This is a genomic window from Halalkalibacter oceani, from assembly GCF_023715605.1.
Taxonomy (GTDB): domain Bacteria; phylum Bacillota; class Bacilli; order Bacillales; family Bacillaceae_D; genus Halalkalibacter; species Halalkalibacter oceani.
On the sequence record NZ_JAMBOL010000002.1, the window covers coordinates 230,686 to 346,028 of the forward strand.

Annotated in this window: 116 protein-coding genes (2 of these 116 only partly in view); 112 read left to right on the forward strand and 4 right to left on the reverse strand. The window is 48.0% G+C overall.

Annotation, left to right across the window (positions count from 1 at the left end):
- From flgB to hfq, 96 genes are all read left to right on the forward strand, one after another.
- Positions 1-108: the 3' end of a flagellar basal body rod protein FlgB gene (gene flgB, locus M3202_RS03760; protein WP_251222008.1), read on the forward strand. 291 nt of this gene lie to the left of the window's left edge; only the last 108 of its 399 coding nucleotides appear in the window; its start codon lies beyond the left edge, outside the window; it ends in the stop codon at positions 106-108.
- Between the two features lie 2 nt (positions 109-110).
- Positions 111-572, forward strand: coding sequence for a flagellar basal body rod protein FlgC (flgC, locus tag M3202_RS03765; protein ID WP_251222009.1), 462 nt, complete (start codon positions 111-113; stop codon positions 570-572).
- Between the two features lie 12 nt (positions 573-584).
- Positions 585-893, forward strand: coding sequence for a flagellar hook-basal body complex protein FliE (fliE, locus tag M3202_RS03770; RefSeq protein ID WP_251222010.1), 309 nt, complete (start codon positions 585-587; stop codon positions 891-893).
- Positions 894-949: 56 nt separating this feature from the next.
- Positions 950-2,530 carry a flagellar basal-body MS-ring/collar protein FliF gene (gene fliF, locus M3202_RS03775; RefSeq protein WP_251222011.1) on the forward strand — a complete coding sequence of 527 codons (1,581 nt, stop codon included), beginning with the start codon at positions 950-952 and terminating at the stop codon, positions 2,528-2,530.
- A gap of 18 nt (positions 2,531-2,548) precedes the next feature.
- The gene (fliG, locus tag M3202_RS03780; protein ID WP_251222012.1) at positions 2,549-3,562 is read left to right on the forward strand and encodes a flagellar motor switch protein FliG; all 1,014 of its coding nucleotides are present in this window, start codon (positions 2,549-2,551) and stop codon (positions 3,560-3,562) included.
- Complete coding sequence (fliH, locus tag M3202_RS03785) at positions 3,555-4,373, forward strand: flagellar assembly protein FliH (RefSeq protein WP_251222013.1); 819 nt, start codon at positions 3,555-3,557, stop codon at positions 4,371-4,373. Before fliG ends, fliH begins: the two co-directional genes overlap by 8 nt.
- Positions 4,351-5,670 (forward strand): flagellar protein export ATPase FliI, encoded by a 1,320-nt coding sequence (gene fliI, locus M3202_RS03790; RefSeq protein ID WP_251222014.1) that lies wholly within the window; start codon positions 4,351-4,353, stop codon positions 5,668-5,670. The genes fliH and fliI overlap by 23 nt, the downstream gene beginning before the upstream one ends.
- Positions 5,670-6,116 carry a flagellar export protein FliJ gene (fliJ, locus tag M3202_RS03795; RefSeq protein ID WP_251222015.1) on the forward strand — a complete coding sequence of 149 codons (447 nt, stop codon included), beginning with the start codon at positions 5,670-5,672 and terminating at the stop codon, positions 6,114-6,116. The genes fliI and fliJ overlap by 1 nt, the downstream gene beginning before the upstream one ends.
- Positions 6,117-6,120: 4 nt before the next feature.
- On the forward strand, positions 6,121-6,681 hold the full coding sequence (locus M3202_RS03800; RefSeq protein ID WP_251222016.1) for a MotE family protein: 561 nt from the start codon (positions 6,121-6,123) through the stop codon (positions 6,679-6,681).
- Between the two features lie 29 nt (positions 6,682-6,710).
- Positions 6,711-7,988 carry a flagellar hook-length control protein FliK gene (locus M3202_RS03805; protein ID WP_251222017.1) on the forward strand — a complete coding sequence of 426 codons (1,278 nt, stop codon included), beginning with the start codon at positions 6,711-6,713 and terminating at the stop codon, positions 7,986-7,988.
- A gap of 6 nt (positions 7,989-7,994) precedes the next feature.
- Positions 7,995-8,543: a flagellar hook assembly protein FlgD gene (flgD, locus tag M3202_RS03810; protein ID WP_251222018.1), complete on the forward strand. Its 549-nt coding sequence runs from the start codon at positions 7,995-7,997 to the stop codon at positions 8,541-8,543.
- Positions 8,544-8,558: 15 nt separating this feature from the next.
- The gene (locus M3202_RS03815) at positions 8,559-8,942 is read left to right on the forward strand and encodes a TIGR02530 family flagellar biosynthesis protein (RefSeq protein WP_251222019.1); all 384 of its coding nucleotides are present in this window, start codon (positions 8,559-8,561) and stop codon (positions 8,940-8,942) included.
- A gap of 74 nt (positions 8,943-9,016) precedes the next feature.
- The gene (gene flgG, locus M3202_RS03820; RefSeq protein ID WP_251222020.1) at positions 9,017-9,865 is read left to right on the forward strand and encodes a flagellar basal body rod protein FlgG; all 849 of its coding nucleotides are present in this window, start codon (positions 9,017-9,019) and stop codon (positions 9,863-9,865) included.
- Positions 9,866-9,894: 29 nt separating this feature from the next.
- Positions 9,895-10,149, forward strand: coding sequence for a flagellar FlbD family protein (locus tag M3202_RS03825; RefSeq protein ID WP_390189561.1), 255 nt, complete (start codon positions 9,895-9,897; stop codon positions 10,147-10,149).
- The gene (gene fliL, locus M3202_RS03830) at positions 10,150-10,581 is read left to right on the forward strand and encodes a flagellar basal body-associated protein FliL (protein ID WP_251222021.1); all 432 of its coding nucleotides are present in this window, start codon (positions 10,150-10,152) and stop codon (positions 10,579-10,581) included.
- Between the two features lie 35 nt (positions 10,582-10,616).
- A complete protein-coding gene (gene fliM, locus M3202_RS03835) occupies positions 10,617-11,609 on the forward strand; it encodes a flagellar motor switch protein FliM (protein WP_251222022.1) in 993 nt (330 codons plus the stop codon).
- Positions 11,602-12,807 (forward strand): flagellar motor switch phosphatase FliY, encoded by a 1,206-nt coding sequence (gene fliY, locus M3202_RS03840; RefSeq protein ID WP_251222023.1) that lies wholly within the window; start codon positions 11,602-11,604, stop codon positions 12,805-12,807. Before fliM ends, fliY begins: the two co-directional genes overlap by 8 nt.
- 16 nt (positions 12,808-12,823) lie before the next feature.
- The gene (locus M3202_RS03845; protein WP_251192158.1) at positions 12,824-13,186 is read left to right on the forward strand and encodes a response regulator; all 363 of its coding nucleotides are present in this window, start codon (positions 12,824-12,826) and stop codon (positions 13,184-13,186) included.
- Positions 13,187-13,210: 24 nt separating this feature from the next.
- On the forward strand, positions 13,211-13,900 hold the full coding sequence (locus M3202_RS03850) for a flagellar biosynthetic protein FliO (RefSeq protein WP_251222024.1): 690 nt from the start codon (positions 13,211-13,213) through the stop codon (positions 13,898-13,900).
- Positions 13,901-13,908: 8 nt separating this feature from the next.
- Complete coding sequence (gene fliP, locus M3202_RS03855) at positions 13,909-14,604, forward strand: flagellar type III secretion system pore protein FliP (protein ID WP_285890180.1); 696 nt, start codon at positions 13,909-13,911, stop codon at positions 14,602-14,604.
- An 18-nt stretch (positions 14,605-14,622) separates the two neighbouring features.
- The gene (gene fliQ / locus M3202_RS03860; RefSeq protein ID WP_251222026.1) at positions 14,623-14,892 is read left to right on the forward strand and encodes a flagellar biosynthesis protein FliQ; all 270 of its coding nucleotides are present in this window, start codon (positions 14,623-14,625) and stop codon (positions 14,890-14,892) included.
- Positions 14,892-15,668: a flagellar biosynthetic protein FliR gene (gene fliR, locus M3202_RS03865; RefSeq protein WP_251222027.1), complete on the forward strand. Its 777-nt coding sequence runs from the start codon at positions 14,892-14,894 to the stop codon at positions 15,666-15,668. The genes fliQ and fliR overlap by 1 nt, the downstream gene beginning before the upstream one ends.
- 2 nt (positions 15,669-15,670) lie before the next feature.
- Entirely contained in the window at positions 15,671-16,750 is a 1,080-nt protein-coding gene (gene flhB, locus M3202_RS03870) for a flagellar biosynthesis protein FlhB (RefSeq protein WP_285890148.1), read from the forward strand.
- Positions 16,751-16,825: 75 nt separating this feature from the next.
- On the forward strand, positions 16,826-18,862 hold the full coding sequence (flhA, locus tag M3202_RS03875; protein ID WP_251222028.1) for a flagellar biosynthesis protein FlhA: 2,037 nt from the start codon (positions 16,826-16,828) through the stop codon (positions 18,860-18,862).
- A complete protein-coding gene (flhF, locus tag M3202_RS03880) occupies positions 18,859-20,007 on the forward strand; it encodes a flagellar biosynthesis GTPase FlhF (protein ID WP_251222029.1) in 1,149 nt (382 codons plus the stop codon). The genes flhA and flhF overlap by 4 nt, the downstream gene beginning before the upstream one ends.
- On the forward strand, positions 20,000-20,866 hold the full coding sequence (locus tag M3202_RS03885; RefSeq protein WP_251222030.1) for a MinD/ParA family protein: 867 nt from the start codon (positions 20,000-20,002) through the stop codon (positions 20,864-20,866). The genes flhF and M3202_RS03885 overlap by 8 nt, the downstream gene beginning before the upstream one ends.
- 105 nt (positions 20,867-20,971) lie before the next feature.
- A complete protein-coding gene (locus M3202_RS03890; RefSeq protein ID WP_349775599.1) occupies positions 20,972-22,033 on the forward strand; it encodes a protein-glutamate methylesterase/protein-glutamine glutaminase in 1,062 nt (353 codons plus the stop codon).
- A gap of 22 nt (positions 22,034-22,055) precedes the next feature.
- Entirely contained in the window at positions 22,056-22,694 is a 639-nt protein-coding gene (locus tag M3202_RS03895) for a chemotaxis protein CheC (RefSeq protein ID WP_251222031.1), read from the forward strand.
- Positions 22,687-23,175, forward strand: a complete 489-nt coding sequence (locus M3202_RS03900; protein WP_251222032.1) for a chemotaxis protein CheD — start codon at positions 22,687-22,689, stop codon at positions 23,173-23,175. Before M3202_RS03895 ends, M3202_RS03900 begins: the two co-directional genes overlap by 8 nt.
- Positions 23,176-23,177: 2 nt before the next feature.
- Positions 23,178-23,498: a hypothetical protein gene (locus M3202_RS03905; RefSeq protein WP_251222033.1), complete on the forward strand. Its 321-nt coding sequence runs from the start codon at positions 23,178-23,180 to the stop codon at positions 23,496-23,498.
- 15 nt (positions 23,499-23,513) lie between these two features.
- The gene (locus tag M3202_RS03910) at positions 23,514-24,305 is read left to right on the forward strand and encodes a FliA/WhiG family RNA polymerase sigma factor (RefSeq protein WP_251222034.1); all 792 of its coding nucleotides are present in this window, start codon (positions 23,514-23,516) and stop codon (positions 24,303-24,305) included.
- Between the two features lie 17 nt (positions 24,306-24,322).
- Positions 24,323-25,705: a flagellar assembly protein A gene (locus M3202_RS03915; RefSeq protein ID WP_251222035.1), complete on the forward strand. Its 1,383-nt coding sequence runs from the start codon at positions 24,323-24,325 to the stop codon at positions 25,703-25,705.
- Between the two features lie 34 nt (positions 25,706-25,739).
- Positions 25,740-26,048, forward strand: coding sequence for a hypothetical protein (locus M3202_RS03920; protein WP_251222036.1), 309 nt, complete (start codon positions 25,740-25,742; stop codon positions 26,046-26,048).
- 15 nt (positions 26,049-26,063) lie between these two features.
- Positions 26,064-26,549: a DUF6115 domain-containing protein gene (locus tag M3202_RS03925; protein ID WP_251222037.1), complete on the forward strand. Its 486-nt coding sequence runs from the start codon at positions 26,064-26,066 to the stop codon at positions 26,547-26,549.
- A gap of 164 nt (positions 26,550-26,713) precedes the next feature.
- Complete coding sequence (rpsB, locus tag M3202_RS03930; protein WP_251222038.1) at positions 26,714-27,448, forward strand: 30S ribosomal protein S2; 735 nt, start codon at positions 26,714-26,716, stop codon at positions 27,446-27,448.
- Positions 27,449-27,841: 393 nt separating this feature from the next.
- Positions 27,842-28,723: a translation elongation factor Ts gene (gene tsf / locus M3202_RS03935; protein WP_251222039.1), complete on the forward strand. Its 882-nt coding sequence runs from the start codon at positions 27,842-27,844 to the stop codon at positions 28,721-28,723.
- A gap of 379 nt (positions 28,724-29,102) precedes the next feature.
- Positions 29,103-29,822 carry a UMP kinase gene (gene pyrH, locus M3202_RS03940; RefSeq protein ID WP_251222040.1) on the forward strand — a complete coding sequence of 240 codons (720 nt, stop codon included), beginning with the start codon at positions 29,103-29,105 and terminating at the stop codon, positions 29,820-29,822.
- Positions 29,822-30,379 (forward strand): ribosome recycling factor, encoded by a 558-nt coding sequence (gene frr, locus M3202_RS03945; RefSeq protein WP_251222041.1) that lies wholly within the window; start codon positions 29,822-29,824, stop codon positions 30,377-30,379. Before pyrH ends, frr begins: the two co-directional genes overlap by 1 nt.
- Before the next feature lie 115 nt (positions 30,380-30,494).
- Positions 30,495-31,262: an undecaprenyl pyrophosphate synthase gene (gene uppS / locus M3202_RS03950; RefSeq protein ID WP_251222042.1), complete on the forward strand. Its 768-nt coding sequence runs from the start codon at positions 30,495-30,497 to the stop codon at positions 31,260-31,262.
- Positions 31,263-31,277: 15 nt separating this feature from the next.
- On the forward strand, positions 31,278-32,075 hold the full coding sequence (locus tag M3202_RS03955; RefSeq protein WP_251222043.1) for a phosphatidate cytidylyltransferase: 798 nt from the start codon (positions 31,278-31,280) through the stop codon (positions 32,073-32,075).
- A gap of 55 nt (positions 32,076-32,130) precedes the next feature.
- A complete protein-coding gene (locus tag M3202_RS03960) occupies positions 32,131-33,279 on the forward strand; it encodes a 1-deoxy-D-xylulose-5-phosphate reductoisomerase (RefSeq protein ID WP_251222044.1) in 1,149 nt (382 codons plus the stop codon).
- A 19-nt stretch (positions 33,280-33,298) separates the two neighbouring features.
- Positions 33,299-34,555 (forward strand): RIP metalloprotease RseP, encoded by a 1,257-nt coding sequence (gene rseP, locus M3202_RS03965; protein WP_251222045.1) that lies wholly within the window; start codon positions 33,299-33,301, stop codon positions 34,553-34,555.
- A 217-nt stretch (positions 34,556-34,772) separates the two neighbouring features.
- A complete protein-coding gene (locus M3202_RS03970) occupies positions 34,773-36,482 on the forward strand; it encodes a proline--tRNA ligase (protein WP_251222046.1) in 1,710 nt (569 codons plus the stop codon).
- 131 nt (positions 36,483-36,613) lie between these two features.
- On the forward strand, positions 36,614-40,915 hold the full coding sequence (locus M3202_RS03975; RefSeq protein WP_251222047.1) for a PolC-type DNA polymerase III: 4,302 nt from the start codon (positions 36,614-36,616) through the stop codon (positions 40,913-40,915).
- Positions 40,916-41,106: 191 nt separating this feature from the next.
- Positions 41,107-41,577, forward strand: a complete 471-nt coding sequence (rimP, locus tag M3202_RS03980; protein ID WP_251222048.1) for a ribosome maturation factor RimP — start codon at positions 41,107-41,109, stop codon at positions 41,575-41,577.
- A gap of 113 nt (positions 41,578-41,690) precedes the next feature.
- On the forward strand, positions 41,691-42,827 hold the full coding sequence (gene nusA, locus M3202_RS03985) for a transcription termination factor NusA (protein WP_251222049.1): 1,137 nt from the start codon (positions 41,691-41,693) through the stop codon (positions 42,825-42,827).
- Between the two features lie 17 nt (positions 42,828-42,844).
- Positions 42,845-43,117 carry an RNase P modulator RnpM gene (gene rnpM, locus M3202_RS03990; RefSeq protein ID WP_251192184.1) on the forward strand — a complete coding sequence of 91 codons (273 nt, stop codon included), beginning with the start codon at positions 42,845-42,847 and terminating at the stop codon, positions 43,115-43,117.
- Entirely contained in the window at positions 43,114-43,419 is a 306-nt protein-coding gene (locus tag M3202_RS03995; protein WP_251222050.1) for a YlxQ family RNA-binding protein, read from the forward strand. The genes rnpM and M3202_RS03995 overlap by 4 nt, the downstream gene beginning before the upstream one ends.
- Positions 43,420-43,437: 18 nt before the next feature.
- Positions 43,438-45,537: a translation initiation factor IF-2 gene (gene infB / locus M3202_RS04000; RefSeq protein WP_251222051.1), complete on the forward strand. Its 2,100-nt coding sequence runs from the start codon at positions 43,438-43,440 to the stop codon at positions 45,535-45,537.
- Positions 45,537-45,815 (forward strand): DUF503 domain-containing protein, encoded by a 279-nt coding sequence (locus tag M3202_RS04005; RefSeq protein ID WP_251222052.1) that lies wholly within the window; start codon positions 45,537-45,539, stop codon positions 45,813-45,815. Before infB ends, M3202_RS04005 begins: the two co-directional genes overlap by 1 nt.
- Before the next feature lie 24 nt (positions 45,816-45,839).
- The gene (gene rbfA / locus M3202_RS04010) at positions 45,840-46,190 is read left to right on the forward strand and encodes a 30S ribosome-binding factor RbfA (RefSeq protein WP_251222053.1); all 351 of its coding nucleotides are present in this window, start codon (positions 45,840-45,842) and stop codon (positions 46,188-46,190) included.
- A 168-nt stretch (positions 46,191-46,358) separates the two neighbouring features.
- Complete coding sequence (gene truB, locus M3202_RS04015) at positions 46,359-47,276, forward strand: tRNA pseudouridine(55) synthase TruB (protein WP_251222054.1); 918 nt, start codon at positions 46,359-46,361, stop codon at positions 47,274-47,276.
- Between the two features lie 33 nt (positions 47,277-47,309).
- On the forward strand, positions 47,310-48,260 hold the full coding sequence (gene ribF, locus M3202_RS04020; protein ID WP_251222055.1) for a bifunctional riboflavin kinase/FAD synthetase: 951 nt from the start codon (positions 47,310-47,312) through the stop codon (positions 48,258-48,260).
- Between the two features lie 121 nt (positions 48,261-48,381).
- Positions 48,382-48,651 carry a 30S ribosomal protein S15 gene (gene rpsO, locus M3202_RS04025; protein WP_012959342.1) on the forward strand — a complete coding sequence of 90 codons (270 nt, stop codon included), beginning with the start codon at positions 48,382-48,384 and terminating at the stop codon, positions 48,649-48,651.
- 194 nt (positions 48,652-48,845) lie between these two features.
- The gene (pnp, locus tag M3202_RS04030) at positions 48,846-50,960 is read left to right on the forward strand and encodes a polyribonucleotide nucleotidyltransferase (RefSeq protein ID WP_251222056.1); all 2,115 of its coding nucleotides are present in this window, start codon (positions 48,846-48,848) and stop codon (positions 50,958-50,960) included.
- A 156-nt stretch (positions 50,961-51,116) separates the two neighbouring features.
- Positions 51,117-52,091: a polysaccharide deacetylase family protein gene (locus tag M3202_RS04035; protein WP_251222238.1), complete on the forward strand. Its 975-nt coding sequence runs from the start codon at positions 51,117-51,119 to the stop codon at positions 52,089-52,091.
- Positions 52,092-52,108: 17 nt separating this feature from the next.
- The gene (locus tag M3202_RS04040; protein WP_251222057.1) at positions 52,109-53,347 is read left to right on the forward strand and encodes a M16 family metallopeptidase; all 1,239 of its coding nucleotides are present in this window, start codon (positions 52,109-52,111) and stop codon (positions 53,345-53,347) included.
- A gap of 236 nt (positions 53,348-53,583) precedes the next feature.
- On the forward strand, positions 53,584-53,820 hold the full coding sequence (locus M3202_RS04045; RefSeq protein ID WP_251222058.1) for a YlmC/YmxH family sporulation protein: 237 nt from the start codon (positions 53,584-53,586) through the stop codon (positions 53,818-53,820).
- Between the two features lie 483 nt (positions 53,821-54,303).
- Complete coding sequence (dpaA, locus tag M3202_RS04050) at positions 54,304-55,176, forward strand: dipicolinic acid synthetase subunit A (protein ID WP_251222059.1); 873 nt, start codon at positions 54,304-54,306, stop codon at positions 55,174-55,176.
- Between the two features lie 96 nt (positions 55,177-55,272).
- Positions 55,273-55,866: a dipicolinate synthase subunit B gene (gene dpaB, locus M3202_RS04055; RefSeq protein ID WP_251222060.1), complete on the forward strand. Its 594-nt coding sequence runs from the start codon at positions 55,273-55,275 to the stop codon at positions 55,864-55,866.
- A gap of 144 nt (positions 55,867-56,010) precedes the next feature.
- Positions 56,011-57,057 (forward strand): aspartate-semialdehyde dehydrogenase, encoded by a 1,047-nt coding sequence (gene asd / locus M3202_RS04060; protein WP_251222061.1) that lies wholly within the window; start codon positions 56,011-56,013, stop codon positions 57,055-57,057.
- Between the two features lie 95 nt (positions 57,058-57,152).
- A complete protein-coding gene (dapG, locus tag M3202_RS04065; RefSeq protein ID WP_251222062.1) occupies positions 57,153-58,373 on the forward strand; it encodes an aspartate kinase in 1,221 nt (406 codons plus the stop codon).
- Positions 58,374-58,410: 37 nt separating this feature from the next.
- A complete protein-coding gene (gene dapA, locus M3202_RS04070; protein WP_251222063.1) occupies positions 58,411-59,274 on the forward strand; it encodes a 4-hydroxy-tetrahydrodipicolinate synthase in 864 nt (287 codons plus the stop codon).
- A 689-nt stretch (positions 59,275-59,963) separates the two neighbouring features.
- Complete coding sequence (locus tag M3202_RS04075) at positions 59,964-61,631, forward strand: ribonuclease J (protein ID WP_251222064.1); 1,668 nt, start codon at positions 59,964-59,966, stop codon at positions 61,629-61,631.
- A gap of 190 nt (positions 61,632-61,821) precedes the next feature.
- Positions 61,822-62,580 carry a ClpP family protease gene (locus M3202_RS04080; RefSeq protein ID WP_390189541.1) on the forward strand — a complete coding sequence of 253 codons (759 nt, stop codon included), beginning with the start codon at positions 61,822-61,824 and terminating at the stop codon, positions 62,578-62,580.
- Positions 62,577-62,798, forward strand: coding sequence for a YlzJ-like family protein (locus tag M3202_RS04085; RefSeq protein WP_251222065.1), 222 nt, complete (start codon positions 62,577-62,579; stop codon positions 62,796-62,798). Before M3202_RS04080 ends, M3202_RS04085 begins: the two co-directional genes overlap by 4 nt.
- Positions 62,799-62,916: 118 nt before the next feature.
- A complete protein-coding gene (locus M3202_RS04090) occupies positions 62,917-65,235 on the forward strand; it encodes an FtsK/SpoIIIE family DNA translocase (protein ID WP_251222066.1) in 2,319 nt (772 codons plus the stop codon).
- Positions 65,236-65,324: 89 nt separating this feature from the next.
- Complete coding sequence (locus tag M3202_RS04095) at positions 65,325-66,050, forward strand: GntR family transcriptional regulator (RefSeq protein ID WP_251222067.1); 726 nt, start codon at positions 65,325-65,327, stop codon at positions 66,048-66,050.
- 34 nt (positions 66,051-66,084) lie between these two features.
- A complete protein-coding gene (yfmF, locus tag M3202_RS04100; protein WP_251222068.1) occupies positions 66,085-67,365 on the forward strand; it encodes an EF-P 5-aminopentanol modification-associated protein YfmF in 1,281 nt (426 codons plus the stop codon).
- Between the two features lie 5 nt (positions 67,366-67,370).
- Positions 67,371-68,666, forward strand: a complete 1,296-nt coding sequence (yfmH, locus tag M3202_RS04105) for an EF-P 5-aminopentanol modification-associated protein YfmH (RefSeq protein WP_251222069.1) — start codon at positions 67,371-67,373, stop codon at positions 68,664-68,666.
- The gene (gene ymfI, locus M3202_RS04110) at positions 68,666-69,388 is read left to right on the forward strand and encodes an elongation factor P 5-aminopentanone reductase (RefSeq protein WP_251222070.1); all 723 of its coding nucleotides are present in this window, start codon (positions 68,666-68,668) and stop codon (positions 69,386-69,388) included. Before yfmH ends, ymfI begins: the two co-directional genes overlap by 1 nt.
- A 75-nt stretch (positions 69,389-69,463) precedes the next feature.
- A complete protein-coding gene (locus tag M3202_RS04115) occupies positions 69,464-69,721 on the forward strand; it encodes a DUF3243 domain-containing protein (protein ID WP_251222071.1) in 258 nt (85 codons plus the stop codon).
- 342 nt (positions 69,722-70,063) lie between these two features.
- Complete coding sequence (locus M3202_RS04120) at positions 70,064-70,840, forward strand: DUF3388 domain-containing protein (RefSeq protein ID WP_251222072.1); 777 nt, start codon at positions 70,064-70,066, stop codon at positions 70,838-70,840.
- Between the two features lie 19 nt (positions 70,841-70,859).
- Positions 70,860-71,759, forward strand: coding sequence for a helix-turn-helix domain-containing protein (locus M3202_RS04125; protein WP_251222073.1), 900 nt, complete (start codon positions 70,860-70,862; stop codon positions 71,757-71,759).
- Positions 71,760-71,955: 196 nt separating this feature from the next.
- On the forward strand, positions 71,956-72,534 hold the full coding sequence (gene pgsA, locus M3202_RS04130) for a CDP-diacylglycerol--glycerol-3-phosphate 3-phosphatidyltransferase (protein ID WP_251222074.1): 579 nt from the start codon (positions 71,956-71,958) through the stop codon (positions 72,532-72,534).
- Between the two features lie 13 nt (positions 72,535-72,547).
- Positions 72,548-73,801: a competence/damage-inducible protein A gene (locus tag M3202_RS04135; protein ID WP_251222075.1), complete on the forward strand. Its 1,254-nt coding sequence runs from the start codon at positions 72,548-72,550 to the stop codon at positions 73,799-73,801.
- Positions 73,798-75,411 carry a DEAD/DEAH box helicase gene (locus tag M3202_RS04140; protein ID WP_251222076.1) on the forward strand — a complete coding sequence of 538 codons (1,614 nt, stop codon included), beginning with the start codon at positions 73,798-73,800 and terminating at the stop codon, positions 75,409-75,411. The genes M3202_RS04135 and M3202_RS04140 overlap by 4 nt, the downstream gene beginning before the upstream one ends.
- A gap of 229 nt (positions 75,412-75,640) precedes the next feature.
- Positions 75,641-76,690: a recombinase RecA gene (gene recA, locus M3202_RS04145; protein ID WP_251192212.1), complete on the forward strand. Its 1,050-nt coding sequence runs from the start codon at positions 75,641-75,643 to the stop codon at positions 76,688-76,690.
- Between the two features lie 232 nt (positions 76,691-76,922).
- Positions 76,923-77,912 carry a metallophosphoesterase family protein gene (locus tag M3202_RS04150; RefSeq protein WP_251222077.1) on the forward strand — a complete coding sequence of 330 codons (990 nt, stop codon included), beginning with the start codon at positions 76,923-76,925 and terminating at the stop codon, positions 77,910-77,912.
- A complete protein-coding gene (locus M3202_RS04155) occupies positions 77,905-79,332 on the forward strand; it encodes an AAA family ATPase (protein ID WP_251222078.1) in 1,428 nt (475 codons plus the stop codon). Before M3202_RS04150 ends, M3202_RS04155 begins: the two co-directional genes overlap by 8 nt.
- A gap of 12 nt (positions 79,333-79,344) precedes the next feature.
- Complete coding sequence (locus tag M3202_RS04160) at positions 79,345-79,593, forward strand: hypothetical protein (protein WP_251222079.1); 249 nt, start codon at positions 79,345-79,347, stop codon at positions 79,591-79,593.
- Complete coding sequence (locus M3202_RS04165; protein ID WP_251222080.1) at positions 79,586-80,251, forward strand: OLD family protein; 666 nt, start codon at positions 79,586-79,588, stop codon at positions 80,249-80,251. Before M3202_RS04160 ends, M3202_RS04165 begins: the two co-directional genes overlap by 8 nt.
- A 162-nt stretch (positions 80,252-80,413) precedes the next feature.
- On the forward strand, positions 80,414-81,976 hold the full coding sequence (rny, locus tag M3202_RS04170; RefSeq protein WP_251222081.1) for a ribonuclease Y: 1,563 nt from the start codon (positions 80,414-80,416) through the stop codon (positions 81,974-81,976).
- 135 nt (positions 81,977-82,111) lie between these two features.
- The gene (locus tag M3202_RS04175; RefSeq protein ID WP_251222082.1) at positions 82,112-82,906 is read left to right on the forward strand and encodes a TIGR00282 family metallophosphoesterase; all 795 of its coding nucleotides are present in this window, start codon (positions 82,112-82,114) and stop codon (positions 82,904-82,906) included.
- A 162-nt stretch (positions 82,907-83,068) separates the two neighbouring features.
- Positions 83,069-83,329: a stage V sporulation protein S gene (locus M3202_RS04180; protein WP_251192219.1), complete on the forward strand. Its 261-nt coding sequence runs from the start codon at positions 83,069-83,071 to the stop codon at positions 83,327-83,329.
- Between the two features lie 359 nt (positions 83,330-83,688).
- Positions 83,689-85,428 (forward strand): 2-oxoacid:acceptor oxidoreductase subunit alpha, encoded by a 1,740-nt coding sequence (locus M3202_RS04185; protein ID WP_251222083.1) that lies wholly within the window; start codon positions 83,689-83,691, stop codon positions 85,426-85,428.
- Positions 85,429-86,295 (forward strand): 2-oxoacid:ferredoxin oxidoreductase subunit beta, encoded by an 867-nt coding sequence (locus M3202_RS04190; RefSeq protein ID WP_251192221.1) that lies wholly within the window; start codon positions 85,429-85,431, stop codon positions 86,293-86,295.
- Between the two features lie 171 nt (positions 86,296-86,466).
- Positions 86,467-88,098, forward strand: a complete 1,632-nt coding sequence (gene miaB, locus M3202_RS04195) for a tRNA (N6-isopentenyl adenosine(37)-C2)-methylthiotransferase MiaB (RefSeq protein ID WP_251222084.1) — start codon at positions 86,467-86,469, stop codon at positions 88,096-88,098.
- The gene (locus tag M3202_RS04200; RefSeq protein WP_251222085.1) at positions 88,095-88,532 is read left to right on the forward strand and encodes a YlbF/YmcA family competence regulator; all 438 of its coding nucleotides are present in this window, start codon (positions 88,095-88,097) and stop codon (positions 88,530-88,532) included. Before miaB ends, M3202_RS04200 begins: the two co-directional genes overlap by 4 nt.
- Positions 88,533-88,822: 290 nt before the next feature.
- Positions 88,823-89,092, forward strand: a complete 270-nt coding sequence (locus tag M3202_RS04205; RefSeq protein WP_251222086.1) for a hypothetical protein — start codon at positions 88,823-88,825, stop codon at positions 89,090-89,092.
- 395 nt (positions 89,093-89,487) lie between these two features.
- On the forward strand, positions 89,488-90,060 hold the full coding sequence (locus tag M3202_RS04210; protein WP_251222087.1) for an outer spore coat protein CotE: 573 nt from the start codon (positions 89,488-89,490) through the stop codon (positions 90,058-90,060).
- Positions 90,061-90,199: 139 nt separating this feature from the next.
- Positions 90,200-92,809, forward strand: coding sequence for a DNA mismatch repair protein MutS (gene mutS, locus M3202_RS04215; protein ID WP_251222088.1), 2,610 nt, complete (start codon positions 90,200-90,202; stop codon positions 92,807-92,809).
- Positions 92,810-92,839: 30 nt separating this feature from the next.
- Positions 92,840-94,744, forward strand: a complete 1,905-nt coding sequence (mutL, locus tag M3202_RS04220; RefSeq protein WP_251222089.1) for a DNA mismatch repair endonuclease MutL — start codon at positions 92,840-92,842, stop codon at positions 94,742-94,744.
- A 21-nt stretch (positions 94,745-94,765) separates the two neighbouring features.
- Entirely contained in the window at positions 94,766-95,563 is a 798-nt protein-coding gene (locus tag M3202_RS04225; protein WP_251222090.1) for a class I SAM-dependent methyltransferase, read from the forward strand.
- A gap of 24 nt (positions 95,564-95,587) precedes the next feature.
- Positions 95,588-96,532, forward strand: a complete 945-nt coding sequence (gene miaA / locus M3202_RS04230) for a tRNA (adenosine(37)-N6)-dimethylallyltransferase MiaA (protein WP_251222091.1) — start codon at positions 95,588-95,590, stop codon at positions 96,530-96,532.
- Positions 96,533-96,562: 30 nt separating this feature from the next.
- Complete coding sequence (gene hfq / locus M3202_RS04235) at positions 96,563-96,805, forward strand: RNA chaperone Hfq (protein WP_251194064.1); 243 nt, start codon at positions 96,563-96,565, stop codon at positions 96,803-96,805.
- A 196-nt stretch (positions 96,806-97,001) separates the two neighbouring features.
- On the opposite strand, the gene M3202_RS04240 is transcribed toward hfq, so the two are convergent.
- On the reverse strand, positions 97,002-97,994 hold the full coding sequence (locus M3202_RS04240; RefSeq protein WP_251222092.1) for a tyrosine-type recombinase/integrase: 993 nt from the start codon (positions 97,992-97,994) through the stop codon (positions 97,002-97,004).
- A gap of 435 nt (positions 97,995-98,429) precedes the next feature.
- Here M3202_RS04240 and spoVK point away from each other — a divergent pair, with 435 nt between their 5' ends.
- The 9 genes from spoVK (at position 98,430) to M3202_RS04285 (ending at position 109,751) form a co-directional block, all read left to right on the forward strand.
- Complete coding sequence (gene spoVK, locus M3202_RS04245; protein ID WP_251222093.1) at positions 98,430-99,383, forward strand: stage V sporulation protein K; 954 nt, start codon at positions 98,430-98,432, stop codon at positions 99,381-99,383.
- Between the two features lie 162 nt (positions 99,384-99,545).
- Entirely contained in the window at positions 99,546-100,559 is a 1,014-nt protein-coding gene (locus M3202_RS04250; protein ID WP_251222094.1) for a glycosyltransferase family protein, read from the forward strand.
- 100 nt (positions 100,560-100,659) lie between these two features.
- Positions 100,660-101,931 carry a GTPase HflX gene (hflX, locus tag M3202_RS04255; protein WP_251222095.1) on the forward strand — a complete coding sequence of 424 codons (1,272 nt, stop codon included), beginning with the start codon at positions 100,660-100,662 and terminating at the stop codon, positions 101,929-101,931.
- Between the two features lie 6 nt (positions 101,932-101,937).
- Positions 101,938-103,200: a methionine gamma-lyase family protein gene (locus tag M3202_RS04260; RefSeq protein ID WP_251222096.1), complete on the forward strand. Its 1,263-nt coding sequence runs from the start codon at positions 101,938-101,940 to the stop codon at positions 103,198-103,200.
- A gap of 112 nt (positions 103,201-103,312) precedes the next feature.
- Positions 103,313-103,708, forward strand: a complete 396-nt coding sequence (locus tag M3202_RS04265) for a MerR family transcriptional regulator (protein ID WP_251222097.1) — start codon at positions 103,313-103,315, stop codon at positions 103,706-103,708.
- A 300-nt stretch (positions 103,709-104,008) separates the two neighbouring features.
- Positions 104,009-105,358, forward strand: a complete 1,350-nt coding sequence (gene glnA / locus M3202_RS04270; RefSeq protein ID WP_251222098.1) for a type I glutamate--ammonia ligase — start codon at positions 104,009-104,011, stop codon at positions 105,356-105,358.
- An 873-nt stretch (positions 105,359-106,231) separates the two neighbouring features.
- Positions 106,232-107,575 carry a spore germination protein gene (locus tag M3202_RS04275; protein ID WP_251222099.1) on the forward strand — a complete coding sequence of 448 codons (1,344 nt, stop codon included), beginning with the start codon at positions 106,232-106,234 and terminating at the stop codon, positions 107,573-107,575.
- Positions 107,572-108,660 carry a hypothetical protein gene (locus M3202_RS04280; protein ID WP_251222100.1) on the forward strand — a complete coding sequence of 363 codons (1,089 nt, stop codon included), beginning with the start codon at positions 107,572-107,574 and terminating at the stop codon, positions 108,658-108,660. Before M3202_RS04275 ends, M3202_RS04280 begins: the two co-directional genes overlap by 4 nt.
- Positions 108,657-109,751, forward strand: coding sequence for a Ger(x)C family spore germination protein (locus tag M3202_RS04285; protein WP_251222101.1), 1,095 nt, complete (start codon positions 108,657-108,659; stop codon positions 109,749-109,751). Before M3202_RS04280 ends, M3202_RS04285 begins: the two co-directional genes overlap by 4 nt.
- Positions 109,752-109,827: 76 nt before the next feature.
- Here M3202_RS04285 and M3202_RS04290 read toward each other — a convergent pair whose 3' ends face one another.
- On the reverse strand, positions 109,828-110,868 hold the full coding sequence (locus M3202_RS04290; RefSeq protein ID WP_251222102.1) for a tripartite tricarboxylate transporter substrate binding protein: 1,041 nt from the start codon (positions 110,866-110,868) through the stop codon (positions 109,828-109,830).
- Positions 110,869-111,049: 181 nt separating this feature from the next.
- Here M3202_RS04290 and M3202_RS04295 point away from each other — a divergent pair, with 181 nt between their 5' ends.
- Complete coding sequence (locus M3202_RS04295; RefSeq protein WP_251222103.1) at positions 111,050-111,214, forward strand: hypothetical protein; 165 nt, start codon at positions 111,050-111,052, stop codon at positions 111,212-111,214.
- A gap of 64 nt (positions 111,215-111,278) precedes the next feature.
- On the opposite strand, the gene M3202_RS04300 is transcribed toward M3202_RS04295, so the two are convergent.
- On the reverse strand, positions 111,279-111,851 hold the full coding sequence (locus M3202_RS04300; protein ID WP_251222104.1) for a hypothetical protein: 573 nt from the start codon (positions 111,849-111,851) through the stop codon (positions 111,279-111,281).
- A 170-nt stretch (positions 111,852-112,021) separates the two neighbouring features.
- Between M3202_RS04300 and sda the strand changes: the two genes are divergently transcribed.
- Together sda and M3202_RS04310 are read left to right on the forward strand one after the other, a co-directional pair.
- On the forward strand, positions 112,022-112,174 hold the full coding sequence (sda, locus tag M3202_RS04305) for a sporulation histidine kinase inhibitor Sda (protein ID WP_251222105.1): 153 nt from the start codon (positions 112,022-112,024) through the stop codon (positions 112,172-112,174).
- A 155-nt stretch (positions 112,175-112,329) separates the two neighbouring features.
- Positions 112,330-112,503: a hypothetical protein gene (locus tag M3202_RS04310; RefSeq protein WP_251222106.1), complete on the forward strand. Its 174-nt coding sequence runs from the start codon at positions 112,330-112,332 to the stop codon at positions 112,501-112,503.
- Positions 112,504-112,538: 35 nt separating this feature from the next.
- Here the strand turns inward: M3202_RS04310 and lexA are convergent, their stop codons facing one another.
- Positions 112,539-113,162, reverse strand: a complete 624-nt coding sequence (lexA, locus tag M3202_RS04315) for a transcriptional repressor LexA (RefSeq protein WP_251222107.1) — start codon at positions 113,160-113,162, stop codon at positions 112,539-112,541.
- Between the two features lie 151 nt (positions 113,163-113,313).
- On the opposite strand from lexA, the gene M3202_RS04320 reads away from it, so the two are divergent.
- From M3202_RS04320 to tkt, 4 genes are all read left to right on the forward strand, one after another.
- The gene (locus tag M3202_RS04320) at positions 113,314-113,580 is read left to right on the forward strand and encodes a hypothetical protein (protein WP_251222108.1); all 267 of its coding nucleotides are present in this window, start codon (positions 113,314-113,316) and stop codon (positions 113,578-113,580) included.
- Positions 113,565-114,212 (forward strand): YneB family resolvase-like protein, encoded by a 648-nt coding sequence (locus M3202_RS04325; RefSeq protein ID WP_251222109.1) that lies wholly within the window; start codon positions 113,565-113,567, stop codon positions 114,210-114,212. Before M3202_RS04320 ends, M3202_RS04325 begins: the two co-directional genes overlap by 16 nt.
- 71 nt (positions 114,213-114,283) lie before the next feature.
- On the forward strand, positions 114,284-114,523 hold the full coding sequence (locus tag M3202_RS04330; protein ID WP_251222110.1) for a DUF896 domain-containing protein: 240 nt from the start codon (positions 114,284-114,286) through the stop codon (positions 114,521-114,523).
- A gap of 185 nt (positions 114,524-114,708) precedes the next feature.
- A protein-coding gene (tkt, locus tag M3202_RS04335) for a transketolase (RefSeq protein WP_251222111.1) crosses the window boundary here: on the forward strand, positions 114,709-115,343 show its beginning. 1,363 nt of this gene lie beyond the right edge of the window; the window shows 635 of its 1,998 coding nt (coding positions 1-635); it begins with the start codon at positions 114,709-114,711; its stop codon lies beyond the right edge, outside the window.

Genomic DNA, 115,343 nt, shown 5'->3' on the forward strand with positions numbered 1-115,343 from the left:
CTGGAAATGGCGGAATTGGCGAAAAACCAAATTTATTACAATGCTCTAATCGACAGAATGAATGGCCGCTTCTCAAGCTTGCAAACTGTCATCAGAGGAGGAAGTTAATCATGAGTATATTTCACGGCCTTAATACGAGCGCCTCAGCTTTGACCTCACAGCGGCTGCGTATGGATGTCATTTCGGCCAATATGGCAAATGCTGAATCAACGAGAGCGAGAATGGTAGATGGGGAATGGGAGCCGTACCGGCGGAAGATGGTCGTCATGCAGCCGAATGAAAAACAGCCATTCTCGGCTTTTTTGCACCAGGCGATGGGGCGTTCGACAAATTCCGAAGTCGGCAATGGGGTAAAGGTCTCTGCTATTGTCGATGACCAGACGCCGTTTAAGGAAATGTATGATCCGGAGCATCCCGATGCCAACGAAGAAGGATACGTTCAACTGCCAAATGTTGATCCGCTCAGGGAAATGGTCGATTTGATGAGTGCGACACGGTCTTATGAAGCGAATGTGACCACGTTGAACGCCTCAAAAAACATGCTGCTTAAAGCACTGGAAATTGGAAGATAGGAGGGATAAAAGTTGGATATTAAAATAGGACAATCGCCATTTGTCATTCAAAGCGGGTTGCATACTCAAAATGGCCAGAGAATGTCAGCAGGGGAAGCCCACCAGTCTTTTAAAACGGCTTTGAATGAAGCGATTGAGAATGTGAACAGCCTGCAACAAGAATCTGCGCAAAAAACGGAAAAGCTGGCAAGCGGTGAAATCGATGATCTTCATGATGTGATGATTACGGGTCAAAAAGCAAGTATTACGTTACAAGCAACGGTAGAGGTTCGGAATAAAGTGATTGAAGCATACCAAGAAATTATGAGAATGCAAGTGTAATGCTGTGTACTTGTTCTGTTTTAGTCTCACGGTAGTTGTTGGATGTAGGAGGGCACATGAACGAGAAACTATCAATATATAAACAACGAATAACAGAATTTTGGACCGGGCGTTCTCGCATGCAGAAAGGGATAATAGCTGGTTCTACCCTAGGTATTATTGCATTAATTATTCTTTTTACATTCTTAGGGACGAGAACAAGCTATCAACCTCTTTATAGTAATCTGACGCTTCAGGAAACAGGACAGATTAAAGAAACGTTAGATGCGAGAGGGATTTCTTCGACAATTTCCGATAATGGAACGACGATCCTTGTCCCTGAAACGCAAGTGGACGCATTAAAGGTCGAATTGGCTGCGGAAGGGCTGCCGCGAAGTGGAAGTATTGATTATTCCTTCTTTCAGGAGCAGATGGGCTTCGGGATGACCGACAATGAATTTTCGGTCATGGAAAGAGCGGCAATGCAGACAGAACTGGCTGAGCTGATCCGCAATGTAAATGGGGTTAACCAGGCTAGGGTGATGATTACGATTCCGGAAGATAATGTTTGGGCAAATGACCCGCAGGAATTCGCGACGGCTGCTGTGGTGCTCGATTTGGCACCAGGCTATCAGCTGGAACAGGGCCAGGTAAATGCCTTGTTTCATCTAGTTTCAAAGAGTGTGCCGAATCTCCCTATAGATAATATCGTCATTTCGGATCAAATGTTTAACGATTATGTTTATGAAAATGCAGAAGGAAGTAATACGACTCTAACAGCCTATGAACAGCAGCGTTCGATTCAGCGGGATATTGAACGCGATTTGACGCGCAATCTGCAGCAAATGCTCGGAACAATGGTCGGGCGGGATAAAGTTTTAATATCAGTCTCAACCGATATTGATTTCACGCAGGAGAACCGGACCGAAGCGTTGGTTGAGCCGGTGGATCCAGAGAACATGGAAGGCTTGACGGTCAGCCTGGAGCGGATTGAAGAGGCGTACAGTGGCGAAGGAGCAGTGGAAGGCGGAGTCGCCGGAGTCGGCGATGAAATTCCAAACTTTCCAGGCGGAGTCGCTCAAGGTCCATCCGAATGGGAGCGGGCAGAGGAACGGATTAACAATGAAGTGAATCGAATCAACCGCGATATCGTGGAAAGTCCTTATAAAATTCGTGATTTAGGCATTCAGGTTATGGTTGAACCTCCTGAAGGAATGGAAGAGCTGCCGCAACAGCAGCTTGATGACATTCAGCAAATATTAGGAACGATTGTAAGAACGAGCATTTCCGGGGTTTATGCTGATGAACTCACCGAGGATGACCTTAATGAAAAGATTGTAGTGGCTTCAAGGCCGTTTGATGGCAAGATTGAGCTTGAGCCGGAGCCGGCGACAGTGATTCCAGTTTGGCTTTATGTTGTTGGCGGAGTATTGATCGCCGTTATTCTACTTCTTCTCTTCCTATTACTAAGAAGACGTAATCAAGTAACGGAGGAAGAAGAGGAATTTTCAATTGAAGAAGCCATTGAAGAAGTTCCTGATTTACCGGATGAAGAAACCGGAATTTCCGCGACGAAGCGCAAGCAGCTTGAAAAGATGGCAAGAGAGAAACCGGAAGACTTTTCGAAATTATTACGAACATGGCTTTCAGAAGATTAACATTAGGAGGGAGAACGAATGGCTACTGCGGCAAAAAAAGAATTAAACGGAAGACAAAAAGCAGCAATTCTCCTCATCTCCTTAGGGCCTGATGTATCTGCCCAGGTATATAAGCACCTTACAGAAGAAGAAATCGAACAGCTCACGCTTGAGATTGCTAATGTGCGCAAGGTCGACAGTGAGATGAAGGAAGACATTCTGGAGCAGTTTCATTCCTTGGTGCTGGCCCAGGACTATATTGCCCAAGGCGGAATTGGCTACGCCAAAAGCATTTTAGAAAAAGCGCTCGGGGAAGAAAATGCGATGGACATCATTAACCGCCTTACCTCGACTTTACAGGTGAGACCATTTGATTTCGCGCGCAAGTCTGACCCTTCGCAGATTTTGAATTTTATCCAAAACGAGCACCCGCAAACGATTGCTTTAATTTTGGCTTATTTGGAATCCGTGCAGGCCGGGCAAATCTTATCCGAACTTCCGCAGGAGGTTCAGGCTGATGTAGCGAGAAGAATCGCCTTAATGGACAGCACGTCACCGGAAATTGTTAATGAAGTCGAATCGATTCTTGAACAGAAGCTGTCATCCACACTGACGCAGGATTATACGGATGCCGGCGGTATTGAGGCAGTCGTCGAAGTGCTTAACGGCGTTGACCGCAGCACGGAACGAACGATCCTCGATGCACTGGAAATTCAGGATCCGGAGCTTGCCGAAGAAATCAAAAAGCGGATGTTTGTCTTTGAAGATATTGTTACGCTTGATAACCGTTCGATTCAGCGTGTCATCCGCGACGTCGAGAATGAAGATTTGCAGCTGTCGCTTAAAGTGGCAAGCGAAGAAGTTAAAGAAGTTGTCTTTAACAATATGTCGCAGCGAATGGCTGAAACCTTCAAGGATGAAATGGAATATATGGGTCCTGTTCGTCTTCGCGACGTCGAAGAAGCGCAATCAAGAATCGTCGCTGTTATTCGACGTTTAGAAGAAGCTGGTGAAATCGTCGTTGCCCGCGGGGGAGACGATGTTATTGTCTAGGGTTATTAAGTCACATAACACTATACCCGCATCGGAACAAAGTAAAACCATTTCAATAAAAAAACTTTTTCAAGAAGATGGGCCGGCAGTAGAAGAAAGCGAAGCGGATAACGAGCTGATAAAACAGCGAAGCGCGGCTGAGCTTGAAAAGGAAATGGAGCAAAAGCTTTCGCAGGCAGAGAGCAAGGCGAGGCAAACTGTCGCTGAAGCAGATGATTATGCGGAGCAGGTCCGCAGCCAGATCGAAGCAGAGAGGCAGCAGGCTGAACAGCAGCTGCAGGAAGCATTTGAGGAAGCGCGTCAGCAGGGCTATAACGCCGGCTTTTCAGAAGGTCAGGAGGCAGGTAGGCAGACGTACGATGGATTCATTACCGAGGCTCAGGAAATTATCGCCAGTTCGCAGGCGGATTATGCGCGGACGATTGAGTCGGCTGAGCCGGTGATGATTGATTTAGCCGTCGCTCTCGCGCAGCGGATTCTCGGCAAAAAGCTTGAAGAGGATCATGAGAACTGGGCGGCTCTGCTTAAGCAGGTGATGCTCGAAGTGAGGGAGCATGAGCATGTGAAAATTTATGTGCACCCGCACTGGTATACCCTTACGCTGCAGCAAAAAGCCGAGCTTGAGCAGCTGCTCAGCCATACCGAACAGCTGTATATTTACCCGGATTCCGGGTTGCCGGAAAACGGCTGTGTCGTTGAATCAAAATATGGCCGGATTGACGCGACGCTTGATCGGCAGCTGGAGCAATTAAAGGTTCAACTGTTGGAAAAGTGGAAGGAGGGCCCAGATGAGCGTGCAGGAGCTGATTGAGGATATTCCTTTCTTATCCCCCTATAAATGGTACGGCAAGGTGACGAGAGTCGTCGGATTAACGATTGAGTCAAAAGGTCCACAGGCCTCCATCGGCGATCTTTGTTACATCATCGTCGGCCGGGCAAAAAAAATAAAAGTTAAGGCCGAGGTCGTCGGCTTCCGGGATGAATTTGTCCTGCTGATGCCGTTAAACGGGACGACGGAAATCGCTCCGGGCAGCTTAGTTGAAGCGACCGGGAAACCGTTGGAAATCAAGGTCGGTTCCGGCTTGATCGGAAGCGTGATTGACGGCTGCGGCGAACCATTGTCGAAAGAACAGCTGCCGAAAGGACTGCGCCCGTTTCCAACTGATAATGACCCTCCAAATCCGCTGGCTCGTCCAAGAATCGAAGAGAAAATGTCGCTTGGAGTCCGGGCGATTGATGCGCTGTTTACGGTCGGCAAGGGACAGAGAATCGGGATTTTTGCCGGGAGCGGGGTCGGAAAAAGTACGTTGCTGGCGATGCTTGCGAAAAATTCAGCGGCCGATTTAAATGTCATAGCTTTAATTGGTGAACGGGGCCGGGAAGTGAAGGATTTCATTGAACGCGACCTCGGTGAGGAAGGTTTGAAGAAAACGATTTTAGTCGTCGCCACTTCAGACCAGCCGGCGTTAATGCGGATCAAAGGGGCGATGACGGCCACCGCTGTTGCTGAATACTTTCGCAACCAGGGGCTCGATGTCAACTTAATGATGGATTCGGTCACCCGCTTTGCGATGGCTCAACGCGAAATCGGCTTAGCTGTGGGAGAGCCGCCGACATCAAAAGGATACACACCGTCGGTTTTTGCGATGCTGCCGAAGCTGCTTGAGCGCTCCGGTACAGCGAAAAAAGGCAGTATAACCGCCTTTTATACCGTCCTTGTCGATGGCGATGATATGAATGAACCGATTGCCGATGCTGTAAGAGGGATTTTAGACGGGCATCTAGTGTTGGATCGGAAGCTGGCGAATAAAGGGCAGTTCCCGGCGATCAATGTTTTAAAAAGCATCAGCCGGGTGATGGCCGATATTGTTGACGACAGGCACCGTGCCGCAGCTGAGAGGCTTCGCCAAAGTTTGGCCGTCTACGATGACAACGAGGATTTAATTAATATCGGGGCGTACAAGCGCGGCTCTTCTGCTGAAATCGAGCAGGCGATTGCGATCTATCCAAAGATCATTGCTTTTTTAAAGCAAAGTACTGAGGAAAGCACTTCAATTGACGAAGCGGTTGAGCGATTGATCAACGAATTTGGAAGAGGTGGCGACTAATGTCATTCCAGTTTGCCTTGCAAAAGGTGATGGAGCTGAAGGAACGGGAAAAGCATAATGTCCAGGCAGAGTATGAACAGGCCGTTGCTTCTTTTGAATCGGTGGCGACGGAGCTTTATGAAATGCTCAAACGAAAAGAAGAGCTGGAAGAAAGTGCCCGCTCTCAAATCGCGAATGGAACATCGATTTACGCCTTGCAGCAGCAGCAGTCAAAGCTTTTAAGACTGCAGCAGGAAATCCAGAAGCAGCAGCGTCATACCCAGCTGGCAAGAGAAAAAATGAACCGGAAAAAGCAGGATTTGATGAGCCGCTCCATCGAGTTTAAAAAGTATGAAAAGATGAAGCAGGTCAAGCAGGATCAATATGAAGAGGAAGCGAAACGGCTTGAATTACAACAGATGGATGAACTTTCCATTCGTTTATATGCCAACGTAAAAGTTAGGTGAGGATATGACTGACAAAGAAAAATCCTATAGCAAAATTCAATGGTTCTTTCTAGTGATTTTTATTCCGATTGTGTTCACGGCAATATTGGCCGGGGTCATTTTATCGCTTCTCGGTGTCAACGTCATCGAAAAAGCAAAGGATGTCGCGGCAAATGTACCGTTCGTTGCTGATTATGTTGCTCCTGAAGAGGAGGAAGAGCCGGTTGATGTCGCTGCTTTTGAACAGGCGATTGCCGAACAGCAGGCGGAAGTGGAGCGGCTGCAAAGCGAGCTGACGAGAAAAGAAGAAGAAATCAGCGAACTGGAACGGGAGCTTGCCCAGCTTGAGGAAAGCCAAACGATTGAACGGGAGCTGGCAGCGAGGGAAGAGCAGGAGCTGGAAAATATCGCGCAAACCTATGAGGCGATGTCTGCAAAAAATGCCGCAGCAATTATTTCGGATTTACCAATTGAGGAAGCGCTCCTCCATATTTCACAAGTTTCCATCGATGTCCGGGCCGACATTTTAGGAAAGATGGACAGCGAACTGGCCGCGGATCTGATGAGCCGGCTTGCTAATTCATAAGGCTAACTTTATTGAAAGGAGGTGAAACGATGAACCCGATTATGATGGTGGCAAATACATTGCCTGCCCAAGGATCGCAAAGCGCTGGCAAAGGACAAGCGCCAATGTCCGCTGATGTATCTTTTTTACAATTGCTTGGTGGGTTACTATCAGAGGATACGGTCAAGACATTGGCAACGGAAATAAGCAGTGAAGAGCAGGAACAAGCGGCAACCGAACTGTTGCTTGAACTGATTCAGCTTTTCAAAGAGGGCGGTCTTGAACTGAATCCAGACATGCTCGAAGGAAAAGAAGCAAAGCAGCTGTTCCATCTCCTTCCCATTGAATGGCAAGCGGATGTTGAACATCTTCTTTCTTTGGAAAATGAGGATGCCCAGCTGGCCGAGCTGATTAGCTGGCCTGAAGAACAGCAGGCATTATTCGTCTTATTGGCAGCTGTCCAACAGGAGAGTGCGGTAGGTGCGCCGCAAGCGAAAAGTCAAGAACAGGCAAATGTGCTCCAGCATCTTCTGCCAAGACTGTTTCCCGGCTTTTCTCTGCAACCTAAGCAAGGGCAAAGCAACATTGGTTTATTGGAGGAAGTAGTCAAGCATCTTGAGTTTAAGCTTCAGGGAATGCCGAGGACTGCAATAGAGCCGAAAGCATTTTTAGAGGCGATTACGGCAAAATCAACGTCCATGCAGCAGCTGCCTCAGCCGTTTTCAATGCCGGTTACTGCTGAGACGACAAACAGTCCGTCCACGCAGCAACCATTTGGTCAGCGGCCTGTTGTAAGCGAAGCATCAAGCCCGAACAGCGGTCTGACTTTACTTCAGACTGGAATTGAGCAGACGATGACAAAGGCCGAGCAAGCGACGATTCACATTGGTGACAAATTGCCGCGTGACGTTCAGCAGCAGCAGTTTTTAAGGCAGTTCCAAATGATTCTCCAGCGCGGGGCTCTTACGCAAAATCAGCAGGGAATGCAAACCTTTTCGGTTAAGCTGTATCCCGAGCATTTAGGCAGACTTGATATTCAGCTCGTGCAAATGGAAGGCTCCATTGTCGCAAAGATCATGACCGGCTCGACGGCGACACGCGAACTGATCGAAGCGCAACTGGCCCAACTGCGGCAAGCTTTTGCACAGCAGCAGATTACAGTAGAGCGGATTGAAGTGACGGAACAATATTTGCAAAAGGATCGTGATCAGTCTTCAAATGAGCGTGGCGAAGAGCAGGCGAACGAGAATCAGCCTGAACAGGGTGAAGACGAAGCGGCTGCATTTGAGGATGTACTAAGCGAGTTAACTTTTAATGAACAGGTGTAGGTGATAATGATGACGACGATTTCGGAAAGCTATATGCTGCCAAATCAGCAAAAGCAGACAACACAGCAGCAAAATCAAGACATTCTGGGCAAGGATGATTTCCTGAAAATCCTCATTACGCAGCTGCAAAATCAAGACCCGTCCAATCCGATGGATGACCGTGAATTCATCGCGCAAATGGCGCAATTCTCCACACTTGAGCAAATGACGAATATGAACAACTCAATTCAAAAATTTGTCAATTTGCAAACGAGCCAAAGCTTAGTGCAGCACAGTGAGCTGATCGGCAAAAAAGTAACGTGGATGAGGATTGTCGATGTCGATGAATACCGTCAAGATATTGAGTATCTTGATAATACGGTTCAAGCCGTCCGGCTCGAATTGGATGGACAAATTCGCATTCAGCTTGATGACGGACGCTGGATCAGCAACGAACAAATTTACCAGGTGAGTCAGAAAAATGAGCCGGTAGAGCCAAATCCGGACGAGGAAACGGATCCGGAAGAAGATCCGGTAGAGGTACCTGAAGAAAACGAAGAGCCGGGTGACCAATAAAGGAAGTGAGCAACGATGGATCCAAGGATTCAGAGCCATGCATTACAAAGTCTTCCTAAACCTGCGCGTCAAGTAGCACAAAGACCCGTTCAGCAGCCAGGCAGCTTCCAGCAGCTTTTGCAAACGGAATTACAGACACCGACTGAATTAAAAATCAGCAAGCACGCCCAGCAGCGAATGGATACACGCGGAATTGAGATTTCTACCGAACAGTGGATGGCGATTCACGATAAGGTGAAGGAAGCGAAGGCTAAGGGAGTTAACGACTCACTTGTGCTAACGAGTGACGCCGCTCTTGTCGTCAGTGCGAAAAACAACACCGTCATCACCGTGCTCGACCGGGAGGAAGCGAAGTCACAAATTTTTACAAACATTAATGGAACGATTGTGATCGATTAAAGGCTGGACCCGCAAAGGGAGGCCTCACACACTGCCGACTGACAGAGGCAGCTACTAAAGGAGGAAAAATCAGTATGCTACGTTCAATGTACTCAGGAATTTCAGGTATGCGCAACATGCAAACAAAGCTTGACGTCATCGGCAACAACATCGCCAACGTCAACACATTCGGCTTTAAAAAAGGAAGAACGACGTTTCAGGATTTAGTCAGCCAGCAGCTCGCCGGCGCGACAGCACCTGATGGTAATAATCGTGGTGGAGTCAATGCCCGCCAAGTAGGGCTTGGAATGCAGCTAGCTTCTATCGACACGCTTCATACACAAGGCAGCTTGCAAAATACGAACCGTGAGCTTGATTTAGGGATTTCAGGGGATGGATACTTTATGGTCAGTGATGGGACTACAACTTATTACACGAGAGCAGGTAATTTCTATCTTGATTCAGAGGGGAATCTCGTCAATTCTAATGGAATGCGGGTGTTAGATATGGACGGAGAGCCAATTGTGTTTCACGAAATTTTAGATGATGAATTAAGCGGTAATATTGATGAAGAAAATTGGATTGATTACATCGAAAGCTTCAGCATTGGAGCGGATGGAAGTATTAATATTATTGATAATGAGGGGGAATTAGTTGATACGAATGTTCAAATTGCCCTTGCGAAATTCAGCAACCCAGAAGGGCTGCAAAAAGCGGGGAACAATCTTTATACAGTATCAGCTAACTCCGGTATTCCGTCAATTACTGCCCCTGGTGAAAACGGCGCCGGCGAGCTCGTAGCCGGGACGCTTGAAATGTCCAATGTTGATCTGTCTGAGGAGTTTACTGAGATGATCGTGGCGCAGCGCGGGTTTCAGGCGAATACGCGGATCATTACGACATCTGATGAGATTTTGCAAGAGCTTGTTAACCTGAAGCGATAACCTGACATAGAATCTACTAATCAAGGAGGTTGGAGCCAGGAGCGAATGCCTGGCTCTCCCATAACATAATGATTGAATTAATTCGTTTAAATGGTCATCCGTTTTTGTTGAATGCGACGCTTATTGAGCAAATCGAGGCCTTGCCGGATACAACGATTACGTTACAAAGCGGAAAGAAAATAGTCGTGCGCAATGATATTGAAGATGTCAAAGCACGTGTCAATGAGCAGTTTGCGCAAATCGGGCTGCTGGCGAATAGAGATAGAGATGTGGAGGGTTCCTGATTGTTTAAGAATAAGCTAGTGAACATTATGCTCATTATATTAGTTGCCCTGACGCTGGTCGGTGTGGTGGCCTTCGTCCTTGTTAATCATTTTACGAATCAGCCTGATCCGTATGCTCCGCCGACGATTGACGAAATTATCGCCCAATCGTATGAAACGGAGGAAATTACAACGAACTTATTATCCGATGATTTTATCCGGGCTTCCTTTATGATTCATGTAACAAATAAACGAGCACTTGACGAAATCCAAAAGCGTGATTTTCAGGTAAACAATATTTTACTGCGTGCTCTTTCAGGAATGCGCTCCTCTGATCTGGCAGGTCCTGAAGGAATTGAAGCATTTGAGGAGGCTGTCCGCGATCAGCTCAATGAGCTGATGCAGGAAGGGCAAGTCATTCAAGTGTATACAACAAGCTGGGTCATTCAATAATTTTGTGGTGTATTTGAGATTGAGAGGTGAGGTTCTTGGCTGATGTTCTATCACAAGGGGAAATAGATGCTCTGTTATCGGCTATTTCCACGGGACAAATGGATGCTGATGAACTAAAAAAAGAAGAAACCGAGAAAAAAGTCAAAGTCTATGATTTTAAGCGCGCGCTGCGATTTTCAAAGGATCAGATTCGGAGTTTATCACGAATTCACGAGAATTTCGCCCGGTTGCTTACGACTTATTTCTCCGCCCAATTACGGACCTATGTCCAAATTACAGTGACATCAGTTGATCAGCTGCCATATGAAGAATTCATCAGGTCGATTCCAAAGATGACGATCCTCAATGTGTTTGAGCCTTATCCGCTCGATGGTCGACTGTTAATGGAAGTGAATCCGAATATTGCGTATGCGATGCTGGATCGTTTATTGGGAGGCAAGGGTGACAGTATTAACAAAGTGGAAAACCTGACAGAAATTGAGACGAGAATCATGTCTCAGCTGTTTCAACGAACGTTGGACAGCTTCCAGGATGCCTGGAGCTCTGTGATCGAGCTTGAACCGGTCATGGAAGAGATTGAAGTGAATCCCCAATTTTTACAGATGGTTTCTCCGAATGAGACGGTCGTCGTCATTTCCCTGTCGACAACGATCGGGGAGACATCAGGAATGATTAATATTTGTCTTCCTCATGTGGTACTAGAAGAAATTTTACCGAAGTTATCGGTTCATTACTGGATGCAGGAAAAGAAGAAACAGCGCGCTCCTGGTGAAGTGCTGACGATTGAACGGACACTGAACCGGGCACCATTGCTTGTTCAGGCGGAGCTGGGCACATCCGAAATCTCCATTCAGGAGTTTCTGCATTTAGGAATCGGGGATGTCATTGAATTGGATCAATCGATTCATGAACCGCTTCTTGTGAAGGTCGGGGGAGAGCATAAATATTACGCCCAACCCGGTAAAATGAAAAATCAAGTGGCTGTGCAAGTCACGGAATTGATTGAGGAGGCTGAAGAGAATGAATGATGATATGCTTTCCCAAGAGGAGATAAATGAATTGCTGAAAGGCGTTACGCAGGAAGATGAGGCTGATGAGCCGACAGACGGCGATGACGAATTACGTGTAGCCGATTATATTTCTGATATCGAGAAAGACGCCCTTGGTGAAATTGGTAACATTTCATTTGGAAGTGCCGCTACGGCATTGTCTACGTTATTAAGTCAAAAAGTTGATATTACGACACCGGAGCTTTCCTTGATTTTGAAAGAAAAACTGGAAAAGGAATTTCCGCAGCCCCATGTGGCGATCCATGTTCAGTATACTGAAGGCTTCCAAGGTGTGAACTTACTTGTGATTAAGACACAGGATGCGGCGATTATCGCTGATTTAATGCTTGGCGGCGACGGAACATCTCCATCAGATGAATTAAGCGAGATGCATATTAGCGCCGTTCAGGAAGCGATGAATCAAATGATGGGCTCTGCCTCGACGTCGATGTCAACGATCTTTAATAAAAAGGTCGATATTTCTCCACCGGGAATCAATTTACTCGATTTCCATGCCGATGAAGGCACAGAGAATGTACCTGAAGACGATATTCTCGTCAAAATTTCGTTCCGGCTGAAGGTTGGCGAGCTGATTGACTCAAATATTATGCAGCTTGTCACCGTGCCTTTTGCGAAAAAACTTGTTGAAGAATTGATGAATCCAAGTACGCCAGAGCCTGCCAGTGAGCCGGCAGCTGTACAGGAAACACCAGCGCCCTCCCGCCCGCAGGCAGAGCAGCCAGCAGCAGCATCTCAAGCGCAGCAGGCAGCAGAACCGCAGCGTGACCGGGTAGCAGCGCCACCACCGCGTGAGCAGCAGCATTTAGGCGGGGTGTCCTATCAGCAGCAACGGGACGTCGATATTCAACCAGCCGCTTTTTCAAGCTTTGAAGCACCGCAGCTGACGCAGACGGAAGCGAATAATTTGAATATGCTGCTTGATATTCCTCTCCAAGTGACAGTGGAGCTTGGCCGGACAAAGAGATCAATTAAAGAAATTCTTGAATTTACCCAAGGTTCGATTATCGAGCTTGATAAGCTCGCCGGAGAGCCTGTAGATATTCTGGTAAATCAAAAGTTAATTGCCAAAGGGGAAGTTGTCGTCATAGATGAGAATTTTGGCGTTCGCGTGACCGAGATTGTCAGTCAGGAAGAACGAATCAGAAACTTGAGATAAGGAGTGGGGGAGAAACATGTCAGCTAAAGTGTTAATCGTTGATGATGCAGCATTTATGAGAATGATGATCAAGGACATTTTAACGAAAAACGGGTTTGATGTGGTTGGCGAGGCCAATGATGGCGCCCAAGCGGTTGAAAAATATCAGGAGCTGTCGCCTGAACTTGTAACAATGGATATTACAATGCCGGAAAAAGACGGCATTACCGCCTTGAAGGAAATCAAATCGTTTGATCCAGAAGCGAAGGTGATTATGTGTTCGGCGATGGGCCAGCAGGCAATGGTCATCGATGCGATTCAAGCTGGGGCAAAGGATTTTATCGTCAAGCCATTTCAAGCGGATCGCGTTCTGGAAGCGATCAAAAAGACCATTGGGTAAGCAGAAAGAGGAGAGTGGGTTTTCATGCATCAAAGACGCATCGTTGCTTTCGTAATTCTCCTCCTCCTCACATGCCTTCAACCAGGCTTTGTCCTGGCCGAGCAAACAAATGAAAATCGCACCGTAACGGAATCGCTGCAGCAACCTGAAACGGAAGCAGCTGATGAAGCTGAAGCCGTAGAAGGTGAAAGTGAAGCGGAAACGGTTATTTCAGAAACGGACGTGAACGAAGAGTTTTCTGAGCCGAACACCTTTCTGATGTTCGTCCAAATGATCGCCGCGCTTGCGTTTGTTGTTCTGCTAATGTATGTGCTATTGCGCTTTTTCTCAAAGCGTTCGCAGGCGTTTCAGGCCAATCAGATGCTGCAAAACATTGGTGGCGTGCCGCTTGGGGCGAATCGCTCGGTTCAAATCGTCAAGGTTGGAAATCGCCTGCTCGTTGTCGGGGTAGGGGAAACGATCCAGCTGTTAAAAGAAATTGATAATGAAGAGGAAATGAAACAGCTTCTAACGCAGAAGCAGGAGCAGTTTGCCCAGCTGAACGAGCCAATTAACAAGCTGTTTGGCGCCGTCAAAGGACGCGGGAAGCAAGCGCCGGCAACTGCGGAAACGAATCGGGACGCGTTCAAACAGTTACTGGACAAGCAGCTGAAAGATGTTTCGCATTCGCACGATAAGCTGCACGATGCTGTAAGGGAGCGTGACAAAACGTGATAGACACTATGATCATACCGGCAATCACCAACATTCCGGGCATCGATCTTGGAAACTTTCTTTCCGATGATCCGGCCAATGTGGCGACGACGCTCCAATTGTTGCTCGTTTTAACGGTTTTGTCACTCGCTCCGTCGATTTTGATCTTAATGACCAGCTTTACGAGAATCGTCATTGTCCTGTCCTTTGTCAGACAGGGATTGGCGACACAATCGATGCCGCCGAATCAGGTGTTGATCGGCATTGCGCTCTTTTTAACCTTTTTTATTATGGCGCCGATTTTTGCCGAAGTGAATGAGCAGGCGTTAACTCCTTTTTTTAATGGTGAGATTGATAAGGCGGAAGCATTTGAGTTGGCCGCCGCGCCGATGAAGGAGTTTATGGCGCAGCATACGCGCGAGAAGGATTTGGCGTTATTTATGGGGTATGGCGGCTATGATCGCCCGGAAACGCTTGAGGATATTCCGCTGACGGCGCTTGTCCCGGCTTTTGCGATCAGCGAGCTGAAAACAGCCTTTCAAATCGGCTTTCTTATTTTCGTGCCCTTTCTCGTGATTGATATGATCGTCGCCAGTGTGCTGATGTCGATGGGGATGATGATGCTTCCTCCTGTCATGATTGCGTTACCGTTTAAAATACTTTTATTTGTGCTGGTGGATGGATGGTATTTGATTGTTCAATCACTGCTGATTAGCTTTAATTAGAGGGATGGTGTGTAGGGTATGAGTTCTGAATTTGTCATCAGCATGGCTGAAAGTGGAGTGTGGACCGTTTTACTCGTAGCAGGACCGTTATTAATTATCGCCTTAGGACTCGGTTTGCTCGTGAGTATTTTCCAGGCTACCACGCAAATTCAAGAGCAGACGCTGGCGTTTATCCCGAAAATTGTCGGAGTACTCGTCGCCCTGGTCGTTTTTGGGCCGTGGATGCTGTCGTACATGACAAATTTTGCTTATCAGATTTTTAATAATCTGCATCGGTATATTGGCTAATGACTGAGTTTGTTTCGTTGTTACCAGCTTTTCTGCTCGTGTTTGTCCGCGTGTTGGCTTTTTTTACCGTCTTACCGCTTTATGCGCATCGTTCGGTACCGAATACATTCAAAGTCGGTATTTCATTGTTTCTCGCCTGGATTATGATTTTTACGATTGACGCACCGATGCTTGTGTTTGATGGCACTTATTTCTTACTTATTATTAAGGAAGTTCTTGTTGGCTTACTGGTCGGCCTGCTAGCGACGATTCTTCTTTATGCGATTCAGGTAGCCGGAGGTTTTATTGATTATAATATGGGCTTTTTAATTGCGAATATTGTCGACCCTCAGACGGGAGCGCAAAGTCCGCTTATCGGAGGGTATTTATATACATTTGCCTTATTATTTTTACTTGCGGTTAACGGTCATCATCTGCTGCTTGACGGCATTTATTACAGCTATCAATATGTACCGATGGAGCAGGCGTTTCTGCCGCTTGGCCAGGAGAACATCGTCTGGCATGCCGTGTCGACGTTTAATGCGATGTTTGTCATCGCCTTTCAAATGGCTTTTCCGATCGTCGGCTCGCTCTTTCTCGTCGATGTCGGGCTCGGGATGATTTCCAGAGCCGTTCCACAGATGAATGTCTTTGTCGTCGGTTTACCATTGAAGATACTCGTCGGGCTGCTGCTGCTGACGGTTTATATGGGAGCATTTATGATGGTCGTCCGGGGATTGTTTGATCAAGTAATCGTAGCAATGCGCACATTGCTCGCCATGCTGGGAGGAGCATAAGCATGATTAGGCTGAACCTGCAATTTTTTGCCGAAGAAAAAACGGAAAAAGCAACACCGAAAAAGCGGATGGATCAGCGGAAGAAAGGACAAGTCGCCAAAAGTACAGACGTCAATACGGCGATTATCCTGCTTTTGGTTTTCCTCTTTCTTTGGCTATTTGGCGGCATGCTTGGTCAAACGCTGATTAATTTATTGAAGCATACGTTTCAAACGTATTTGCTGATGGATATAACAGGATCGAGCTTCGGCAGCATCTTTTATGAATTGACGATGGAATCAGCGATGGTTTTATTGCCGATTATGCTGATTGCGCTGATTGCCGGAGTGGCGGCGAGCTATATACAGGTTGGCTTCCTCTTTGCGCCGGAAGCGGTCAAAATGAAGCTGTCGAAACTCGACCCGATTCAAGGGGCAAAACGGATTTTTTCCGTGCGCGCGCTTGTTGAATTTTTAAAATCAATGCTGAAAATCTCGTTCGTCGGCGTCGTGGTTTTCGTCATCATTTGGACAAGCCTAGAAGATATCATGCTCTTATCGCAAAAAAGTGTGGCCGACGGCTTCTATGTCGTGGCACAGTTAACCGCTACATTAGGGGTCGCAGTGGCGATTCTGCTCTTAATCCTGTCGGTGCCGGATTATCTGTATCAGCGCTACGATCATGAGAAGCAAATGAGAATGTCGAAGAAGGACATTAAGGATGAGCATAAAAATATGGAGGGCGATCCGAAAATCAAATCGAAGCGGAAGCAGAAGCAAATGGAGATGGCGATGCAGCGGATGATGCAGGAAGTTCCGAAAGCCGACGTCGTCATCACGAACCCGACTCACTTTGCGATTGCGCTCCGTTATGATGAGACGAAATCGGACGCGCCGGTCGTCGTCGCCAAAGGTGTTGACTTTGTCGCTCAGAAAATAAAAGGGGTGGCGGCTAAGCACGACGTCGTCACGGTTGAGAACAAGCCGTTGGCAAGGGCGCTTTATCAGCAGGCGGACATCGGTGATCAGGTGCCGGAAGAGCTGTTTAAAGCTGTGGCCGAAGTACTTGCTTATGTGTACCGCCTGAAAAACAAAAAAGCGTAGCCCATTAAACGTTATGCACGGAGAGAAACGAATCATGTTTTTGAGAAGGAATTTATTTATGAAGGAGAGACCGTCGTGGGAGCAAGAGATCTGTCTGTATTATTAGGGGTTATTTTAATCGTCGCCATGCTTATCATCCCATTGCCGCCGGCGATGCTGGATGTGTTAATCATCATCAATATCTCTCTTGCTCTTATTATTATTCTAGTGGCGATGAATACGCGCGAGCCATTGCAATTTTCCATTTTTCCTACCTTGCTTCTACTCGTTACCTTGTTCCGCTTAGGGTTGAACGTATCGACGACAAGATCGATTCTTGGCAATGCCGAAGCCGGAAATGTCATTGATACGTTTGGGAACTTTGTCGTCGGGGGAAATGCGCTCGTCGGCTTCGTCGTCTTTTTAATTTTGATTATTATTCAGTTTGTCGTGATTACAAAAGGGGCCGAGCGGGTTTCTGAGGTTGGGGCACGGTTTACGCTTGATGCGATGCCCGGAAAGCAAATGAGTATTGATGCCGATCTGAACGCCGGGATGATTTCCGATGCCGAAGCGAAGGAAAGACGGGAAAAGATTGAACGTGAAGCTGATTTTTACGGGGCGATGGACGGGGCAAGTAAATTCGTTAAAGGAGATGCCATTGCCGGAATCGTCATCGTCATTATTAATCTTATTTTCGGTCTTGTCATCGGAATGATGCAAATGGGGATGAGTTTGAGTGATTCGGCGAATACGTTCACGTTGCTGACGGTTGGGGACGGGCTTGTCAGCCAAATACCGGCGCTGTTGATTTCAACGGCAACCGGGATCGTCGTGACGAGAGCGGCGTCTGAAGGAAGCCTCGGTCATGATATTACGAAGCAGATTCTCGCGTATCCGAAGATGCTCTATATCGCCGGGGGAACAATCTTCCTCTTAGGAGTCTTAACCCCGATCAACATGCTCCTTACGACGCCGATTGCGCTTATTTTGGTGATTGGCGGCTATCTGCTGTCAAAGCAGGAAACGAAGCTGTTGACGGAGGAATCGAGTGTGGAAGAGGAAGACGAGACGGACGATATGAAATCGCCGGAGAGCGTCGTCAACCTATTGCAAATTGATCCAATTGAATTTGAGTTCGGCTATGGGTTAATCCCGCTTGCCGATGCGAACCAGGGCGGCGATTTGCTTGACCGCGTCGTGATGATTCGCCGGCAAATGGCGCTCGAACTCGGGATGATCGTGCCTGTGATCCGGATTCGTGACAATATCCAACTGCAACCTAATGAATATACGATTAAAATAAAAGGAAATGAAGTCGCGAAGGGCGAGCTGTTGCTTGATCATTATATGGCGATGAGCCCTGGGATCGAAGACGAGTCGATTGTTGGGATTGAAACAATTGAACCGGCGTTTGGTCTTCCGGCGCTGTGGATCGGTGAAGAGATGAAGGAGCAGGCGGAGCTGTCAGGCTATACGGTCGTTGACCCGCCGTCGGTCGTTTCGACGCATCTGACTGAAGTGATTAAACGCCACGCTCATGAGCTTCTTGGACGTCAGGAAACGAAACAGCTCGTCGATCATCTGAAAGAAACATATCCGGCTCTTGTTGAGGAAGTGACGCCGAATACTGTATCGATCGGTGATATCCAGAAAGTATTAACGAATCTGCTGAAAGAAAATATTTCAATTCGGAATTTGCCGATTATCTTTGAAACATTGGCTGATTACGGACAAATGACGAAGGACATGGACCTGGTTACCGAATATGTACGCCAGTCATTATCGCGGCAAATTTCCAAGCAGGTGACGACACCGGGCGAGCCGCTTTATGTCATTACATTAAGTGGAAGCGTGGAAAAGAGCGTCGCGGAAGCTGTTCAGCAAACGGAGCATGGGAACTTTATTTCAATGGATCCGGCGCTTTCGCAGCAAATTCTTGAATCGGCCGCGACAGAAACCGACCGGCTGTCGCAAATGGGACAGACACCTGTTGTTCTCTGTTCCCCTGCTGTAAGGATGTATGTGCGCCAGATGTTTGAACGGTATTTGCCCCATGTTCCGATCCTGTCATACAATGAGCTTGAGGCTGATGTTGAAGTGCAAAGTGTAGGGGTGGTGAATGTTGAATGAAGGTAAAAAAATATATCGCAGCGACGATGCCGGAAGCGATGAAGCGGATTCGCGGTGAATTAGGGGATGAAGCCGTCATCCTACATTCCAAGGAAGTGAAAACAGGTGGAGTGTTCGGTTTATTTGCGAAAAAACAGCTTGAAGTAGTCGCGGCGGTTGATCCTGGTCCGACAAGGGTTCGTAAGGAAACCCTTATCAGACCTGCTGCTTCGCCTTCTCCTTCCCCCGCAGCACGGACGAAGCCGGCCGAGCAGGAACGTTTACTGAAGGAAATGAACCAGTTGAAAGCGATGATTGGAGAACTGGCGACGAAAGAAAAAACGATTATAAGCGAGAACCATGAGTATCCTCAGCCGTTTCAGGCGATTGAGGACCAGTTGAAAAAGCAAGGGGTCTCAAAGCCGATCCGCCTGCAGCTGCTCAAGCATGTCTTAAAGGAATGGTACGAGCAGCCAGAGGCAGAGCGGCCCGGCCAGGACATCGAAAAAGAGCTTGTCCGCTATCTCGAACAGGAATTAGCCGACGTCCCATTTGGCGGCTTTTCCTTCTCGAAAAAAATGATCAACATTGTCGGTCCGACTGGCGTTGGAAAAACGACGACGATTGCCAAGCTCGCTGCCCACCTTCTTTTAAAAAAGCAAAAGAAAATAGCGCTTATTACGACTGACACGTACCGGATTGCCGCGATTGAACAGATCAAGACTTACGCCAAAATCTTAAATATTCCGCTGGAGGTTGCTTATTCCATTGATGACTTTTCCCGGGCGGTGGCACAATTTGAACAGTATGATTATATTTTAGTCGATTCGGCCGGGAGAAATTTCCGCAATCCGCTTTATATCGAGGAATTGGCAAAGGTTATTGATTTTGAGCAGCAGGCCGAGACATTCCTCGTTCTTTCGTTAACGGCAAAATATGAGGATATGAATGAAATTATCCGCCAGTTTTCCCTGCTTGAAATTGAAAAGGTGATTTTAACGAAACAGGATGAAACAGCAAGCCTGGGAGCGCTGCTTAATATTCCGTTGGAGCACGGGAAAGGAATTGCTTATATTACGAATGGTCAAAATGTACCGGATGATATAATGGAAGCGACTGTTCCTTATGTGATCCGCGCTGTTTTAGAGGTGGATGAGCATGAATGACCAGGCTGAAAATTTACGCAGAATCATGGATGCGCCGAAAGCGAAAGCGGAGGCGAAGGTAATCGCCGTAGTCAGCGGCAAGGGCGGCGTTGGCAAATCGAATATTAGTCTTAATTTCGCGATTTCGCTTTCGAAAAAGGGGTATCGCGTGGCGATCATTGATCTTGATATTGGGATGGCCAATGTCGATATTCTGATGGGCCTTTCCCCGCGCTACCACATTATGAATCTACTCGATTCAGAGCTGTCGATTTGGGATATTATTGAACAGGGACCTGAAGGAATTGCCTATATTGGCGGCGGCTCAGGTTTCTCAAAGTTTGTGGAGCTCGATGACCGGAAAATGGAACGCTTTTTCTCTCAATTTGAATTAATCGGACAGCATTTTGATTATATCATTTTGGATATGGGGGCCGGGGCTACAAAAGACAGCATCCAGTTTATTTTGGCGGCGGATGACGTGCTTGTTGTGACAACACCTGAACCGCCGGCAATGACCGATGCTTACGCGATGGTCAAATACATTTATTTAAATGAGGGGCAGATGCCGCTTCATATTATTGTCAATCGTGCCGATTCAGATAAAGAGGGGAAACGAACGCTTGCCAGCTTTCAACGTGTCGCCAGCCAATTTTTGCAAAAAGAGCTAAACCCTTTAGGCTATATACCATCTGACCCGGCCGTGCAAAAAGCAGTGAAAGCTCAAGTCCCGTTTGTCCTTTACAAAAAGGAAGCAAAGGCCAGTCTGGCCATGGAAAAGCTGACGGCGCTATATTTGGGAGAAACGGCGAAAAAAGCTGTCGGCTTCAGTCAGCTGCTTTCAAAAGTGAAGCATCTTTTTAAAGAAAAGCAAGGATAAGCTGCAGAAGGGGAGCGGCGGATGTTTTTCTTCTTTGGCAAAAAACGGCCATGAAAAGAGCTGGACGTACAGACGAGAAAATTTGGGAGAAAGTTAGGGATAAACGTGGAAAGGAAAATTCAAGTACTTGTCGTTGATGATTCTGCTTTTATGCGGAAAGTAATTTCAGATATGCTTAATCAGGATCCGCGAGTCCACGTTATTGGCACCGCTCGTAATGGGGAGGACGCTCTTCGGAAACGGAAGGAGCTTCGCCCCGACGTCATGACTCTTGATGTGGAAATGCCGATTATGAATGGGTTGGAAACGTTAAAGCATGTGATGAACGATGACCCTTGCCCGGTTGTGATGATCAGCAGCACGACGAAGCAAGGGGCGGAAAATACGATGCTGGCGATGGAATATGGAGCGGTTGACTTTGTCACGAAGCCTTCTGGCGCTATTTCGCTCGATATTGACCGGGTTGAAAATGAAATCGTGGAAAAGGTCGTTTATGCGGCGCGGGCCCGCCTGCGCCGATCATCGCCGAAGCCAATTGTTCAGCTGCGGGCGGTTCAGTTTGTAAAGCGACCGAGTCGGACGTTACCGTCTTCGGCTCAGAAAATGATCGCCATCGGTACGTCAACCGGGGGGCCGAAAGCGTTGAAGGACGTCATCACGAAGCTGCCGGGCTCGCTGAAAGCACCGGTTTTAATCGTCCAGCACATGCCGGCCGGCTTTACCCGCTCGCTGGCCGAACGGCTTGATTCGCTCTCTGAATTGACGGTGAAAGAAGCGGAGGATGGCGATGTGCTGAAAAACGGCGTCGCCTATATTGCGCCGGGCGGCTATCATTTGGCAGTCAAACAGGAGCATTCTTCCTATGTGATACAGACTCATTTGGAGGAACCAAGGCGAGGACACCGTCCATCGGTTGATGTGATGTATGAATCGCTTTCGGCAATTAATGATATTGAAACGATTGCCGTGATCATGACGGGAATGGGGGCTGACGGCTCTGAAGGATTAATGAAGCTGAAGCAGTCCGGAAGCTGTTACGCGATTGCGGAAGCGGAAGAGTCATGTGTTGTCTTCGGAATGCCAAAGGTCGCGATCCGCACGAAATTAGTCGATGAAGTCGTTCATATTCAGGAAATTGCCGGCCGGATCATGCGCCAGGTTCAGTAAGAAAAGTGGGAGGGGGATGACGATGGACTTTTTACAACGGCTGAAACCTTATCATCTTGATGTGTTAAAAGAGATCGGGAATATTGGCGCGGGACATGCAGCGACCGCTTTGTCCCAGCTACTGAATAAAACGATTGAAATGAGCGTGCCTGCGGTACGGATCGTTTCCTTTCAGGAGCTGCCTGAGCAGGTCGGAGGTGCCGAAACGGAAGTGGCCGCTATTTTTTTAAGAATTGAGGGAGAGGCGCCGGGGAGCTTGTTTTTCATATCGAAAATTGAGGACATTGAAAAAATCGTACGTCAGCTGACAGGGATTACGTCTTTTCAGCTGCAATCCCCCCCTTACCATGAAGTCGGGATTTCGGCTTTTCAGGAGATCGGCAATATTTTGGCCGGTTCCTACTTATCTTCATTTTCTGATTTCACGAAATTGATTTTGCAGCCGTCTGTGCCGGGCTTTAGCGTCGACATGGCCGGGGCGATTTTAAGCTATGGATTGATCGAGCTTTCTCAAGTCGGCGATTCCGCGATCGTGATTGATACACAAATAAAAGAGCTTGATGGGGACGAAGAGCAGATGAAGGGTCACTTCTTTCTTTTACCAGATCCTGATTCATTTGAGGTGATTTTTTCGGTATTAGGGGTGGGAGAGCATGAGTAATGTCATCAAGGTTGGAATGGCTGAGTTGAATACGGTTGGCCCCCCGGATACGATTCGCACCTCAGGGCTCGGCTCCTGCGTTGGACTTGTCTTATATGATGAAATAAGACTCGTAGCAGGCATGGCCCATGTGATGCTGCCAAGCTCATCACTCTGCAGGCAAGCCCGTCCAAACCCGGCCAAGTATGCCGACACCGCGATTCCGGCACTGTTAAAATGTCTGGAAGAGGATGGAGCGAGAATGTTTTCCTTAAAAGCAAAGCTGGCAGGCGGGGCGCAAATGTTTTCGTTTTCAACAGGAAATGACATGATGCGCATTGGACCGCGAAATGTGGAAGCGATAAAGGAAAAACTCAATCAATTGCGAATTCCTATTATAGCGGAAGATGTAGGGGGAAGCAGTGGACGGACCATTGAGTTCGACCCTCAATCGAAAAAGCTGCACATTCGTACAGTGAACCAAGGGACAAAGGAGATATAATCTTGTTTCATCCATTGATTATTCATTTTATTGTAGCCTGCTTTGCCGGAATACTTGTCTTTGTTGCTTCTCTCACCACGAATTTGCTTGTGACATCGTTTATCCGCTTCTGTCTTGCTTTTGTGGCCGGGTGGATCTTGACTTACGGCTTTCGCTTTTTATGGCAGCTGGCTTCCCGCGATTTAATGGAAGAAGAAGCAGGGAATCATGCTGAGCCGGAAGAGCAACAGCCCCAACAGTCCCGGGAAAAGCAGGAAGCAAAAGAAGAACTGGAGCCCGAACAGACGTCACAAATCATAAAAGACCTGTTGCGATCCGAATAGAGAAGGAGGTAAGAGATGGCTGGAGGAGATTCAATAGAAGAAAAAAGACTTTGGAAGCAATGGTTCGAGGAACGAAGTCATGATGCTTGCGATGAACTGATCCGCCGCTACTTGCCGCTTGTTCACTACCATGTTCAGCGAATTTCAGTCGGATTGCCGCGCAGTGTGCAAAAAGATGATTTGATCAGCCACGGGTTAATGGGACTGTATGACGCCCTGGAAAAATTCAACCCGGAGCGCGATTTGAAATTTGATACATATGCTTCCTTTCGGGTCAGGGGAGCAATCATTGACGGGTTACGGAAAGAGGACTGGCTTTCAAGAACGATGCGGGAAAAGATAAAGAAAATTGATGCCGCGACGGAGATGCTGGAGCAGCGCTATGGACGGAATGTGACGAGTGAAGAAGTGGCGGCTGAGCTTGAGATGGACAGCCAGGAGGTTGAACAGCTGATCGCTGAACAGCTCGCCTCCCACCGGCTCTCGATTTACGAACCGACCCAGGAGGACGAGCGAAATGAAACCTACGCTTCTGTCATTGAGGATAAACAAACGAAAACCCCTGAGGAGCATACGATGGAGCTCGCTACAAAGCAGGAGCTGGCGAGACTGATCGAAGGCTTATCAGAAAAGGAGCAGCTCGTCATCAGCCTGTTCTATTTTGAAGAATTGACATTGACGGAGATTGGGCAGATCTTACAGCTCTCGACTTCACGTATTTCACAAATCCATTCCAAATCGATCTTTCGTCTGCAGCAGGCGATGAGACCGGACAGAGAGAAACGGGCTCGCTCATTCGACGAATAAACTAAGGGAATGATATTATGATTGAATTAGGGGAGTTCTATGAAGTAGTCGTATCACCAGATAAAATGGAAGCTTCTATTATTCAGCAATCAAAATTACCCGATGACGAGCACCCTACAGTAGAGGAACTGAAGCAATTTATTAACGAGCAGGGAATTATCTTTGGAATTGACGAGGAAGCGATTGAAAAAGTGGCGAAAAACCCCCGAGCCGAACAGCATGTCATCGCGACTGGAAAGCCGCCGGAGCATGGCAGCCACGCTTACTTGGATCTTGTCGCTTATTCCAATGCCGATCCGGAGTTGATGGATTCGGATAGTGATAAGGTTGATTTAAGAGATGTACTTTATATTCCAACGATCCGCACCGGGGACAAAATAGCGGTAAAGATAGCTGCTACTGAAGGGGTTGATGGAACAAATGTGCTCGGCCAGAAAGTAGCCGCGAAACCGGGCCGGGATTTTATCTTGCGAAATGGAAAGAATACGCGGCTGGATGAAAAAAATCAAACGCTTTACTCGCTTGTCGATGGGCAGATCAGCATGGATAAGTATACGGTTCATGTGCTGCCGACGTACGAGGTGAACGACGATATTAGTATGAAGACCGGAAACATCTCCTTTGTCGGGAATGTGACGGTGAAGGGCAGTGTCCCTGCCGGATTTGAAGTCAAGGCCGGCGGCGATATCCGGATTGGCGGAACGGTGGAAGGGGCAAGACTCGAGGCTGGCGGGTCGATTTATATCGGCGCCGGTGTAGTCGGGCAAAATCGCAGCTTCATTTCGGCGGAAGGCGACCTTGAAACAACCTTTATCAATCAGGGCCATGTCGAGGTCGGCGGTGACATCGTCGTCAAGCAGGCGATCCTTCACAGCAGCTGCTCCTCAGGAGGGAATATCCTCTGCCGTACGGGGAAAGGCTTAGTTGTCGGCGGTTCACTTTCCGCGCTAAAAAGCATTCAGGCAAAAGAAATCGGCAATAGTATGCAGACGAAAACCTCTTTATTTATCGGCGTTCATGAAAAGATTCTGGAACAACAGCAGAAAACAGAGAAAGATTTAGAGAAAACAAAGGATGAATTTGTCAAGCTGTCGAAGCTGTTAAAGACGTATCTTGAAAAAGAACGGCAAAACGGTCCGTTAACTGGAAGAGACAAGCTGTCGAAGCTCAAGGCGCTGCATGCTTTTCAAACGGCGAAGGAGTCGATTGAGCTGCTGACGGCAAAGCAGCAGGAGCTGGCGGGAGAAGCGAAGGCAAATGACGGCTTTATCCAGGCGGAAAACCTGATTCATCCCAATGTTGATGTTCATTTTGGCAAATATAAACGAAAGTTGATGTCCATTTATCGGTACCCGCATATTTCGTTGGTTGACTCTGAAATCGTCATAGCGACTAAGTAAGTTTTAGACAAACGTGCGAAAGCGAGGGAAAAAGATGAGTGTCCGCCCCATTGAAGTGCAAGGTTCGATTCCTCAATCGCAAAAAATCGGCAAGCTTCAGGACCAGTTGCAGCAGCGTGGCCAAGTCAGCCAGGAACTGCTGACTCAGCAGCAAAAAGAAGAGGATCTGCAAAAACGGCGTCAGGTCAACGAGACGAATGATTCGGAGCAGGCCAGGTTTCATCATGATGGCGAGGCCGGGCAGCATGAGCAGGAGTCCCAGCAGCAGTCGAAAAAGCAGGAGGAAAAACAACCTGAAGCGAAACACCCTTACAAGGGCAAATTCATTGATTTTTCAGGGTAATGAGAGAGGGAAGAAATGACGACGTTATTAATCATTAGTTTACTCTTACACGGGGTGACGTTTCTTTGGATTTTAACACTGATGAAACGCAACTCAATTGCCGAGCACACGATTGAAGACAGTGAGCAGCTCAAACAGGAAATTGAAGATATTCTGCTCGCCTATACAGCCGAAATGAAAGAAGAAAATGAGCGTTTACTGGCCCGGCTCCGGCAAAAGCAGACTGAAGTGCCGCAAAAGGAAAGCGCTGTCGAAAAGAAGGCTTCCCCTCCGGAAACGGCAAAAGAACTGGCAGCGCCAAAAAAAGAGCTGGCGCCAGAGCCCGACTACGAGGATTATCAGCCGCCGCTCGCAGATGACGGGGAGGATGTGTCATTTGAACAATCCGATACGGCGAGGGTGCTGCTGCTCGCTAAGCAGGGAAAAAGCGCTGAAGAAATTGCCCGTACATTGAACGTAGGCAAGGGTGAAGTTGAACTGTTGTTAAAATTTTACCGCTGATGGTGGAAACTACTTGCAACGCATAAGGTGATATGATATATTAATCAACGGTGTTAATCACACACGCTTTCTAATTTGTGCAAGGGTGCTGATTGATTGATCAGTGTTGGACAAAGATGAGGGAAGCGGAGGAAAAAAAACCAAAATTGAAGGAGGTGTTTGATGTGGCAGTTATCTCCATGAAACAATTGCTTGAAGCAGGGGTACACTTCGGTCACCAGACTCGTCGCTGGAACCCTAAAATGGATCGCTACATCTTCACAGAACGTAACGGAATTTACATTATCGACTTGCAAAAGACGGTAAAGAAAGTTGAGGAAGCGTACAACTTTGTACGTGACTTGGCTGCTGACGGAGGGAAAATTCTATTCGTCGGTACGAAAAAGCAGGCGCAGGATTCAGTGAAGGATGAAGCTGAACGTTGCGGCATGTACTTCATTAACCAACGCTGGTTAGGTGGTACGCTGACAAACTTTGAAACAATTCAAAAGCGTATTAATCGTCTAAAGAGCTTGGAAAAAATGCAAGAAGACGGTACATTCGATGTTCTTCCTAAGAAAGAAGTTATTCTTCTTAAGAAGGAAATGGAACGTCTTGAAAAGTTCTTGGGCGGTATTAAAGATATGCAAGGTGTTCCAGATGCCCTGTTTGTCATCGACCCGCGCAAAGAGCGCATCGCAATTGCGGAAGCTCACAAGCTGAACATTCCAATCGTAGCGATTGTCGATACAAACTGTGATCCGGACGAAATTGATTATGTCATTCCAGGAAATGACGATGCGATCCGTGCGGTTAAGCTTTTAACCGGCAAAATGGCGGATGCCGTCATCGAAGCAACTTCTGCTGAAGAGGAAGTACAAGCAGCGGAAGAAGAAGAGGAAGAAACAACAACAGCTTAATTGCATTTACTTAAAGGGTGGTAAAGGGGGTTACCCTTTACCACTTTTTTTGAAACGGGGCTGGGCTATGCTAATATGTTTACCTGAATGTCGAACAAAGCATTAACGTAGCGGATGAAATATACGGAGACTCCTGCGGGAGAAAAAGCAACGGTGAGACCCCACAGGGCGTAGCCCGAGGAGGCTCACCAGCTTCCCGCGGAAAGCGGAGTTATCTTTCAGGAGCGGCGGATTTCCCTCTTTTCATTTGTTCGGACAGTCATACAGGTGAAATGCTTTTGACCCACCCACTTTTTTTGAAACGATTTGTCTCTAATAAGGGACAAAGCCCCAGTAGCGACGTTTGCGTACGGAATAATGCGTACATACTGATATTTCAAGGAGGCGTTTTTGATGGCTGTAACAGCAAGCATGGTAAAAGAATTACGTGAAAAAACTGGCGCTGGTATGATGGATTGTAAAAAGGCATTAACTGAAACCGGCGGAGATATGGAAAAGGCAGTTGACTTCCTGCGCGAAAAAGGAATGGCCAGTGCGGCCAAGAAAGCTGATCGCGTAGCGGCAGAAGGTCTTGCTCTTGTGAAGGCAGAAGGAAACAAAGCGGTAATCGTGGAAGTGAACTCAGAAACGGATTTCGTTGCTAAAAACGAAAACTTCCAAAAATTAGTCGATGAACTGGCTGGTCACATTTTAACAAATGCACCGGCTTCCGTTGAAGAAGCGCTTGGACAAAGCTTCAAAGATGGCCAAACAGTTCAGGATTATATCAGCTCCTCTATCGCGAAAATCGGCGAGAAGATTTCTTTGCGCCGTTTTGAAATCGTTGAAAAGCAGGATGGCGATGTATTTGGCGAGTACTTGCACATGGGCGGACGGATCGGCGTCTTAACAGTGATTGGCAACTCCCAGGACGGAGAATTAGCGAAGGATATTGCGATGCATGTGGCGGCGATCAAGCCAACATATGTCTCCCGTGATGAAGTGGCAGCGGAAGAAGTTGAGCGCGAGCGCGAAGTTCTTAAGCAGCAGGCTCTTAACGAAGGAAAGCCGGAAAATATCGTTGAGAAAATGGTTGAAGGCCGTCTAAGCAAATTCTTTGAACAAGTATGTCTTCTCGATCAGCCGTTTGTCAAAGATGGCGATCATAAAGTTGGAAAGTATGTCCAAAGCAAAGGGGCAGAAGTAAAAAGCTTTATCCGTTATGAAGTAGGAGAAGGAATGGAGAAGCGTGAAGATAACTTTGCTGAGGAAGTAATGTCTCAAGTGAAGAAGTAATGAGTGGGGGAGCGGCATTAACGCTCCTTACATAACATGGAAGTTGGGCAATGGTTCTGATGAACGGCAGCTAAAAAGCAATCCACTCTGCTTCTCGCCGGTAAAACTATGCGCAGACTCCATTCACTGCTTTTAGGGTTGTGCTCAAAAGGTAAAAAAAACAACCTTTTGGGACAGCCCTTTTTTCAAAAGTCAAGAAAGTAAAACATGTGTGCGGGTAATTCGAGGAAGGACGACGGTTTCGCGTGCTACACGCTTGACTGAAAAAAAAGCCCGCTTTCAATCAAGCTGAAAAGTTGGTAACGGCTCCCGCGTCGCTCCTGAAAAAAAGCCGTATCGGTTTTCTTATTGCTAACTTCATGCCATGACGGAGGTTTTCATGAAAACATATAAAAGGGTTGTACTTAAATTAAGCGGAGAAGCACTAGCAGGTGCGCAAGGATACGGAATTGATCCGACTGTGATTCAATCTGTAGCAAGACAAGTGAAAGAAATCGTAGAACTAGATGTAGAGGTCGCTGTTGTCGTAGGCGGAGGCAACATTTGGCGCGGAATGGCAGGAAGTGCAAAGGGAATGGACCGGGCAACAGCGGACTATATGGGAATGCTGGCGACTGTGATGAATTCCTTGGCCCTGCAGGATAGCCTGGAAGACATCGGTGTTCAAACGAGGGTGCAATCTTCAATTGAAATGCGGCAGGTTGCTGAACCATATATCCGCCGCAAAGCGATTCGTCATTTGGAAAAGAAACGTGTTGTCATCTTTGCCGCAGGTACAGGTAACCCTTATTTCTCGACAGATACGACAGCGGCATTGCGCGCTGCGGAAATCGAGGCCGAGGTTATCCTGATGGCGAAAAACAATGTCGATGGCGTCTACAGCGCTGATCCGTCAGTTGATCAAAATGCGAAGAAATACACGTCAATTTCTTACATGGACGTGTTAAAAGAAGGGCTGGCTGTCATGGATACGACCGCTTCTTCACTGTGCATGGATAATGATATTCCGTTGATTGTCTTTTCAATCATGGAAGAAGGAAATATTAAGCGAGCCATTCTTGGCGAAGAAATCGGAACAATTGTAAGGGGGAATTCATAATGTCGACAGAAGTGATCAAGGACGCTCAGGAACGAATGGGAAAAGCCATTGATGCGTTAAATCGTGAATTAGCAAAGCTTCGTGCCGGACGGGCGAACCCGGCGCTGCTCGATCGGGTGACAGTTGAATATTACGGAGCAGAGACTCCGTTAAACCAGCTGGCGACTATCACCGTACCGGAAGCAAGATTATTATCGATTCAGCCGTTTGACAAGTCGTCGATCAATGACATTGAACGGGCGATTCAAAAGGCCGATCTCGGACTTACTCCGTCAAATGACGGTACGATAATCCGTATTTCGATCCCGCCGTTAACGGAAGAACGACGCAAAGAACTGGCGAAGCTCGTCAAGCGCGCTGCTGAAGATGCCAAAGTCGCAATCCGCAACGTGCGCCGCGACGCTAATGATGATTTAAAGAAGCAGCAAAAGGACGGCGATATGACAGAAGATGAGCTGCGCCGCCTGACTGATGAAGTGCAGAAGCTGACTGACAAACAGATTGCTCAGGTAGATGTGGTAGCGGAAAAGAAAGAAAAAGAAATCATGGAAGTGTAAGGCAATACCATGTAAAATAGACGTAGTAAAAGACCCTCTTTATTATAGGGGGTTTTTTACACTTTCTTACTTGTTAGGCGAAAGACCTGCTGCTACATAGATGGAGGGCGTATACATGCTTGAAAAATTTACGAAATGGAAGTCTTCTCTGTCCTCGCAAGAAGGAACGGAGAATATTGAACTGGTCAATATCCCTAAGCATATCGCCATAATAATGGATGGAAATGGCCGCTGGGCACAGCAAAAAGGCTTGCCGCGGATTGCCGGCCATCGAGAAGGTATGAAGGTTATAAATAAAATTGTCCGCAGAGCAAATGAGCTTGGTGTAGAAGTCTTAACATTATACGCATTTTCAACGGAAAATTGGAAGCGCCCAAAAACAGAAGTTGATTATTTAATGAAGCTTCCGGAACGATTTCTTGGCATGGAACTGCCGAAGCTGAAGGAAGAAAATGTGAAAGTGCGTTTAATGGGAAGTCCGGAAGATTTACCAGACCATACAAAAAAAGCAGTTTATCACGCTGTGGAAGAGACGAAACACAATAATGGTCTTATTTTAAATTTTGCTTTGAATTATGGAAGCCGCTTTGAAATGATCGAAGCGATCAAGAAAATTACGAAGCAGGTAGAAGAAGGAAGCCTGCGCTCTGAAGAGATAAATGATGAATTGTTTGAACAACATTTGATGACGGCGGAATTATCCGATCCGGACTTGCTCATTCGCACGAGCGGGGAAATACGGCTGAGTAATTTTATGCTTTGGCAGCTTGCCTACAGCGAATTTTGGTTCACCGATGTGCTCTGGCCGGACTTTAACGAGCAGCACTTTACCGAAGCCATTGCCGTCTATCAAAAAAGAGCAAGAAGGTATGGGGGCGTTTAAAAGGGGGCAACGAATGTGAGAGAAAGAATTGTGACGGGTCTAATCGGGGGCGCCCTTTTTGTTGGCATGGTTCTAATTGGGGGCTGGATCTTTGCTTTGTTTATTTCAATCGTCGCCTCCATCGCCATGGTCGAACTGTTGAGAATGAAGAAAATAGCTCCGCTGTCCTTAATGGGAATGATGAGCTTACTTTCGATGTGGCTCTTGCTTGTACCGACAAACTGGTTTGAAATGATTGTCCCATCTTACTTTACAAAAGTCGAAATTTTTGTCTTTATGATTTTAGTGTTGTTGATGTTTACGGTCATTACAAAAAACTCATTTACATTTGATCAAGTCGGCTTTGTCATTCTTTCTTCCGTCTATGTGGGCTTTGGCTTTCATTATTTAATTATGACAAGAGACATTCCGGATTATGGCATGCTGCTTGTTTTTTATGTGCTGTTTATTATTTGGACAACCGATTCCGGTGCTTATTTTGTCGGACGGAAATGGGGCAGAAGAAAGCTGTGGCCGGACATTAGCCCGAAGAAAACGATTGAAGGCTCCATCGGCGGTGTCATTGCCGCCGTTGTGATCGGGACGGTTTTTTACGCGATTGTGCCGATCTTTTCAAGCTATCTTCTCGCTTTGTTTGTGATCATCGTGACGTCGATTTTTGGACAGCTTGGTGATTTAGTGGAATCGGCTCTGAAAAGGCATTATGCCGTAAAAGATTCGGGCAATGTCCTTCCGGGACACGGCGGAATCCTTGACCGTTTTGACAGCCTGATTTATGTGATGCCGATTTTGCACCTGCTCTACCTGATCTGACGCAAAACGGGAAATGGAAAAAAGACAAGTATAATTCAAATAGTAGGTGAGTATGTTGAAATTAATAAGTTTATTAGGGGCCACCGGGTCAATCGGCACGCAAACGCTCGATGTTGTCCGGCATCATCGTCAGGAATTCAAAGTTGTGGCGATGTCGACAGGAAGAAATATTGACCTCGCCTGCGAGCAAGCTCATGAATTTAAGCCGAAGCTGCTATCCGTCCAATCGAAGGATGATTACGAAAAAGTGCGCCATCATGTACCGGCTGAAACGAAGGTTGTCTACGGAGAGGAAGGATTGCTGGAAGTCGCGACGTATCCTGACAGCGTCATCCTAGTTAATGCGGTGCTTGGCAGCGTGGGACTTGGTCCAACGCTGGCTGCGATCGAGGCCGGTAAGACGATTGCGATTGCCAATAAGGAAACGCTCGTTACCGCCGGGCATATCGTCACTGAGGCGGCAAAAGCACATCAGGTTTCGTTGCTGCCGGTCGATAGTGAGCACTCGGCTATATTTCAGGCATTAAATGGGGAAAATAAGCGGGAGATCGAAAAGCTGATTTTAACGGCTTCCGGCGGCAGTTTCCGCGATCTGTCGAGAGACGAGCTTAAGGAAGTAACGGTGGAACAGGCGCTTAATCATCCTAATTGGTCGATGGGGGCCAAAATTACGATTGATTCTGCTACAATGATGAACAAGGGACTGGAAGTGATTGAAGCGCATTGGCTTTTTGACATCCCTTATGAGAGGATAGAGGTTGTTCTACATAAAGAAAGCATCATTCATTCGATGGTCGAATTTGTCGATCATAGTGTGATGGCTCAGCTTGGAACGCCGGATATGCGCGTACCAATTCAATATGCGTTAACGTATCCAAAGCGCCTCGCCGGTCAATCGGATGAGCGCTTAAACCTGTCGGAGATTGGCAAGCTTCATTTTGCACAAATGGACCCGAAGCGTTTTCGCTGTATGGCGCTTGCTTATGAAGCGGGACGCATCGGTGGAACGATGCCAACGGTGTTAAATGCCGCTAATGAAGTGGCTGTAGCTTCTTTCCTTGATAAGCGCCTTTCCTTTTTAGGTATTGAAGCAGTCATCGAACAAGCACTCGAGCGACACCACGTTATCTCTGGACCAACTCTTGAAGACATCAAAGCCGTTGATGAGGAAACACGCGCCTTTATCCGCTCAACCGTAAATTAAGAAAGGTGGAACGTCAGCCATGAATACGTTGCTATCTGTCATTATTATATTTGGCCTGCTTGTGTTCATTCATGAATGGGGGCATCTCTATTTTGCCAAGCGCGCCGGAATTCTGTGCCGCGAGTTTGCGATTGGTTTCGGGCCGAAAATCTACTCCTTTAAAAAAGGGGAAACCGTCTATACGATCCGCCTCCTGCCGATTGGCGGGTTTGTCCGGATGGCCGGGGAAGATCCTGAAATTATCGAGATCAAGCCGGGCTATGAAATTGGACTTGTTTTTAACCGTTCCAATCGTGTGAGCGAGTTGATTATCAACAATAAATCGAAGCATCCGGAGGCGCATGTCGTCCAGGTGGAGAAAATCGATTTAGAGCATGAGCTGATTGTGGAAGCTTACAATGATGAAGGGGTGCGGATGCAATATGAGATTGATCCGAAAGCCCAGTTGATCAAGGATGAGCAGGCGACACAAATCGCACCGTGGAATCGTCAATTCGGTTCGAAAACAGTAGGTCAGCGTGCGCTGGCGATTTTTGCCGGGCCGATGATGAACTTTGTTCTTGCCATTGGCATTTTAATCGCCTTCGCCCTGATGCAGGGAATGCCGATTGATGAGCCGCGCATCGGCGAAGTGACGGAAAACAGCGCCGCCTCCGAGGCCGGTCTGCAAGAAGGCGACCAAGTTGTCGCGATTGACGGCCAGCCGCTTGATACGTGGGTTGAAATGACGGAAATCATTCAACAGCATCCGAACGAGGCGATTACGTTTGACGTGGAACGAAATGGCGAGCTGCTATCGCTCCCAGTCACCCCGCAGGAGCGGGTCGGACAGTTTGGTGAGGCGGAAGGCTTTGTCGGCATTGCCCGCCCGACCGAGTTCAATCTTCTCGGTTCGATAACCTTTGGCTTTACGCAAACCTATACATTTATGACGATGATTTTTGAAGTGCTCGGGATGATTGTGACCGGCCAGTTCTCGCTGGATTACGTCGCCGGCCCTGTCGGCATTTATAACTATACCGGAGAGGCAGCAGCGATGGGGATCTTTGTTCTCATGCAGTGGGCGGCCGCTTTAAGCGTCAACCTCGGAATCATCAACCTGCTGCCGATTCCGGCAATGGATGGCGGACGTTTAATCTTTATCGGACTGGAAGCATTGCGCGGCAAGCCGATTGATCCGCAAAAAGAAGGGCTCGTCCACTTCGTCGGCTTCGCCCTGCTCATGCTCCTCATGATCGTCGTCACCTGGAACGACATCAACAAATTCTTTATGTAAGGGTTTGTGGCAAAAGGTTGTTTTTTTCTTTTGCCACAAACCCGAAGGGGCGAGTGGAGCCTACACAATGGGTTTAAAAGTGAGCAGGAAAGCGAACTTTCTTTCCTGCTCACTTTGTGTAGAACGGAATTGTTGCGAGATGGAAAGGCTATGACGCTTTTCTGATCTGTGTTACTATATAAACAATTGAGATCGAAGTGGGAAAGGATTTAAGCGAATGAGACAACGTACCTTTTTAGCACCTACCTTACGGGATGTACCTGCCGATGCAGAAATCAAAAGTCATCAGCTTATGTTACGAGCTGGTTTAATCCGGCAAACGGCATCAGGAATATACTCTTATTTGCCATTGGGCAAAAAAGTGTTGCGCAAAGTGGAAGACATTATTCGTGAAGAAATGGATGAAGCCGGTGGGCAAGAGGTGCTTCTTCCGGCGATTCAACCAGCCGAATTATGGGAGGAGTCCGGGCGTTTACATGCATACGGTCCTGAATTGATGAGATTGAAGGACCGTCATGAGCGCGATTTTGTACTCGGGGCGACACATGAAGAAGTCATTACAGATCTTGTCCGCAATGAGCTTCAGTCTTACAAGAAGCTGCCTGTCAATCTGTATCAGATTCAGACGAAATACCGCGATGAACGGCGCCCGCGCTTTGGCGTCCTGCGTTCGAGAGAATTCATTATGAAGGATGCCTATTCGTTTGACACTTCAAACGAAGGTCTGGAGCAAAGCTATCAGGCAATGTACAAAGCGTATCAAAACATTTTCACCCGTTGCGCCCTCAACTTCCGCGCGGTTGAGGCCGATTCAGGAACGATCGGCGGAACAGATACACATGAATTTATGGTGTTAAGTGAGATAGGGGAGGATACGATTGCCTACTCTGACCAATCCGATTTTGCCGCCAATATTGAAATCGCGCCGGTCGTAACAACCTATGTAAAATCAGACGAGCCACTAAAGGAAAAAGAGCTTGTCGATACGGTCAACATCCGCACGATTGAAGAAGTGGCAGACTTTTTCAAGGTAAGTGCCGCGCAAACGATCAAATCACTGCTTTTTATCGCCGACGGAGAGCCTGTACTTGTGCTCGTGCGTGGTGATCATGACGTAAATGAAATAAAAGTAAAAAATGTCCTCGATAAAGACAGCGTCGAGCTCGCTTCGGCAGAAGAAACAGCGCGGCTGTTAAACTGTGAAACAGGTTATATCGGCCCGATCAACCTGCCTTCTGAGATTACGGTGATTGCCGACCATGCGGTTGAGGCGGTCGTAAACGGAATTTGCGGGGCGAATGAAAAGGACAAGCATTACAAGCATGTCAACCCAGGGCGCGACTTTACGGCTACCTATGCTGATTTACGTTTGATTCAGGAAGGAGATCCGTCTCCTTGTGGCAAAGGAACGATCCAGTTTGCGATGGGAATTGAAGTCGGCCATGTCTTCAAACTCGGCACGAAATACAGTGAAGCGCTTGGGGCGACGTACCTTGATGAAAATGGCAAAACGCAGACGATGATTATGGGCTGTTACGGGATAGGTGTGTCACGTACGGTAGCAGCAATCGTTGAGCAGCACCATGATGAGAACGGAATTGTCTGGCCGCCAGCAGTTGCCCCGTTTGATCTTCATCTCGTGACGATCAATGTGAAGGATGAGGCACAAAAAGAGCTTGGTGAGCAGCTTTACCAGACATTGAAGCAGCTTGGCTACGATGTTCTTTTTGACGACCGTCCGGAACGCGCCGGCGTGAAATTCAAAGATTCCGATTTAATCGGTTTACCAATCCGGATTGCTGTCGGCAAAAAAGCAGGCGAAGGCATCGTTGAAGTGAAGGTGCGCAAGACAGGGGAAATGATTGAAGCAGAGGTGGCAAAGCTTCCGGACGTACTGGAAGAACTGCGCACAAAGCTAGGCAATTAAACTGTTTTTTTATAATGAAAAGCAAAAGACTGACTCGAAGTCACTCCTACGACGAGATTCAGTCTTTTCTTAACAGTGGAACTGAATGTTTTCTTACGGGGAGATGAAAGAGAAAGAAAGGACGGAGATCGATGTCACTTGACGAACAGGTGAGAAAGGAACGGCTGCAATTGCTGCTAGAACAGCTGCAAATTCCTGAGGAAGTGAAGCAAGCGCATTTTCAAGAAGGACAGATCCGCAAGCTTGTCATTTCAAAGGAAAAAAGAGCCTGGCATTTTCATATCAATTTACCGCTGATTGTTCCGTCTGCTGTTTACGAACTGTTTATGTCGCGGATGAAGCATACGTTCGAGCATATCGCGACGGTATCGTTTACCTTTCATTACGATTCGATTGTGATGGAAGAGTCGCATTGGGCTGATTACTGGCCGTTGATTGTGTCAAAGCTCTCACCGATTTCAGACGGTTTGCGTTCGATGCTGTCTCAGCAGACGCCGGGCTATGACGGCAAACGGCTTATCATTCAGGTCCGCAATGAAACGGAAGCGGTCGCTCTCAAACGCAAGCTGACAGAACCGTTGCAGCAAAGCACGCGGCTGTTAAGTTTGCCGGCGGTTCAGTTTGAGACCGATATTCGCGAATCAAAGCAGGAATTTGATAAGTTTGTTGAACAAAGGGAGCAGGAGGATCACTCGAAGGTCGTGGAGGCGATGCTTGAAAAGAAGAAGCTCGAACAGCAGGCCGAAAAAGAAATCAAAGGGAAAGCGCTTGTTCTTGGGTATCCGATTAAAGATGATCCGATTCCGCTGGAAGCGATTGTGGACGAGGAACGAAGAGTCACCGTCCAAGGCTATGTGTTTGCCGCTGAAACGCGGGAACTGCGTAGTGGCAGAACGTTGCTGACATTTAAAATCACCGATTACACCGATTCGATTCTCGTTAAGATGTTCTCGCGTGACAAAGAGGATGTGCCGCTGTTGCAGGCGGTGAAAAAAGGAATGTGGCTCAAAGTTCGGGGTGGCATTCAAAATGATACGTTTGTCCGCGATCTCGTCATGATCGCCAACGACGTTAATCAGCTGACGCCAGAGGAGCGTCAGGATACAGCACCACCTGAAGAAAAGCGGGTCGAGCTCCATCTCCATACGACGATGAGTCAGATGGACGGGGTGACCAGTGCCGGCCGCTATGTGGAACAGGCTGCAAAATGGGGCCATCCGGCAGTCGCAGTAACCGATCACGGAGTCGTTCAAGCTTTCCCGGAAGCATACTCTGCCGGAAAGAAGCATGGGATTAAAGTGCTGTTTGGCATTGAAGCGAATCTTGTTGATGATGGGGTACCGATTGCCTATAACGAAGCCCACCGCTTGTTAATGGAAGATGAATATGTTGTCTTTGACGTTGAAACAACGGGTCTATCTGCGGTGTACAACCAGATCATTGAGCTGGCGGCGGTCAAAGTGAAAAACGGTGAGATTATCGACCGGTTTGAATCGTTCGCCGACCCCCATGAGCCGCTGACAAACACGATTATTGAATTGACCGGGATCACCGATGATATGGTCAAGGGGCAGCCGGAAGTGGAAGAGGTGCTGCGCAAATTCAGAGACTTCGTCGGTGATGCGATTCTCGTGGCCCACAACGCCAGCTTCGATATGGGCTTCTTGAATGTCGGCTATCAGAAAATAGGGCTGACTGAAGCGGCCAATCCGGTCATTGATACGTTGGAATTAGGGCGCTTTCTCTATCCCGAGCTGAAAAACCACCGCTTGAACACCCTTTGTAAAAAATTCGACATCGAGCTTGTCAGCCATCACCGCGCGATCTATGATGCAGAAGCAACCGGCTACCTGCTTTGGAAAATGGTCAAGGATGCCCATGCGAAAGAGATCTATTACCATGATGAGCTGAATGACAACATGGGGCAGGGGAACTTCCACCGCCAGCGTCCGTCTCACTGCATTTTGCTGGCACAAACCCAGGAAGGGCTAAAAAACCTGTATAAGCTCGTCTCGATGTCTCACGTCGATTATTTCTTCCGGACGCCACGGATTCCGCGCTCGCAGCTGCAAAAGCATCGTAACGGGCTGCTCGTAGGCTCAGGCTGTGACAAAGGTGAAGTGTTTGAAGCGATGATGCAGAAGTCGCCGGATGAGGTCGAACAAATCGCCCGCTTCTATGATTACTTTGAGATTCAGCCGCTGGCAACCTATCAGCATTTAATTGAAAAAGAGCTCGTGAAAAGTGAAACGGCGCTCGAGGAAATCGTGAAAAACATCGTCGAGCTTGGCAAAAAGCTTGAAAAGCCGGTCGTAGCGTCAGGAAATGCTCACTACTTGCAAGAAGAGGATTACATTTATCGTAAAATCCTGATCGCCTCGCAGGGCGGTGCGAATCCGTTAAATAAGCAAACATTGCCGCCGGTTCATTTCCGTACGACGAATGAGATGCTTGATGCTTTTGCCTTTTTAGGCGAGGAGATGGCCAAGGAAGTCGTCGTGACGAATACGCAGCATATTGCTTCTTTAATCGAAGAAATTCACCCGATTCCGGACGAGCTTTACACGCCGAAAATCGAAGGCGCTGATGAAGAAATCCGGCAGATGAGCTATGAACGGGCGCGCAGCATTTACGGCGAAAACCTGCCGGAAATCGTTGAGGCGAGAATCGAAAAAGAACTGAAGAGCATTATCGGTCATGGATTTGCCGTCATTTATCTCATTTCTCATAAACTTGTAAAGAAATCGTTGATAGACGGCTACTTAGTAGGGTCGCGGGGTTCAGTCGGCTCCTCGCTCGTCGCGACGATGACGGAAATTACCGAGGTTAATCCGCTGCCGCCGCATTATGTTTGCCCGAACTGTCATCATTCTCACTTTTTTGATGACGGCTCGGTCGGCTCCGGCTTCGATTTACCAGATAAGGAATGCCCGGAATGCGGCACGCCTTATATTAAAGATGGGCAGGATATCCCGTTTGAAACCTTCCTTGGCTTCAAAGGAGACAAAGTACCGGATATCGATTTAAACTTCTCCGGTGAATATCAGCCGCGCGCCCATCATTATACAAAGGAATTATTCGGTGAGGAGTTTGTCTATCGTGCCGGGACGATCGGTACCGTTGCTGAAAAAACAGCCTACGGCTACGTCAAAGGCTATCAGGGGGATCATGATCTCCATATGCGTGGAGCCGAGATTGACCGGCTTGTCGCCGGCTGCACCGGGGTGAAACGGACGACCGGTCAGCATCCGGGGGGGATCATCGTTGTACCGGACTATATGGATATTCATGATTTCTGCCCGATTCAATATCCGGCCGACGATAAAAACTCCGAGTGGAAGACGACGCACTTTGATTTCCATTCGATTCATGATAATTTGCTGAAGCTTGATATTCTCGGGCACGATGATCCGACGGTCATTCGGATGCTGCAGGATTTAAGCGGGATTGATCCGAAGACGATCCCGACCGACGACCCGGAAGTGATGAAAATTTTCAGCGGTCCTGAAGTGCTTGGCGTGACCGAGGAACAAATTATGTGCAAAACCGGAACGCTCGGTATTCCTGAATTCGGAACGCGGTTTGTCCGCCAGATGCTTGAGGAAACGAAGCCGAGCACGTTTTCAGAGCTCGTGCAAATTTCCGGCCTGTCGCACGGTACCGACGTCTGGCTCAATAACGCCAACGAGCTCATTTACAATGGGACATGCGAATTGAAGGATGTCATCGGCTGCCGGGATGATATTATGGTTTACTTGATTTACAAAGGGCTTGAACCTTCACTCGCTTTTAAAATTATGGAGTTTGTCCGGAAAGGCAAAGGGCTTCAGCCTGAGTGGATCGAGGAAATGAAGAAGCACGATGTTCCTGACTGGTACATCGGATCCTGCCTGAAAATCAAATATATGTTTCCAAAGGCGCATGCTGCCGCCTACGTCCTGATGGCAGTGCGGATCGCCTACTTTAAAGTCCATCACCCGATTCTTTATTACGCTTCTTATTTTACCGTACGCGCTGATGATTTTGATTTGGATACGATGATCAAGGGGTCAACCGCGATCCGGGCGAAAATGGAAGAGATTAACGCCAAGGGGCTTGACGCAGCGCCGAAGGAAAAAGCGGTTCTTACCGTGCTTGAGCTGGCGCTCGAAATGACAGAGAGAGGTTTTTCCTTCCAAAAGGTCGACCTTTACCGCTCGAGTGCGACCGAGTTCCAGGTAGAGGGGGACACGCTCTTGCCGCCGTTTAATGCGATGACCGGCGTTGGAACGAATGCAGCCTTGAACATCGTCAAAGCGCGGGAAGATGGCGAGTTTCTCTCGAAGGAAGATTTGCAGCAGCGCAGCAAGCTGACAAAAACCGTACTGGAGCACTTGGATGAACACGGCTGCCTCGAAGGAATGCCGGAGTCCAATCAGCTGTCGCTGTTTTAACAAAACGACTGGCTTTGTCCCATAAAGGAGATTTGCAAAGCCTGTGAGAATATGGTATTGTATGTATGGTAATACTTAGAATACGTGATGCTCAAAGAGTGGGGAAACCCACTCTTTCGTTGTTGTTTCATCAAAGCACTAATAGATGTTCCAGTATACAGCCATTATCGATGCAGCAAGGAGGGTACAGGTTGAGTAAGAAAGTAACTGAGCTAGTAAGCGAGATGACGTTGCCGATTGTTGAGGAGCTGAATCTAGAGCTTGTCGAGGTTGAATTCAAGAAAGAAGGACCGAACTGGTTTCTGCGCGTCTTTATTGATTCAGATACAGGCGTTGATTTGGAAGATTGCGGACAGGTGAGTGAGCGACTAAGTGAAAAGCTTGACGAGCTTGATCCGATCGATCAAGCTTATTTTCTTGAGGTTTCCTCGCCCGGCGCCGAACGACCGCTTAAAAATGAAAAGGACATCATGAAGGCGATCGGCAAAGCGGTTCATGTGACAACCTATGAACCGATTGACGGCGAGAAAATGTTTGAAGGCACATTGACGAGCTTTGATGGAGAACAGCTTGAAATCAGTGTCAAAATCAAGACAAGAACAAAGACATTCACCGTTCCTTACAATAAAGTGGCAAAAGCCAGATTAGCCGTCATTTTGTAGGAAAGAGGAAGAGTAGTGACGACTGATTGTTACGGCTTCGCATGTCACGTCTAAGAAACCGCCCGGCGGTTTCCTATAAAAAGAGCCAATTTTGAAAGGGGGAAGCATAATCCATGAACAGCGATTTTATGGATGCATTAGCAACTTTAGAAAGGGAGAAGGGGATCCAAAAAGAGGTGATTATCGAAGCGATCGAAGCGGCGCTAATTTCCGGCTATAAGCGCAATTTTAATCAGGTCCAGAACGTTCGTGTCGACGTGAACCGCGATACGGGCACGATCCGCGTATTTGCACGGAAAACCGTCGTCGAAGAAGTGTTCGATGCAAGACTCGAAATTTCCCTTGATGAAGCAAAGAAAATCAATCCGAATTATGAGGTCGATGACGTCGTTGAGATTGAAGTGACGCCGAAGGATTTTGGACGGATTGCTGCGCAAACAGCAAAGCAGGTTGTAACGCAGCGGGTTCGTGAGGCGGAGCGTGGAATTATTTATTCTGATTTTATTGATCGTGAAGAGGATATTATGACGGGAATTGTTCAAAGGCAGGATCATCGCTTTATTTATGTCGATCTTGGCAAGGTGGAGGCGTTGTTGCCGTTAAATGAGCAAATGCCGAATGAAACCTACAAGCATAATGACCGGATCAAAGCATATATTACGAAAGTCGAAAAAACGACGAAGGGTCCGCAAATTTTAATCTCCCGCACCCATCCAGGCTTGTTAAAGCGCTTATTTGAGCTTGAAGTGCCGGAAATTTACGATGGAACGGTTGAGATAAAGTCGGTTTCACGGGAAGCCGGTGACCGGTCAAAGATTGCCGTTCATGCTGATAATCCCGAGGTCGATCCGGTTGGCGCCTGTGTCGGGCCGCGCGGTCAGCGTGTCCAGACGATTGTCAATGAATTAAAAGGGGAAAAGATTGATATTGTCCGCTGGTCTGAAAACCCGGTTGAATATGTCGCCAATTCGTTAAGCCCGTCAAAGGTGCTGAAAGTCAAAGTGAACGAAGAGGATAAAATGACCCAGGTGATCGTACCTGATTACCAGCTGTCACTGGCGATCGGCAAGCGCGGACAGAACGCCCGCTTAGCGGCAAAGCTCTCCGGCTGGAAGATCGATATTAAAAGTGAATCGGATGCGAAAGAGCTGGGAATCTTTGATGATGAAGGATTTGTGACAGTTGAAGAGCAGGAAGCGTCCAATCAGGATCACAGCTTTACCGCGATAGAAAGCAACGAGCAAGAGTAAGAAGGGAGATGGAGCCGTTGAATAAGCGCAAAGTTCCTCTTCGAAAATGTGTCGTAACAAATGAGATGAAGCCAAAGCAAGAACTTATCCGGATTGTCCGATCGCCCGAAGGAGTCGTATCCGTCGACCCTACAGGGAAGAAGAACGGCCGTGGCGCCTACATTAGCAACAGCGAGGAAGTGTTTGAGCTGGCTAAGAAAAAGGATGTCCTCTCAAGACATTTGCAGACAAAGGTAAGTCCGGAGATTTATGATCAGCTTAAAGAAGCAAGTAAGCGGGGAACGAAATGAGCCAGCCGCCGTGGGTTGCCTTTTTAGGGCTTGCCGCCAGGGCGCGCAAACTCGTAACAGGGGAAGAGCTTGTATTGAAAGAAGTGAGGAGAGGGTCAGTGCGATTGATTCTTCTCTCAGCTGATGCCGCAGAACAGACAAAGAAAAAAGTATTGGACAAATGCAGTTACTACAATGTCCCGGTTCGTCTCGTCGCTGACCGTAGGACGTTAGGACAAGCAATCGGTAAAGCAGAAAGAGTCGTCATTGCTCTTACGGATGAAGGCTTTGCGAAAAAAATGACTGCGCTATTGGACCAATGATTCTGGAGGAATGTATATATGAGGAAGATGCGAATATATGAATATGCGAAAGAACATAATGCAACAAGCAAAGGAATTATCGACAAGTTAAAGCAGGCTGGAATTGAAGTCTCAAACCATATGTCAGTGCTTGATGAACAGATGGTCAAAGTGTTGGAAGGAAAGGGTTCGAATGGTGGAGGCGGAGAACGCGCCAATGAGCCGGCAAAAGAGAGCCGTCCTTCCATGCCGCCTAAGAAAAAAGAAAGCTCACGTCCGCAGCATCAAGGCGGACAAAATCGAAAAGGACCGAAAAAGCCGAATCAATCCCGCTCTAAGCAGCAGCAAAGACCGCAGCGCCAGGAGCCGCCTAAAGCGAAGCCACTTCCGGAAAAAATCACCTTTGTTGAATCGCTGACGGTTGGTGAATTGGCGAAGAAGCTTCATAGAGAACCATCGGAGATTATTAAGAAGCTAATGGGACTCGGCGTGATGGCGACGATCAACCAAGAGCTGGATAAAGATACGATTGAATTAATCGGGACGGATTACGGTGTTGAAGTAGAGGAAGAAATTGTTATCGATAAGACGGATATCGAAAATTATGTAGACGAAGATAAAGAGGAAGACTTAAAAGAGCGTCCTCCTGTTGTGACGATCATGGGTCATGTCGATCACGGGAAAACGACGTTGCTTGATTCGATTCGTCATACGAAAGTAACCGAAGGAGAAGCTGGGGGGATCACTCAGCATATCGGGGCGTATCAAATCGACGCAAATGGAAAGAAAATCACGTTCCTTGATACACCGGGGCACGCCGCCTTCACAACGATGCGCGCGCGCGGTGCGCAAGTAACTGACATTACAATACTCGTCGTCGCCGCTGATGATGGTGTCATGCCACAGACGAAAGAAGCAATCAGCCACGCCAAGGCTGCCGGAGTACCGATTATCGTCGCTGTTAACAAAATTGATAAAGAAGCGGCCAACCCTGACCGTGTCATGCAGGAGTTAACCGAGTTTGAACTCGTTCCGGAAGCATGGGGCGGCGATACGATTTTTGTCAATGTTTCAGCGCTCGATGGAACGGGAATTGACGAATTAATTGAAATGATTCAGCTTGTCGCTGAAGTCGAAGAATTAAAGGCGAATCCGAATAAGCTCGCTTCGGGAACCGTTATTGAAGCGGAGCTCGATAAAGGACGCGGGGCCGTTGCGACCTTGCTCGTCCAAAGCGGAACGCTTAAAGTCGGTGATCCGATTGTCGTCGGGGCGACGTTCGGTCGTGTCCGGGCGATGGTCAATGATCTTGGCCGCCGTGTGAAGGAGGTCGGACCATCAACGCCGGTTGAAATTACCGGTTTAAGTGATGTGCCTCAGGCGGGTGACCAGTTCCGGGCGTTTGCTGATGAAAAGACAGCGCGTCACATCGGGGAAGCACGGATGTCGAAGCATCGTGAAGCGAACTTGGCGAAGACGTCACGCGTGAGCCTCGATGATTTATTTGATCAAATCCAGCAAGGTGATGTCAAAGAAATCAACGTCATCATTAAAGCGGACGTCCAAGGTTCCGTTGAAGCGATGCGCGGCTCGCTCGAAAAGATCGAGGTTGAAGGCGTGAAAATCAACGTCATTCATACCGGTGTCGGGGCGATTACCGAATATGACGTGATGCTCGCTTCAGCGTCCAATGCGATTGTGATCGGCTTTAATGTTCGTCCTGATGTCAACGCGAAACGGACGGCCGACGCCGAAAAGGTCGATATTCGTCTGCACCGCGTGATCTATAACGCGATTGACGAAATTGAAGCGGCGATGAAAGGTCTGCTTGATCCTGAATTCGAGGAAAAAGTCATTGGGCAGGTCGAAGTGAGAACAACCTTTAAAGTATCGAAGGTTGGAACGATCGCCGGCGCCTATGTAACAGATGGAAAAATCACAAGAGACTCTACCGTGCGCTTAATTCGTGACGGCATCGTCATTTATGAAGGAGCGATCAATGCGCTGAAACGCTTTAAGGATGATGCTAAAGAGGTTTCCGCCGGGTATGAATGCGGAATAACCCTTGAGAATTATAATGATGTCAAAGAAGGCGACATTATAGAAGCATACGTTATGGAAGAGATTGAACGGAAATAATGATTGGTGCAGTGCGTTGTGAACTGTTGATTTATGACGTCCAATCACTCAAACAAAAACGTTCGGTCTTAAAAAGCATCCAGACGAGATTAAAGCAGCGGTATAACCTTTCCGTAGCTGAGACAGCCTATTATGACAGTTGGCAGCGTGCGGAGTTGACGCTGGTGACTGTCGCAAATGACCGGGTTGTCTGTGAACGGGAACTGCAGCGGGCGCTTACCCTCATTGATGGTCAGCCAGAGGCAGAACGTACGATTACCGAATATGAATGGCTATAGTGAAAAGAGCAGAGGTGATAGGGTATGAGTAATGTTCGTGCACACCGTGTTGGTGAACAAATGAAAAAAGAATTAAGTGATATTATTATGCGGGAGCTTAAGGATCCTCGCGTCAGCTTTGTAACGGTGACGGGAGTCGATGTGACAGGCGACCTTCAACAGGCGAAGGTGTATATTACGGTTCTTGGGAGCGAGGAGCAGAAAGCAGCGACGCTTCAAGGCTTGTCGAAAGCAAAAGGATTTATCCGCTCAGAAATCGGCAAACGGATCCGCCTGCGGAAAACACCCGAGCTGACCTTCGAATTTGATGAATCGATTGAATACGGCAACCGGATTGAAACATTGCTGCAGGATTTAAACAAAGGTGATCGGTAAGAAAAGCAGGAAACAGATGAATGACAAAACCGAGGCCGCTGAAAAAGTAAAAATCGTCCTTTTTCAGCAGCTTCATGACAACCAGGGCTGTTTCAGAAGGGAAAACTCCTTTTGACACAGCCCCTCCTTTTGTTGGTCAAACAGAGAAGAAAAAGGGGGACACGTTGAATGAACGGTCCAAGCGGAATTTTAATTTTACATAAGCCAAGAGGAATGACTTCGCATGACTGTGTCGCAAAAATCAGAAGGCTGTTCCACACGAAAAAAGTCGGTCACACCGGCACGCTCGATCCGGATGTGAATGGGGTGCTGCCAATTTGTATCGGCACGGCGACAAAGGTTGTTGAGTATATGTCCGATCACTCGAAAGTATACGAGGGAGAAGTAACGCTTGGCAGGGCGACGACGACGGAAGACAAAAGTGGCGAAACAGTCGCTGAAAAGGCGGTCACGGAAAGATGGTCGAAGGCTGAGCTTGAGGACGTTCTCCGTTCGTTTGAAGGCGTCATTACCCAGGTGCCGCCAATGTATTCCGCTGTGAAGGTCAATGGACGCAAGCTGTACGAATATGCCCGGAAAAATCAGCACGTTGAACGGCCAAAGCGCGAGGTTACGATTCATTCGTTAGAGCTTTTATCAGATGTGAGCTATACCGAAACGACTGCGGCGTTTTCCTTCAGAGTTCACTGCAGCAAAGGAACGTATGTCCGGACGCTTGCTGTTAATATCGGCGAGCGGCTTGGCTATCCGGCCCATATGACCGCGCTTGTCCGCACGGCTGCCGGTCCTTATTCTCTTGAGCAAAGCCTGACGTTTGCCGAGCTTGAACTAAAACAGGAAACTGATCAGCTTGAGGACGTTCTTTTGCCGTTTGAGTCGGCACTGGCACAGTTTCCCGCCTGCACGGTCGATCGCCAAACGGAACAGCAGATCAAAAATGGAGCTGTTCTGCCGGCGGAGAAAGGATTAGATCAAAACCGGTTTACCGTTTATAATGAAGATGGAGAATGTTTAGCTGTTTATCAGCAGCATCCGACAAAAGCCGGTTTGATTAAGCCTGAGAAAATGTTTTGGACAGGCTCATAACGTTTGAAATCGTGTAGGGAAAAGAGGATTCATATGGATACTATTTATTTACATCACCCAATTGAAGCTTCTACTTTGAAGTTGCAGCCAACCGTCATGGCATTAGGCTATTTTGATGGCGTGCATCGTGGACATCAGCAGGTGATGGCGAAAGCGAAGGAGGTCGCGCACGATTTAGGGGTTACGACTTCGGTCATGACCTTTCATCCTCATCCGCAAGAAGTATTGCGCAAGCCGAAAACGCCGCTGAAATACATAACACCTTTACCTGATAAAGTGGAGCGGATCGAAAGCCTCGGCATTGATACGCTCTATGTCGTGCAGTTCACCGAGGAATTTGCCCGCTTAACGCCGCAGCAGTTTGTCGATCACTATTTAATTGCCCTTGATGTTGTTCATGTTGTCGCCGGCTTTGACTTTACTTATGGGTCATTAGGAAAAGGGACGATGGAAACATTGCCTTTTCACGCCCGTGACAGGTTCAGCTATACGATCGTCGACAAATTTGAAGAGAATCAGCAAAAGGTGAGCTCGACCGTGATCCGGGAGCTGTTAGCCGAAGGGCGCGTGCAGGATGTGCCGCTTTATCTCGGGATGCCTTACACGGTAAAAGGTCAGGTCGTCGACGGGGAAAAGCGCGGCCGGACGATCGGTTTTCCAACGGCGAATGTCGCGCTCGGCGAGCGGTACCTTCTGCCGCAAAATGGCGTTTACGCCGTTACGATGCGCACGGCCGATCAGCTGCTTGAAGGAGTGTGCAACATTGGGGTGAAACCGACATTTCACCAGGAAGGAGCGGCAGAGCCCACAATTGAAGTCCATCTGTTTGATTTTTCCGGTGATCTTTATGGAGCGCATGTCGAAGTAGAATTTCACCTTTTTATCCGCCCAGAGCAAAAGTTTGCCGGTGTCGAGGCTCTCGTTTCGCAAATTGAAAAAGACAAGCAGCAGGCAATTGATTACTTTCGCCATAACAGCTCTTGATTTCAGCGTAAAAAAAGAGTATAGTGATAATTGTACTTTTATGTACAGATCCTGTCCTTGGCAAAACGAGTCACCGACGTTTGCTCGGGATGAGGAGATTATAATAAAGGAGGTGGATTGGATGGCATTAACACAAGAGCGTAAGAACGAACTAATTGCTGAGTTCAAAACGCATGATACGGACACTGGTTCTCCAGAGGTTCAAGTAGCTATCCTAACTGAGCAAATCAACACATTAAATGAGCATTTACGTACTCACAAGAAGGATCATCACTCACGTCGTGGTCTTCTTAAAATGGTTGGTCAGCGTCGTAACCTGTTAACATACCTGCGTAATAAGGATGTTACTCGTTACCGTAATCTTGTTGATAAGCTTGGCTTACGCCGATAATCATGAAGAAAGCGGGAGTTTTCCCGCTTTTTTCTTGATTTCAAAAGATTGGAAAACAAACATATTTCAGCCAAATTATGTCTGTTTATAACGCAGAGGGCGGTTATTGCCTATTTCTTCTTTTATTTTCGTCCGAAATAGGGAATAATACATGATAGATGAATGAATATTGGTGTACGAGAGGAGTACGCGTAATGGAACAAACGAAACACGAATTTAAAATGGATTGGGCTGGTCGCGAGCTAACGGTAGAAACGGGGCAGTTGGCCAAACAGGCAAACGGGGCCGTTCTAATCAGATATGGTGATACAGCCGTGTTGTCGACAGCAACAGCTTCAAAGGAACCAAAGGACCTTCCGTTCTTTCCGCTGACAGTGAATTATGAAGAGCGTTTGTATGCAGCCGGAAAAATTCCGGGAGGCTTTATTAAACGTGAAGGACGTCCGAGTGAAAAGGCGATTTTGGCGAGCCGTCTGATCGACCGCCCGATTCGTCCGTTATTCCCTGACGGCTTCCGTAATGAGGTGCAGGTAATTAGTATCGTCATGAGTGTCGATCAAAATTGTTCGTCTGAAATGGCGGCAATGGTCGGCTCATCTTTGGCATTATCTATTTCAGATATTCCGTTCGGAGGACCGATTGCCGGTGTGACGGTTGGACGTCTTGATGGAGATTTCGTCATTAACCCAACGACTGAGCAGCTCGATAAAAGCGATATCAATCTTGTCGTCGCGGGAACGAAGGACGCCATCAATATGGTTGAAGCCGGCGCCGATGAAGTACCTGAAGAAGTGATGCTTGAAGCGATCATGTACGGTCACGAGGAAATCAAGAAAATCATCGCCTTCCAGGAAGAGATCATCGCAGCAGTCGGTAAGGAAAAATCGGAGATCAAGCTGAAGCAGGTCGACGCGGAGCTTGACCAGGAGATTCGTCAGCTGGCGGAAGCGAAGCTGAAGGAAGCGGTTCAAGTGCCGGAAAAGCACGCGCGCGCCGAAGCGATTGATGCGGTAATGAAGGAAACGCTCGCCGTATTCGAAGAGCGTGAAGAAGTCGCAAAAAGCGACGTTGAAGAAGTGCTGAATAAAATTGTCAAAGAAGAGGTCCGCCGTTTGATTACGGTCGAAAAGATCCGTCCGGACGGCCGGAAAGTTGACGAGATTCGTCCGTTGGCTTCACAGGTGCATTTACTGCCGCGGACGCACGGTTCAGGCTTGTTCACACGCGGTCAAACGCAGGCGCTCAGCATTTGTACATTAGGCGCATTAGGTGACGTGCAAATTCTTGACGGCTTGGGAATCGAAGAATCGAAGCGCTTTATGCACCACTATAATTTCCCGCAATTCAGCGTCGGTGAGACAGGTCCGATTCGTGCTCCGGGTCGCCGGGAAATTGGACATGGTGCTCTTGGAGAACGGGCGTTGGAGCCGGTTATTCCGAATGAAAATGAATTTCCGTATACCGTTCGTCTCGTCTCTGAAGTTCTTGAGTCAAACGGCTCAACGTCACAGGCCAGTATCTGTGCGAGTACACTGGCGATGATGGATGCCGGTGTGCCGATTAAAGCGCCGGTTGCCGGAATTGCGATGGGACTTGTCAAGCAAGGGGACCATGTATCCGTTCTAACCGATATTCAAGGAATGGAAGATGCGCTCGGCGACATGGACTTTAAAGTAGCTGGAACGAGAGATGGCGTAACAGCGCTGCAGATGGACATTAAAATCGATGGGATTAACCGCGCTATTTTGGAAGAAGCGCTTGCTCAGGCGAAGCGGGGCCGGATGATTATTCTTGATAACATGCTTGAAGCGATTGCGGAATCGCGCAAAGAGCTGTCTGAGTACGCTCCTAAGATTATGACGATGCGAATCAATCCTGACAAGATTCGCGACGTGATTGGACCAAGCGGAAAGATTATTAATAAAATTATCGAAGAAACCGGCGTGAAAATTGATATTGAGCAGGATGGAACCGTCTATATTTCTTCGATCGATATGCAGATGAATGAAAAGGCCCGCGCGATTATCGAAGATATTGTCCGCGAAGTGGAAGTCGGACAAACCTACCTCGGAAAAGTAAAGCGGATTGAGAAGTTTGGCGCGTTCGTCGAGCTCTTTAAAGGGAAGGACGGGCTTGTGCATATTTCCCAACTGGCGGAAGAGCGCGTCAATAAAGTCGAAGATGTCGTGAAGATCGGCGATGAAATTCTCGTTCGTGTGACGGAGATTGACAATCAGGGCCGAGTGAATCTTTCTCGGAAAGTCATTCTCAAGGAAGAGAAAGAGCGCCAGGAACAAGCGCAAAAATAATGGTTGAAGCTGGCTGTGAAGCTCATGCCGGTGATCGCTTCGGGGGTGCATCTTTTGATGTGCCCCCTAGGCATGAACCCGTACTATCTACTACATAAATTTTCTTCTAACCTGTCCGACTCATGCATAAAATGGCATGAGAGGAGGGCTGAAGTGATGAAGAAAAAGCTCGTTCATGTGTGTGTATTCTTTTTCATAGTTGTGTTATCGATCGGGGCCGTCCAAAACCCCTTTTCGCTTCATTATATTGGAGAGCTGAAAGATGACAGTCAAATGGTCATAAAGCAGCAGGATCCTCTCTATGAAGAAATTGCTGCCCGGGCCGAGGAATACAGGGAAGCGGCGATTGATGCGCGGATTGACCGGGTGTGGAAGGCGGTGCCCGGCTATAACGGCCGTGAAGTGGATATTGATGCTTCCTTTGATAAAATGAAAAAGCTGGGAAGCTTTGCCGAAGAAAGGCTGATTTACCGTGAAACGAGTCCGAGTGTCCATTTAGAGGATTTACCGCCAGCCGGTATTTATAGAGGAAACGAGCAAAAACCGATGATCACATTTTTAGTCAATGTGGCGTGGGGAAATGAATACTTGCCGGAAATCGTCAAAGTGTTAAACAAGTATGATCTGAAGACGACTTTTTTTCTCGACGGTTCATGGGTCAAGAAGAATCCGAGCCTGGCAATGATGCTCGTGGAGGAAGGCCATGAGATTGGCAATCATGCTTACTCTCATCCAGATATGAATACGCTGACCGCAGCAAGGATTGAGGAAGAAATAAGCAGAACGAACGAAGTGATTGAAGCAACGCTCGATTTAACACCGGAGTGGTTCGCTCCGCCAAGCGGAAGCTATAATCAAACTGTTGTCGAGCAGGCGGCCAAGCATGGGATGAAAACGATTCTCTGGTCTGTTGATACCGTTGACTGGCGCAAGCCGGATCCAAATGAAATGGTCAACCGTGTCCTTTCTAAGCTCCATAATGGGGCGATGATTTTGATGCATCCGACAGAGCCGACAGCAGCCGGTCTGGAAGCATTAATTAAAGGGATTCAGGCAGAGGGCTATCGCATTGGCCCTGTATCTGAATTGCTTTCTGAAAAACGGGTAATGTTACAAACAGCGCTTGATTAGGTATAGGGGGATGAAGATTGATAAATAGAATTGAACTAGATAATGGTGTCCGCATTTTAGCAGAGCAAATTCCGACTGTCCGTTCCATTTCGATCGGCATCTGGATTGGCACGGGCTCACGTTTTGAACAAAAGCAGGAAAACGGCATCTCGCATTTCCTTGAGCATATGTTTTTTAAAGGGACGACATCCCGCAGCGCGGCGGAAATTGCGGAATCATTCGATCGGATTGGCGGACAGGTCAATGCGTTCACCTCAAAGGAATATACGTGCTACTATGCAAAGGTTCTTGACGAACACGCCGGGTACGCTGTCGATATTCTCGCCGATATGTTCTTCCATTCGGTGTTTGATGAAGAAGAGCTGAAGAAAGAAAAAAATGTCGTTTTTGAAGAAATCAAAATGGTTGATGACACCCCGGATGATATCGTCCATGACTTGCTAAGTGAAGCGAGCTACGGAAAGCATCCGCTCGGCCTGCCGATTTTAGGAACGGTCGAGACGTTGCAAACGTTCACGAGTGAAACGCTCCGTGATTATATTGATCGCTTTTATACGGGGAGCAATGTCGTCGTCTCGATTGCCGGCAATGTGACCGCGGACGTGATTGAGCAATTAAAGAGCGTCTTCTCAAAAGTAAAGCCTTCAACGAACACGTTCAAGCTAGAGGCACCTGCTTTCTTTTCTGAAACAATCGTTCGCAAAAAAGAGACAGAACAAGCTCATCTTTGTTTGGGCTATCCTGGGCTTGCCGTCGGCAGCACGGATATTTATGCGCTCGTTCTGTTAAACAATCTGCTTGGCGGCAGCATGAGCAGTCGTCTGTTTCAGGAGATTCGGGAGAAGCGCGGCCTTTGCTATTCCGTCTTTTCTTATCATTCCTCCTATCAGGACAGCGGCATGCTGACGGTCTATGCCGGAACGGCTCACCAGCAGCTTGAGGATCTGACTTCAGCTCTGCTGGAGACGACAGGGCAGCTCGCGGAAGAAGGAATCACGGAAAAAGAATTGCAAAATGGCAAGGAACAGCTGAAGGGCAGCCTGATGCTCAGCCTTGAAAGCACGAACAGCCGCATGAGCCGAAACGGCAAAAATGAGCTGCTGCTGCGCAAGCACCGCACGCTCGATGATATGCTTGCAGAGATTAACGGGGTCACGTTAAGCCAGGTTAATTCCCTGGCCGGGCAAATTCTGAAGGAAAAACCGTCGATTTCCTTAATTAACAGTACAGGAAAGCTGCCGGTCAACCTTCAATAGAAAGAAAGGCTGCCACCTTTCATAAACAGACTCGAGCTTGAGACAAACTAGCTTTGTGGCGGTTCCGCACCTTGCTTAAGGGCTGGGCAAAAGGTAAAGGCAACCTTCTGTCCCTGCCTCTATGTATTAAAGTGGCAATGAAGGAAGGGGTTGTGTCAAAATTTTGGCACGCCCCTTCTTTTTTTATGAATCGCCACATACCTATGTAGAAAAGCTGTACGAAGGGAGTGTGTCGAATGCGACTAAGCGAGATCAGCAGCAAAGAAATTATTGATTACCAAAAAGGAGAGCGCCTTGGAATTTTAGGACAGACCGATTTGCTAATCAATGAACAAACAGGAGAGATCGAAGCCTTTATTATTCCGACGATGAAATGGTTCGGACTCGGCAAGAAGGACCGGGAAGTTACCGTGCACTGGCAGCAAATTAAAAAGATCGGCGAGGATATGATCATCATTGATTTAGACGAGTAGTAAGCATAGACCTCTCTCGCAGCCTCAGCTCACGTCTGAAAGGGAGGGAATTCACGGTGTGTCAAACAGGCAAGCCGCTCCTTTTGACACACCATATACAAGCACTCCCTGCATTACGCTTGTCTGAAAAAGAGAACCAGCTTCTTTTTCAGACAAGCTTTTTTTGTGCGCAAAGGGAAGACGATGGCGAAAAGCCGGACGAGACTTCGTAGTCCGCCAGCTCCGGTAACCAGCTTCGTTATGTCCCAATCTTTTTCCTTGTTTTCGGCCGCTCTGTTTGCTGCATCTCGTCAGCGCTTTTTCGTAACTCGAAGAAGAGTAATGGCTCCGCGCTCGTTACTAAAAAGCTTCAGCCTCTTCGTGGGCAACGGCTTTTTCAAGCGGAAAGGTATTCACCCTTCTCCGCCGTGCCACATAAACTATGGTTGAATGTTCAAATGGGGTCTAAAGGGAAGGGAGTCGCAGAAAGGAGAACAAGTGCACATGCTAACAGATAAACATATCGTCGTGATCGGCGGGGATGCCCGGCAGCTGGAAATTATTCGCAAACTGTCGACCTTAGATGCCAAAATTACACTCGTCGGCTTCGATCAGCTTAATGACGGTTTTATTGGAGCCTCAAAGCAGACGATGAATGAAGTCGATTGGAGTACAGTTGATGCTATTTTTCTGCCGATAAGCGGAATGAGCATGGAAGGAAAAGTGGATACGATTTTTTCAGATGAAACGATTGAATTGACAGGAGAGCAGTTGAAAGAAACGCCGGATCATTGCGTCGTTTATTCAGGGATTACAAACAGCCGGCTCGACAGCTGTGTAAACGAGGCAAATCGCAAGCTTGTGCTCTTAATGGACCGGGATGATATTGCTATATATAATTCAATTCCTACAGCCGAAGGCGCGGTCATGATGGCGATTCAGCATATGGAAATTACGATTCACGGGGCGGAAGTGGCGGTTCTCGGCCTCGGGCGCGTCGGGATGACGGTCGCCAGAACGTTTGACGCGCTAGGAGCGAATGTATCTGTCGGCGCGAGAGAATCACGGGATATCGCCCGGATTACCGAAATGGGGTTGAAGCCATTTTATATCGAGGACATCAGAACAGCGCTGCGAACCGTTGATCTCTGCATTAATACAATACCCGCACCCGTACTTACGGCAAATGTCCTGGCAGAGATGCCGCTGCACGCTTTCATTATCGATTTAGCCAGCAAGCCCGGCGGCACGGATTTTCGCTATGCCGAAAAAAGAGGAATGAAAGCATTGCTTGCACCGGGGCTGCCTGGCATCGTCGCCCCGAAAACGGCCGGGCAAATTCTCGCTGACGTGCTGACTGTCCTGCTAGAAGGATAAGGAGCAGAGGCGGTTTCAAATGCGAGGGAGGGCGTCGCACGTCACTTCAAAGAAAACTGCGCAGCGGTTTTCTTATTTCATAGAGGAGGAGAAGAGATGAGCTTAAAAGGAAAACACATCGGCTTTGGGTTAACGGGATCTCACTGCACCTATGACGCGGTTATGCCGGAAATGGAGAAATTGGTTCAGCTCGGAGCAAAGGTGACGCCATTTGTTTCCTACACGGTGCAAACAACAGATACAAAGTTTGGCGACAGCGCCGATTGGCTGAAGCGGATTCAGGAAATTACAAGCGAGCCGATTGTTGATTCAATCGTCAAGGCGGAGCCTTTTGGCCCGGCGACGCCGCTTGACTGCATGGTTATCGCGCCGATCACCGGCAATTCGACGAGCAAGTTGGCGAACGCGCTAACCGACTCACCTGTATTAATGGGAGCAAAGGCGACATTGCGAACCGGCAGTCCGGTTGTACTCGGCATTTCAACCAACGACGCGCTCGGTCTAAACGGGGTTAACGTGATGAAGCTAATGGCGACGAAGAACATTTACTTTATTCCATTTGGCCAAGATGACCCGATCAAAAAACCAAACTCGTTAGTCGCCAGAATGGAAGCATTAGTGGACACGGTCGAGGCTGCAATTGCTGGCAAGCAACTTCAACCGGTTCTCGTGGAAAAATTCAGAGATTAACGGATACGTGCTGTTGCACAAAAGCAATATTTCCCTTAAAGTTTAATAGAGGAAACGAACAGGTCAGGATATGATATAATCAATCCATCCTCTCGTCGTTAACACTTAAACTGTAGAGAATTTGGAAGGGAGATTACGAGAATCATGACAACAGCGAATTATCACGTGGCCGTGGTCGGAGCAACGGGCGCAGTCGGACAACAAATGCTCAAAACATTAGAGGAGCGCCAATTTCCAATTGCAAGCTTAAAGCTTTTATCATCAAAACGGTCTGCAGGAAAGAAAGTAACCTTTAAAGGGGAAGAATATACAGTGGAAGAGGCAACGCCTGAAGCGTTTGAAGGGGTGCAGGTCGCCTTGTTCAGTGCGGGCGGCTCTGTCTCCAAAGCGTTGGCGCCGGAAGCTGTTAAGCGCGGGGCCATTGTGGTCGACAATACGAGTGCGTTTCGGATGGATCCGACTGTACCGCTTGTCGTACCGGAAGTAAACGAAGCGGATTTAAAGGATCATAACGGAATCATTGCCAATCCGAACTGCTCAACGATTCAAATGGTTGTCGCACTTGAACCAATCCGTGAAAAATACGGGTTGAAAAAAGTCATCGTCTCCACGTATCAGGCAGTATCCGGAGCGGGACTTGAAGCGATTGAAGAAATGAAGCAGCAAACAAGGGATATCCTTGACGGGAAGGAATTCACCCCGCAAATCCTGCCGGTTGGCGGCGATAAAAAGCATTATCAGATTGCTTTTAACGCGGTACCGCAAATCGATTTATTCCAGGATAATGGCTATACATTTGAAGAAATGAAAATGATAAATGAGACGAAAAAAATCATGCATATGGCTAACCTTGAAGTCGCCGCGACATGTGTGCGCCTCCCTGTTGAAACAGGGCATTCTGAATCAGTTTATATTGAGACGGAGCAAGGCGGGGCGTCGGTACAAGAGCTGAAAGATCTGCTTGCACAAGCGCCTGGGATCACGTTACAGGATGATCCGGCTAATCAAATCTATCCGCTTGCTTCAGAATGCGTTGGCAAAAATGATGTGTTTGTCGGTCGGATTCGTCATGACCTGAATCGCGATAACGGGTATCATATGTGGATTGTGTCTGATAACTTATTAAAGGGTGCGGCCTGGAATTCCGTGCAAATTGCGGAAAGTCTCGTGAAATTAGGTCTTCTGTCATAATCGCCTAACAGGTGGATCCGTTCCTTCCTACTCTCATTTTAGGAGACAGGGGAGGAGCACCCTTTTAATCTGCGTGGAGAAAAAGAAGGTGTCCGATGAAAATTATTGTACAGAAATTCGGTGGTACGTCCGTTCGTAATGAGGAAAGCAGACAGCAGGCAGCTGCTCATGTCCAAAAAACGGTCGAGGAAGGCTATAAGGTCGTCGTTGTCGTCTCGGCGATGGGACGGCTTGGGGAACCTTATGCGACCGACACGTTGCTTAGCTTAATTGAGCCTGAACACTTGACGAAGCGCGAGCAGGATCTGCTCGTCTCAACTGGTGAAATGATTTCAGCAGTCGTGTTTTCGAATTTACTTAACAGCCGAAGTCTGTCCGCTGTTGCCTTGACCGGCGCACAGGCCGGCTTCCGGACGAACAATGATTTTACCCAGGCAAAAATTATCGAAATGAGCTGCGAGAGAGTCAAGGAAGAGCTTGCTGCGCATGATGTCGTCGTCGTTGCCGGCTTTCAAGGTCAGTCGGAAGCTGGTGAAATGACGACGCTCGGCCGGGGAGGCAGCGATACGTCGGCAACGGCATTGGGGGCTGCCCTTCAGGCTGAATGGGTTGATATTTTCACCGATGTCGAAGGGGTGATGACCGCTGACCCGCGGATCGTTAAGGATGCACGGCCGCTTGAGACGATGACCTATAATGAGATTTGCAATATGGCCTATCAAGGAGCGAAAGTGATTCATCCGCGTGCGGTTGAAATTGCGATGCAGGCGAAGCTGCCGATCCATATCCGCTCGACCTATTCAGACAGCCGCGGCACATTAGTGACGATGGAGGCGGGTCAGCCGAAGGATGTTCATGAACGGTTGATCACCGGGATTGCCCACGTCGCCAATGTGACACAGATTAAGGTCACGGCAAAGGAAGGGCAATACGACTTGCAGGAGAAAGTGTTCAAAGCGATGGCCCAGCAAAAAATCAGCGTTGATTTCATTAATATTAATCCTCATGCAGTCGTCTACACGGTGATGGAACAGGTTGCCGACAAAGCGATTGCCGTTTTGAATGAGCTTGGTTTTGAGCCGGAAGTCAACCGTCATTGTGCGAAAGTATCGGCTGTCGGAGCAGGGATGACAGGGGTGCCGGGGGTGACAGCGAAAATCGTTAGCGCTTTATCACAGCAAAATATCCAAATTCTCCAGTCAGCTGATTCTCATACAACGATTTGGGTTCTCGTGAAGGAAGAGGATATGAGTAAAGCTGTTAATGCACTCCATCATATGTTTCATCTTGATCAATTAGGGCAACAGCAAGGATAACACGTCGGAGAATTCCCTAAAGAAGGAGCTGGGAGAAATGGAGTTTGGTCATGTGTATACAGCGATGGTGACGCCCTTTGACGAAAAAGGGGCTCTTCACCTTAAGCGGCTGGAGGAGCTGATCGATCATTTGCTTGCTAACGGGACGGATGCATTGGTGGTGGCCGGGACGACGGGAGAATCACCAACGTTATCGCCTTCGGAGAAGCTTGAGCTTTTTCAGCATTGTGTGGATTATGTGAAAAAGCGGGTGCCGGTCATCGCCGGTACGGGAAGCAACGATACAAAGGGATCTGTGGAGCTAACGGAAAAAGCGGCGGCGCTCGGTGTTGATGGCATCATGCTTGTCACGCCTTATTACAACAAGCCGTCGCAAAAAGGTCTGTATGAGCATTTTAGAACGATTGCTTCGCGTACGACATTGCCGGTTATGCTTTACAACGTTCCCGGGCGCACGGCCCTTCATATGGAGGCTGAGACGGTGATCGCCTTATCAAAAATAAAAAATATTACCGCGGTAAAAGAATCAAGCGGTGATCTCGAACATATGGCAAAGCTGATCACCGAAACGGCGGATGACTTTATTCTTTATACAGGGGATGATGGCAACACGCTGCCGGCGATGGCGATCGGGGCAAGAGGCGTTGTTTCCGTCGCTTCGCATATTATCGGTGCGGAAATGCAGACGATGATTTCTCATTTTTTACAAGGAAATGTCAGCGAGGCAGCGGCGCTTCACCGTCAGCTTTTGCCGACGATGCAGGCGATGTTTTCCGCGCCCAATCCAACATGCGTGAAATATGCGCTTGAGGCAAGGGGAATTGAGGTCGGCGGCGTCCGCCTGCCGCTCGTTCCGCTTGATGAACAGCAGAAAAAAACAATCGACGCTGTCTTAGCATAAGAGGCGTGCAAGGCTTTTAAAGCCAAAGAAGCTTGCTTCAAAAGGAGTCAACCTGCCTTTTGGAGCAGGCTTTTTTTGTTGTCTGCATGCCGCTAAAACGGAGCTTTCACGTTTTCCGTAATCAATATCTCCTCATTTTTGAAATGATAAGAATAGACGTCCACCTGTCATTATTTGCGGGGCAAAACATACCCTGTTTTTCTCTTTTTACCGGGTGAAAAGCCAGCGCCTGTCGTTTCGGCTCAAAATTTGGATACCTTTAGGTAATATTGACAGATGAGGAAGTTCAGCTTGTGTTTCAATTTACAAATAAGGTATACTGAAAACAATGATTTGTTCGGATAAAGAATGGGGCTGTGTCGAAAGTGAGGCAATGACGTAGTGCGCGCTATCTGCCTGCAATGGGGAAGCCATGTTAGCAGGCTTTGACGATCTTGCAGCGGCTCCGTGAACTCCCGAGGTGCTCAAAAGAGCGGGAAGTTGCTGATGAGACACCTTTTTCATGACGTAATGGAGACAGCCTTGCATCGTTGGGCAGTAGAGATGTGCAATGGCTGAAGCGTCACCCGGCATTGTTCTGTGAGTAGGGCAGCTCTGCCATTTTAAACGAATAGAAGGTCATCTATGCCAAGGATGATAGAACGGATAAAAAGCAACATAGAGATTGATGAAAGTAGGAGGAACGTCCATTGTCAAAAGAAAATAATGAAAAAGTACGTGTGTTTGCCCTCGGTGGAGTAGGTGAAATCGGCAAAAACATGTACGTTGTAGAGGTGAATGAGGACATCATTGTCGTCGACGCCGGTTTGATGTTTCCGGATGATGATATGCTTGGAGTCGACATCGTGATTCCTGATGTATCCTATCTTGTTGAACATGAAGAACGTGTACGGGGAATCATTCTGACCCATGGTCATGAGGACCATATCGGAGGATTATCATATGTGTTAAAGAAAATAAATGTTCCTGTCTATGGAACGAAGCTTACCCTTGGCCTAGTTGAAGAAAAACTGAAAGAAGCAGGGATTTTCCGTCAGACGACATTGCGTTTGATCGATGCAAACAGCCGTCTGAAAATCGGCTCGACTCCTGTCTCTTTTTTCCGAACAAATCATAGTATTCCAGATTCTGTCGGCGTTACGATTGAAACGTCACAGGGATCAGTCGTGCATACCGGCGACTTTAAATTTGATCAAACCCCGGTGGACGGCAAGCAAGCCGATATCGGAAAGATGGCCGCCATCGGTCAGCGCGGCGTTCTTTGCCTGCTCTCTGACAGCACGAATGCCGAACGGCCCGGCCTGACAAAGTCCGAAACAGAAGTTGGACAAGGCATCGCCGAAGTATTCGAAAAGACGGAAGGGCGAATCATCGTCACGACCTTCGCTTCGAATGTCCATCGGATTCAGCAGGTGATCCAGGCTTCTATTGCAGCGAAACGAAAGCTTGCTGTTGTCGGAAAAAGCATGGTGCGCGTCATCACGATTGCCTCCAAGCTCGGCTATCTTGAAGCGCCGAAGGATCTTTTTATTGATATCGATGAAATTGGCAAGTATCGCGACGAGCAGCTCGTTATTATTACGACCGGCAGTCAGGGAGAGCCGATGTCAGCGCTGACGCGGATGGCAAAAGGGGCTCACCGGCAAATTACGATTACCAATCACGATACGGTCATTATCGCCGCCTCGGCGATTCCGGGAAATGAAAAGTCCGTCTCGTCGATTATTGATCAGCTTCATCGGATCGGGGCGGAAGTCGTCTATGGACAAGCCAAAGTTCACGCCTCCGGTCACGGCAGTCAAGAAGAGCTGAAATTGATGCTTAATTTGATGCGCCCTAAGTATTTTGTACCGATTCACGGTGAGTTCCGGATGCAGCATGCCCATCGCAAGCTCGCTTTGCAGGTCGGAATCAAGCCGGAAGCGATCTTCCTTGTTGATAAAGGGGAAGTCGTTGAGTTTACGAACAATCAGGCGCGTAAAAGCGGCAAGGTGCCATCCGGCAATGTGTTAATCGACGGTCTTGGCGTCGGCGATGTCGGAAACATTGTGCTGCGTGACCGCCGCCTCTTATCAAAGGACGGGATTCTTGTTGTCGTCGTAACATTAAACAAGAAAACGGGCGAATTCGTCGCCGGTCCGAATATTATTTCGCGCGGCTTTGTGTACGTGCGCGAATCGGAAAAGCTGCTTGAAGAAGCCAATACATTGGTGGAAGTCATTTTGAAGAAATGTGTCAGTGAACAGGTTAATGAATGGTCTTCGCTCAAGAGCAATGTTCGAGAAGGATTGAGCCGCTTCCTGTTTGAAAAAACGAAAAGACGGCCGATGATTCTGCCGATTATTATGGAAGTATAAGCGCCGAGCCATAGCTCTTCTTCGAGTGACGAAAAAAGAAGCTTTTCGGTGGCCTTCGTTTCAGAGATGTCTCAAAAGGGTGAAGTAGACCTTGCGGGACATCTCTTCTTTGTTTTGCGGCCGATGGATGAAACGTTGGAAACAAGCTCATACTACGGGAAGAAGGATGATGAAAGGAGGCGTGTGGTCGATGACAATGGAACAACCTTATGCCGAACAGCCACAGCCGAATCAACCGGCTCCGAAAGAGGAGAAGGGATCGGGAATTTTGGACAAGATTCAGGAGTTAGGTCAGACGAATGTGCCTGATATGGCGCAGTCAAATATTCATTGTATGACGGTTGTCGGTCAAATCGAAGGGCATATGCAGCTCCCGCCACAAAACAAAACGACGAAATACGAGCATCTCATTCCCCAGCTTGTCGCGATTGAACAAAACCCGAAAATTGAAGGGCTATTGCTCATTTTAAATACGGTTGGCGGGGATGTGGAAGCCGGTCTGGCGATCTCCGAAATGGTCGCTTCGATGTCAAAGCCTTCCGTAACCCTCGTGCTTGGAGGAGGTCATTCGATCGGGGTGCCGATTGCCGTCGCCGCCGACTATTCGTTTATTGCCGAAACGGCGACGATGACGATTCATCCGGTCAGACTGACAGGATTAGTGATCGGGGTTCCGCAATCATTTGAGTATTTGGACAAAATGCAGGAGCGGGTCATCAGCTTTGTAACGAAGCACTCAAATATTACAGAAGAGAAATTTAAAGAGCTGATGCTTTCGAAAGGCAATTTAACGAGAGATATCGGGACGAATGTAATTGGAACGGATGCGGTGAAATACGGTTTGATTAATGAGGTTGGCGGGATCGGTCAGGCGCTCGGAAAGCTGAACAGTCTGATTGACGAGTACCGGCAAAAACAGGCTGACGGAAAGGATGAGGTCATCCAATGATTCTCTATACAATGGTTCCTCCTGAATTCATTTTCCCGGAAGAGGAACAAAGCTACACATCCCAGCAGGTTATTCCGTGTGAAGCCGGCCAGTTGATCGTAGAGCGGCTTAATGCCTCCGAATACCGGATTGTACGGCTGCTGAGCGGAGATCCGATGCATTATTTAAATGAAAAATATACACCCGGAACCGTCATCCAGGCAAAACCGCAATTTTAGCATGTAGACAGGCATAGTCTATGCTATAATTAACTTCATCCAAGAATGGTCGAAGCAGCCAGCTGGCTGCTTCTTAAGTATTGAATGGAAATTGTGATTGAAGTAAAGGGTGAAACGTATGGCAAGACGAAAGAAAAAAAGAAAAACCGAGTGGAAATCTCAGCTGACATTTGAACTCATCGGTCTCGGATTGCTTGTCATTGCTGTCGTTACATTAGCACGACTTGGAACAGTTGGCGAAACCTTTGTGCGACTATTCCGTTTTTTTCTCGGAGAATGGTTTGCTGTGCTCGCCTTCGGTTTATTGGCGATTTCCATCTACATTATGGTCAAGCGTCAGCAACCTAAGCTGTTGACGCGCCGAATGTCGGGAGCCTATGTCATTCTTCTTTCTATGGCTTTATTCAGTCATGTTGGTTTATTCAACCAGCTTGCCGGTCAAGAAGGATTTCAAGACAGGTCGGTCATTCGCAATACGTGGAACCTGTTTTGGATGGAAATGAGAGGGGAGATCCCGCCTGCCGACCTGGGCGGTGGGATGATCGGCTCTCTGGCCTTTGCCATGAGCCACTTTTTATTCGCTGAAGCAGGGACTTATTTTTTATGCTTTGTATTGTTTATGATCGGATTAATTTTGATTACAGGTCGCTCGCTTTCGGAGCTTATCGGCAAATTGTTCCGACGCAGCTATCTTTTCTTAAGTGACAGCTTTCGTTCATTCGGCGCTGAACTGAAGCAAATGAAAGAAAGAACGAAGGAAAAGCTGGAAGAAGAGCGAAAAAACCAGAAGAAAAAAAAGAAAAAGCGGCCGTTGCCTGATGAGGCTGATGAAATTGAACCGGCGACTGAACAGCCCGAAGGCGAGCCGGAAATTGTCGATTTCACCCAAAAGCTGTATCCGCCGGTTGAAGAGAAACGAAAGGTGGAACAAGAGAAAGAAGAGGTCAAAGCGGTGGACGAGCCCGTCCAGGAAGCGCTTGTCACAGCCCAGGAGACGAATGAAGCGTATCAGCTTCCAAGCTTTGAGCTGCTCAAGCTGCCCGATAATCCAAGTCAATCCGGGGAAAAACGCCAGTTGACTGAAAACGCGCGCAAGCTGGAACAGACTTTAGAAAGCTTTGGCGTCAAAGCCCGCGTGTCGAAGGTGCATCTCGGCCCGGCTGTGACGAAGTACGAAGTTAACCCGAGCATCGGGGTGAAAGTGAGCAAAATTGTCAATCTTGCTGATGATCTGGCGCTTGCCCTCGCGGCAAAGGATATCAGAATCGAAGCGCCGATTCCGGGCAAGTCGGCGATCGGGATTGAAGTGCCTAATCAGGAAGTGGCGATTGTCACGTTGCGCGAAGTTCTTGATTCGCCTGAATCGCAGCGTGAAAGCAACGTCCTCGCTGTCGGCCTCGGACGGGATATTTCCGGGGAACCCGTTCTCGCTCATTTGAACAAAATGCCCCATCTTCTTGTGGCAGGAGCGACAGGCAGTGGGAAAAGTGTTTGTATTAACGGCATTATTACAAGTATTTTATTAAAGGCGAAGCCGCATGAAGTGAAGCTGATGATGATCGATCCGAAGATGGTCGAGCTGACGGTATACAATGGTATTCCTCATCTGCTCACCCCTGTTGTGACAGAAGCGAAAAAAGCGTCCCAGGCGTTGAAGAAAGTTGTCGCCGAGATGGAACGGCGCTATGACTTGTTTTCCCATACGGGAACAAGAAATATCGAGGGCTATAACGAAACGATCAGACGTCATAATGAAGCCGAAGAAGCAAAGCAGCCGATGCTGCCTTACATCGTCGTCATAGTCGATGAGCTCGCTGATTTGATGATGGTAGCTTCTGGCGATGTCGAGGACTCGATTGCCCGCCTCGCGCAAATGGCGCGTGCTGCCGGGATTCATATGATCATTGCGACACAGCGGCCATCCGTCGATGTGATTACCGGAGTGATTAAAGCGAACATCCCGTCGCGTATTGCCTTCGGTGTATCCTCGCAAACCGACTCAAGAACAATCCTCGATTCAGGCGGCGCAGAAAAGCTGCTCGGCCGCGGGGACATGCTCTATATGCCGGTTGGTGCGACGAAGCCGAAGCGGGTGCAAGGGGCGTTTCTCTCCGATCAGGAAGTTGAAGATGTCGTCAACTTTGTCATCTCCCAGCAAAAAGCGCAATACCAGGAGGAAATGACACCAACCGAGGAGAAAGCAGTGGAAGGACAAGTGGAGGATGAGCTGTATCAGCCTGCTGTTGAGCTCGTGACGGAAATGAACACCGCCTCTGTTTCGATGCTGCAGCGCCGTTTCCGCATTGGCTATACGAGGGCGGCTCGCTTAATCGACGAAATGGAAGTCAGAGGCATCGTTGGCCCGTATGAAGGTAGTAAGCCCCGGGAAGTTCTTGTTGAGAAGACAGAGGTGGACGAAGCATCTCATTCATCATAGACGAACTTGGGTGAGGGGGAGACTGGCAAAAGCAAAAGCTACGTCGCCCCTGCCCCTTTGACAAGAGAGAATGAAAAGGAGTGGAGAGTATGATTAAAACGGATCAACGGCCTCTATATTTACAAGTCATTGACCGCATCAAAGAAGATATTGATAAGAAGGTGTATGAAGAAGGGGAAAAGCTGCCATCCGAATTCGAGCTCTCCAAACAGCTTGGGGTCAGCCGGGCGACGCTGCGGGAGGCGCTGCGGATTCTTGAGGAAGAAGGCGTTGTCATCCGCCGTCATGGAGTCGGGACATTTGTTCATTCCAAGCCGTTGTTTACGGCCGGAATCGAGGAAATGTACAGTGTGACGGATATGATCATTCAGGCGAATATGACTCCAGGGACGATCTTTTTGTCCTCTTCGGTGCAGCCGGCAACGGAGGAAGACCGGCGCAAATTCGCGCAGGAAGACCTCGCCGAGATTATGGAAATCGAACGGGTTCGTACGGCGGACGGAACGCCGGTTGTTTACTGTCTGGATCAAATTCCGAACCAGCTTGTTGAAAACCATTCGATCCATGAAACAAAGTCAATTTTCCGTTTTCTTGAAGAGATCGGGCGGACGATTACCCATGCCGTTACCTATATCGAGCCAATCGGCTATCATGAGCACGTCTCGGAAATTTTAGAATGCGACCCGGAATCCTCGTTGCTGCTGCTGAAGCAAATGCATTATGACCAGCTTGAACAGCCGCTGCTCTATTCGTTAAATTATTTTCGTGCCGATAAATTTAAGTTTCATGTTGTAAGAAAAAGGGTGAAAGCATAACCTAAGCTGACTGGCTGAAAAAGGAGATGAGTAGATGAAGCCGTTAACAGAGAAGATCCATAGCTGTGATCAGATGACGATCCACACAGTCCCGACGGATAAATATAAGACAACCTCATTAATCATGATGATGAAAGCCCCGCTGGAACAGGAAACGGTTGCGCTGCGGGCCTTGCTTCCTCAGGTGCTGCAAAACGGTACGGCGTCGAGGCCTTCGCGGAAGGAGCTGCGCCAGACGCTGGACGAGATGTACGGCGCCCTGTTCACAACGGATGTCCAAAAAAAAGGAGAACAGCACATTATCACGCTGCGGTTAGAGGTGGCAAATGAGCAGTTCTTGTCTGATTCCACTCCATTGTTAAAGCAGGCGACGACCTTGCTTGCCGAAATTCTGCTCCACCCGCGTCTTGAGGGCGACACGTTCGTGAACTCAGTGCTGGAAACGGAGAAGCGTTCCCTCATTCAGCGGATCGAATCGGTCTATGACGATAAAATGCGCTATGCGAATGTGCGGGTTACGGAAGAAATGTGTAAAGGGGAGCGGTTTGCGTTAACCGCCTTCGGAACGGCAGAAGAGGTTCAGGCGATCACTGCCGAGTCGTTGCACGACTACTATGTTAACGCGATCCGGACGAATCAGTTTGATCTTTATCTCGTTGGCTCGTTTGAGGAAGAGCAGGCTCTTGCCGATGTGAGAGAAGCGTTTGCCCCGCTGATCGCGATCAATAAGCCGGCAAACCAATTAGTGACGACCGAAAGCCCCGATGTTGATGAGATTCGCGTCGTTCACGAAGCGCAGGACGTTAAGCAAGGCAAGCTTCACATTGGATTCCGCACGTATCTCACCTACAGCGACGAAGATTATGTGGCGATGCAAGTTTGCAACGGCCTGTTTGGCGGCTTTTCTCATTCAAAGCTTTTTATCAATGTTCGCGAAAAGGAAAGCCTCGCTTATTATGCGGCCTCACGGCTTGAAAGCCATAAAGGGATCATGATGGTCATGTCCGGAATCGAATTTGCAAAATATGAACGCGCTGTCGAAATTATTAAAGAGCAATTTGCGGCGATGCAGCAGGGCGACTTCAGCACGGACGAAGTCGAGCAGACGAAGGCGATGCTGAAAAATCAAATTCTCGAAACGGCAGATGTGGCGCGCGGCTATGTTGAACTTCTTTACCACCAGGTGATCAGCGGCAGCAAGCGCACGCTGTCAGAGTGGCTTGAGCAGGTTGATGCTGTGACGAAAGAAGATATTGTCCGCGTTGCCAAACATGTCAAGCTTGATACGATTTACTTTTTAAAAGGAAAGGAGTGAGTGCCGTGAAGCCTGTTCATTTTTCACAATTGGAGGAAACACTCTACCATGAAACGCTTGAAAACGGGTTAAGCGTCTACATTTTGCCGAAGGAAGGCTTTAATAAAACGTTCGCTACCTTTACGACGAAGTACGGGTCAGTCGACAATCATTTTTTACCGCTTGGAAAAGACGAAGCGATTCAGGTTCCTGACGGCATTGCCCACTTCCTGGAACATAAAATGTTTGAGGATGAAGACGGTGATGTATTCCAGGATTTCAGCAAGCAGGGGGCCTCGGCTAATGCCTTCACGAGCTTTACCCGCACAGCTTACTTATTCTCAAGCACGACGAATGTCGAAAAAAACCTCGATACACTGCTTGATTTCGTGCAGCACCCTTATTTTACCGAGGAAAGCGTCGAGAAAGAAAAGGGGATCATCAATCAGGAAATTACGATGTATGACGATAACCCGGATTGGCGCGCTTATTTTGGCGTGATTGAAAATATGTTTCATACCCACCCGGTGAAGATCGACATCGCCGGTACGATCGAATCGATTTCCCATATTACAAAGGATTTGCTTTACACATGCTATGAAACGTTCTACCATCCGAACAATATGCTGCTGTTCGTAGTAGGGCCAGTCGATCCGGAGGCGATCATGGCGCAAATCAAAGAGAATCAGGCAAGCAAGGAATTTGCCGAGCCGACCGAGCTTCAGCGTTATTTTGACGAGGAGCCGGAGACAGTGGCCCGAAGCAAGCATGTGATCACGATGCCCGTGCAAACGCCGAAATGCCTCGTCGGCTTTAAGGAAAAGGGAGCTGACCGTCAAGGAAAAGAGCTGTTAAAGCGCGAACTCTCGGTCTCTGTGCTGCTCGATGTCATGTTCGGGCAAAGCTCGGAAAATTACCAGACGTTGCTCGAAGAAGGCTTGATCGATGATTCCTTTTCTTTCGATCATTCGGCTGAACAGGGCTTTGGCTTTACGATTATCGGCGGGGATACGAAGCACCCGGACAAACTCGCCGAGCGTTTGCAGGAGATGGTTGAGAGCTTCAAGCAGACCGCTTTAGTAAAAGAAGAAGTCGACCGCGTGGTAAAAAAGAAAATCGGCTCCTTCCTGCGATCGCTTAATTCCCCTGAGTATATCGCCAATCAGTTTACGCGCTATCAATTTAATGAGATGAATTTATTTGATGTCGTACCTGTGTTGGAAAGCGTAACGGTTGATGAGCTTCAGCAGGTGCTTGCCGACCATTTTCAATTTGAGCGCTTTACTGTTTGCCAGGTGATGGCGGAAGGGTACAACCAATAATGAGAAAGCAGATTTTACTTACGGGAGCATCGGGCGGGATCGGCCAGGCGATTGCAAGAGAGCTGGCTGCTCCAGGCTGCTCTCTTTTTTTGCATTATGCGACCCAGCGAGAAAAGGTGGAAGCCGTCGGCGAAGCTTGCCGGCAAAGCGGAGCTGAAGTTACGTATATTTGTGCCGACCTCGCGCGTGAAGACGGCGATGAACAGCTGCTTTCCGCGCTGCCTTCGTACGCCGCGATCGATACGGTCATTCACAATGCCGGAACGAGCCATGCCGGCTTGTTTACCGAAATGACAAAAGCTGAAATCGAGCAGCTGATGAACATTCACCTGCTTAATCCGATGCATATTACGAAGGCGCTGCTGCCGGGGATGCTGTCTAGGCAGGCGGGAAACATCGTCATCATCTCGTCGATTTGGGGTCAGACGGGCGCGGCATGTGAGGTCGCCTATTCCGCGGCGAAAAGCGGTTTGAACGGCTTTGTGAAAGGGCTGGCGAAGGAAGTCGCACCGAGCCGGATTCAGGTCAATGGCATCGCTCCCGGGGCAATTGAGACGGAGATGCTGAACGGGATCGATCGCGAAAGCCTGATCGAGGATATTCCGGCAAACCGGCTTGGCCGGCCGGAGGAGATTGCAGCCACGGTTCGTTTTTTAACGTCAGGTAAAGCGACTTACATAAATGGGCACATCCTTTCGGTCAATGGCGCGTGGCATTGTTAAAAACATTTTCATGCATAATTTTTCCCTGCCTTAGAAAAAATATAGAATGAAGTACATTATCAAGGAGGAATTTACATGTCTGTATTAGACAATTGGGATCAATGGAAAAATTTCTTGGGTGATCGTCTTCATCAGGCGGAGGACGAAGGGATGAGTGAAAATGTTATCTCTGATGTTGCTTATCAAGTTGGTGAATATTTGTCGCAGCAGGTTGAACCGAAAAACGAACAAGAGCGTATCCTAGCCGACCTTTGGCGCGTAGCCGATGAACAGGAGCAGCATGCGATAGCCAATATGATGGTCAAGCTTGTGCAAAATAACGGCACTCGTTAAGCAGACCCGCTAGTAGACGCCGGGTTTATCGCGGAAAACACCGCAGGTCCATTTTGCGCGAAGGCCGCACCGAAGAAAAATTCCGGGACGAGCTTTTCAACAGCAGGAGACGATGGATATTGCTTTGGACTTGTTCCAAAAGGTCACATTCAACCTTTAGGGACAAGTCCTTCTCTTTTTTTCATAAGAATGGAGCGGGAGAAACGAGAAACCTGTTTTATTTCCGACAAAGTTCTTTCATTTGTGACGAAAATCCATTATCATGAAAGGTAGAGAATACCAGGTGGCAGCGAATCGTCTCCTTCGTATCCAGATTTATCATTGCAGTAAAGGGTGGCATAAATGGATGATGTAAAAGAATGGTATTTAGAATATCATATACATAAGAACAGACCTGGGCTTCTCGGCGATATTTCGTCGTTGCTTGGTATGCTGAAAATCAATATCGTCACGATCAACGGCGTTGACGGGATGTTACGCGGTATGCTGATTCGCAGTAAAAGTGACGATCAAGTGGCGAGATTCAGGGCGATTTTAGAAACGATCGAGGATATTAAGGTTACGAAATTCAGGGAGCCGCGCGTCCGCGATCGTCTGGCGATTCGTCATGGCCGCTATATTGAGCGGGATGCCGATGACCGCAAAACGTTCCGTTTTATCCGGACGGAGCTTGGTCTGCTTGTCGATTTCATGGCGGAACTGTACAAGCGGGAAGGGCATTTGCTTGTTGGGATTCGGGGAATGCCTCGTGTCGGAAAGACAGAGTCGATTGTCGCTGCCAGTGTCTGTGCCAACAAAAGATGGTCTTTTATTTCTTCGACATTGCTGCGGCAAACGGTGAGAAGTCAGCTGGCTGATGATGAGTTAAGTGAGGATCATATCTTTATCATTGACGGGATTGTGACAACGATGCGCTCGACCGAAAAGCACCGTATGCTTGTTCGGGATATCATGCGACTTCCTGCCGTGAAAGTAGTCGAGCATCCTGATATTTTTGTACGGGAGACAGAGTATGAGTTGGATGATTTTGATTGCATTATCGAACTCAGAAATGATGAAAAAGAAGAGATCACATACGAAGTAGTTGAATCGGGCTTTTCCTCTTTTGATATAAGCTAAGGTGTAGGTAGGTGGTATGATGTCAGAACTAGGTCAATATTTAAAGCAAGTCCGGGAGCAGAAGCAGATCACGTTAGAAGATCTTCAGCGGACGACAAAGATTCAAAAGCGCTATCTCGTTGCGATTGAAGAGGGGAGATACGAGACGCTTCCAGGACTGTTTTACGCCAGGGCATTTGTGAAGACATATGCGGAATCAATCGGTCTTGATCCAGAGCCTTTATTTGATCAATACCGCAATGAGTTGCCCAATCCTCAGCAGGAAACGGTCGCCTTGCCATCGCGCTCTGAACGGACGAAAAAGACGGCCGTTACGCCGAAAAAGCGGACGCGTGGCAATACGCTGCTTCCCGCAGTGCTCGGGATCGCCGGGGTCATTGTGGTAGTCGTCCTGATTTGGCTGTTAGCGCAATCGATGGGCTGGGGAGGCGACGGCGGCGAGGCCGTTCCGCCGGACATGAATGAAAATGTCGAACTCGATTCCTCGGATGAAGTAGGCACAGAGCCGGAGGAAGAGGAAAATAGTGCGGAGGAAGAGCCGCCTGCTTCGGAGCCGGATGAAGAGGAGCAGGAGGAACAGGAGCCCCCAGAGCCGGAAACAGAGCTTACATTTATTGAAAGCAGCGGCAATACGTCTTATTACCAATTGGAAAATGGTCAGCTGGACGATGTAAGGATTGAGCTAACAGGCACATCTCATATCGATGTGAAAAATGCGTTAGGGCATACGTTCTTTACCGGGATGCCAACGGAAGGCGAAGTGTTGACCTTCGATGAGCTGGCGGCGGAGGAAGAGGTTTTGTTTAACTTCGGTGCTTCTCCATACGTCGAGCTTTACATTAATGGTGAACGGCTTGAATTCCCGCTTGATATCGTTCATCAAAAGGTCACTATTACGGTTGTGGGTCAAAACAGCTGATGATTTGAAAGCAGAGCGTTTGCTTTTCCAGGTTGTCGAACGAAGTCTTCTGTTAGAAGCTGTTCGGCAACCTGTTTTGCTTTTCGGGTCGCAGCGTTTCAGGAAAAAGTGGTTTTGGTTACAAATATGGGGATGAATCGTATATAATAACAGTGCGGCTGTTTACTTGATCATTGTTTTGAAGGAAGGGAACATTTTGAATTTACCTAACAAAATTACGATTTCACGCATCTTTCTTATCCCTTTGTTTATGATTTTTTTACTCGCTCCATTGCCATTCGGCGACTTTGTTTTTCTCGGAACGACGATGCCTGTCGCCCATTTTATCGCGGCGTTAATCTTTATCATTGCTTCGGCAACCGATTGGCTTGACGGGTATTACGCGCGCAAGCTGAACTTGATTACGAACTTCGGCAAGTTTCTTGATCCGCTGGCAGACAAATTGCTGATCACGGCAGCGTTAATTGCCCTGGTCGAATTGCAGCTGCTTCCTGCATGGATGGCGATCGTCATTATTAGCCGGGAGTTTGCCGTGACGGGAATCCGGCTTGTAGCAGCCGCAGACGGGGAAGTGATTGCCGCCAGTCCGCTAGGGAAATTAAAAACGGTGGCGCAAATCGTGGCGATCTCTGCCTTGATGTTACATAATTGGCCGTTTCAAGCGCTGTCTTTGCCTTTTGATATGCTTGCGATCTGGATTGCGACGATTTTAACGATCTGGTCCGGTGTTGATTATTTTCAAAAGAACAAACATATTCTTCTAAAATCCAAATAGGGCGGTTGATGATATGAATGCTGAACTCATTTCAGTTGGCTCGGAACTTCTGCTTGGACAAATTGTAAACACGAATGCCGTTTATCTTTCACAGGAGCTCGCTCATCTTGGCATTAACGTGTTTTTTCAATCGACGGTCGGCGATAATAAGCAGCGCTTTTATGACACGCTGAAGCAGGCGCACGAGCGCGCCGATGTCGTGATCGTTACAGGAGGGCTCGGCCCGACGAAGGATGATTTGACAAAGGAAACCGTAGCTGAATTTTTAGGGAAAAAGCTCGTCCATGATGAAGAATCGCTTCGTTCGATTGAGGCTTTTTTTGAAAGAAGAAACAGGGTGATGACGCCGAATAACCGCAAGCAGGCGCTTGTCGTGGAAGGGAGCAAGGTGCTGGCCAACCATTTCGGGATGGCGCCCGGCATGGTGATTACTGTCGACAAGAAAATGATTATCCTCCTGCCGGGACCGCCGAAGGAAATGCAGCCGATGTTCAAAAATGAACTGATCCCTTATTTAGTCAGCGGATCAGGCGAACAGGCGGCGATCCAGTCGCGGGTGCTGCGCTTTTTTGATATCGGCGAGTCGCAGCTGGAAACGGAGCTTGAAGATTTGCTCGATGCCCAGACGAACCCGACGATTGCCCCGCTGGCGAGTGAAGGGGAAGTCACGCTGCGGCTGACGGTTAAGCATGCCGATCCGGGTGAGCGGATCAGACTGCTTGATGAAACAGAGAAAAAAATTACCGATCGCGTCGGCGCTTATTTATACGGCTATGATGAAACATCGCTGATCGAACAGGTTTTTTTGCAATTGGTTGAAAAAAACGCTACGATAGCAGCAGCGGAAAGCATAACGGGAGGCTTGTTTTCCGGCAGACTGACTGCCTTTCCAGGCTCATCCAAGGTCGTCCGCGGAGGAAGCGTTGCTTATTCGACGGAAGTGAAGGAAAATGTCCTCGGCGTGTCGAAGAAAGTGATTGCTGAGTATGGGGTCATCAGCCATCAATGCGCGCGGGAAATGGCAGCCTGTGCCAAAGAACAGTATCAGGCGGATATCGCGATCAGTTTTACAGGAGTTGCCGGTCCCGGACTGCAGGAAAACAAGGAACCGGGAACGGTTTTTATCGGTCTGGCCGGTCTGACAGAGGAGCCGCTCAGCTTTGAGCTGACCCTTGCCGGGGGACGTGAGGCCGTCCGAGACCGGGCGATCAAATATGGATGCTTTTATTTGTTGAACGAATTGAAAAGGTGGAATAAAACAGAATGACAATGTATTTTAATGACTTTCAAATTTCAGACTTAATTAAGCGAGCAATTAAAGACATGGGCTTTGAGGAGCCGTCTCCGATTCAGGAGAAAGCCATCCCTGTTATTTTAGAAGGAGGGGATGTCGTCGGGCAGGCTCAGACAGGGACAGGGAAGACGGCGGCATTCGGAATTCCGATTGTCGATAAAGTTACAGCTGACCGTTATGTGCAAGCGTTGATTTTAACGCCGACCCGCGAGCTGGCGATCCAGGTGTCCGGCGAGCTTCAGAAGCTGTCGGCCTACAAAAACATCCGGACGCTGCCGATATACGGCGGGCAATCGATCGGTCATCAAATCCGCGCGCTGAAGCAGGGAGTCCAGGTTGCGATCGGGACGCCAGGGCGGATTCTCGACCATTTGCGCCGTCAGACATTGAAGCTTGACCAGGTGCATACAGTCGTGCTTGATGAAGCCGACGAAATGCTCGATATGGGGTTTGTTGATGATATTGAAGCGATTTTGCGTCAGGTGAATAATGAGCGGCAGACGCTGTTGTTTTCAGCGACGATGCCTCCGGCGATTAAGAAGCTGTCACGCAAGTATATGAACTCGCCGAAAACGGTTTCCATTAATAAAGGAGAGGTAACGGCCCCTTTAATCAACCAGATGTATTATAAAGTGCTTGAGCGGAATAAGATTGACTCCCTCTGCCGGATTATTGACAGCGAGGATGTCGAGCTTGGTATTTTGTTCTGCCGGACGAAAAAGGGTGTAGCCGAGCTGACCGAGGCTCTCCAGGCGAGAGGGTATTTGGCTGACGGTTTACATGGTGACTTAACCCAGCCTCAGCGCGATGCCGTCATGAAAAAATTCCGCGATTCGTCGATTGAATTTTTGATTGCGACAGATGTGGCAGCCCGGGGAATTGATGTCGAGAACGTGACGCATGTCATTAACTACGACATTCCGCAGGATCCGGAAAGCTATGTTCACCGGATTGGACGGACAGGCCGCGCAGGACGCAAAGGGTTGGCACTGACACTTGTGACACCGCGGGAAATGAAGCATCTTCGTTCGATTGAACAGGAAATTAAGATGAGCATTCCATCGCAGGACGTGCCGACGATCGAGGATGTTGTGGAAAAACAGCAAAACTCGTGGAAGAAGCTGATCTCTGACACGATTGCCTCAGGCGGAAAAGAAGCCGAGCTGTTTGCCCCGCTCGTTCATGAAATTTTAGCCGAGCATACGCCGGAAGAGGTCGTCTCAGCGCTGTTGCGGATGAACTTCTCAACCGACACGTCAGCCGATGAAGCGGGCTACAACTTCGGCGATACGGGAGGCGCTAAAGGCATGATCCGCTTCTTTATCAATGTCGGACGCAATGTCAATATGACGCCGAAAATTCTCGCCGATGAAATTTCCGAGCTTGTCGGCATTCCGGCGAAAGAGGTCGGCAGAATCGATATTTTTGAAAACTTTACTTTTGTGGAAGTGCCGGAAGACGTCGCTCCGTTTGTGTATGAAGCGTTACGCTACTCCCGCATTAATGGCGCGCGCGTTAACCTCGAGCCTGCCAAGCCGCGCCCGAAGCGCGAACGCAAACCATCTCCCGCACCCCGGCGTTAAATCTTTCAAGCATTATGGCTTCGGGCTTGTCCGAAAAGGGAACGATCCCCTTTCGGACAGGCCCCTTTCCCTCTTTCCCCCTCCCTTGCGTTTCCAGTAAACAAACCCGAATGAATGTTCGTAAAAACTATTGGCAAATGGGATGAAAAGATGTATGATAGAAAAGAACAAAACATAGATTCGCTTTTTATGGCTTACCTATATATTTTAATGATTAGGAGAGATGGAAATGAGTGATCGTAAAGCAGCTCTTGATATGGCATTGCGCCAGATCGAAAAACAATTTGGGAAAGGTTCGATTATGAAGCTCGGCGAACAGACGGACCAGCGCGTTTCGACGGTCTCCAGCGGCGCGCTCGCGCTTGACATTGCCCTCGGAGTGGGCGGTTATCCGAAAGGCCGGGTTATTGAGGTATATGGTCCTGAATCATCCGGTAAAACGACGGTCGCCCTTCACGCGATTGCCGAAATCCAGCGTCAGGGAGGCCAGGCGGCTTTTATTGATGCCGAGCATGCTCTCGACCCGGTTTACGCGCAGAAGCTGGGCGTAAACATTGACGAGTTGCTGCTGTCCCAGCCGGATACGGGGGAACAGGCGCTTGAAATCGCCGAGGCACTCGTGCGCAGTGGCGCCGTCGATATGATCGTAATCGACAGTGTGGCCGCCCTTGTACCGAAAGCGGAAATTGAAGGCGACATGGGGGACAGCCACGTCGGTTTGCAGGCCCGTCTGATGTCCCAGGCGCTGCGGAAGCTGTCCGGAGCGATCAACAAATCAAAGACGATTGCGATCTTTATTAACCAGATTCGTGAGAAGGTCGGCGTCATGTTCGGAAATCCGGAAACGACTCCGGGCGGACGTGCGCTGAAGTTCTATTCCTCTGTCCGGCTTGAAGTGCGCCGTGCTGAAACGCTAAAGCAAGGCAACGATATGGTCGGAAACAAAACGAGAATTAAGGTCGTCAAAAACAAAGTAGCTCCTCCTTTCAAACAGGCGGAAGTTGACATTATGTATGGAGAAGGCATTTCGCGCGAAGGTTCGATTTTAGATATCGCCTCTGAGCTTGATATTGTGCAAAAGAGCGGAGCATGGTACTCTTTTAACGAAGAACGACTTGGACAAGGGCGGGAAAATGCAAAGCAGTTCCTGAAGGAAAATGAAGCGATTATGGAAGAAATCGAAACATTAATTCGAGATCACTACGGCCTGAATGAAGAGATTACAGTGGAGCCTGCCAGCGCAGAAGCTCCGGAGGAAATCCCATTTGATTTGAAATAGGCTTGATGGGCGCTGGAAATCTGTCAATCTACTAACAGGACGTTCCGGTAACCGACGGAACAAGAGCCGGTCAGTAACGGGGAGGAAGGTGTGTGTACAACTCCTTTCTTCCCTTTTGACGCACGTCTAAAAGCGGCGGGTAAAATCTGCAAAGCGAGCAGGGAACGGATTTCCTTTCTGCTCGCTTTGCCGTTTAGATTACGAAGGGCGTATCCGACAATGGAGGCGTAAAATGAAATTTTTATATGTAACCGATACTCATATTCGCGGCACGACGCCGAAAAACCGGCTTGATGTGTATGTCGAGACGTTGAAAGCGAAGCTCGAAGAAGTCGTTGGGCTGGCGAATCGCGAACAGGTTGATGTCCTGCTCCATGGCGGCGATGTCTTTGACCGTCCCGATTTGGCGCCAAATGTCGTCGGCCAGTTTGCCAAGATTTTTATGAAGGCGGCGATGCCAACCTATGTCGTAGCTGGAAATCATGACACGTTCGGCCATAATCCCGAAACGATTTCGCGGACGATGCTCGGCTTAATGGATTCCTTCGGCGTGATGAAAATTATTCATCCCGGTCAGCCGGTTCTGGTTGAGAAAAACGGGGTGAAAGTTCAGATTAGCGGCCAGCCTTATCATTATGATCTCGACCAGCGCGATCCAAAGCTGGATTATTACCCTGTTAATGAAACAGAGGCGGATATTCTCGTTCACATCGTCCATAGTATGCTTGTTGAAAAGGCGTTGCCTGAAGGCATTCCGCATACGCTGATCGACCATATTTGGGGAACGACGGCCGATATTATTTTGACCGGACATTTTCACGGCGGCTTTGGAATCAAGGAGCGAAACGGGAAGTATATGTGCAATCCGGGCGCTCTGTCGCGGGTTAACAACCACTGGACCGAAATCAGCCGAATGCCGAAGGTCGTGCTCGGAACGATTTCAAAGGAAGGCATTTCGCTTGAAGAACGCGAGGTGACGGTCGCCCAAAAAGGAGAAGAGGTGCTTGACCGCTCGTTTCTGGAAAAGGCGGTCCATCAGGAAGAACGGCTGCACAGCTTTGTCCAGCAGGTGAAGGAAAGCTCGCAGTTTCAAACGCTGAATATGAGCGCGATTATTCAGGATATCGCTTCGCTTAAGAACGTCGATGAGAAGGTGAAGCAGGAGGCGCTGCGAAGAATGACAAAGGTAGAAGAAGGATGGAAGGACGGGGAATATGGCTAATATTCACTCAGTACGTCTGGAAAATTTTCAGTCGCATTTAGACACATATCTCGAATTTGATGCTGGACTGAACGTCCTTGTCGGCCAGTCGGACAGCGGGAAAACGGCGATTCTTAGAGGAATCCGCTGGGCGCTGTACAATCAGCCGCGCGGGAGCGACTTTATCCGCGTCGGCGCTGATTTTGTCCGGGTAACCGTCAGCTTTGATCATGGCACAACAATCATCCGCGAAAGAACATCATCGAAAAACCGCTATACAATTCAAAAAAACGGTGAGGAAGACTTGATCCTCGAAGGGTTTGGCATCCACGTTCCTGAGGAGGTGCTCGAAGCGCACGGAATGGGAGCGATGCGGATTGACCACGACCATGAACTGATGCTTCATCTGTCTCAGCAATTAGATGGGCCCTTTTTGCTTGAACAGACCAATACCGTTCGGGCGAAAGCGCTTGGGCGGATCAGCGGCGCCCACTTTCTCGACATGGCGATTCGCGATACATCAAAGGACCTTGCCCAGCTGAGGCAGCAGTTGAAGCAGGAGGAGCAGCTGATCGAAAAGCTGGAGGGGGAGCTTGAACCGTATCAGTCGCTCCCGGCCATGAAAGAACGGCTCGATCAAACAGAACAAGGGGTGCAAACGATCAAAGCAAAGCTGCAAAAAAAAGAGCAGCTTGAACAGTTGCGTCAGCAGCAGCAGCGGCTTCAGCTTGAACAGGAAACGATCTCCAAGCGTCTCGAGCTTGTCAAGCCGGCCGACCAGTGGCAGCAGGCATGGCAAATGCTTTCAGGTTCACGTCAGCAGCTTGTCCAGTTTCAGCATTTGCAGGCAAGATGGGAGGAGGTGCGCAAAGCGAGTGAAGTTTGCCGCCTCTGGATCGAGAAGACAGCGGAGGTCCGGCAGGCCGGCGAGAAGCACAGCATTGTGCTCGCTCAGGTCGAGCGCCTTCATTCACTGAAAAAAATCGCTCAGCTTTTTCAGCGCCTGCGGCAGGAAGAAGAGCAGGCGTTGAGGAAAATAAAGCAAACGGCGTTCAGCAGCGAGGTTGACGAGGCGACAATGGAGCGCATCGCCGGCAGGCAGCAGCGGCTCGCTCAGCTGCAAAGGTTGAGGCAGCAGGTTACGGCCTATGAGATGCAGCAGAAGAAGCTGACAGAGCTGCTTGATACGCTGCCGCAGCTTGATAGCATGATTGAAAGACAGGCGGCGATCGCCGAATGGCACACAAAGCTTGAACAGCTAAAGCAGCTGCATGGGCGACTGAAAGAATGCAGTGAACGGATTAAGGAAGGGCGGCGTTTTATTGCTTCGCAGCAGGCCGAAGAGGAACAGGCTGAGGAACGCTGGCGCCAGCGTTTGCTTGAGATCGGGACATGCCCTACTTGCGGACAGTCGATCTGTGGCCATACGAAATCAGAATAAGAGGGTGATTGTATGACAATCGAACAACAGCTCGCACAAATGAAAAAAGCGATCGATAAGGCGCGCGATATGCGGTATCGGGCCGAAGCGAAGCTGGAAGAGCTGGAAAATCAGAAAAGCCGTCTTTTGGCTGAGCTGGAGGAGCTGGGAGTGAAGCCGGAGGAACTGGAACAGGAGATTCAGCGGCTGGAGCAGGAAATAGACAGATCGCTAGCTGAGACATGGGAGCTGATTCCAAAGGAATTGGTTGAACATGAGTGAGCTTGCAGCACGTCTTGCGAGGCTTGAGCAGCGGCAGAAGAAGGCGTACGACCAGTGGACGAGGCTTGATGCTGAGCGCGCCTTGCTGGAAGAGCAAATCAAAGCGAGACGGAAGGAACTCGATGGCTATCTGGACACGATCGATACATATGAAAAAGCGCGCGTGCTGTTGCAGCAGTCGGCCGAGTATGCGAGAGAGCAGGCCAAACAGCAGATTGAGACGCTGGTGACGAACGCGCTCCAATATGTGTTTGGTCCGCTTTTTTCCTTTCAAATTGAATTGGAAGAACACGGGAGCAAGGCGGTAGCTGAATTTTACGTTGTCTCGGAATATGAAGGGGTCAAGGTGAAAACGAGGCCGCAGGATTCCCGCGGCGGCGGTGTCGTCGATATCGTGACGCTCGCTTTACGCGTCGCTTTGCTTGAAACGGTCCAGCCGAAACGGTCAGGGTCTCTTTTGCTCGATGAGCCGGGCAAGCATGTTTCGGGTGAATATGTCCTTTATTTATATGAATTCTTAAAATCATTAAGCACGATGTTTAAGCGGCAGATTATCATGATTACGCATAACTACCACCTCGCCCAGTCCGGTGACAAAGCGTACGAGGTTGCGATTCATGACGGAATCAGCGCAGTCACTGAAATTGACAACACTTGACATTGGACAGGGTGGGCTATAAAATTAAGTGGAATGCGGTAAATTTTTTGTGTCATATTTATCTTTTCCGCGATCATGTCTACATGTTCTAACGTTTTTAATTAATGAAAGTATGACAAATTTGAAACCCAACAATTAGATAGCAAGGGGAGGTGAAAGAGTATGGATTATATATGGCTCATCTCCATTTTGCTTGTTGTCTCTGCAGGTAGTGCAGTTGTTGGATATCTTGTTCGAAAATCCATTGCTGAAGCAAAGATTTCCAGTGCGGAACATGCAGCAAAACAAATTGTTGATGATGCGAAGCGAGATGCCGAGGCGAGTAAGAAGGAAGCGCTCTTAGAAATCAAGGATGAGGCGCACCGTGCTCGAACTGAAGCAGAACGTGAGGTTCGTGAACGAAGAAATGAGATTCAAAAACAAGAGAATCGTTTGGTACAAAAAGAAGAGATTCTTGACCGGAAGAGTGAAACCTTAGATAAGAAAGAAGAGTCTTTGGAAAAAAGGGAGGAATCTCTCACCAAAAAACAACGACAAATTGAAGAGATGAATAGCAAAGTGGAGGAAATCTTGGCCAAGCAGCAAGCCGAGCTTGAGCGTATTTCCGGATTTTCTCGCGAAGAAGCACGTACCGCGATTCGTCACGAAGTGGAACAGGAGCTTGCGCACGAAACGGCTTTGCTTGTGAAGGAACGGTTCACACAGGCGAAGGAAGAAGCTGATAAAAAGGCGAAAGAAATTCTGTCACTGGCCATTCAACGCTGTTCGGCCGACCATGTCGCTGAAACGACTGTATCGGTCGTCACATTGCCGAATGATGAAATGAAGGGCCGGATTATTGGACGGGAAGGAAGAAATATTCGTGCGTTGGAAACATTGACGGGAATTGATCTTATTATCGATGATACGCCGGAAGCTGTTATTTTATCCGGGTTTGATCCGATTCGCCGTGAAATTGCCCGTACAGCTCTTGAAAAACTCGTGCAGGATGGTCGGATTCATCCGGCCCGAATTGAAGAAATGGTCGATAAATCACGTCGTGAGGTCGATGAGGCGATTCGTGAGTATGGAGAGCAGGCAACCTTTGAAATGGGTATTCTTGGCTTGCATCCTGACCTGATCAAGATTCTTGGCCGTCTGAAATTCCGTACAAGCTACGGACAAAACGTGCTGAAGCATTCAATGGAAGTCGCTTATTTAACAGGACTGATGGCTGCTGAGCTTGGCGAAGATGTGAAGCTGGCAAGAAGAGCCGGATTGCTTCATGATATCGGAAAAGCAATTGATCATGAAGTCGAAGGAAGCCATGTTGAAATTGGCGTCGAGCTGGCGACGAAGTACAAGGAACACCCGGTCGTCATAAATTCGATTGCTTCCCATCATGGCGATACGGAGGCAACTTCGATTATTGCCACTCTTGTGGCAGCAGCGGATGCGTTATCTGCCGCCCGTCCTGGAGCGCGAAGAGAAACGTTGGAAACGTATATTCGCCGCTTAGAGAAGCTGGAAGAGATCTCGGAATCGTTTGAAGGTGTAGAGAAGACATATGCGATTCAGGCAGGTCGTGAAGTACGGATCATGGTTCGTCCTGATGTGGTCGATGATACCCTTGCGCATAAGCTTGCCAGAGATATTACGAAGAAAATTGAAGATGAACTTGAGTATCCGGGTCACATCCGAGTCACTGTTATTCGGGAAACACGGGCTGTCGAGTATGCAAAATAAAGTGGCGGGTTTTCGCCACTTTATTTGTTTAACGGGCCGATTCGGACAGTTGCACGTGATTTTGAAAAAAGCCGTTTGAAAAGACGCTCAACAAATCATACTAAGAGCGAAATGAAATGACTGGAGTATAAAGATATGCGAATTTTATTTATAGGTGATGTGGTCGGTTCGCCGGGGCGCAAGATGATCAAGGAATATACGATGAAGCTGAAGCAGGCGTACAAGCCGACGATTACGATTATTAATGGTGAAAATGCCGCTTCCGGAAAAGGAATCACCGAAAAAATTTACAAAGGGTTTCTTGATGCGGGCGCACAGGTCGTGACGCTTGGCAATCACTCGTGGGACAATAAAGAAATTTTTTCATTTATTGATGAAGCGAAAGCGTTAATCCGGCCGGCTAACTATCCAGAAGGAACACCGGGTAAAGGCTACACTCTCGTCAAAGTGAACCAGCTGGAGATTGCCGTTATCAATGCGATGGGACGAACCTTCTTACCGGCGATTGACTGTCCGTTTCGTAAGCTCGACGACATATTGGCAGAGGTACGGAAGCGGACGCCGTATATTTTCGTTGATTTTCACGCAGAAGCGACGAGCGAGAAGCAGGCGATGGGCTGGTACCTTGATGGCCGTGTCTCGGCTGTCGTTGGCACGCATACCCATGTCCAGACAGCGGATGAGCGGATTTTGCCAAAGGGGACCGCTTATTTGACAGATGTCGGGATGACCGGCCCTTATGATGGCATCCTCGGGGTTGAGAAGGAACCGGTGCTGAAAAAATTTTTGACGACGCTGCCTGTCAGGTTTGAAGTCGCCGCAGGACGGGAACAATTAAATGGAGTAGTGATTGATATTGATGCTAAAACGGGGTTAGCTACAGCAATCAAGCGAATCCAAATTAACGACGATCATCCATTTTATATGTAACAAGGTCAGTCTTCCAAATTAATTTGCTCTATTAGGCATATGGGCTGTAATGTTGAAATAAGATGAAGTAGAACTCGCATCTTGTACGATTGACGAATGCTAGTTGGCATAGACAATCAATTCAGGGACAACCCACTTTTGTTAACAGAGGAGGTACTAGGAATGGAAGTCTTAAAAGTTTCAGCAAAATCAACCCCTAACTCTGTTGCCGGGGCACTCGCAGGTGTCATTCGTGAACGTGGGGCAGCAGAAATACAAGCCATAGGTGCCGGCGCTCTTAATCAGTCAATCAAGGCGATTGCGATTGCCCGTGGCTTCGTGGCTCCAAGCGGCATTGACCTTGTTTGCATCCCAGCGTTTACGGATATTCAGATAGAGGGTGAAGAACGGACAGCGATGAAGCTGATTGTAGAACCGAGATAGCGTTCGAGGGCTTGACGTCTTAGAAAAGTTGACGGTGCTGCTTTAGGTTAATCGTTTCAAGCGCCACAAGCCTGTTGGAAGAACTCATTCACACCAGGCTTATTGCTTAGAGGCTAGGCAAAAGGGAAAGACGACCTTTTGCCTAGCCTCTTTTTTGCGCAATTCTTTCCTGATGAACCGTTATGGACAACAAAAGCCTTGCTTTTTCAAGTGAGAAGGACTATCATAATAGCATTTAAGAGTCTTTATTTCGTCAAAATGCAGTAAATCTAGTAAAATACTCGGAAATGTGCTAAGCTAATAGTATTTCAATAAGCGATCAGCTTAGCGCGATGATACGTGATTAAGGGGTGGATAGAGTGAGAGAGCAGTTATCATGGAAAGTTGGGGGTCAGCAAGGCGAAGGGATTGAAAGCACGGGGGAAATCTTTGCCTCGGCGTTAAACCGGCTCGGCTACTATTTATACGGGTACCGTCACTTCTCTTCCCGAATTAAGGGAGGACATACGAACAATAAGATTCGTGTCAGCACCAGTCCATTAAATTCGATTTCAGATGATCTTCATATTCTTGTCGCCTTTGATCAGGAAACAATTGACGTTAATATTCACGAATTGGCCGCGGACGGGATTGTGATTGCCGATTCGAAATTCAACCCGGTTGTGACAGAGGGCTATGATGTTCAGCTTTTTGCCGTACCGTTTACGGAAATTGCGACAGAGCTCGGCACCTCATTAATGAAAAACATGGTTGCTGTCGGTGCAACGAGTGCGATTCTCGGGCTTGCCCCATCTCACTACCAGGATGTTGTTGAGGACATCTTTTTAAAGAAGGGCGCTTCCGTTGTGGAAAAGAATATGGAGGCGATTAAGGCCGGCGCCGACTATTTCCGCAATGAGGCGGGAGCCAATATGCCGGATCTTCAGCTTGCTGAAGCGGATGGCAAGAAGCGGATGTTCATGATCGGAAATGATGCGATCGGCTTGGGCGCGGTAACGGCAGGCAGCCGTTTTATGGCCGCTTATCCGATCACCCCTGCTTCGGAAATTATGGAATATATGATTAAAAAGCTGCCTGAATTCGGCGGAACGGTTATTCAGACGGAAGACGAAATCGCCGCATGTACGATGGCGATCGGCGCCAACTATGCCGGCGTCCGGGCTTTCACCGCTTCAGCCGGTCCAGGCTTGTCGCTGATGGCCGAAGCAATCGGTCTTTCCGGTATGACCGAACAGCCTCTTGTCATTATTGACACGCAGCGCGGGGGGCCGAGTACGGGCTTGCCGACAAAGCAGGAGCAATCCGACTTAATGGCGATGATCTACAGCACCCACGGCGACATTCCAAAAATTGTCATTACCCCAAGTACGGTGGAAGAAGCGTTCTATGACACGGTCGAAGCATTTAACCTGGCGGAGGAATATCAGTGTCCGGTTATTTTAGTGACGGATCTCGCGCTGTCACTTGGAAAGCAGACGGTCGAACCGCTTGATTTCAGTAAGGTCGAGATCCGCCGCGGCGCGCTCCAGACGGATGAGATTCCGGCGCGGGAAGAGAAAGAATATTATAAGCGGTATGAAGTAACGGAATCAGGCGTTTCTCCGCGCGTTCTTCCAGGCACGAAAAACGGCATTCACCACGTGACAGGGGTGGAGCACGATGAAACCGGGAAGCCGTCGGAAAGTCCTGTCAATCGTCAAGCTCAAATGGATAAGCGCTTGAGAAAGCTGAGCAATCTTGAAGCGACGTTCAAGCAGCCGCTATTCGTTCATGCCGAGCATGATGAAGCAGATCTGCTCGTGATCGGGGTCAACTCAACGCGGGGAACGATTGAAGAAGCGATGCCGCGCCTTGAAGCGGACGGGATCAAGGTCAATCATGTCCATATCCGCCTGCTCCACCCATTCCCGACAGAGGCGCTCAAGCCTCATATCGACAGGGCGAAGAAGGTCGTTGTCGTCGAAAATAACGCAACGGCGCAGCTTGCCAATATTATTAAAATGAATGTGAATAGTGTTCAAATAGAAAATGTCCTGAAGTATGACGGAAATCCGTTTTTGCCGAATGAATTATATCAAGCATGCAAGGAGTTGGTCTAAATGGCAACATTTAAAGATTTTCGCAATAAAGTGAAGCCAAACTGGTGCCCCGGCTGTGGCGACTTTTCGGTCCAGGCGGCGATCCAGCGCGCGGCGGGAAATGTCGGTTTAGAGCCGGACGACCTTGCAGTGATATCGGGAATCGGATGCTCCGGACGGATTTCAGGCTATATTAATTCATACGGCTTTCATGGTGTTCATGGACGCGTGCTGCCGATCGCCCAAGGGGTGAAAATGGCCAACCGCGATTTGACGGTTATTGCCTCCGGTGGAGATGGTGACGGTTTTGCGATTGGAATGGGGCATACCGTCCATGCGATTCGTCGCAATATTGACATCACCTATATCGTGATGGACAATCAAATTTACGGATTGACGAAGGGGCAAACGTCACCGCGAAGCGATGTCGGCTTCAAAACAAAGAGTACGCCGGGCGGTTCGGTTGAATCAGCGCTCAATGTAATGGAAATGGCACTGACAGCAGGAGCCACCTTCGTCGCCCAAAGCTTTTCCAGCGATCTGAAGGAATTGACGGCATTGATTGAACAGGGGATCGCCCATAAAGGCTTCTCGTTAATTAATGTTTTCAGCCCATGTGTGACGTTCAATAAAGTAAACACATATGACTGGTTTAAGGAAAATATTACAAAGCTTGCCGATGTCGAGAATTACGATCCGGCCAACCGGATGACAGCGATGCAAACATTGATGGAGCACAATGGTCTAGTAACCGGCTTGATTTATCAAAACAAAGAGCAGCCTTCTTACCAGGAGCTGATCTCCGGCTATGATGAGCAGCCGCTGGCGAGTCAAGATCTACAATTAGATGAAGCGAAATTCAATGAAATGATGGCGGAGTTTATGTAAGCGATGCAGGCCGTTCCCGGGAAGAGCTCCCAGGGAACGGCCTTTTTTCATCCTGTGAGCTTCGCAGGAAAACATTTACTTTCACGACTTCTCCAAATAACTTTTATTGTTTGCAGCGGACAAAAAGTTTATAATTATTTATTGTATGATTTGCTTGAAAGGAGCTTTGGAATGAATGAAGACCAACGATTAGGAAACGTAACAAATGCAGATGGAAAAACAGCTACGCAGGACTTAAAATCCTCTGGCAGTAGCCAAAAAGATTACAGCAAATATTTTGATTTCAGTGACGCGAAAGTGGAAATCATGACAGATGGAAAGCAAAAGCTGCGGATTAAGGGCCGGGATATCATTATCAATGAGCAGCCGGATTACAAGCAGGGAAAAAGAAGAGGAAAGCAGGAAACGCAGGTGCTGCGCCCGGACAGCCTTATTCCCGAGGATATGAAGCAGATCGGTGCCGGAAAGACATTTTTAATCCGGACGTACGGCTGCCAAATGAACACGCATGACTCGGAAAATATGGCCGGCTTGCTTCAGGAGATGGGCTTCACAGCGACGGAGGAAGCAGCTGATGCCGATGTGATTTTGCTCAATACATGTGCGATTCGCGAAAATGCGGAAAACAAAGTGTTTGGCGAAATCGGACACTTAAAAGCGTTAAAAAAAGAAAGACCGGAGCTGATTCTCGGCGTCTGCGGCTGTATGTCGCAGGAGGAAAATGTCGTCAATCAAATTATGCAAAAGCATCAGCATATTGATATGATCTTCGGCACCCATAATATTCACCGCTTGCCGGAATTGCTGCGCAATGCCCTTTATGGCAAGGAAATGGTGATTGAAGTATGGTCGAAGGAAGGCGACATCGTTGAGAATATGCCGCGTGTCCGCCAGGGAAACACACAGGCGTGGGTCAATATTATGTATGGCTGTGATAAGTTTTGCACGTATTGCATCGTCCCTTACACGCGTGGGAAGGAACGGAGCCGCCTGCCGGAAGACATTATCGCGGAAGTGCGTGATCTGGCCCGCCAAGGCTATAAAGAAATTACGCTGCTCGGCCAAAATGTGAATGCGTATGGCAAGGATCTTGAAGGACGCAGCTACGGCCTCGGCCATTTAATGGATGAGATTCATAAAATCGATATTCCGCGCGTGCGCTTCACAACAAGTCATCCGCGTGATTTCGACGATCATTTGATTAACGTGCTCGCCAAAGGCGGAAATCTCGTTGAGCATATTCACCTTCCTGTGCAGCACGGAAATTCTGATATTTTGAAGCTGATGGCGCGCAAATATACACGAGAGCAGTACGTCGAGCTCGCCCATAAAATCAAAATGGCGATCCCGAATGCTTCGTTCACAACGGATTTAATCGTCGGCTTCCCGAACGAAACCGAAGAGCAGTTTGAGGATACATTGTCACTCGTGCGCGAGATTCAATTCGACAGCGCCTACACGTATATTTATTCGCCGCGCGAAGGAACGCCGGCAGCGAAAATGAAGGACAATGTGCCGATGGAAGTAAAACGGGAGCGGCTGGCTCGTTTGAATGCGCTCGTCAATGAAATGTCAGCGAAGAAAAATCTCGCCTATCAGGATCAGGTCGTTGAAGTGCTCGTTGAAGGGGAAAGCAAAAAGAACCCTGATGTGCTGGCGGGGCGCACGAGAACGAACCGCTTAGTGAACTTTACAGCACCGAAATCCTATATCGGGGAAATTGTCTATGTGAAAGTGACAGAAGCAAAGACGTGGTCACTTGACGGAGAAATGGTTGAATTAGCGGAGGTAAAAGGATCATGACAAAATCAGCAATGTATACGCGTGAAGACATTCGACTACGGGCGAAAGAGCTGGCGAAAATGATGGCCGAAACGGAAGAAGTAGATTTTTTCAAGCGCGCTGAAAAGCAAATTAATGAGCATCTGCGCGTGCAGGAGCTGATCGCCCAAATTAAAAAGCTGCAAAAGGAAGCGGTCAATCTTCAGCATTATGGCAAGTCCGAAGCGTTAAAAGAGGTGGAAGCAAAGATCGACGCCTTGCATGAAGAAGTTGATGCGATTCCGCTCGTGCAGGAGTTCAAGCGCAGTCAGCTTGAAGTAAACAGCCTTTTGCAAATGGTGTCCAACACGATTTCCAAAACGGTGACCGACGAAATCATCACGTCAATGGGCGGAGATTTGTTAAAAGGAACAACAACGAAAAACCCTTATTTTGATGGCGGCTGCCAATCGTAGAAATGAAAGGGACTGGGCAAAAGTAAAATACAACCATCAAAAAGCTGCTGAAAAAGTACGATTTTCACTTTTTCAGCAGCTTTCTTACGTTTAGACAAGTATCTTTCTGGATATTTTTTAGGATTTATGAAAAGGAGCTGCGTTAGTGCGTTGTTCGACATTTCAGACATACATATTAGTTGTGACTCAACTTCTGTGACGATTTTTAGCATGTCTTTCCCCACTCCGGCTTTTGCGAAAAAATTTTAGAGAGCGTGAAAAAATGCGCTTTAACAGGGGAGGAATGGGGAATGAAGAGAGGTAGAGAGGAAAGGAGAGAGCATATACAAATGCAACAGTATAAAGTGATTTTTTCATTAGTGAATGGGGAAAAAGAAACAGCTTATTTTACGGAAAATCCGATATCGCGCGTCAATGATTGGCTAGAACGCAATGACTGCGTCTGGGTCAGACTTGAGGATATGCGATTGAACCTCCAGCATGTCGTCTCGATCCAGGTCGGCAAATTGGCGGAGGCGAATGAACGGCCGGAAGAGGAGGAAGTCGTCGAATGGCTCTAGCCGGCTGAAGAGAGTTACAACCAACTGGTAAACGATCGGGATAGGGGGCGCGGTTCCGTTCTGGTAAGGAATGGCATGACAACCGCTACGCCACTTCATCCGCCGCTTCGACAGGACATGTGAAAAGGAAGCGCGCTTTCCACCCGCTGAACCGGGCCTGAGACAAAAGGGTAATGCAAACCTTTTGCTTCAGGCTCTCTTTGTCTTTTTTCTGTACTAAACCCTTCGCTCAAGGCATATCGTGTTACAGATAGGATTTTGTTTTCATGATCTAGTTTCATGCACATTGGTTATTCGCCCTGCATAGGATGACAGTGAAGATTTTGACGAACCGCTTAGGCGTAAGCCGTGCCGTGCGTATGACGATGATATGAGAAAGAGGAGGGTTTAGTTTCATGTCTCAGACAGAAAATGGGTTTAACTATCGTGAGATTATTACAAAAGCGGTATGTGGAAAGGGTCGTAAATTCTCTGAAACGACTCATACGATTACCCCTGCACATAAACCGTCAAGCATTCTTGGCTGCTGGATCATTAACCATAAATACAGTGCTGAGAAAAAAGGTGAAAACGTAGAGGTAAAAGGCAGCTACGATATTAATGTGTGGTTTTCCTACAATAAGAATACAAAGACGGATGTCGCCACACAGACGGTCACGTATACAGATGTCATTGCACTTTCAATGAGAGATGAGAACGTATTATCAGCGGAGATGGACGTGATTGCCCGCGCCGTTCAACAGCCAAATACACTGGAAGCGACGATTTCGAAAAACGGAGCTAACGTTGAAGTACAGGTGGAACGGGAATTTATCGTCGAATGTATCGGAGAAACAAAGGTGGCCGTAGCGGTCAATCCGGACGGCTTACTTGAAGAGTTTACCGAGGATGACTACGTCGACGAAGTAAGCGACGAGGAATACGAGAACCTCGACCCGAACTTTCTCCATAAGGAATTTGAAAATTAATCAAACGGACTGACTCAAAAGTCGACGAACTTGAGTCAGTTCTTTTTTTGAAAGCCGCGAAGAATCCACCGTGGATGTAAGAATCGTTCCAGCTATGTTATAATAAAAACCACTGATCATGGAACGTGGAGGAACGAAGATGGCACAGCTAACCCCAATGATGAAGCAATACTTGGAGATAAAGGCTCAATATAAAGATGCCTTTTTATTTTTTCGCCTTGGTGATTTTTATGAAATGTTCTATGAAGATGCCAAGCTGGCAGCCGAAGAGCTGGAAATTACGTTAACCGGCCGTGGCCAGGGGCAGGGTGAGGAACGAATTCCGATGTGCGGCGTTCCCTATCACTCAGCCGATCAATACATATCCCGCCTGATTGAAAAAGGCTATAAAATCGCGATCTGCGAGCAGGTCGAGGACCCGAAGGAAGCAAAAGGCGTCGTCAAGCGCGAGGTCGTCAAGCTGCTGACGCCGGGCACGGTGATGGACGGCAATCAAATTAAAGAAAAAGAAAACAATTATTTAGTCGCGTTGACTTGCTTTGACGATCAAACATTCGGCCTTTCCCGCGCTGATTTAACGACCGGTGAATGCGCGGTGACGCTGATCGCAGATTTTGAGGAAGTGATCGCCGATATTACCGGCGCCCAGGCGAAGGAGCTCGTCGTTGCTGCCGACTTCTCGCCTGACTTACGCAAGCGGCTGGAGGAGAAGTGGCCGCTTACGATCTCCGTCGAGGAGAAAACCGAGCTTGAGCCGGAGTATGCCGACCTGTGCGCGGAGCTGTCTTCGGACAAGCTCGTTCAAAGTGTCGCAAGACTCGTAAACTATTTAATCCGCACGCAAAAGCGCTCCCTTGCTCATTTGCAGCGGGTCCGCTATTATGCGACGAATTCGTTTATGAAAATGGACACGCACACGCGCCGCAATCTCGAATTAACGGAATCGCTGCGGGAGAAAAAGAAGGCCGGTTCGCTGCTCGCCGTGATTGATCAGACAGTCACAGCGATGGGCGGGCGGCTTGTGAAAAGCTGGCTTGAGCGGCCGTTGCTGCAAAAGGAAGCGATTGAAGAACGGCTCGATGTCGTGTCAGCGTTTATTTCTGCCTACTTCGAGCGTGAGGAACTGCGCGAGCAGCTGCGCTATGTTTATGATCTGGAACGACTTTCCGGTCGGATCGCCTACGGAAGCGTCAATGCGAGAGAGCTTGTTCAGCTGAAGCGCTCCTTGCAAAGTATTCCGCTGATCAAGCAGACGATTACAGCGATTGATCCAAAGCTGGCAGCGCGCTGGTTCCGTGAGGATGAATTCATTGAAAAGCTCGTTGATCTACTCGAAACGAGCCTCGTCGATGATCCGCCGATTTCCGTCACCGAAGGCGGGATGATCCGCGACGGCTTTCATCAGGAGCTCGATTCCTATCGCGATGCAAGCAAAAACGGCAAGCAGTGGATCGCCGAGCTGGAGCAGAAAGAAAAGCGCGAGACCGGAGTGAAGTCGCTGAAAATCGGCTTTAACCGCGTCTTCGGCTACTATATTGAAGTGACGAGAGCGAACCTTCACCTGCTTCCGGAAGGGCGCTACGAGCGTAAGCAGACATTGACGAATGCCGAGCGCTTTATTACCCCTGAACTGAAGGAAAAAGAAGCACTTATTTTAGAAGCGGAAGAAAAAATGGAGCAGCTGGAATATGAACTGTTCGTCTCTGTCCGCGAAGAAGCGAAGCAGTACGTTACCGCGATTCAGGCGCTGGCCCGGGCGATCAGTGAAATCGACGCTCTTGCCGGCTTTGCCGCTGTCAGTGAAACACGGCGCTATACGCGGCCGCAATTTTCACCGGACCGTCGCATTCATATCGTCGCCGGACGGCATCCTGTCGTCGAAACGGTGATTCCGAAAGGGCAGTATGTCGCCAATGATGTCATCATGGAGGAAGGCCGTGAAATGCTGCTCATTACCGGGCCGAACATGGCCGGGAAGAGCACGTATATGCGTCAGCTTGCTCTTTTGAGCATCATGGCGCAAATCGGCTGCTTTGTCCCGGCCGATCAGGCGGAATTGCCGGTTTTTGACCAGATGTTTACGAGAATCGGCGCCGCTGACGATTTAGCGAGCGGGCAAAGCACATTCATGGTTGAAATGCTGGAAACACGGTATGCGCTGACGAAAGCGACGGAAAACAGTCTGCTTCTGCTCGATGAAATCGGGCGCGGCACGTCAACCTATGACGGGATGGCTCTCGCTCAGGCGATCATTGAATACATTCATGATCATCTGCGGGCAAAGACGCTGTTTTCAACGCATTATCATGAACTGACCGCGCTTGAAAGCTCACTTGAGCATTTGACAAATGTCCATGTCTCCGCAGTGGAAGAGGATGGAACGGTCGTATTTTTGCATAAGGTGGTCGATGGACAGGCGGATCGTAGCTACGGGATTTATGTCGCGCAATTGGCCGAGCTGCCGGAAGAGGTCATCTCAAGGGCGGACGACCTGCTGCGGGAGCTGGAAAAGGACGGTGGACAAGCATGGCAGAGGCCGTCGCCTCAGCAAGTTGGTGAACAGCTGTCTTTGTTCGCGGAAGCGGCAATCGAGGAAACAGCGGCGACGACGGAACGAAAGCGCAAGCCGTCACGCCATGCTGAGAAGGAAGAAGCGGTGTTAAAGCAGCTGCGTGAGAAGGATGTTCTTCATATGACGCCAATTGAAGCGATCAGTTTTGTAAACGAGATGCAACGTTTATTAAAGTAATAGAGGGAAAACAAGAGAGGAGAGGGAGAGATGGCGAAAATTATCAAGCTCGATGATGCCCTTGCGAACAAAATCGCCGCCGGGGAAGTTGTCGAGCGACCCGCTTCGATCGTGAAGGAACTCGTTGAAAACTCGCTTGACGCTGGCAGTACACATATTTTGATTGAAATTGAAGAGGGCGGCTTGAGCTCGCTACGCGTTGTCGATAATGGGGAAGGCATACCAGAAGCAGACGTGGAAACAGCGTTTTTGCGTCATGCGACGAGCAAAATCAAAACAGATCGCGATTTGTTTCAGATTAAAAGCCTCGGCTTTCGCGGCGAAGCGCTGCCGAGTATCGCCTCTGTCTCCCATCTGACGTTGCAGACGAGCACGGGCGAAGGCGCGGGCGTGGAGCTGCGGCTTGAGGGCGGCGTGATCAAGCATAAAAAAGCGGCCCCGGCTCGAAAAGGGACCGACATTACGGTGACGAATTTATTTTACAATACACCGGCTCGGCTGAAGTATGTCAAAACCGTTCATACAGAAGCGGGCAACATTAGCGATATCGTCAATCGGCTGGCCCTCGCCCATCCGGATGTCGCCTTTGAATGCTATCACAATCAAAAGGAAATGCTGAAAACAGCAGGGAATGGTGACTTAAAACAAGTAGTGGCGGCGATTTATGGACGGAATGTCGCCCGCAGCATGCGCCCGTTCTCCGGAGAATCACTTGATTACACGATCGAAGGATATGCCGGATTGCCGGAGCTGACAAGGGCTTCACGTCAATATATGTCGATCTTTGTAAACGGCCGTTTTATCCGCAATTATGCACTGGCGCGGGCGATTCAGGACGGCTACCATACGCTTCTGCCAATTGGCCGGTATCCAATTGCCGTTGTCGCGATTTCGATGGATCCGCAGCTGATTGATGTCAACGTCCATCCGGCGAAGCTTGAGGTGCGCTTAAGTAAAGAGGAAGAGCTGGGCGAACTTTTAACAAAAACGATCCGTGCCATCTGGCAAAAGGAGCAGCTGATACCCGCAGCTGATCTGAACAGACGCAGTGAAGTTACTCCGTCGAAGCAAAGTGAGCAGCTCGCGCTTCAGCTTGACTACAAGCAGCCTGAAGCACCAACTCAGGCGCAGCAGGCTCAACTGAACGGCGAAGCCCCGGCGCCGGAACGCCATCAGGCGGAAGCCGTGCGCGAAACGCCTGCTCCCCCGCCAGCGCTTTATTCAGAAGTGGAAGAGCAGCAGACGGAAGCAGCTGTCCACGCAGAGGAGGAAGAATTCGTTGAAGCGCCTTCCGCCCCGCCTCAGCAGGCAATGAGCAGCGAAGAAGAAGCTGTCACGCCGGAAGCACAGGAGCGCGTGCCGGTTTTATATCCGGTTGGACAAATGCATGGGACCTACATCGTCGCGCAAAATGATACAGGGATGTATTTGATCGATCAGCACGCCGCTCAGGAACGGATTAAATATGAATATTATCGCGACAAAGTCGGTGACATTACGCCGCAGGTTCAGGAGCTGCTTTTGCCGATTACGCTCGAATGCACTGCTCAGGAAAAGGAAATTTTAACGGAGCATAAAGAGGCGTTGGCCGAGGTCGGGGTTTTTCTTGAAATATTCGGCACACAGGCGTTTATTATCAGGTCTCATCCGACGTGGCTCCCAAAAGGAGCAGAGGAAGAGACGATCCGGGAAATTATCGATTATTTGCTGACGCATCGCAAGGTCGACATCGCCAAGCTGCGCGAGGAAGCGGCGATTATGATGTCCTGCAAAGCGGCGATTAAAGCGAACCGGCATTTGCGCCAGGATGAAATGTTTGCGTTGCTTGAAGCGCTGAGAGCATGTCAGGATCCATTTACATGCCCGCACGGACGGCCGATCATCGTCCATTTCTCGACCTATGCGTTGGAAAAAATGTTTAAGCGAGTGATGTAAGGAAAGGAATGGAGTCAGGCGATGATTGTTACTACCGTGGAGAGAAATGCGAGACATGTCAGCGAAAAAGCCGAACTGATCGGTCGTAAGCTGAACAGTCCATTTATCGGCCGGGGAAAAAGCTCGGTCGAGGACTTGACGAAGCGCTACCGGACAGATGTGCTCGTCGTCGGAAAGCAAAGACTGACCCTTTATCCGCAAGAAGGCGGAGAACCGTTTTATTATCATCCTAATTCGGCGATGTTTCGCGTCAAGCAGCTGCTTCGCTCCGGGCATGATCCGCTCGTTGAGGCGGCGGGCCTGCGGCCGGGGATGAGCGTGCTTGATTGTACGCTTGGACTGGCTGCTGACAGTCTTGTCGCCAAGGTCGCCGTTGGACGGGAAGGCTCGGTGACAGGTCTTGAAGCGAATCCCGTCCTCGCTTTGATTGTTGCCGAAGGACTGAGACATTGGCAGGAAGGGAGCGGGGAGATGCTCGCGGCGATGAGAGAAGTCGACGTTGTTGCTGTTCATCATCTCGACTATTTACGTACCCTCCCCGATCAATCGGTTGACGTCGTCTATTTCGATCCGATGTTTGAAACGCATTTGCCGGCTTCAAGCGGGATCAGCGCACTGAAGCCCTTTGCCTGTCATGACGAGCTGACAGAGGCTGTGGTCGAAGAGGCCCTTCGGGTGAGCCGCTTTCGCGTTGTACTGAAGGATCATTGGCAGAGCAGCCGGTTCGCCCGCTTTTCTTTCCGTGTATGCAAAAGGCAGCATGCCGCTTTTCATTACGGTTACATTGAAAAAAGAAAAAGTGACACGAAGCACGTTTGAATTTTGACAAACAGGGAGAAGATGATGAAAAAGAAGCTAGTTGTCATAGTAGGTCCGACTGCCGTTGGAAAAACAGCACTCAGCATCAAGCTATGCCATAAATATAACGGCGAAGTGATCAGCGGTGATTCGATGCAGGTGTACAAAGGGCTTGACATCGGCACGGCAAAAGTGTCGACAGCCGAGCAGGAAGGCGTGCCGCACCATCTAATTGATATCAAGGACCCGTCGGAGCCGTTTTCCGTCGCCGAGTTCAAGGAACGCTGCGAGCCGCTGATTGAGCAGATTAACGCCGCGGGCCGCCTGCCGTTTCTCGTCGGTGGCACCGGCTTGTATGTTAATGCCGTCACAAAAGGCTACCAGCTTGAAACGCTGCCGGTCGACGAAGCTTACCGCAAGCAGCTGGAGGCGTTTGCTGAAGCTCACGGTAAAGAAGCGTTGCATGAGCGTTTGCGCAAGGCCGATGCCCGGGCAGCGGAGCTGATTCATCCGAACAACGTCAGACGTGTCATCCGCGCACTCGAAGTAACGAAGGTGACCGGCATACCGTTTTCAGCCCAGCAGCAGGACGAACGGCGTCACGATTCGCCTTATGAGCTGACCTATATCGGGCTGACGATGGAGCGGGAGCTGCTTTACAGGCGGATCAATCAACGGGTTGACCAGATGATCGCGGATGGGCTGGTCGAGGAAGCAAGGCGGCTTTATGAGACGGGGCTTAGAACGGGCCAAGCCGTTCAGGCAATCGGCTATAAGGAGCTGTTTGCTTACTTTGACGGAGATTGCCCGTTTGATGAAGCGGTTGAGACGCTGAAGCAAAATTCACGGCGCTATGCCAAGCGGCAGCTGACATGGTTTCGCAACAAATCAGAAGCGAGCTGGTTTGATATGACGGCTGGTTTAACAGATCAAGTTTTTCACGAAATTTGTACATTTGTTGAAGGAAATAATTCTTCGATAGCGAAGTAAAGAGAGAGCCAATTAGAGGAGGACAATCCGATGAAACAACAACCTATCAATATTCAAGACCAGTTTTTAAATCAATTGCGAAAAGATAATATTGCCGTAACCGTGTTTTTATTAAATGGCTTTCAGCTGCGCGGACAGGTCAAAGGATTTGACAACTTTACGGTCATTTTGGAAACGGAAGGAAAGCAACAGCTTGTTTACAAGCATGCGATTTCAACGTTTGCTCCTCAACGCAATGTCCAGTTGAAGTCTGAAGCAGACTCAACTCTTTAACATAAAAGGAGTATGCCAAAAGGCGGCATGCTTCCTTTGAACACCTGCCGGAAGCAAGCTTCTTTTGTAAAGGAAGTTTCGACGCCGGTTAAAAGCTGTCTCAACTGTCTGGCTTCCCTTTTTTCGTTATGTAGTGCTGATTTTGCACGCCTTGCTCATGGCAAGGGCTTTTCAGTGACCGTCTCAAAAGGTAGTATTACCCTTCTGAGACGGTTTCTTTTTTCTTTCTCGACATTTCCTCAACAGTTTGTAAATAACGCTTCAACGAGAGAGGGGACGTATAGCCGATTCGGCTGATCAATTCGTCGCTCGTCATCCCTTGGCGGAGCTGTTCCAATATATAGGTGTTTCGCAATGTTTGGGCACTGATTCCTTTGCGCAGTCCGGCCCGCTTGACTTCCATCCGCAGCATTTTTTGCATGGCGATCACCGTCATCCGCTTCGGCTCGTCATCGTCATAGGACCAGTGAAAGGTCTTTCGTTTGAAATCAAACGCGACAAAGAAAGGATCGGTACTATGGTAGCGTGGCCGCACCGGTTCGGGAATCGTTTGGAAATAGCGGTAAGCGAGCTGTTTATCTCCATCTTCAAGCGTCAGCCGGCGCGACGGCTCCTCGTAACGGACGAGGATGTCGTTCGCTTCAAATTTGACATCACGGATCGAGAGGTGATGAACCTCGCGCAGGGATAAGCCATATTTCAGCATCAGCAGGACGATCAATTGATTGCGTTCGCGATAAAAAGGGAAGGTTTCCAGCTGTTGCTCGGACAGACCGCGCTCGGAGGAGAGGGTGTGTAAGAGCTGGCTTTTTTCTTTCGCTGTCAGCCACTCATCCTCGCCGAGAGGGGTTTCCGCCAGATTCGGCGGTTCCAGCTCAAGCACAGGGCGTAAATGCGAACGGCCGAGACTTGCCTCATAGCGGGCGAGCTGGCGTAAGACGCTGTGAATACGGCGAATCGTCCGGGTGTGATAGCGGCGCTCATACAGAAGCTCATTGAAAAACAGTTCCAGTTCGGCAGCACTGACTTCCTTTTGTTCAAGGGGCAGCTTGTCCGCCCTCGTTGTCCTGATCCAGCTGCAAAAATCGAGCAGATCATAACGGTAACGCTTCAGGGTTGACGGTTTCCTTCCTTGAAACGCAAGATACTGTAAATACTCTTCCATATAGTGGGCGAGCTCTATCGTCACATGCCTCCCTCCTCTCCCTTTTAAGTGTACTATCAGCTCCTCTTTTTGGAAAGAGAAGGTGTCGGCTTTTCTCATTTTCAGAAAAACGTCCACCTTCTTGTAACGGCTGCGCACATTGTTTCTAAGAAAGGGAAAGGGCGGCTTGCCACTTTTCTTAAAAGATAAGAATTTATAAAATTCAAGAGTCCCCTTTTCGTGGTTTCAAGCGAGTTGGAAAGCCTAATCAAAGAAGGGCGTCGGCTCTGCCCGTTACGCGTCTGTCTGAAAAACCCCCACTTTCAGACCTCCTCAAAAGATGGTAACGGCTTCGCGCGCCGCTTCTAAGAAAAACCGTCAGCGCTTTTTCAATCATTACTCACATGTTCGCCCATTTTTGCGTATATTGTAAAAGAAGCTATTTGTCTTACGCTGTAGATGGAGCGAAGGGGTGACAGCATGAATAACCCAGCACAGACAAGAAAACGTGGGCGCATCAATGTTGTGCTCAATCATAGAACGATCGACGCGAACGATCAAATTGAGCCGTTTTTTCAATCAAAAGAGGAAAGAGAGCAGCATGAAATTTTACTGAAATTTGAGCAGGAGCTAGGTCAGTATGTCGGGCTTGAGCAAGTAAAGCGGCTGATTAAGGAAATATACGCCTGGCTTTATATTAACCAATGCCGAAAAGAAAAAGGGTTAAAGACAAACAAGCAAGTGCTGCACATGATTTTTAAAGGAAACCCTGGAACGGGTAAGACGACAGTTGCCCGGATTATCGCTTCTTTTCTCTTTGAAATGGAGGTGCTGACGAAAGGCCACTTTATTGAAGTAGAGCGGGCTGATCTTGTCGGGGAATACATCGGTCACACGGCGCAAAAAACCCGGGATGTCCTGAAAAAAGCCAACGGCGGGGTTCTGTTTATTGATGAAGCATATTCTCTCGCCAGGGGGGGCGAGAAGGACTTTGGCAAGGAAGCGATTGATACGTTAGTGAAAGCGATGGAGGATCATCAGCATGATTTCGTCCTGATTCTCGCCGGCTATTCGCGCGAGATGGACTACTTTCTTTCTTTAAATCCCGGACTGCCTTCCCGCTTTCCGATCGCGATTGACTTTCCGAATTATACGACAGACCAGCTGATGGAAATGGTGCACCGCATGCTGGAAGAGCGGGAGTATGAGCTGTCTAAGGACGGCGCTTATCACGTTAAGGAGCATTTGCGCAAAATTAGTCAGGAGCAGGAGCGAACGTTCAGTAACGGCCGCTATATTCGCAATATCATCGAGGAAGCGATACGCCTCCAGGCGGTGCGCTTATTGAGGGAACAGCGCTATGACCGGGAGGCGCTGACGCAAATTAAACGCGAGGATTTTCAATTTCATTCGTCTCATGTCAAGCTGACGTGAGGTGGCTGTTAAAGCAGGATTGCCGGAGAGCTGGCGGTCCTGTTTTTTTACATGGACAAGCATGACTTCCTGCCTGTTTTTGAATTCTTTCCTGAATGTCTACAGCGGTAAGCCAAGTTTTACATAGAAATAAAATATGGAAGCAAAAAGGGGTGAAAAGAAATGAGCGAGGCACGAAAGGTGAAAATACTCGTCTTAATCAACAAGATTTGGGTTTATATAAAACACCGGCCGAAGATGGATATGATCCGCGCTCTCGAGAAATACGCCGATGTAAAGTACTGGCATGAAGAGGGAGATATCGAGGAAATTTTAGCCCGTTTGGATTTTCAGCCGGATTTTATTTTTCACTACGACATCGCTTGGAATTTCGGTTTAGCGCCAAAGATCACGGGCCTGGGACAAATCGATATCCCTAAAGGATGCTATGTGATTGATGTTGATTGGAAACCGGAGGAGCGGCGGAACTATTTCGACGAAAACAAAGTCGATATTATTTTTTCCGCGACGAAGCACCCGTTTTTACACATGTTTCCCCAATACAGTGAGCGGCTTTGCTGGTGGCCGTGGGCAATCAATCCAGCTGTGATGAAGGATTGGAAAGAAAAGAAAGCTATTGATTCCTTATTAATGGGGCTCGTTTATATCGAAGACAAAAGTCATTTGCCCGCTGACAAAGCTCCAAAAGCAATGCCTGTAAAGGGAAGATATGCGTTTCGTGATGCCGTATTTGAAAGAATGCGAACAGAACCAGGCTTTGTTTATCAGCCTCACCCGGGCCATCGAGTCGTCGCTTCATCAGGCGATGAGGAGATTTTGGTCAATGAACGCTATGCGCGCGAATTAAATCGGGCCAAAATCTTTTATACATGTGGGAGCCGCAGCAGGGCAGGAGGAGTGGCGGTACTGAAGTTTTTTGAAGCGCTTGCCTGCAAAACATTACTATTGGCTGAAACGAATCAGGAAATTGCAGAGCTAGGTTTTGTCGATCAAGTTCATTATGTTGCCTGCACCGTCGATACATTTTATGAAAAAACCGAGTACTATTTAAAAAACGACGCAGAACGAAAGCGGATTAGTCAGGCAGGCTATGAATTTATTCACCGGCACCATACGATTGAGCAAAGAGCGAAACAGATGATTGAAGCGATTAAGGAAAAATGTCAAATCGGTTAATCAACTCGCCACTGCTCTCTCCTTCTGCTGCCGTTTCATGGTAAGATGAACAATGATTGTCCATACTAAATGGAAGACTAGCTGAAGGATGTGGAGTAGTGTGCAGGAAGTCCAGCAAAGGGAAACGGAAAAGGTTATTTTAGTCGGCTGTCAATTTACCGAGGATGATGACAGCTTTGCTCGTTCGTTGGATGAATTAGCAAGCCTCGTGAAAACAGCAAAGGGGACTGTCGTCGCGACCGTGACGCAAAAACGGCAGAAGGTCGAACCCTCCACTTACATTGGCCGGGGAAAGGTCGATGAAATTATCACATTAATTGAAGAAAAGCAGGCTGATACGATCGTCTTTAATGATGAACTGTCACCAAGTCAGGTGCGCAATATGCACGTTCGCACAAAGGTGACGATCATTGATCGCACGCAGTTAATTTTGGATATATTCGCCGCGCGGGCCCAATCGAGAGAAGGGAAGCTGCAGGTTGAGCTGGCGCAGTTGTCGTATTTATTGCCACGCTTGGCTGGACAAGGGCTGGCCCTTTCACGGCAAGGTGGGGGGATCGGCTCAAAAGGACCGGGGGAAACCCAATTAGAATCCGATCGCAGACATATCCGTCGCCGGATGGATGAGATCAAGCATCAGCTGGAAGCCGTCGTTGGTCATCGCCAGCGCTACCGCGAACGGCGAAAACAGAATGAGGTATTGCAAATCGCGATTGTCGGCTATACGAATGCCGGAAAGTCGACACTGTTAAACCGCCTGACAGCGGCGGATACACTGGAGGAAAATCAGCTTTTTGCGACGCTTGATCCAACGACAAGACAGTTTGTTTTGCCAAGCGGCCTGCAGGTGCTTTTATCTGATACGGTCGGTTTTATCCAAGATCTGCCTACGACGCTTGTCGCCGCTTTTCGCTCAACATTGGAAGAGCTGCAGCACGCTCATTTGCTTCTGCATGTCGTCGACAGTTCCAATCCGGATTACCTCCAGCATGAGCGCACGGTGAGGACGTTAGTCGAAGAACTGGGGGCGGATAAGATTCCGCAGCTGTTGGTGTATAATAAAGCCGACGAGCAAGTCGCGGATTTCTTTCCGACGCGAACAGAGGATTCGGTTGAGGTCAGCGCATTTGATCAGGAAGATGTGACTGAATTAAAGCATGTCATTGAAGAAAAGCTTGTTGAGCAGCTCATGCCTTATCGAGTTATGCTTTCTCCTGACGAGGGACGTTTACTTGCGCGCTGCAAACAGGAAACATTGCGCAGTGTCCAGCAGTGGGATGAAGCGGAGGAGCGATACGAGGTAAGTGGCTATGTTAGCCAGCATACGGCATTAGGTCAAGAATTACGGAATCGGATGAAAGATGAGGAATAACAGAACATGTATAGTCAATTGCAACATCAAAAGCAGCTGAAAGAACTAACGGAAACGATTGAAAGAAACATTCATGCCCACCATCAGGAAATAGAAGCCATCGCCTGTGAAAATCAGGCAAAAGTGATGCGTTCTTTTCGCGAACATCAAGTCGCTGATTTTCATTTTACTCCGTCAACCGGATACGGGTATGATGATAGCGGGCGTGATACGCTTGAGGCGATTTATGCAGATGTATTTGGAGGCGAGGCGGCGCTTGTCCGCCCGCAGATTATTTCAGGGACGCATGCGATTGCGACGGCTTTATTTGGACTATTGCGGCCGGGGGACGAGCTTTTGTATATTACAGGAAAGCCGTATGACACGCTGGAGGAAATCGTCGGCATTCGCGGAAACGGAAAAGGCTCGCTCAAGGATTTTCAAATTGAGTATGACGCGATTCCATTACTGGAGTCCGGCTGGATCGACGAACAACGAATTAAAGAAGCACTAAGCAACAAAACGAAGGTCATCGGCATTCAGCGTTCAAAAGGCTACGGCAACCGCCCCTCTTTTACGATCAGCCAAATCGAACAGATGATCAGCTTTATTCGCAGCTTAAAGAAAGACGCGATTATTTTCGTTGATAATTGCTACGGCGAATTTGTTGAAATGAAGGAGCCGTGTGATGTTGGCGCTGACATTATCGCCGGCTCGCTTATTAAAAATCCAGGCGGTGGCATCGTAAAGACAGGAGGCTACCTCGTTGGCAAGCAGGAGCTGATCGAGCTTGCTTCTTATCGACTCGCGGCTCCGGGAATTGGCGCGGAAGGCGGGGCGAGTTTGTACAGTTTGCTTGAGATGTACCAGGGCTTTTTCCTTGCGCCCCATGTCGTCTCGCAAGCGGTAAAAGGCGCTGTTTTCACCGCTGCGGCATTAGAAGCGCTTGGGATGGAAACGACACCGAGCTGGCAAACAAGGCGGACCGACCTGATTCAATCGGTCACCTTTCCAACAGCGGAAAAAATGATTACATTCTGTCAGGCAATCCAGGCCGCTTCGCCCGTAAACGCCCACGTCTCGCCGCAGCCAAGTCCGATGCCGGGTTATCAGGACAAGGTCATTATGGCGGCCGGGACCTTTATTCAAGGAGCGAGCATTGAACTGACTGCGGACGGCCCGATCCGCCCTCCATATGTCGCGTACATACAAGGCGGGCTGACGTATGAGCATGTAAAAATTGCCGTACTGCAGGCGATTGATTCGATAATCGAACATGAAATCGACTAGCAGGCGTCGTCTTATGTAAAGAATGGCAATTTGATGTCAACTAACCTGACATCTGTTGACACGGTATTTGACATCTAGTAGAATAAAATAGAGAGCGAAGGAGGTTGCTGACATGAACGATAAAGTTCGTCGAAATATGCCTTTGTTTCCAATTGGAATTGTCATGCAGTTAACAGAATTAACAGCCAGACAGATTCGTTATTATGAACAGCACGGTCTCGTCGCACCGGCAAGAACGAAGGGAAACCAGCGTTTGTTTTCCTTTTACGATGTTGATAGATTGTTAGAAATTAAAGCTTTAATTGAACAAGGTGTCAATATTTCCGGGGTGAAGCAGGTTATCCAGATGAAGCAGCAGGCGCAGAACCATGCTGAATCGGAAAAGAAAACAGATAAAAGCATGAGCGACCGCGAGCTGAGAAAGCATCTGAAGAATGAGCTTGTCATGGCCGGCCGAATGGGACGTGCTTCCATTATCCAAGGTCAGCTGTCGCGTTTCTTTCATTAATTAAAAAGTTAAAAATAATTAAATAAATTAAATTAAATAAGATAATCCAAAAGCTAATTTAATTAAAGAAATAAATAGGGAAAATAGAAAGATCATAAGTTGCTTGGAATCGAGAAAATACTAAAAAGGGCTTTTTGATGCTAAGTCTGTGTGTGGATTTTAATTCAAGGCAAGAAATCACATTGTTTTCATGATTAACAAAGTAAAAATAATTGTTTGAACAGATTAAGAAAAAACAACGCCTTTTTAGCGAAGCGCTTGTTTTTCTAAATAAATGATTTTGAAAGGGGATTACATAGGATGGCAAAGTATACGCAAGACGACATTATGCGCATTGCAAATGAAGAAAACGTCCGCTTTATTCGTCTTCAATTTACCGACTTACTAGGAATCATTAAAAACGTAGAGATACCGGTTGATCAATTGCCAAAGGCGCTTGACAACAAAATGATGTTTGACGGTTCTTCGATTGAAGGGTTTGTTCGTATCGAGGAGTCAGATATGTATTTGTACCCGGATTTAGACACATGGGTCATCTTCCCTTGGACACCGGAAAAAGGGAAAGTAGCCCGTCTTATTTGTGACATTTATCAGCCTGGTAAACCAGGTGAAGAGCCAACTCCGTTTGAAGGAGATCCGCGCGGTATCCTTAAGCGGGTGCTGAACGAAGCGAAGCAGCTTGGTTTCACCGCGTTCAACATCGGGCCTGAGCCGGAATTTTTCCTTTTCAAAAATGATGAAAAGGGTGAGCCGACACTTGAACTGAACGACAAAGGCGGTTACTTTGACCTTGCACCAACTGACTTAGGTGAAAACTGCCGTCGTGATATCGTGCTTGAGCTTGAAGACATGGGCTTTGACATCGAAGCTTCCCACCATGAGGTAGCACCTGGCCAGCACGAAATTGACTTTAAATATGCAGATGCGGTTACAGCTTGTGACAACATCCAGACGTTTAAGCTCGTTGTTAAGACGATTGCCCGCAAGCATGGTCTTCACGCGACATTCATGCCAAAGCCATTATTCGGCGTGAACGGATCAGGAATGCATTGTAACATGTCACTGTTCGACAAAGACGGAAATGTGTTCTTTGACGAATCAACAGACAGTCAGCTTAGCGAAACAGCGATGCAATTTCTAGGCGGAATTCTTAAGCACGCGGAAGCTTTCACCGCGCTTACGAATCCAATCGTCAACTCATACAAGCGTCTTGTTCCAGGCTACGAAGCACCTGTCTATGTAGCATGGTCAATGCGCAACCGCAGTCCGCTTGTCCGGATTCCATCTTCACGCGGCGTAAGTACACGTATTGAAGTGCGCAGCCCGGACCCTGCGGCTAACCCTTATCTCGCAATGGCAGCAATGCTTGCAGCTGGTCTTGACGGCATTAAGAAGAAATTAACGCCACCACCGGCAACAGACCGCAACATCTACGTGATGAGCAAGGAAGAACGCATCGAAGAAGGAATTAACGATCTTCCAGCTACTCTGAAAGAAGCGGTTGACAAGCTGATCAGCGACGAAGTGCTTGTTGAAGCTCTCGGCGAGCACGCAGTTGAGCACTTTGTGGAAGCAAAAGAAATCGAATGGGATATGTTCCGCACCCAGGTTCACCCTTGGGAGAGAGATCAATACCTGCAAAACTACTAAGATACAGAACCCTTGACGCTGTTGGCGTTGAGGGTTTTTATATTTTGGCTCTTTACTTGGATGGCGTTAGAGTGATGTCCGTTAAATGTCCGTTTGACACCTGAAATCGTGCTAATATGGTAGTAAACACATTACTGGTGAGGTTGATTTGCGTATTTCGTTGATGAGGACTTGCCTTTACCCTAATAAGTATCCATCCTTCTTTCTCGATCTGAGATGATGACGAGTACGATTTCATTATGTTCACCTTTCTACTTCTATTACAGCACGTGTTATTATACGTGTAAAAGCGTGCTACAAGCACGAACGAATCTTAAGACGTAAAAAGCACCTTTCACATTTTATGTGCGAGGTGCTTTTAATAATTATATTTATTTTTTTAGGATGGATTGTTATGAAACCCTATGCTAAAAAATTTCGTAGATCAGTTGATGACAAAGTATAAAGTTCAGCCTGCCTTTGGCTCGTTAAACACGGCCTTCATTGAATGGACTGCCCACTTTCATTTCTTCGACTCGAAGGCATGCAGCGGATTGGCGGAATATCTATAAGGAGAGAACATGGATGATTGATTTTATTTTGTCGAATATCATCTTTATCATTGTAGGAATACTAGTAATAATCGTTGTTTTAAGAAGAAGGAAGTAAGCGAGTGTTGAAGGGGAAAGGGATTTAAAATAGAACAGCTTATTGCAAAGCATTATGGCTGACAAACTGGAAGAAAAAGTGCTCAAAGATGAGTGCTTTTTCTTTACGCCTAATTTCTCCCTTAAACAGAAATACGCCAAGACACTAGATCAAGTTTGGTTAAAAGAGTATATTCCGCAAAATGGGAAATGTTAAATAATAGCCAATAAATCAAGGAAGGTTCCCATGGACAAACAAGAGTCAATTAAGAAGAGTAAAGAGAAGATCACTGAGACATTCGCTGACGCCTTTGATGTCGTTTCGCGCAGCATGCAGGCAGGGGATGCGAAAGCGCATTTGCTTTATATAAAAAGCTTGTGTGAAGAGTCTGCGCTAAAGCAATTTATCATGATTCCGATGTTTGAAACAAAAACGAAGTCTGACTATGAAACATATCTCCGTTCGTTTCCGGATAGCCTGGAGACAGATGATGTGGAGCTTATGATTCAAAGGGTTGTGGAAGGGCATATTATTGTCTTTTTAGACGAGACGATCTTTCTGGTCGACCTGAAAAATGTTGAGGCGAGTCCGATTACCGATACGCAGTTGGAGCCGATTATTCAAGGGCCGCAGGATGCGTTTAATGAAAAGCTGATTACGAACTTGAACTTGATTCGCAACCGCTATCATTCTGTTCATTTGCAGGTTGATGTGCAAAAGATCGGAAAGCGGGCGCCATCTGATATCGCAGTTTTATATGATCACCAGCTCGTTGATAAAAAACTGCTGGCGCACGTAAAAGAAAAGCTTTCCCGAATGGATGTCGATATGTTGCAATCGATCACCCAATTGCATAAATATTTGATCGATTATAAATGGAGCATCCTGCCGACCTTAGTGATAACCGAGCGGCCTGACCGCGTCGTGAAAAATCTGGCGGAAGGGAAAATCATCCTTCTTGATGAAAACAGTCCGACGGCGATGATTATTCCGTCGATTCTGTTCGATTTTTTGTCATCGATGGATGATCACTACCAGCAGCTGGCCGTTCGCTTGTTTTTAACGTCGTTGCGTTATCTTGCTTTTTTGATCAGTACGTTTTTGCCGGGGCTCTACATTTTATTTGTGGCGTATAATCCTGAAATTACCCGCATTCAACTGACGTTGACGATCGCCGGAACGAGGCTGCCGGTTCCTTACCCGGCGATTGTTGAGATTCTTTTCATGTTACTTATTCTTGAGTTTCTGATTGAAGCGAGTGCGAGACTGCCACGTACGATTGGTGATGCGGCTCCGACGGTTGGGGGGCTCATATTAGGGCAGGCAGCGTCTGAGGCCGGGCTTGTCAGCAATATTATGATTATTATTGTATCGGCGATTGCGATTTCGAGCTTTGTGATGCCGGTCAATGCGCTCGGTTTTTCGGTACGGATGATTAAATATTTCGTGATGGCGCTCACTTTTTTCTTCGGTTATATCGGGTTTATGATCAGCGTGCTCGGGCTGATTTTGTTTTTTGCCAATCATAGAAGTTTTGGGAAGCCGTTTTTTAAACTGTGGAACAAGGAGAAAGAGGTGCCTACTACTTGAGGGGAATTGGAGAGTCGCGCTTTTTTTATTATATGATCGTCCTAAATATGCTTGTCACGATGTTTTTAGTAGTTCCTTATTCAGTCATTCAGCATCGCTTCGAGGGGGCTCTGTTTTCAATGGGGCTTGCCTCGTTAATCGGGGTCGGGTTGCTATTTGTTTTTATGCGCTCGCTCAACCGCTTTCCGGGTCAAGATGTAACGGCGATTCTTACGCCCCATTTCCGCAAAGGAATTCGTTCGATCATTCTCTTATTTGTTGGATTGCTGATGACGATTTGGGGTCTCGTTGTTTTACTGCTTTTGGCACAGTTGATTACGATGTATTTAAACCACCAGCTCCCGCTTGCCTTCACAGCAGCGTTAATAAGCTTTTTTGTAGTGCTGGCGATGTATTCAAGACTATCTTCGCTTTTATACTCGCTGGAAATCGTCCTCCTGTTGATGGCTCCGTTGCTTATTATTATTTTTAGTAAGACATTTTACAACAAAAATATGAACGTCCATGCCATTTTGGAGATAGGGACACATCTAAACAGTTCTCCGGCCTGGAGTGTTGTAGGCGCGGCGTATGCCGTTTTTTCAGGGTTTGTTTACATGCTTGTTTTTAACGGTTACTTTAAGAAAAGGATTTCGCTTACACCTCTTTGGGTGACTGCTTTAGGGGGGCTGCTTGCTTTGGCGATGAGCCTGGCGGTTCCTGTCGGTTTGCACGGAACCTATAACGTCGCCCATTTTCTTTTCCCGTGGGCTGCGGCTACGGATTCCATGTACATGGAATTTTTCATTATTGAGCGGGTGATTTTTCTTTTTTTGCCGCTTCTTATTATGCTGGCGCTAATGAACGCTGTTTTAGCCGCGTTCGTTGGATTCACTTTAGTGAAAACGGTAATCCCCGCAAAACAGACTCTCTTTATAGCTGGTTTTGGCGGCATATTTGTCTTGCTCGCTGTATTGGCCTCAATCAATTTGAATCAATATCAAACGATGGATCTGGCCGTCCTGTGGTTGAATATTCGCTTGCCCTGCGAAATCTTACTTGTGTTGCTACTTTTTTATACTGCTAGGAGGAAACGTACAGGATGAAGTTTTCAATTTGGCAATGTCTCGTGTGCACGCTTCTTTTTGCGTTCCTGCTAAATGGCTGCGGCTATAAGGAAGTCGACAAACGTTCCTTTGCGACAAGCATTGGAATTGATAAAGGTTCTGAAGATCACCGCTTTAAAGTAAGTGTTAAGCTGGCGATCCCGCAATCGGAAGCAGAAAAGGTCGCGGAGGAGTTTCAGCTTATTACAAAGGAAGCGGATATGCTTTCGGAAGCCGTTCAGCAAATTGCCGCCGAAGTTGAAAAGACGCTTGACTTTGGCCATGTGAAAGTGATCGTCCTCGGCGAGCAGCTGAAGGCAGAGGATATTTTTGTCGTAAAGGACTGGCTGCAGCGGAGAAGGGATATTCAAAATATTTCCTTTGTCAGTTTAGGGAAACCAAGCGCGGAGGAAGTGCTGGCTTTTAAATCGCGCGGGGAAAACATCCCGGCTAATGCGCTTATTTTAGCGATGGACTATGTAGGAAGTGAATCACAGTACATTCTGACGCAACATTTATTTGAATTTAGCAGCAAAATTGAAGAAACCGGACTGGACCCGGTACTTCCTCTGATCGAAATCAAAAATGATACGTACAATATTAATCAGGCCGTGGTGTTTAAGCACCATCATAACGATATGCTGCTCTCCCCCGAAGAAACGAGGTATTTGCATTTGCTGACAAATGGATTAAAGGAAGGCGCCTTTAAAACGGAGCATGAAGAAACGATGCTGATGATGTCGATTGATAAAGCAGCCGCCCGTATTTCTCTTGAAGCTGATGATAGGGCGCTGATTAAAGTGGACGTGAAAGGAAAAGTGGAGGAACAAAGCTCTCCAAAGCTGATTCAAAGTGCCGATTTGTCCAAAATCGCTGAATCGATGGAGGAGAAGATCAAAAACGATCTCACCGATTTAGTCGAAAAACTTCAAGACAATGCTGTAGATCCACTCGGCTTTGGTCTGAAGTACCGGGCGAGACATTGGAACAGCACGAAAACCGAGGAAGAAGAATGGAAGAGGCTCTATCCTGAGCTGAAGTATCAGATCAATGTCGATGTTGATTTAAAAGCTCCGGCGGTTATCAGATAAAGAAAAGCCAATTGCATAAGGGCTGGGCAAAAGGTTATTTTCTTTCCCTTTTGCCCAGCCCCTGAAAGTGTTTGTTCTATTGTTGTTCAGTATCGATTGAAGATAAAATTTCGGTAAACAGTTCGATGTCGTTTGTTAGTTTTTCATGGTATTCTTCTGAGCTGAGCCAACCTTCACGAAGATGCAAAAAGGCATTTTTCTCAAATTCTTTATACTCAGGTGAGTCGTAAATATCTTTCACGGTTTCTTCCAACAGCTCAATAATTTCGTCCGGTACTTCATTGCGGATCATTAAACCGCGTTCTACGCCAGTCGTAATATCATAACCAAGTTCCACGCTTGTTGGAACATCCGGGAAATCGTCAATCCGCTCCTCGGCGAAGAACAGAATTGGCTCCATTTCTCCAGCCTCGATAGAAGAGGCGACAGGGCCGACTTCTTCCAGCATCGCGTCGATGTGGCCGCCGAGAAGCGCCGCGTGCATTTGACCGGCACCTTCAAACGGAATGAATTCAATCGCCAATTCCGTTTCTGCGTGAAGCATCGTAAAGACGATGTGATCGGTAGTGCCGATCCCTGTACCGCCGATCTTGATCGTGCTTGATTTCGCTTGCTCGAACAAATCCTCGATCGATTCAAACGTGCCTGGCTTGATCTGCAAAGCAAAGGTATCACTTTGCAGCCGGGCAATCGGGGTAAAGACATTTAATTGATTGTCGGTATTTGTTCCCATCGCCACTTGAATCGGCAGGGCGCCCGTGGCGACAATCGTATAGCCGTCGGCCGGTTCGTTGGCGCCTATTTCCTTGGCGATCACGCCGCCCGCTCCTTCATGATTGATCACATTGACGTTTACCCCGAGTCTGTCTTCGAGACCGGCGGCAACCTGGCGGGAAAATGTATCCATTCCGCCGCCCGCCCCATGTCCGACTAAAATGACAATATCCCTCGTTGGATATTCCAGGCTTGCTGTTTCCTCCTTACTCGTCTCATCTGTCTGCTCGTCTTGATCCGCCGGACCTTCTGTAGCTGTCTGCTCGCTCTGCCCGCAAGCGACCAAACCGAAGAAAATTCCGATTGCGCATAAAAGAATCAATAATGGCTTTGGCTTTCTCATGTGTTCTCGTTCCCCCATCTGTGTTTGCTTATAAATCATACAAAACAACTATGAATGATAAGTATTGTAATAATAGTATCATATTTCTGAAAAATGACAATGAATAATTTGATTTTTCTTTGTTTTACGACAGGCAAATCGGGAATAAGACAGGTAAACATCAAGAAAAGGAGAGAGCGAGATGGAAAAAGACAATCTTGACATGAGCATGAGTAAGCAGGCGGCCGAAAGACGCAAACAGCTGGAGAAGGAATTGCGCAATCAATTTAAAAATCCGATTATTCATAAAGCGATCAAAAGCGACAAAGTATACGTTCCATTAAAAGTAGAGAAGCTTTGGGGCTGAATATAAAAGAGGCACTAACAAATGAAAAAAACAGAAGTCGACAGCCTTTGTTGACTTCTGTTTGCTATATCACCGGTTTCCTTTGTTTTAAGTATTTGAACAAAGCCGTAAATGCATAAGCAGCATAAGCGACTAAAATGTCAATCAGAAATAAATAAAACAGATTCATTCCCTTGTGCATCGTAAGGAGGCCAATTAGCCTTGAAAATCCTGCAAGCCCAAAAGAAAAAAAGACGGAAACGAAAATGGCATAAAGGAAAAAGCTTTTCTGACGATTGCTGCAATATTGATACAACAACATGAATGTTACCGGAAAGAGCACTGCAGTGATCGTGATTCCGGACGGCAGGACATACGTTAAGCGGTGAGGATGATCAATCAGGTTATACATCGAAAGCATTTGATCAATATTTGACCAGAGAACATGGGCGGTATAGCCATAAAATGATATTTCAAAAAATCTTGTCCGATCAAGCTTTTTATACAAATAAAAGAGAGGTAATAGGATCGTCAGTAAATTAACCCAGAAGTACCAGGTGGAAAAGTCAGAGTATAAGTCCCAGTAATTTGAATTTAACTCGAGAAGTTTTTCTTTTGTCCGGTAAATTTCTGCATAAAGCTGTTGCTGTTCATTCATACTTTGCCCTCCTAAAAGTCAACAAGATGCAGCTGCCTTTTTTATTGTTTGACTCAGGCTGTCATCCTATACAAAGCACTGCTTTCATGAGTGGAATTAGGAAAAAATTACGTTTTAAGAATGAAGATAGTGGGTATTTATCAGTAATAAATAAGGGAAGGATGAACGACATGTACATAACGTGCTACAACAAAAGTCTTGAAAAGCTGACTGATGATAAGTTGCAGGAAGCATTAGCCGAAGCGATCAAGTGTGGGTTAGAGCATGATTTCATTGAAACGTTAAAAAATGAACTGAAAGTAAGAGAGCTGAAAAGTGTTTAGTAGCACCAGCCTTATAATAGATAGGATCGCTTCACCTTTTTACATACTGGATACAGGATATGTCAAAGGGAAACCTTGGTCATATCCTCATTTGTTTTAAAGAAAAATCGTTTCAGCGAGCTGAAAAAGTTTAGATGAGAAAAGGAGGAAGGAAGTTGAAGCTGGCCAAAAAAGTAGAAGAAATGGAAAAGATGCTGGAGCAGCAGCTGGGCCGAAAGCTTACCCAAAAGGAAGTCGAATTTTTAAAATGGCTCGTTCATTCGGCAAAGTACAGAGAGGAAGGGTTTCCTTCTTTTTTTCAAAGCGAGAATAAAAAACGCTCGTTCTAATGAGAACAAAGCGCTTCAGCAATATATGGGTTTGCTTAGTGAATCGTCCGAAAAACGCCGATCACTTTTCCCAGAACCGTACAATCCTTTAATAAAATCGGGGCCATTGTTGAGTTTTCCGGCTGAAGGCGAATGTAATCCTTCTCGCGGAAGAAACGCTTCACGGTGGCTTCGTTTTCTTCTGTCATCGCAACGATAATATCCCCGTTGTCAGCCGATTGCTGCTGGCGGACAATGACCATATCTCCATCGAAAATTCCGGCTTCAATCATACTGTCCCCTTGAATCACAAGAACATATGTATTCTCATGTGAACCGAGATGATCAGGCAGAGGGAGGTAATCTTCAATATTTTCAACCGCGGTAATTGGATTCCCCGCAGTGACCTTTCCGATGATCGGAACATACGTCGTCTTTTGCTCCTTAACAGCTTGAACCTCATGATCCAAATGAAGAATCTCAATCGCTCTCGGCTTGGTCGGGTCCCGGCGGATGTAGCCTTTCTTTTCAAGGCGGGACAAGTGACCGTGTACCGTGGAACTGGAAGCGAGACCGACGGCTTCTCCAATTTCTCTTACAGAGGGCGGATATCCCTTTTTCCTTACCTCGTCTTTAATGTATTCCAGTATTTCAAGCTGTCTCTTTGATAGCTTTGACATCATGTCACCCCAATTCGCTTTCCTGTTTAGCTAAATTGTACCATGCGAACATATGTAATGCAAACGTTAGTTCTAAAAAAAACTATTGACACAAACGCTTGTTCTTATTATTATAAAAGCGAACAGATATTCTTATTTGAGGTGAAGCGAAATGATTAAACGACTTACTGGACAGGAATTATTTATTGTCATACTGGCGATTGTCGCATTAGTATTTATGTATACAGCTCTTTTAACAAGCGATCGGGGAGACCAACAGGTCGGCTATGACGCCGAACAGCTGGAGGAAGACCTGTTTGCCGGCCCGGCGCATCCACTGCAACTCAATCAAGCGATGGAGAAGGACAATTGGCTGTTTGTTTATTCAAATGAAGAGATGGAGCCGGAGAGTGACGAAAACGAATGGGAGCAGCGATAATTTATTGCCGCGTCAGTACGGAAAAAGCGCAACAGGAATCTTCATTACGGCGTCAGCTGACGGAGCTTTTGCAGTTGGCAGAAAAGAAGCAGCTGAAAGTCGTGGAGCAGATCAGAGAGACGGCAAGCGGCTATGAAGTCGACCGGGAAGGAATGCTCGCTGTCCTTGATCTTTTTCAGGAAGGTAAAGCGGACACGCTGCTGATTCAGGATGATACGAGACTTGGCAGGGGAAATGCGAAGATCGCCCTGCTTCACCAGCTCCGTAAGCTGAACGTGACGGTGTTATCGATCCGCGATCAAGGAGAGCTGTTTCTGTCTGAAGCGGATGAAATGGTATTGGAAATTGTAGCGATCGTGGAGGAATACCAGCGCAAGCTGCAAAATAGCAAAATCAAAAGAGGAATGAAAACAGCGATCAAAAATGGCTATCGGCCGGAACAGAATCTGAAGCGGACGCATGCAGGCGGGCGCCAGAAGAAGGAAGCGCCGATTGAAGAGATTATCCGTCTCAGAAAGCTCGAGCTGACCTTTCATGATATCGCCGCCACATTAAGGGGGCTGGGCTACGACATCTCGAAAGCGACCGTTCATCGCCGCTACCAGGATTATGTGCGGGAACAGCAGCAGTAGGCCGAGCGGCTTCTGTTGAAAGACGGGCTGTCTTCCTGTAAAGTTAGAAGAACATGGAGGTGGCTTTAGCGATGCTATCAAAAGAAAAAATTGCAAGAATTAATGAATTGGCCAAACGGGCGAAAACATCCGGGCTAACGAAATCCGAAGCGCAGGAGCAGCAGACGCTTCGAAATGAATATATCCAGACGTTCAGGCAGTCATTTAAACAGCAGCTTCACAATGTGACGGTTGTGGATGGCAATGGAAATGACGTCACGCCTGATGCCCTTAAATTAAGCAAAGAAAATCAAAATAAGCGACCTCATTAAATGAGCTGTCGCTTTTTTCTTGCAGGTCTTTCTCTCTAAAGAATCGCTGCGCAGTTTTTCTTTTATGAAACAGAGCATTCTAACATAAAGCGAATCTTCAGAGAACACTTGTGAAAACACGGGAGAAAGTATATGATAAAAGGCGAAATGCTCGTTTTCACCTATTGGAAAGGATGGTTGTTAAGATGGGAAATAAAGTTGATGCGTTAGCGATTAATACGATTCGAACACTGTCGATTGATAGTATTGAAAAGGCGAATTCAGGACATCCCGGTATGCCGATGGGAGCGGCGCCGATGGCCTATAGTTTATGGACAAAATGGATGAACCACAATCCGGCGAACCCGAACTGGGCAAACCGTGACCGCTTTGTGTTATCAGCAGGACACGGTTCAATGCTGCTGTACAGCTTGCTTCATCTTGCGGGCTATGATCTTTCGCTTGAGGATTTAAAGCAGTTCCGTCAATGGGGAAGCAAAACTCCTGGACATCCGGAGTATGGTCATACGCCAGGTGTGGAAGCAACGACAGGCCCGCTCGGACAAGGGATCGCGATGGCGGTTGGAATGGCGATGGCTGAACGTCATTTAGCAAGTACATATAATAAAGATGATTTTCAAATCGTTGACCATTATACATATTCAATTTGCGGTGACGGTGATTTAATGGAAGGCGTTTCGGCTGAAGCCGCTTCGCTTGCCGGTCATTTAAAGCTGGGCCGCTTAATTGTTTTGTATGATTCAAACGATATTTCTCTCGATGGAGAGTTGCACATTTCTTTCTCCGAAAACGTAGAAGATCGCTATAAAGCGTATGGCTG

What these genes read in the sequence shown, in the direction of transcription:
- M3202_RS03850 (WP_251222024.1), top strand. Translation starts at nt 13,211, where the DNA reads ATGCATCAAAGACGCATCGTTGCTTTCGTAATTCTCCTCCTCCTCACA.
- flhF (WP_251222029.1), top strand. Translation starts at nt 18,859, where the DNA reads ATGAAGGTAAAAAAATATATCGCAGCGACGATGCCGGAAGCGATGAAG.
- sda (WP_251222105.1), top strand. Translation starts at nt 112,022, where the DNA reads ATGTACATAACGTGCTACAACAAAAGTCTTGAAAAGCTGACTGATGAT.
- pyrH (WP_251222040.1), top strand. Translation starts at nt 29,103, where the DNA reads ATGAAAACATATAAAAGGGTTGTACTTAAATTAAGCGGAGAAGCACTA.
- miaA (WP_251222091.1), top strand. Translation starts at nt 95,588, where the DNA reads ATGAAAAAGAAGCTAGTTGTCATAGTAGGTCCGACTGCCGTTGGAAAA.
- fliQ (WP_251222026.1), top strand. Translation starts at nt 14,623, where the DNA reads ATGAGTTCTGAATTTGTCATCAGCATGGCTGAAAGTGGAGTGTGGACC.
- uppS (WP_251222042.1), top strand. Translation starts at nt 30,495, where the DNA reads ATGCTTGAAAAATTTACGAAATGGAAGTCTTCTCTGTCCTCGCAAGAA.
- M3202_RS04120 (WP_251222072.1), top strand. Translation starts at nt 70,064, where the DNA reads ATGGATGATGTAAAAGAATGGTATTTAGAATATCATATACATAAGAAC.
- fliI (WP_251222014.1), top strand. Translation starts at nt 4,351, where the DNA reads ATGAGCGTGCAGGAGCTGATTGAGGATATTCCTTTCTTATCCCCCTAT.
- fliY (WP_251222023.1), top strand. Translation starts at nt 11,602, where the DNA reads ATGAATGATGATATGCTTTCCCAAGAGGAGATAAATGAATTGCTGAAA.
- truB (WP_251222054.1), top strand. Translation starts at nt 46,359, where the DNA reads ATGAACGGTCCAAGCGGAATTTTAATTTTACATAAGCCAAGAGGAATG.
- fliG (WP_251222012.1), top strand. Translation starts at nt 2,549, where the DNA reads ATGGCTACTGCGGCAAAAAAAGAATTAAACGGAAGACAAAAAGCAGCA.
- M3202_RS04175 (WP_251222082.1), top strand. Translation starts at nt 82,112, where the DNA reads ATGCGAATTTTATTTATAGGTGATGTGGTCGGTTCGCCGGGGCGCAAG.
- dpaA (WP_251222059.1), top strand. Translation starts at nt 54,304, where the DNA reads ATGCTAACAGATAAACATATCGTCGTGATCGGCGGGGATGCCCGGCAG.
- fliP (WP_285890180.1), top strand. Translation starts at nt 13,909, where the DNA reads ATGATCATACCGGCAATCACCAACATTCCGGGCATCGATCTTGGAAAC.
- flgD (WP_251222018.1), top strand. Translation starts at nt 7,995, where the DNA reads ATGATGACGACGATTTCGGAAAGCTATATGCTGCCAAATCAGCAAAAG.
- rpsO (WP_012959342.1), top strand. Translation starts at nt 48,382, where the DNA reads ATGGCATTAACACAAGAGCGTAAGAACGAACTAATTGCTGAGTTCAAA.
- ymfI (WP_251222070.1), top strand. Translation starts at nt 68,666, where the DNA reads ATGAGAAAGCAGATTTTACTTACGGGAGCATCGGGCGGGATCGGCCAG.
- M3202_RS04210 (WP_251222087.1), top strand. Translation starts at nt 89,488, where the DNA reads ATGTCTCAGACAGAAAATGGGTTTAACTATCGTGAGATTATTACAAAA.
- M3202_RS04135 (WP_251222075.1), top strand. Translation starts at nt 72,548, where the DNA reads ATGAATGCTGAACTCATTTCAGTTGGCTCGGAACTTCTGCTTGGACAA.
- M3202_RS04300 (WP_251222104.1), bottom strand. Translation starts at nt 111,851, where the DNA reads ATGAATGAACAGCAACAGCTTTATGCAGAAATTTACCGGACAAAAGAA.
- flgG (WP_251222020.1), top strand. Translation starts at nt 9,017, where the DNA reads ATGCTACGTTCAATGTACTCAGGAATTTCAGGTATGCGCAACATGCAA.
- tsf (WP_251222039.1), top strand. Translation starts at nt 27,842, where the DNA reads ATGGCTGTAACAGCAAGCATGGTAAAAGAATTACGTGAAAAAACTGGC.
- M3202_RS04140 (WP_251222076.1), top strand. Translation starts at nt 73,798, where the DNA reads ATGACAATGTATTTTAATGACTTTCAAATTTCAGACTTAATTAAGCGA.
- mutL (WP_251222089.1), top strand. Translation starts at nt 92,840, where the DNA reads ATGGCGAAAATTATCAAGCTCGATGATGCCCTTGCGAACAAAATCGCC.
- M3202_RS04150 (WP_251222077.1), top strand. Translation starts at nt 76,923, where the DNA reads ATGAAATTTTTATATGTAACCGATACTCATATTCGCGGCACGACGCCG.
- M3202_RS03920 (WP_251222036.1), top strand. Translation starts at nt 25,740, where the DNA reads ATGAGTGTCCGCCCCATTGAAGTGCAAGGTTCGATTCCTCAATCGCAA.
- M3202_RS03805 (WP_251222017.1), top strand. Translation starts at nt 6,711, where the DNA reads ATGAACCCGATTATGATGGTGGCAAATACATTGCCTGCCCAAGGATCG.
- frr (WP_251222041.1), top strand. Translation starts at nt 29,822, where the DNA reads ATGTCGACAGAAGTGATCAAGGACGCTCAGGAACGAATGGGAAAAGCC.
- M3202_RS04275 (WP_251222099.1), top strand. Translation starts at nt 106,232, where the DNA reads ATGGACAAACAAGAGTCAATTAAGAAGAGTAAAGAGAAGATCACTGAG.
- M3202_RS03800 (WP_251222016.1), top strand. Translation starts at nt 6,121, where the DNA reads ATGACTGACAAAGAAAAATCCTATAGCAAAATTCAATGGTTCTTTCTA.
- M3202_RS04190 (WP_251192221.1), top strand. Translation starts at nt 85,429, where the DNA reads ATGGCAACATTTAAAGATTTTCGCAATAAAGTGAAGCCAAACTGGTGC.
- hfq (WP_251194064.1), top strand. Translation starts at nt 96,563, where the DNA reads ATGAAACAACAACCTATCAATATTCAAGACCAGTTTTTAAATCAATTG.
- M3202_RS03970 (WP_251222046.1), top strand. Translation starts at nt 34,773, where the DNA reads ATGAGACAACGTACCTTTTTAGCACCTACCTTACGGGATGTACCTGCC.
- M3202_RS03895 (WP_251222031.1), top strand. Translation starts at nt 22,056, where the DNA reads ATGGACTTTTTACAACGGCTGAAACCTTATCATCTTGATGTGTTAAAA.
- M3202_RS04285 (WP_251222101.1), top strand. Translation starts at nt 108,657, where the DNA reads ATGAAGTTTTCAATTTGGCAATGTCTCGTGTGCACGCTTCTTTTTGCG.
- M3202_RS04035 (WP_251222238.1), top strand. Translation starts at nt 51,117, where the DNA reads ATGAAGAAAAAGCTCGTTCATGTGTGTGTATTCTTTTTCATAGTTGTG.
- yfmF (WP_251222068.1), top strand. Translation starts at nt 66,085, where the DNA reads ATGAAGCCGTTAACAGAGAAGATCCATAGCTGTGATCAGATGACGATC.
- M3202_RS03995 (WP_251222050.1), top strand. Translation starts at nt 43,114, where the DNA reads ATGAGCCAGCCGCCGTGGGTTGCCTTTTTAGGGCTTGCCGCCAGGGCG.
- M3202_RS04160 (WP_251222079.1), top strand. Translation starts at nt 79,345, where the DNA reads ATGACAATCGAACAACAGCTCGCACAAATGAAAAAAGCGATCGATAAG.
- M3202_RS03815 (WP_251222019.1), top strand. Translation starts at nt 8,559, where the DNA reads ATGGATCCAAGGATTCAGAGCCATGCATTACAAAGTCTTCCTAAACCT.
- M3202_RS04155 (WP_251222078.1), top strand. Translation starts at nt 77,905, where the DNA reads ATGGCTAATATTCACTCAGTACGTCTGGAAAATTTTCAGTCGCATTTA.
- M3202_RS04090 (WP_251222066.1), top strand. Translation starts at nt 62,917, where the DNA reads ATGGCAAGACGAAAGAAAAAAAGAAAAACCGAGTGGAAATCTCAGCTG.
- M3202_RS03845 (WP_251192158.1), top strand. Translation starts at nt 12,824, where the DNA reads ATGTCAGCTAAAGTGTTAATCGTTGATGATGCAGCATTTATGAGAATG.
- M3202_RS04200 (WP_251222085.1), top strand. Translation starts at nt 88,095, where the DNA reads ATGACAAAATCAGCAATGTATACGCGTGAAGACATTCGACTACGGGCG.
- recA (WP_251192212.1), top strand. Translation starts at nt 75,641, where the DNA reads ATGAGTGATCGTAAAGCAGCTCTTGATATGGCATTGCGCCAGATCGAA.
- rny (WP_251222081.1), top strand. Translation starts at nt 80,414, where the DNA reads ATGGATTATATATGGCTCATCTCCATTTTGCTTGTTGTCTCTGCAGGT.
- nusA (WP_251222049.1), top strand. Translation starts at nt 41,691, where the DNA reads ATGAACAGCGATTTTATGGATGCATTAGCAACTTTAGAAAGGGAGAAG.
- rbfA (WP_251222053.1), top strand. Translation starts at nt 45,840, where the DNA reads ATGAGTAATGTTCGTGCACACCGTGTTGGTGAACAAATGAAAAAAGAA.
- M3202_RS04250 (WP_251222094.1), top strand. Translation starts at nt 99,546, where the DNA reads ATGAGCGAGGCACGAAAGGTGAAAATACTCGTCTTAATCAACAAGATT.
- glnA (WP_251222098.1), top strand. Translation starts at nt 104,009, where the DNA reads ATGGCAAAGTATACGCAAGACGACATTATGCGCATTGCAAATGAAGAA.
- M3202_RS03885 (WP_251222030.1), top strand. Translation starts at nt 20,000, where the DNA reads ATGAATGACCAGGCTGAAAATTTACGCAGAATCATGGATGCGCCGAAA.
- M3202_RS04265 (WP_251222097.1), top strand. Translation starts at nt 103,313, where the DNA reads ATGAACGATAAAGTTCGTCGAAATATGCCTTTGTTTCCAATTGGAATT.
- pnp (WP_251222056.1), top strand. Translation starts at nt 48,846, where the DNA reads ATGGAACAAACGAAACACGAATTTAAAATGGATTGGGCTGGTCGCGAG.
- M3202_RS04325 (WP_251222109.1), top strand. Translation starts at nt 113,565, where the DNA reads ATGGGAGCAGCGATAATTTATTGCCGCGTCAGTACGGAAAAAGCGCAA.
- M3202_RS04295 (WP_251222103.1), top strand. Translation starts at nt 111,050, where the DNA reads ATGGAAAAAGACAATCTTGACATGAGCATGAGTAAGCAGGCGGCCGAA.
- miaB (WP_251222084.1), top strand. Translation starts at nt 86,467, where the DNA reads ATGAATGAAGACCAACGATTAGGAAACGTAACAAATGCAGATGGAAAA.
- fliR (WP_251222027.1), top strand. Translation starts at nt 14,892, where the DNA reads ATGACTGAGTTTGTTTCGTTGTTACCAGCTTTTCTGCTCGTGTTTGTC.
- M3202_RS03910 (WP_251222034.1), top strand. Translation starts at nt 23,514, where the DNA reads ATGGCTGGAGGAGATTCAATAGAAGAAAAAAGACTTTGGAAGCAATGG.
- M3202_RS03915 (WP_251222035.1), top strand. Translation starts at nt 24,323, where the DNA reads ATGATTGAATTAGGGGAGTTCTATGAAGTAGTCGTATCACCAGATAAA.
- M3202_RS04225 (WP_251222090.1), top strand. Translation starts at nt 94,766, where the DNA reads ATGATTGTTACTACCGTGGAGAGAAATGCGAGACATGTCAGCGAAAAA.
- infB (WP_251222051.1), top strand. Translation starts at nt 43,438, where the DNA reads ATGAGGAAGATGCGAATATATGAATATGCGAAAGAACATAATGCAACA.
- fliJ (WP_251222015.1), top strand. Translation starts at nt 5,670, where the DNA reads ATGTCATTCCAGTTTGCCTTGCAAAAGGTGATGGAGCTGAAGGAACGG.
- M3202_RS03925 (WP_251222037.1), top strand. Translation starts at nt 26,064, where the DNA reads ATGACGACGTTATTAATCATTAGTTTACTCTTACACGGGGTGACGTTT.
- M3202_RS04260 (WP_251222096.1), top strand. Translation starts at nt 101,938, where the DNA reads ATGTATAGTCAATTGCAACATCAAAAGCAGCTGAAAGAACTAACGGAA.
- M3202_RS03975 (WP_251222047.1), top strand. Translation starts at nt 36,614, where the DNA reads ATGTCACTTGACGAACAGGTGAGAAAGGAACGGCTGCAATTGCTGCTA.
- lexA (WP_251222107.1), bottom strand. Translation starts at nt 113,162, where the DNA reads ATGTCAAAGCTATCAAAGAGACAGCTTGAAATACTGGAATACATTAAA.
- M3202_RS04080 (WP_390189541.1), top strand. Translation starts at nt 61,822, where the DNA reads ATGACAATGGAACAACCTTATGCCGAACAGCCACAGCCGAATCAACCG.
- mutS (WP_251222088.1), top strand. Translation starts at nt 90,200, where the DNA reads ATGGCACAGCTAACCCCAATGATGAAGCAATACTTGGAGATAAAGGCT.
- M3202_RS04165 (WP_251222080.1), top strand. Translation starts at nt 79,586, where the DNA reads ATGAGTGAGCTTGCAGCACGTCTTGCGAGGCTTGAGCAGCGGCAGAAG.
- M3202_RS04320 (WP_251222108.1), top strand. Translation starts at nt 113,314, where the DNA reads ATGATTAAACGACTTACTGGACAGGAATTATTTATTGTCATACTGGCG.
- M3202_RS04005 (WP_251222052.1), top strand. Translation starts at nt 45,537, where the DNA reads ATGATTGGTGCAGTGCGTTGTGAACTGTTGATTTATGACGTCCAATCA.
- flhB (WP_285890148.1), top strand. Translation starts at nt 15,671, where the DNA reads ATGATTAGGCTGAACCTGCAATTTTTTGCCGAAGAAAAAACGGAAAAA.
- spoVK (WP_251222093.1), top strand. Translation starts at nt 98,430, where the DNA reads ATGAATAACCCAGCACAGACAAGAAAACGTGGGCGCATCAATGTTGTG.
- M3202_RS04045 (WP_251222058.1), top strand. Translation starts at nt 53,584, where the DNA reads ATGCGACTAAGCGAGATCAGCAGCAAAGAAATTATTGATTACCAAAAA.
- ribF (WP_251222055.1), top strand. Translation starts at nt 47,310, where the DNA reads ATGGATACTATTTATTTACATCACCCAATTGAAGCTTCTACTTTGAAG.
- dpaB (WP_251222060.1), top strand. Translation starts at nt 55,273, where the DNA reads ATGAGCTTAAAAGGAAAACACATCGGCTTTGGGTTAACGGGATCTCAC.
- fliF (WP_251222011.1), top strand. Translation starts at nt 950, where the DNA reads ATGAACGAGAAACTATCAATATATAAACAACGAATAACAGAATTTTGG.
- M3202_RS04290 (WP_251222102.1), bottom strand. Translation starts at nt 110,868, where the DNA reads ATGAGAAAGCCAAAGCCATTATTGATTCTTTTATGCGCAATCGGAATT.
- M3202_RS03900 (WP_251222032.1), top strand. Translation starts at nt 22,687, where the DNA reads ATGAGTAATGTCATCAAGGTTGGAATGGCTGAGTTGAATACGGTTGGC.
- M3202_RS04095 (WP_251222067.1), top strand. Translation starts at nt 65,325, where the DNA reads ATGATTAAAACGGATCAACGGCCTCTATATTTACAAGTCATTGACCGC.
- M3202_RS04115 (WP_251222071.1), top strand. Translation starts at nt 69,464, where the DNA reads ATGTCTGTATTAGACAATTGGGATCAATGGAAAAATTTCTTGGGTGAT.
- flgC (WP_251222009.1), top strand. Translation starts at nt 111, where the DNA reads ATGAGTATATTTCACGGCCTTAATACGAGCGCCTCAGCTTTGACCTCA.
- M3202_RS04085 (WP_251222065.1), top strand. Translation starts at nt 62,577, where the DNA reads ATGATTCTCTATACAATGGTTCCTCCTGAATTCATTTTCCCGGAAGAG.
- M3202_RS04180 (WP_251192219.1), top strand. Translation starts at nt 83,069, where the DNA reads ATGGAAGTCTTAAAAGTTTCAGCAAAATCAACCCCTAACTCTGTTGCC.
- M3202_RS04125 (WP_251222073.1), top strand. Translation starts at nt 70,860, where the DNA reads ATGTCAGAACTAGGTCAATATTTAAAGCAAGTCCGGGAGCAGAAGCAG.
- dapG (WP_251222062.1), top strand. Translation starts at nt 57,153, where the DNA reads ATGAAAATTATTGTACAGAAATTCGGTGGTACGTCCGTTCGTAATGAG.
- asd (WP_251222061.1), top strand. Translation starts at nt 56,011, where the DNA reads ATGACAACAGCGAATTATCACGTGGCCGTGGTCGGAGCAACGGGCGCA.
- M3202_RS04330 (WP_251222110.1), top strand. Translation starts at nt 114,284, where the DNA reads ATGCTATCAAAAGAAAAAATTGCAAGAATTAATGAATTGGCCAAACGG.
- rseP (WP_251222045.1), top strand. Translation starts at nt 33,299, where the DNA reads ATGAATACGTTGCTATCTGTCATTATTATATTTGGCCTGCTTGTGTTC.
- M3202_RS04205 (WP_251222086.1), top strand. Translation starts at nt 88,823, where the DNA reads ATGAAGAGAGGTAGAGAGGAAAGGAGAGAGCATATACAAATGCAACAG.
- dapA (WP_251222063.1), top strand. Translation starts at nt 58,411, where the DNA reads ATGGAGTTTGGTCATGTGTATACAGCGATGGTGACGCCCTTTGACGAA.